Raw genomic sequence first — 115,343 nt, 5'->3', positions numbered from 1 at the left:
GCTAACTCTAAAGGCATGGATTTAACCGACATTAACGTTATTACCCCTTTCAAAGAGAATCTTGAAACATGGTTTAACGAGCACTTAATTGAGCAAAGCCAAGTACCTGAAGGCTCACTTGCAGTTAAAAACCCTGCAAATCACAAAGAAATCATCGGCCACGTTAAACTGCAAACTGGCGAAGAGATGAAAGTATTACTGGCTAACGCTGAAGCTGCACTTGAGTCATGGTCACAAACACCAGTAAGAGAGCGAGCTAACTTACTGCGTCGAGTTGCTGATATCTTAGAGCGTCATCACGACGAACTTGTTGCTATCTGTATTAAAGAAGCAGGTAAAGTAGCGCAAGATGGTATTGATGAAGTACGTGAAGCGGTTGATTTTTGCCGTTACTACGCGGCGCGCGCTGAGGAGCTATCGCAAGATGAGCGTTTTGAAGCCCGTGGCGTTATTTTATGTATTAGCCCGTGGAACTTCCCGCTTGCAATATTCTTAGGCCAAGTTGCCGCTGCGATTGTTACAGGTAACACTGTAATTGCAAAGCCTGCTGAGCAAACAAGTTTAATCGCCCTTCGTGCTATTGAACTAATGCTGTCTGTTGGTTTACCTGAGCATGTTGTTCAACCGGTTATTGCTCGTGGTTCTGAAGTAGGCAAAACAATTGTTCCTGATGAACGCATTCAAGCGGTTATGTTTACAGGCTCTACTGAAACAGGCACATTAATTTCTCAAACACTTGCTGCACGTAACGATATTCAAGTCCCGTTAATTGCAGAAACAGGTGGCCAAAACTGTATGATTGTTGACTCAACGGCGCTTCCTGAGCAAGTAGTTGACGATGTGATCAGTTCTGGTTTTCAAAGTGCTGGCCAACGTTGTTCTGCTCTTCGTGTGTTATTCATTCAAGATGACGTAGCAGATGGCATTATCGAAATGCTTAAAGGTGCGCTAGCTGAGCTACACATTGGCGACCCATCGTTACTATCAACTGATGTTGGTCCGGTAATTGATGAAAAAGCACTTAAAAACTTAAACGAGCACGTTGAGTACTTAAAAGGTAATTCTATACTTCATTACGAGTGTAAAATCCCGGATAACACGCAAAATGGCGCATACTTTTTTGCTCCTCGTTTATACGAAATTAAAGACTTATCAGTACTTAAACGTGAAGTATTTGGCCCATGTGTTCATATTGTTCGCTTTAAATCGAGCGAACTTGATGATGTGATGGATCAAATTAACAACACAGGTTATGGCTTAACAATGGGTGTACATTCACGTATTGAAGAGCGCTGTGAGTACCTTGCTAAAATGTCACGTGCAGGTAATGTTTACATTAACCGAAACATGATTGGTGCTATTGTTGGTGTGCAACCATTTGGTGGCCGTGGTTTATCAGGTACTGGCCCTAAAGCCGGTGGCCCTAACTACCTTCAACGTTTAGTAAAAGAAAAGGCATCACCAGATAACGTGCAAATGACAAACCTGACGCCAGATGAGCTTGATTTACACCACTACAGCGGTGCAAATGAGCAAGTTAAAAAGCTAATGGCTAACTCAATGCGCGATGAAAAAATCTGGCGTGCAACACCACTAAACGACCGTGTTTCGGCTGTGCGTCAGTTGCTTGCTAAAATCGCGACGGTAGAAATTATCGACGATTTAGCAGACGATTTAGCATTAACATTATCAGAAGCTCGTGCACAGCTTAACCGCCTTGAAAAGCACATGCGTAAATTTACTACCCTGCCAGGGCCAACGGGTGAGTCTAATACACTTCATCTAGAAGCGCGTGGTTGTGTAGTGTGTTATGCAGATAAGAGTACATCATTTAACTTCTGGGCATTGTCTATCATTACCGCTATTGCCGCAGGTAATACAGTAATTACTGTAGCGTCTGAGCTGTTTTATGATGAAGCTGTTGCCTTTAAAGATAAATTTATCTCTACAGGTGTTGCTGAAGGTGTTTTCCAAGTAGCTAAACCTAATCAGTTACAAGCTATCTTGGCTCACCCTCATTTAGCTGGTGCGGTAGTTGCTGCTCGCTCGTCTCGTTTAGGCTACTTTAGCCAACAGCTTGCACAGCGTAAAGGCGCAATTTTACCGGTAATTAGCTCTGAGTATTACGATACATTAATCAAGCGCTTAATTACTGAAAAAACAATTAGTATTGATACAACAGCATCAGGCGGTAATACCTCGCTAATGACGCTTGTTGAAGATGATGAATAATTAAGCTAATAGTTTTTCACTAAAAAATAAAATAAGGCACTGTAAAGTGCCTTTTTTATTTGGTCGTTACGTATAAGTTTGTTAGTTTAAAAGTAGATTAACAACTGAAGCCGTGAAATTGAAAACCATTCCTATTACTAAGTTAGTCCCAGGTATGTTTGTGCAAAGCGTTACCAAACAAACTGGCAGTATTAAAATTAAAAACCAAGGCTGGGTTAAAACTCAAGCTGGTATTAATAACCTAATAAAAGCAGGTATTTTAGAAGTAGAAATCGACCCAGATAAAACCCTCATTGATTCAGTCCCTGAAAAAGATCCTATAGCTACACCTACAACAAAAATAAAGCGTGATCCTTGGCAAAAAATAAACAGCGCTGAGCAAGAAATGGGAAAAGCAAAAAAGCTTTATGACGAAGCAAAAACACTGCAAATAAAAGCATTTAAAGATATAAAAGCTGGCCGTGATATAGATATAGCGCCGTTTAGAGAACTGGCAAGTGGCTTTATGGATTCTGTTTTTAGAAATCAAGATGCCCTAGCCTGCCTTACCCAAATGCGCCAAAAAGATGCCTACCTACTTGAGCACTCAATTAATGTATCAATATTAATGGGTATTTTTGCAAAACACTTAAATATAGAGAAAGATACTATTGTTGAGCTGACTACCGGCGCACTATTACACGACATTGGTAAAATAAAAATCCCTGATGAAGTGCTAAACAAACCTGGGCGCTTTACAGACGACGAATTTAAAATAATGAAAATGCATTCGCTTTTCAGTAAAGAGATATTAGAAGATTCTGGGTTAACAGGGATCGCGGTAGACATTGCAGGTATGCACCACGAAAGACTCGATGGTAAAGGCTACCCGTTTGGTAAAAAAGGTGACGAGATAAGTCAGTATGTGCGTATGGCGTCAATTGTAGATGTTTATGATGCACTTACCGCAGAACGTGTTTATAAAGCAGGCATGGAGCCAATAAAGGCGTTTAAAATATTAAAAGACGGGTGCCCAGATAGCTTTGATCCTGTGCTGCTTAATAAATTTATTCAATGTATTGGCATCCATCCGGTAGGAACACTTGTAAGGTTATCGAGTCAAAGAGTGGGTTTGGTCACCGAGAGTAATCCGGGGGCACCACTAAAACCTGTCGTTAAAACATTTTACAGCGCTAAGCATAGCCGCTACACCGAAGTAAAAGATATTGATTTATCTAATAAAAAAACTGTAGACACTCTTGAGTCAGCGGTTAAACCTAAAGAATATAATATTGATTTAGAACGCTTTTATAAAAATTCAATATTATCCTAAGCACTATTGAGAGCTCAATATTCTACCGAGCTCTCAACATGATAACTAAGCGCTTACTGCGGCCAGTCTTGCAAAGCTTTTAAGCTAAACTCATAACCATCAAAATCTAGCACACTTTGCTCAGGTGTAATTTCTGTGACTGTTAGAGCACCTATGCTTTCTCCTTCGTGTAATTCTCGACCATTTAGCTTGATCCAACGTTTATCAGCACTCGATGAATATATATGCGCTTGATATTTAATACTAGGTAACATTGATTGCAAACCATCTGGTAGTAACTCTACAGGCTCAACACGTGATGACGTTTTTGACGCTTGAGTAACTTCATAATCTTGGTTTTTTTCGACATCTTGTATGGCTTGCGCAAATGCATTTTTAAGAGTTGTAGGCACGGCATCAAGCTCAGGGTCACTCGTCTGTTGGGATTGGGTGCTGCCATTAATTGGCTTACCCAATACTTTATATTTACTCATATCAAGTTGAGCAGATGCGGTATTTTGATTTTGCCCAAATACCGCAGTGTTTTGTGCATTATTTGGATTGTAATTACTTTGTGGGTTAAACGCTGGCTGATTATAATTTTGAACCGGCATTACTTGTTGCATGTTTTGCTGATTATAACCTGCTGCGCTCGTGATCTGGCTCGACGGCATAGGAATATACTGACCATTTGGGGTTAATAACATTTGCTGTACACCATTGGGTGTTTGCACATGCACAAGTTGCCCTTCAATTGTTGCAGTATTTGTTGGAGCTACTTTTGCAGGCTCTAACTTAGCTACTTGCTGTTTCTCAGCTTCAGCTTCAGCATCTTCCTCTTTAACGTCTTTGTTAGGCGATGATTTTTCGCTTTCCACCACCTTAATTACAGCGGGTTCCGCTGCGTTTAATAAAGTCGTACTTTGAAACCACTTTCCGGCGGTAAAGCCACCCGCTACCGCAATAAAAGCAGCTAAACTTGTACCAAATACTAATGCTAATCGTCTATAACGCTTAAGTGCTTGCTGTTGCTTTAACTGCTCAGATTGTAAGTCGTACTGTTCAGCACTCATATCTGATTGCTGCGACTGCTTTAGCGCATCTAATAAATAAGACATAACTTACCTAACTATAAAATAAATGAAAGCCCAATGCCTACGGCAAATAAAGCAGCGAATGCAAGGCTATAGGGTACAAATGACGTTGCTTTGTTAGCTTCGCTAACCGGTGCTACAAAATCCATGGGTAATGACTCATGGGCTGATTTTTTTATTATATCGCTATCAACTATCAACTGCTGCTTTGCAAAAGTCCCAACTAAAGCACGCTCACAGACCAAGTTCATTAATCGTGGCACACCGCCAGTTAATTGATGAACAGCTTGCATGGCATCCATCGAAAAGATTCCTTTATCACACCCTGCAATATGTAACCGATGCTTTATGTAAGCGACTGTTTGGCCTTGCGTAAGTGGTAATAAATGGTAACGAGCCGTTATCCTCTGGGCAAGTTGCCTTAATTCATTGCGCTTCAAAAGGTCTTGCAGCTCAGGTTGACCAACCAATACTATTTGTAATAATTTTTTATGATCGGTTTCTATATTTGTCAGCAAACGTAATTGCTCAAGCACGTTAGGGGCAAGTAATTGTGCTTCGTCAATAATAAGTATAGTGTGCCCGCCCGATTTATTATTAGTCTCTAAATGCTTTTTTATAATATCGGTAAGACTTTTAAGCGTCGCATTATGAACATCGTAACTAATATTGAGCTCATCACAAATACTGGCTAATAACTCCAGCTCTGAAAGCGCTGGGTTATGGATCATCGCTACTTGAGTGTTTTCAGGAAGCTGCTCTAACATACTGCGGGTAATTGTAGTTTTACCTGTACCTACTTCACCTGTTAATAATACAAAACCACCGTCTTCACCTAATCCATAGGTAAGGTGTGCTAAGGCTTCTTTATGTCGTTCACTTAAAAATAAGTAATGAGGGTTGGGCGAGATCGAAAAAGGTTTTTCGTTCAGGCCAAAATAGCTTAAATACACCGTGATGTTCCTTCGTAATTAAATCACGGCCTATAATGGCAAAAAAATGCGCTGAGTGACAACGTTATAAGCGCTTTATTATTGAAATAACGTAAATTTATGTAAAACAAAAAAAGTGCAGCTGTTTTAAGGCTGCACTTTTGTCTGTCTAATCTTAGTATGCATTTTACTCTTCGTAGCGCACTAACCGTAAATACACATTACTGGTTTTAGCATGTAAGCTATTCAACCCGCTATCAAATTGATAAACCCACGCTGAGCTCATCGTGCTTACACCCGATGTATTTGACCAATAGTTTTGAAGCTTAGTGCCCAAAAATACGTCTTCATTAATACTCGGCTCTGTGCAACTGTGCTCTAAAATACTCGCCAATTCTTTAATGTTAGGCATTTGCCAATCATCGTAATCTGCGGTTGTATCATTTTTAGCACCGCGTAGTGCCTCTTGCCAAGTAAGAGAAGGTGTTGAGCCTTCACAAAGTTGTGTCTCTGTATTATAAGTTTGCCCATAACTACAGCGTTGCCACATAAGGCCTGTTTCGCTATCAGACACTGTGCCATCTGCATTTATGGTAAATCTATCTGTCGGTGTTGTGGTATCTGCACCGTCGTAGCACGTTTGCGCCGCTGCAATATTAAAGCTCAAGCTTATAGTTGCTAGTGCATAGAGTAATTTTAATTTCATTATTTTCTCCTAACGACTTCTAACTAAACGTACATAAGCAGTATTTTCTTTTGGATAAGCAAGGTCGTTACCATCACTCATATCAATGATATACGCTTGAGATAAACTGGTACCATCAGCTGCTGTTTGTGAGGTCCAGTAACGTAAATGGCTTAATGCACTTTCACTTGGCATATTAGGAAAAAATGCCTCATCAATTAATATACTTTGCCCTTGTTTACCGTAATCAATTAAGCCCAAAAGCTCTGTATAAGTAGGTAATCGCCAGTTTGTACCACCACAAAAATCTAAATCATTAACTTCGTTTATATAACTTTGTACTCCACAACTTGTATTGTCCGGACACGTTGAATTGGCTGTACTGGTATCGGTAAAAGTCGTATTCCCTACATCCCAAAAGTAATGATTTTGACCATCACGTAACGAAGTATTTGGTACCGTGCCAGATGCCACACTTTTCACCTCCCATACAAGCCCAGTAACATTATCGCGTATACAGGTAAAGTCACTGCTATCATCACCAACTTCATCAGCAAACTCATTAAGTTTAGTGTAATCAAACGCTAAATTACCTTTACCAACTTTATCTAAGCGGTTTGCATAGCTATCGCGTCCAAGCTCTGCATCTTGCGCTGGAAAGTCATCACTCTCACAATTAATACGTTGAGTATTGTTATAACACTCACCAACACCACTATCGTTGATAAGTCCAAGTGCTTTGGGTGATACATCAACAAATAAAGAGTCTGTATCGGTGCGTCCTTTTGAGTCTGTTACCGTGACTTCAAAGCTCAATGTAGACTCAGTATCAACATCTGAGGCAAAAAATGTCGTTATACATTGGTCGCTATTGCTTAATGTTTCGGTATTACCGGTAAGTTGTTGCCATTCACACTTATAGGTATCGGTAACGGTTTCGCTATTTGTAGCATCAAGCGTTACTTGCTCAAACTCTTCGACATTTTGATCTGCGCCTGCATTTGCATCCACTAACTCATTTGTTTTGTTGAGTGTCATTGAATATTGAGTGCTCGCCTCGCCACCTTCATCATCAGTGACAGTTAGCTGCCAAGATAAATTCACGTTACTTTCAAGTAATGGATGAGAGAAACTAAGAGTCGATTCATTAAAACTCTCAATATCTAAATCAGGACCCGATAGCAATTGCCACAAATAACTATCAATTTGGCCATTATCATCAGGATCGCTCGACTCTAGGGCACTCAAAGTCACTGTATCTTTGTATACAGAGGGAAGTGTTTCAGGAGATGTTTGTGTAACAACAGCAAGAGGTAGTTGGTTATTAGAGCTCACTGAAATAGAAATGTCGTCACTAACAGCGCTACTACCTGTACTTTGATAGCTCACTCTTAATATTATTTCACTATCAGTTTTTACGTCAGGTGCAGTAAGTGTTTGCTCAGCGCCTTCAAGCGGAAAACCTTCTAAGCTTGGGCCGCTAACTTGTTGCCATGAAAACGTACCATCAGCGGGGGAACCTTGTGCTGTGATGGTAAATTCAGATTTTTCGATAATTTGTAAATCGGCTCCAGCATTAACAGATGTTTCAACAACTGTATTATCGCTATCACCGCCACCGCCCCCACACGCACTCAATAAACCACACGAAATGAGGGGAATTAAAGCAAACGCTTTCATACGCAGCACCTTATTATGTCAAATAATTACTATAGTGTAATCACTAGCAATAAAGATGCCATTAAAGTACTACATATATGTATCTTGATGAATGCGTACAAACAACTTCGTACCGATTTTACTGTAATCTATTTTGTATTCACGCCCGTCTAGGGCTTGAATAAACAGCAACTGCTTTTCTTCGCCAAATACATCAGCGCTACTTACATAAACCATTTCTAAATAACGCTCTTTTGCATCACGGCGGTTTTTAGGTAATTCTTCTTTAAATGGCTCCAGACCATGTTGCGTTACTTTAATTCGAGGATGAATTTCAGAGTTTACAATCACTAAATCATGCTTTTTATCTTTATGTATTATGGTGTTTCGACCACTTTTTAAAAAGGCTCTGTCTTGACTCATTTTTCTTTCCTACAGTCGTAGCTTAATTACTAAGCTGCGACGCTATAAACTGACTAGGCTCGCGCTTCCACTTATTTAAGTTAGCACTAAATGCCCAAATATCTCTATCTAACACGCTGGCAGGCAATAATAAATCGTAACCTGTTAGCTGCTGAAGGTGCTTAGTTCTATTAGCAAACATGGCTATAAGCCCAGTATAGCTTATCCCTTTATGGGATGTGTAATGTGTATCTTCTATTAACCATTCTGATGGGCAATTGCCATTTTTGCAATGTTTTTGAACAACTTGCATAAATAAATTACGCTGCTCTATTAATAATTTCCCTGCAATTCTAGGCGCTATGCTTGATAAAAAGTCGTCTATATCATTTACCTTAACGCCAACCGCATTTAATTCTAAATAGTCAAAGCCATCTTCTACTTTGGGTATTCCACTGTGATGAAAGTTACTATGAGGCACACACCAAGCTCCGTACTTGTGGCAATAAACGAGCTCAGATTCGCTTAATATAAGGCTATGGTATGGTTCTTGAGATTTTAAAAATCCAATAAAAATAGCCACAAGGCACAAGCTCACTAAAAATATTTCAAGTATGCTAATCTCACCCGGCCTCAGTAAATTAAATAACATAATAAAGACTAAGCCTATAGCACCTACAACAATCGCCTCAATTGCGTTTCGCGCGCCCTGTGCCCGAAACTTAATGACATTGTCAGATTTATCCATATCGGTAAAACACCATATAAAAAACAAACATAATAATGCCCCAAATTATGACCTTTCTTGTTGTTATACATAAGTTACAGCTAGTTTTAAATTTCATACATTACCGCTTTTTCCTCAACAAAATAGGAACAATGAATAAATCTTATTTACTTTTACGCTTAACGCACAAATTTATGAGATACATAACCGTCTTTTCACGGTCTTATTTCGTACAATACTTACAATTCATTTTCAGGTATGAAATCAATGTACTCAAGACAATCAGGTAAAGCACTTTTTCCATTTATTATTACGTTACTTTTAATATTTAGCGTTTATTTATATTTACCCGCTAGCCACGGCGAACAAGCTGATTCATCTCAAATGTCTACCCAGGTAACGGCTCATACTGTTACCTCTGAGGAAAACGCAGTGATGATAGAGGCCATCGGTAGTGCACGTGCAAACCAAGCTATTTATATAAAAAGTGCGCAAAACGATTATGTCACAGATATATATTTTAAAGATGGCGACTTAGTCAGTAAAGGACAAAAATTAGTACAGTTACAAAGCCAACAAGAGCAACTTGCAGTTAAAGAACTCGGTATTAACTTACGTGAGGAAAAACGTCAGTTAGATCGCCTTACCGAACTTTCACGCTCGCAATCAACGGCAAAGTCATTACTTGAAGAACAATTATCTCGTGTTGATGCCACTGAAGCTCAACTAGAAAGCGCTAAAACAAAGTTAAATGAAATGACTATTACCGCGCCATTTTCGGGCCTATTAGGTAAGCGTGAAATATCAGTTGGTGCCTACGTAAGCAACACAACAATAATCACCACACTTGATGATATTAGTATTATTAAAGTTGACTTCAAAGTACCTGAAAAATATTTAGCACAATTAAACATGGGTATGAAAGTACTTACCCAAAACGATGCCTACCCAGGGCAGACATTTAACGGCAAGGTAACGCATATTAGCTCGCGTATTGATTCGGTAACACGCAGTGTTGAAGTAACTGCAAGTTTTGCTAATAAATCAGGATTACTTCGCCCTGGTATGTTACTAAATACAGCACTTGAGCTAAGCAGTAACCAAGCTTTAATGGTGCCAGAAAAAGCAGTTATACCTTTACAAGACAAACACTTTGTTTTTCAAATTCAAGACGGAGTAGCCAATAAGGTTGAAGTGCATGTTGCTGGCAGAAATAATGGCTGGGTTGCTATCGATGAAGGTTTAAATGATGGCGAGCAAATTGTTACTGAAGGGCTAATAAAAATTCGCTCTGGTAGTAAAGTAAGCGTAAAGGGGTAATACGTGAAAATTACTGATACTAGCGTTAAACGCCCCGTTTTTGCCATAGTAATTAATTTACTACTTCTTACTTTTGGTCTGGTTGCATTTACTATGCTGCCACTTCGTGAGTACCCTGATATTGAAACGCCAATAGTAAATATCAGCACTGAATACACAGGTGCTTCTGCCGAAATTATAGAAACCAAAATAACGCAAATAATAGAAAATCGAATTTCCGGTATTGAAGGTATTAAAAGTATTAACTCTTCGAGCCGTAATGGGCGCTCAAACATTACCATTGAGTTTGATATTAACCGCGATATAGATGCCGCATCTAACGATGTACGCGAACGTGTAGCACGTGCACTTGATAGCTTGCCTGATCAGGTACGCCCACCAGAAGTGTCTAAATCAAACAGTGATGAAAGCCCTATTGCATGGTTTGTATTAAACAGTGAAACAATGGACTCGTTACAGCTCTCTGATTATGCGCAGCGTTTTATTGTTGACCGCTTAGCCGTTGTAGATGGTGTATCTAACGTGCGTATTGGTGGTGAGCGCCAATACGCCATGAAAATTTGGCTAAACCGCCAAGCAATGGCTGCACGCGGTATTACCTCAAGCGATATTGAAAATACACTGCGTACAGAAAACGTTGAATTACCTGCCGGCGAAATAGAATCAATAGATCGCGACTTTACCGTGCGTACTGCACGTAGTTATAAAGATCAGCGCGATTTTAAAAACCTTGTTATTAAACGTGGTGATGAAGGTTACCTAGTACGTTTAGGTGAAGTTGCCGACGTAAAATTAGAAGCTGCCGATGACGAAAGCTTATTTCGTGGTAACGGGCGCAACATGATTGGCCTAGGAATTGTAAAACAAGCTAAAGCAAACACGCTTACCGTAGTAGATAACGCACGCAGTGAACTTGAAAAAATAAAACGTAACCTACCTGAAGGCACCACAATTCAAGACAGCTACGATTCGTCTGTATTTATTAAAGAATCAATTAATGAAGTTTACAGCACACTTGCCATCTCTATGGGTTTAGTCGTACTCGTTATATTTTTGTTTTTAGGCAATATACGAGCAACGCTTATTCCTGCGGTTACCGTACCGGTCGCACTTGTTGGTAGCTTTATGTTTTTATTAGCAATGGGCTACTCAATCAACTTACTAACTTTACTTGCCTTAGTACTGGCTATTGGTTTAGTAGTAGATGATGCCATTGTAATGCTTGAAAACATTCACCGTCGTATTGAACTGGGTGAGCCGCCATTACTAGCTGCATATAGAGGTGCGCGTGAAGTTGGTTTTGCCATAGTAGCAACCACGCTTGTACTAATATCGGTGTTTGTGCCATTGGTGTTTATGGATGGCCGTATAGGGGCATTATTTACTGAGTTTGCAATGGCGGTGAGTGCTGCCGTATTTTTCTCAAGTGTTACAGCGCTTACTCTTGCACCAGCCTTGTGTTCTAAAGTACTTAAAGTATCAGACAAACCAAATAAATTTAGCCAATGGATGGACCGCCAGTTTACTAAAATTGAAGTAAGTTACCGTAATTCGCTCTCCACTAACATAACCCGTAAATGGGGCTTAATGGTGAGCTTATTATTAGCGGGCTTTGTTAGTTACTCGTTGTTTTTACAAGTTCCCTCTGAGCTAACGCCAAAAGAAGACCGTGGCACGTTCTTTATTATGATGAGCGGCCCTGAGGGCGCAAGTTACGAAAATAACGCCGCTAATATGGCTAAAATTGAAGAACGCTTAATGCCTTACTCGCAAGCAGGTGAGCTTAGTCGCGTACTTGTTCGAGTACCTGGCTGGGGTGGCAGCGGCGGTGTTGCTATTGTTGGTATGGCCGATTGGGATAAGCGCAAACGCTCAACATGGGAAGTAATGGACGAAATAAGCGGTAAAATGCAAGAAGTTACCGATGTTCGTGCATTTGCCATTATGCGCCGTGGTATTGGCGGTGGTGGTTCATCTCGCCCTATTGAGTTTGTATTGCAAGGTAATGATTACGCTCAACTTGCCGATTGGCGTGACCGTATAATTAAGCGTGCTGAACAAAACCCAGGTTTAGTAAGAATCGATCATGATTATAAAGAAACCTTCCCGCAGTTTTTAGTCAGCATAGATAAAAACAAGGCCGCTGATTTAGGCGTTTCTGTATCTGATGTAGGCCGTACACTTGAAACAATGCTTGGCCAGCGCCGTGTTACAACCTTTATTGACCGCGGTGAAGAATACGATGTAATTTTAAAAGGGACGAAAGAAGACTTTACTAACCCTACTGACATTTCAAATATATATCTTAAATCACGAAGCGGTGAACTAGTCCCACTTGATAGCCTTATCAGCTTAAAAGAAGAAGCAACCGCATCGCGCTTAAACCGATACAACCGTATGCGCGCAATTACATTAAGCGCCAACTTAGCCGACGGTTATACGCTTGAGCAAGCGCTTAACTTTTTAAACGAAGTAGCCGCGCAAGAAAACGATATAGATGGCGCCGTAGATTACAAAGGCGAGTCGCAGCTTTATTACGAAGGCGCATCAGCGATGACCTACGTATTTATACTTGCACTCACTGTTACCTTTTTAGTACTGGCAGCGCAGTTTGAAAGCTTTATGCATCCGTTCGTCATTATGCTTACCGTACCACTTGGTTTAATGGGCGCTATGTTCGGACTTTGGGCTACAGGACTTACCTTAAATATTTACAGCCAAATAGGTATTGTCATGCTCATTGGGTTAAGTGCTAAAAACGGTATTTTGATTGTAGAATTTACTAACCAACTGCGCGATAAAGGCGTTGAATTTAGTGAAGCTATTTTGCAAGCAGCAACTCAGCGTTTGCGCCCTATTATTATGACCTCGCTGACTACGGTTATGAGTTCGGTACCTTTAGTACTTGCTTCAGGTCCGGGCGCTGAAAGCCGTATGGTGATAGGTGTAGTCGTGTTTACCGGGGTTATTGTATCGACCCTACTAACTCTTTTTGTTGTACCTGCTGCATATTATGCACTTGCACGTAACACTCAATCACCTGAGTTTTTACAGCAAAAATTAGACAAACAAGCCGCTGAAAAACCTTTCGAAGAGATCTAGCCTCTTAATTGCGCCGTAACCTTGTTGTTACGGCGCATACAATTTATGCTCGCCTTTAAACCCCATATACATTTTAGGAATACTTATGAGCTCAACAACGCAAGTAGCAACATTTGGTGGCGGCTGTTTTTGGTGTATAGATGCTGCATTTAGACGTGTAAATGGCGTACTAACCGTAAGCTCTGGCTACACCGGCGGTGAAACAAATAACCCAACATATGATTCTGTATGCTCAGGCACAACCGGTCACGCTGAGGTTGTTAAAATTGAATTTAACGCGACTGTAGTTAGCTTTGAAACACTCTTAGCAATGTTTTTCACACTGCATGATGCAACACAATTGAATCGCCAAGGTAACGATATAGGCACACAATATAGAAGTGTGGTTTACTATCACGATGAAGCTCAACTTAAGCAAACCAACGAAGTGATAGCTCAACTGCAAAGCCATGTCGCTGAGCCAATTGTGACAGAAGTCAGCCCTGCCACTACGTATTATCCAGCAGAGCATTATCATCAAGATTACTATAACGAAAACCCACAGCAGGGTTACTGTAGTATTTTAATAGCACCTAAGTTACACAAGTTTGAAACCGTATTTAAAGAGTTCTTAGCTGACTAGCTAATTTGAGTAGTTAAACTTAGCTACACATTAAAAAGCCCGACATAAGTCGGGCTTTTTAATATTAATAAATACCGTTAAAACTGGTAGCTTGCGCCTGCAAAAAAGCGACGCTCTGCCGTGTTGTAGTAATACACTTCACCCGTTGTAAAATCAGTGTTTGAATCAACAGCGTTATATTCTTTATCAAATAAGTTTTCTACACGAAGCGAAACTTCAATATGTTCATTTACTTGATAATTACCCGCTAAGTTCCAAAGTGTATAAGAGCCTAAGCGAGTCACAGCACCTTGTCGGTCGCTACGGTATTGCATGTCTAAGCTTGCATCAAAAGCACCAAACTGTTTTGCAAGTTCCCAGTTAAAAGTACGTTTAGCAACATTACGCAACTCTGCGCCCGTTTCTTCGTCTTCAGCGCTTAAGTAAGCAAAGTTAAGGTTGCTATCAAAACCAAAAAACTGCTGAGATAAGCTAAATTCAACCCCTTCGTAGCGTGCTTCATTTAAGTTGATAGGAAAAAAGTTAGAATCTAAAGATATCTTATCTTCAATATCATTTCTAAAAATAGCAACGTCAATACTTGCTATATCAAAATCTACATTTAACCCAATCTCTTGATTTAATGATTTCTCAGGCTCTAAATCTGGATTAGATGAAGGTGGAAAACCAGGAAAAGCCGGAAAGTATAAATCGTTAAATGTAGGTGCTTTAAAGCCAGTACTTTGGCTTATACGAAATGTTGCATCTTCAGATAAGTGATAACCAGCAGCGGCTGTATATGTTGTTTCATCACCAAACTGTTCATCATCGTCTTGGCGAATTGTTAAATTAGCTAACACTTTTTCAGCATTGTAATAAGCCCCAACAAATACTGCTAATACATCACGCTCTTGCATATCATACTGCGTTGAACTGTGCGATACATCATCGTTGTACCAGTTAACACCACCGCTAATATTAAGCTCTTCAGATAGTATATATTGACCGTTATAATCAAATTGCACACGTTTCGTTATAAAATCATTTACACCAAATGCTGAGGTATCGTGAGAATCATCTGTTGAAATAGCAATATCAATACTGTGCGATTGGTTAGTGTAGTTTTTACTCCAACCTGCAGAAAGCTGATAGTTTTTAAAATCACCTGTTTCTATAGTACTTGTGGCTGGACTAAAGCGACTGTCGTAATCTGCATAGCCTTCACTGTATTGGCCTAATAACTTAAAGTCGCCGTAATGTGCATCGGTGTAGTTTATTTTAAAACCAAGGTTTTTATTTTCATAGCCATCTTCATCTGGTGCAACGCCTTGCAGTGCATCAAAGTTATCTGTTTTTTCAAAGCCTGCGTTAAATGCTGTTGTTATATCATCTGATTTTACAGAGCCCGCAACTTGATAATTTTGATAAGAGTCAGAACCAAATGTAGCGCTTAGGGATAAGTTATCTGACTCACGCGTAATAATATTAATAACACCAGCGAGTGCATCAGATCCATAAACAGCCGCGCGAGAGCCTTTAATAATTTCTATGCGTTCAATACTATTTAGAGGGACATTATTTAATGCTTTTTGACCTAGTGTTGCTGAGCCTGTACGTACACCGTCAATTAAAATCAACGTATCGCCAGAGCCCGTACCACGAAGTGACACACCTGTATTTTGACCAAAACCACCGTTTGGATTAACCTGAAAACCCACTCGCGTGCTTAAAAGTGTAGGTAAATCGCGTACGTTACTAGCTTCTATTTCAGCACGTTCAATAACATTTACACTCGCTAAAACGTCGTTAATTGATTGCTCAAACTTATTAGCTGTAACGGTTATTTTTTCAATTGATTGCTCTGCACCAGACACAGAAAATGAAAGCGCAGCAGAAATTGCAACGCCTAGAGTTGTTTTGTTTAACATGAGGTCCCCTACCTTTGCCCACCGCAAAGATTTAAGTAAGTAAGATTGCATCAAGGCCGGTCTCCGGACTCAGTAAGCATATAAAAACATGCAATACTTTACCGTTGCGGGGGCAGTGTTGGGCTTGTAGTCATCATGAAAACTCACCAACTTCCCGATTATCCTGCTAAAAAAATCATTACATGAAGTGGCTAGCAAGCACCTTGAAAATATGCCGTCATTGTGAGCATTTTGTTTACAAATGTCAATGGACGTCTATATAGCTAAAAGCCATTTCAGTTCAGTGCTGTATTATTATAGCTTGAAGGAATACCGTACTTATCAAGTAGCTTCTGAAGTTGCATTTGTGTAGTAGGTAAATTTAATATTTCATCCATTTTGTGACTAGATATTTTATTTGATTGTGAGTTAATCAAAAAATGTGTTTCATACACTGCATCTGGTACGTCACTCTTAAATAGTAAATCCATATTTAAGATATTCTGCTTTTTAAAATACTGATAAGCAATACTGTTTAAAACCCCGACTTCAGCGCGCCTTAATAGCAGCATTTTAACTACATTGAATTCATCAATTGTTAGGCTTACCTGGTGCTCTTCTCTCAAGTATTCGGCATTTGTATTAAATCCTGCAAATTGATACGAGTACCCTAAAACCCCAACTTTGGTTAATTTGTCCAGATTGTCAAAATAAGTTTGTTCTGATGCATTCTCTTTGAGTGTATAAAGCTCGTTTTTGGTGATGGTATAAAATTCAGTTTTTTCAATGTTTTTCTGCGTTGTTTTTGGCAACCATTGCATTGCCATTAAAAATAAAACGTCGAAATTATTTTTTTCAACAGACAAAGTAAGCCTTTTTACAGGTAAAGAAATAAGTATAAAGTTAAATTCCTCCTGTGCGTCGTTTAAAATATTAATAAACTCAGGAGCAAAGCCCTGCTTTTTTTGCGCGTTAATAATAATCGGAAAGTAGCCATCTTCGACCAATACATCAATATCAACTGGCTTTGATAAGCTTGGCTTGGCAAATATAAGCAAAACAAATAACAGAAATAATTGATGGGGTCTCATTTTAATACCTTCTAGAGTGAAATTTTTATTATATTCAATTAAATATAATAGCTTAAATATCAAAAAGTGGATTAACACATGCAGAACTACGAGAGGATAAGGTGGGAAAGTTGTAAAAAGATTAAGTAGCTTTAATCTGTCTGCAAATATAGACAAATTAAAGCACTTTTATTAAAAACAGTTTATAAATTAGTCGCGAAAGTTTTTAAACTGAAAAGGCTGACCTAAATCGGCACTGCGTACTACCTGCATTGCCTCTTGAAGATCGTCACGCTTTTTACCTGTCACACGTACTTCTTCGCCTTGAATAGCGGCTTGTACTTTAACTTTTGAATCTTTAATGGCTTTAACCACTTTTTTGGCCATGTCTTTTTCGATACCTTGCTTTAACCCAACGTTACGAAATACATTTTTTCCTGCACGGCTAATATCTTGAAGTTCTAAACTAGCTACATCCATACCGCGCTTTGAAATTTTTCCCGCTAAAATATCGAACAACTGCATAACTTGAGAGTCAGCTTCGGCTTTAAGCTTAATTGTTTTATCGTTTAGCTCAATAGATGCATCAACGCCTCTAAAATCAAAGCGAGTCTCTAGTTCACGGTTTGCGTTATCAACCGCATTTTTAGCTTCGTTCATTTCTACTTCAGATACAATATCAAATGAAGGCATTAGTATACTCCTAACTATTTAATCTTAATTTTATGTGGCAATTATAACGCTAAAATTATAAATCTTTACATTTTTCTGCATCTTGTTCAGGTGCGATACTAAATTAGTTTGATATACTTGCGCCTCTTTTTTAAGCGATTTTAGGATTTGTCGTGACAAGGCGTGTTTATCAAGCAGTTTTTTTAATCAGCATAGTGGCTTTCACCTTTTTATTTGCTAAAGAAATAAAAGGTGGCGTTGTAAATTTATTCCCTCATGTTGATAAAGTCGCCCATTTTGGGATTTTTTTTATATTAGCCATAATAATGGATAAGGCTTTTAAGCTTCCTTTATATGCTCAAATACTCTTATTAGCAGGCTATGGCGCCTCGATAGAAATAATGCAAGACGCACTTCCTTATAGGCAAGCATCACTTGGTGATTTTTTTGCTGATTTTGCAGGGGCTGCAAGCTACTTTTTACTTAGAGTAATTTTTACACCTCGAAAAAAGAACCCACATGGCTAATATTTTAATCGTTGGCGATGGCGCTATTGGCTTATTGCTGAGCCACTTTTTGAGCGCATCGCATAATGTCTGTGTTTTGACTCGTAAAAACCCAACAAACACCCGCTTTTACAGCAGAGCTAAGGGTGCATCAAAAAAAATTAACGCAAAATTTATTTCTTTAAATCAGTTAGATAAAGCAACTGAATTTGATGTAATTTTATTTACCGTTAAAGCTTTTCAAGTGCTTGATGCGTTTTCTCAAATAAAGCCATTTTTACCAACACATTGCTCTGTTGTACTTTCTCATAATGGAATGGGCAACGTTGATGAGATAAATAACCAGCTAAACATCCATCAAGCACTCTACTTTTTAACGACAAGCATAGCTGGCTTTAAATCAAACCAATATATTGTGCAACACACAGGTGAAGGACAAAGCGTTATTGGTGGCTGTAATGAGCTTGCACTTCAAAATAGTGCGCCCATAGCTGATATTTTTAAAGTAATACCCAACCTAAAGTTTACTAATAACATTCAGCAGCTTCGTTTTGAAAAGCTACTCGTCAACATTGCCATTAATCCATTAAGCGCTTTAAGTAATGTAAAAAATGGCGAATTACGTGCACCTAAGTACAATACAATAATTTTTAATGCACTTACTGAAGCATGCAATATTGCAAAGGCTCAAGGGCTTAATATCCCATTAATTAAAGCTCTCAATACCGCTTATAAAATAATGGAGTTAACCGCAAATAATTACTCATCAATGCAGCAAGATATAGCTCACAATAGAGAAACTGAAATATCCGCTATATGTGGCTATATTAGCCAACAAGGTAAACTTCACAGTATTCCAACGCCTTACAACGATGAGTTGTTAGTCAAAATTCAGGCAAAAAAAAGCGTGGTATAAACCACGCTTATATAAGCTTTTAACTTTACGGGCGATAAACTTTTACAGTTTCGAAGCCCTGTTCGTGCAGCATAAGTGCCTGTAGTTGGCTCATTACGCCTCTGTCACAATATAAATAGTAGTCAGTGTCTTTTGGTAAATCACCAAACTTAGTAGCCAAACGGAAGAACGGCAAATGCACCACTTCAACACCATCGATTGCAAGCGGTGCAGCTTCTTCTTCTTCTGGTGAGCGAATATCAATTACTACAGAGCCTGCAGGTAAATCAGCAACCGACTCTGCCTCTTTTAGCTCTTGCTTGGCTTCTACGTCAATATCGCGTACATCCATTATGCGCGCGTTATTTACTACGATATCTAGCACATCAAAATCGAACTTTTCTTCTTCGGCTTCTATTACTTCAATTTTGGCTTTAACTGTCGGCTTTTTAGAAATAACACCACAATATTCAGGCATCGTTTCAGCCATTTCAGCTGTACCAATTTGGCGAGCAAGATTAATAATTTCTTGTTTATCATTTTGAATTAGCGGGCGTAAAATAAGCGTTTCAGTAACGCGGTCAATCACGCTTAAGTTCGCTAATGTTTGACTAGATACTTGGCCAATACTTTCACCAGTGACAAGCGCCTGAATGTTTAACTTTTCAGCCACTACACTTCCTGCTCGCATCATCATACGTTTAAGCACAACACCCATTTGGCTGTTTTCAACGTTTTCTAAAATTTCAGCAACAACAGGTTCAAAATCAACTGTTATAAATTTCACTTTATGTGTTGAGCTGTATTTTTTCCATAAAAAATAGCTCGCTTGCTTAACACCAATCTCGTGCGCTGCGCCACCTAGATTAAAGAATAAAAAGTGCGTACGTGCGCCTTTACGAATCATTTGGTAACTTGCTACGCCAGAGTCAAAACCACCCGACATAAGAGAAAGCACATCTTCTTGCGTTGGTAGTGGAAAGCCCGCCATACCAAAATGCGTTTGCGAAACAATGTAAGCTTTATCGTCTTTTACTTCTAAGCGTATTGTTACTTCTGGACGGCTAAGCTTAACGCTTGCGCCTTCAATATGTTGATTTAGCCCACCACCAACATAACGCTCTAAATCAGTCGAGGTAAAGTCGTGTTGGCCTATACGCTTAGCACGCACACAAAAAGTTTTACCCACAATTGTGTGACCCACTAACGCTATTGTTTTTTGATAGATATCATCGAGAGTTTCAAATTGCGTCTCAGTTACTTCAATAAACTGAACGATACCAGGTATGCGTTTAAGGCTGTCGATAAAATCAAGGCGAACTTGTGCATCTTCAAGCTTTGTAACAACTGAAATATTATCCCAGTTATTTCTTACTTGTACTTTTTCGTCAAGACGTCGCAATACAATTTTAATGTTATTTTCTAACACTTTAGTAAAGCGTTTACGGACCGAACGGCTTTTGATGGCTATTTCAGGATGTAGTTTGACGATAAATTTAAGCATAGTTCACTCTTAGACTGCGGGAATTCGCGCTCCCAGGCATTTGGCGCGCGATTATAGCAAAAAATCCAGCGTCTAGGAAACAACCAAAGGGCAACGGCTAAACAACAGTTGGGGCTTGTTGCGCTAACTCAGTGTATTTTTCGCGTAATAGGTTCATTTTATCGATACTTTTATCGGTACTGTACGCTCTAAATAATGTAAGTACTTTTAAAATACCGTGATATATATCTTGCTCAGCAAGGGTACCGCTTGGCCTACGAGCCTTAATATAAGGCGTCCAAAAGCTAACAGTTAACTTTAGTGTATGGGCTAAATCAATGACATCTTGCTCATCAATAGCAATCATTTCACTATCGCGAAGACCTAGAATAATTTTACGAACTTGCTCTAATAACTCTAACTGAAAATCAATGTAAGCTTGTTTTAGCTCAGTGTCTCTGGCGAGTATATCGCCAAGATTGTCGTAAAAAAAATGGTAACGCCACATCAATTCAAATAACGAATCTAAATAAGCCGTTAAATGATTAAATGCATCATCATCTTTATTAATAGGTTTAAAGTGAGTATTTAAATGATCGCGATACAGCGCAAAAATATGACGGATAATGTCTTCTTTATTTTTAAAATGATAATAAAGATTACCCGGGCTCATCCCTAAGTTTGATGCAATATGATTTGTCGTTATTGCACGCTCACCATTTTCGTTAAACAACAAAATACTGGTGTGTATTATTTTATCCTTGGTATTCATATGCTAATACTCAAATTATCTATAGGCTACATTACACTCAAAAGAGGTAAACAGTATAAACAAATATGAATCATTAAAACACTCAAACCTTGGACTGACCTGTTCTAAGAAAGTAAGTGTTTATATGCTTTATTAGCTAGGCTGCTTTGTGGCATAAACACTGTTAAACTAGCGCTAAAATCATAAATAGTGAACATTATGAAAGTTATTGCAATTTACCCGGGCACCTTTGATCCACTAACCAATGGTCATACAGATCTTATTCAACGTGCAGCTAAAATGTTTGATACCGTATTAGTTGCGGTTGCGAACAACCCAAGTAAAAAACCCTGTTTTAACCTTGAAGAACGTGTTGAACTTGCAAACTCTATTTTAAGTCACTTAGATAATGTTAAGGTCATTGGTTTCTCTGGCTTATTGGCTGACCTTGCGCGCGATCACAATGCTAATGTGCTTATTCGTGGTATTAGGGCTGTATCTGATTTTGACTATGAATTTCAATTAGCTAACATGAACCGCCGCCTGAATCCTGATTTAGAAAGTGTATTTTTAACACCCGCAGAGCGAAATTCATTTATTTCATCAACGCTTGTTAAAGAAGTAGCACGTCACAATGGTGATGTAAGCGAGTTTGTAGATCCTGTAATTGTCAAAGCTCTAAAAACTAAATTGGGCTGTGGTGCCCAATAACACTTCCCGAATTAGCGCATAACTTGTATGCGCTAATTCGGCTTTTGTATAGATGATGATTTTAATTTTTTAATTAACCAAACAAGTTTTAGCAAATCTTTATTGATAATTAATATTAGTGCCATCGTAATATCAATAATAGGCATAAGAAAACCATACAGCATCCACAGCCACCAAAAGTCCCAATTGCCATAAAGAGTATTATCAATATACATGCTCATAAACAGTGAGGCATTGATACCAAGCCCTACAATAAGATAATAAAATCCGTACGGTATTTTGCGTCCTAAAAAAATACGCCACATAAAAATAACGGCAATTGTTAGTACATCAAATATAAACATCTTTAAATGCGGAGCTGCAGTAGTTATGTCCATAAATAAACTAAGTGTGTACGAAGCCATCATAATAAAGCTAAGGTGAACTCGGCTTTTATCTTGCTTATTAATGGCAATTGATAGAGTGAACAAAAAAGAAAAAACAAACAGCCATGTAATAAGTATTCCAAAATATTCATTAACTGAATTTAATTGCCAAAATAGATCCTCCATTCTATTCAACCTTTTGATGAGTGCTTTTTCTACGATTAAGTAAATACCGTTTTAATGCAACCAAACCTAAAAAATCTTTATTAATTAGGAGAACTAAAAGCATCGTTAAATCAGAAATTATTTGCCCTATTGCATATAAGGCCCAAAACCACCAGTAGTCTAAATTTCCTAAAACAATACTGTCGTAGTGCATTCCAAAAAAAACAAATGCGTTAAAGCTAAGTCCGACTAAAAGATAATAAAAGGCTACGGGTAGGTTTTTACTAAAGTATATCCGCCATATAATCAGAAAAAATATAGTTACGATATCAAATATAAAAAGGGTCAAATGGGGTGTGTTGCTAAAGGGATCCATAAAAATACTTGAGGTGTAAGATACCATCATAATGAATGCAAGCTGTGTGCAGCTTTTGTCAGACTTGTTAATGCTTGCAGACAAATTATATAAAAAAGCGAGTACAAAAGACCATGTAGTAAAAATGGTTATATAGTCGTATAAACCAGCCAGCTGCCATAAAAAATCAAGCATTGCGTGACCTTTTAAATTTTTCAGTTAAAAATTTAGTAAGCTTAACTAGACCTAAAAAATCTTTGTTAAAGATAAGCGCTAATGGCATTATCAAATCTGTAAAGTACATACCAAATACATAAACGTTCCAAAACCACCAATAATATAGAGTACCTAAAATCTCTATATCGTAATGCATAGCTAAAAATAAAGATGCGTTAATACTCAGACCAAAAACAAGATAATAAAATGCGTTAGGAATTGGGCCTCGACTGCAGTACCGAAACGTAAAAATAATAATTAGAGTTACAATATCGAAGTAAAAATAGTTTAAGTGAGACACTATAACCATATCGAAAAGTGTACTTAAGGTATACGAAATCATCATAATACCAGAAAGGTACATTGTATTTTTATAGGGACTGTTTATGCTTGCTGACAAATTATAAAGAAATGCAATTACAAAGAACCATGTAATAAAAATACCTACATAATCTCTAATCGCTACCAGATCCCACAGTATGTCAGCCATCATGCCCCTTTATGAATTTATTATTTCGCAACCACCCTTTTAGTTTATACAAACCTAAAAAATCTTTGTTTATGATCAACACCAATGCCATTGTAAAGTCAACAAAATACATTCCAAAAATATAAACAGTCCAAAACCACCAATAGTAAAGAGTACCTGCAATTTCAATATCGTAGTGCATACCTAAAAATAAACATGCATTAATGAAAAGCCCAACAATTAAATAGTAAAAAGCAATTGGTATAAATTTTTTATATATAAATCGCCAAAGTATCAGGGCGCTAATAGTAGCAAGATCATAATAGAAGTAATTTAGGTGAGGATTTTCAATAAGTGGATCCATAAAAAGACTAGATATATATGAAACCATCATTATAAATGAAAGATGCGTTCTACTTTTATCATTTTTATTAATACTCGCTGATAGGTTATACAAGAATGCGATTAGAAAGAACCATGTAAATAGTATTGCTACGTTGTATCCTAAATCTACCAGACCCCAAAGTATATCAACCACTACTTCTATTCCTTTTCATAATACTATTGTGGAACCATATTTTAATTGCAGCTAAAGCTAAAAAATCTTTGTTTATAAAAAATATAGCTAGCATCATAAAGTCGGCTAAATTAACAACAATTGAATAAAAAACCCAAAACCACCAAGGTTCGTAATTATTAAAAACTGACACATCTATATACATACCAAGAAATAATGATGAGTTTATAATCAACCCTAACAACAAGTAGATCGATATAAGATTTTTAATAATGAACAACCTTAAAATAATAATGGCGAAAATAGTTGTTATATCAAACAAAAAGAGCTGAAGATACGATATGTGTTGTATATCTATAAACAGGCTTGAGGAGTAAGAAATTGACATAACCAACGATAACCATACAGCTTCTTTTTTAGGTGTGTTAATACTTACAACTAGTGAGTACAAAAAAGCCATTAAAAAGCCCCACTGTACAAATACACCTATGTAAAAAGAAATTGCTGGATTAACTAGAATATTATCCATTATTTTTGAGATTCTTATTGAATACTAGTGACAGAATCATTAAAACATCGAACATATTTACACCGATAGAGTAAACACTCCAATACCACCAAGGCTCATAGTTATATAAGACGTATAGATCGTAATGTAATATTAAGGTGAGTACAGCATTTATTATTAACGCAAAGATGATGAAGTGAAAAGCTATAGAGCGGTGAAGTACTTTAAAGTACTCTAAAATTAACAAAGCTAAAATTGTAATAAAATCGTAGAGCGCCGAGTTTAAATATAGACTTTCTAATAAGTCTATATAACCACTAAAAACATATGAACAGAGCATAAGCGTAGATAAATAAACAGGAGACTTATTTTCTTTATTTATCGCAGAGGTCAAACAATACAGGAAGGCCATTAAAAAACCCCACTGAGTGAAGGCTTTTACATAAACCATGAGGGGTTCAGTAACGTACATTTGAACTAGGTTACTTTGTTGGTATCGTTAGACTTGAAGTAACTGAGGGTTTTGTTCTTTAACTTATGAAGCCCTAAAAAGTCTCTATCTACTATTAATGATACAACCATTAATATATCGATAATATTTATAGTGAACTGATAGAGGCTCCAAAACCACCAAGGTTCGAGGTTCTCATAAAAATAAACATCTAAGTACATCAAAATAAAAAAGGTAGTGTTAATAAAAAGGCCGATTAACAAGTACAAAAAAGAGGGAGTCGTTTTCTTTATCACAAAAAATAGAGTTGTAAGAAAAGAGATTGTGACTATGTCGTGTAAAGCCCAGTCAAGATAGGTTGTTTGATAATAGGAAAGCCAAGTATAAAAATAATCTGTCGCAGTATAAGATACCATCATAACGAATGAACTGAGTAATAAAGTCGTCTTTCTTTTAACGCCTAGGCTATATACAAAAATATTGAAAAAGAAGGCCATTAAAAAAGCCCACATAACAAAAGCTGATAATGAAAAAAGACCAAAGAACTCAGTTAAAAACATTCAATACCTTACATTTATTTAGGTTTCTGGCCTGAAAGAATAGAACCACCACCACGCTGCAATTCATTACTCGCAGCAGTCATCGCTTCTTGTGAGATGCTTACTGTATCAGATTGCAGGGTTTTAGGGCTAGCAGTTTGTTCCATTGCAGGCTTTAATTGTTGTGTTTTGTTGTATGCTTGCATTTGTAATTGGCTATTAGCTGAAACTTGCATGTGATTGATCCTTGTAAAAGTTTTAATTATATTCGGTGCAACTTTTAACCACATTATTATGTAGATAAATGCATTACCTGTTTTAAGCAGTGATAGCTATTTTGCTATCTACTTTATACAAAGCAACCAATGTGCCAACTTTTTTTGACACATTAAAATTCACTCAAAAAATATAATCAAACCAAACAACTCCGACCAGTTTGCTCCATATATAAAAAAACGCACAGGGATAACCGTACGTTTTTTGTATCCAGGGAGTTTAAGCTACGTATTTACACGGGATCTCCGCACGTGTACTTAGCTTCAAAATATATTCCATTGCTACTTCGTCACAATTTTCTTTACGAAGGCAAAGTTCACAATCTTTCATTACTTTTTCAGGCAAAGAGTCTTTGCTACAAAAAGTAAAACGTTGTTGTTCAAAAAAATCGGGTACACGGGTCAATACAATAACTCGGTTAAGTGCCAATTTTTTGGCTTTAGCAAGTAGGTGCTCTACAAGCTGTCTCCCCTGCCCCGTCACTTTACTTTTTGGGTCTATACCCAATGAGCGTATTTCAGCAAGGCCGGTATCGTAAATGTATAACGATGCACAACCTGACACTTTTCCATTTATTTCAGTAACTGCAAACTCGTTAATAGAGTGCACCATATCGCTTTTTGCACGAGGTAGGTTTTCGCCTACCGTTGCCCAATGCTGTATAAGTGTAGCAATTGCCTCTACATCATCTAAATTTGCATCACGTACCGTTATTTGCTGTTTTTTTTTGGCTTCTTTAACAGCATTAGTTACTTGCTCAATAGATGTACCACCAAGCGCTTGACGCGCTTTTATACACGCATCAATTTCAAGTACTGGGTAAACATCGTCTTCAAATACAGTGTTTACTGATTTGTACTGCTCAAGTGATAGCTCCTCAAGCGTTTTACCTTCGCTAATCGCAAGCTGTACAAGTACACCCACAATGTGATGCCCTTCTCTAAATGGCACACCTTTAGCAACTAAGTAATCAGCAAGCTCGGTGGCATTAGCGTGGCCGCCTTTTGCCGCTGCTAACGTTTTATCGCCATTTACTTTTACGCCTTTAATACATGCTTGCGCCATATGAATACATGCAAGCCATGTTGGCATAGCGTCAAACAGGCCTTCTTTGTCTTCTTGCATATCTTTATTGTATGCAAGTGGCAGCGCCTTTAATGTCATCATCATAGCGCTAAATGCACCAAATACACGTCCGGTTTTACCGCGAATAAGCTCGAGTGCATCAGGATTTTTTTTCTGAGGCATGAGCGATGAGCCTGACGTGACGTTATCAGCAAGCTCTATAAATCCGGCTTCACCCGAATTATAAAAAATCAGATCTTCAGACATACGAGATAAGTGAATCATCGAAATAGACGCACAACTTAAAAGATCTAACACAAAGTCACGATCAGATACGCCATCAAGGCTATTTTTTGTAGCCGCTGTAAAACCTAATCCGTGGGCTAATGCTTGGCGATCAATCGGATAAGCTGTACCTGCTAATGCACCACTGCCTAATGGGCAAAAATTCATACGCGCTTTAGCATCTTGCAGGCGGCTTTCATCGCGCTCTAGCATTTCTACATACGCCATACACCAGTGGCTAAACAATACTGGTTGTGCGCGCTGTAAATGCGTGTAACCTGGTAATATTGTGCCAAGCTCTCGCTCTGCAAGCGCTACAAACTCGCCTTTTAGCTGTGCAATGGCATCTAGTAAATGATCGGCTGTATCACGGCACCATAGTCTAAAATCGGTGGCAACTTGGTCATTACGGCTTCGGCCTGTATGTAATTTTTTAGCTAAATCACCTACTTTTTCAATTAGAGCAGCTTCAACATGTGAATGAATGTCTTCTGCACCTGAAGTAGCAACTGATTGTGGATCAGCTTTAACTTCTTCAAGTAGCTCATTTAATGCAGCAACTAATTTTGTATGCTCATCACTTGAAAGTACATTTACCTGTTCAAGTGCACCAGCCCATGCCACAGAGCCAATAATATCTTGCTCTGCTAACTGGTAGTCAAAGGGAAGAGAGTCGTTAAATTGCTTAAACGCCTCATCTGGACCCGTAGAAAAACGTCCGCCCCATAATGCCATGAAATCTCTCCAAACCCTGTAGTGCCCCTTTTATAAGGGGCTATAAATAATTTACTTTTTAGCCAATGCTGAAATTCTGCTTGAAAGCGAGAATAAACGAATAAAGCCTTCAGCGTGTGACTGGTCATATACATCATCTTCGCCAAATGTAGCAAATGCTTCGCTGTATAAGCTATTTGGTGATTGCTTTTGAACCGCAGTTACTTGACCTTTATATAGCTTAAGTACCACTTCACCTGTTGCCACTTTAGAAAGTGCTTCAGCACCGGCTAAAATAGAATCTTTAAGAGGCGTAAACCAACGTCCGTCGTATACTAAATGTGAAAATTCACCACCTAGTACTTCTTTCCATTTACGGCTTGCTTTATCAAGCACTAGCTCGTCAATGGCTTGAAGCGCAGCCATAATTACTGTGCCACCTGGTGTTTCATAACAACCGCGTGACTTCATACCAACTAAACGGTTTTCTACAATATCAACACGTCCAACGCCATGAGGCGATGCAATATCGTTTAATTTAACTAAACAGTCATATGGTTTAAGTTCTTCGCCATTTACAGCAACCACTTCGCCTTCAACAACTTTTAAAGTTACTAGTTCTGATTTATCTGGTGCTTGCTCTGGAGAGTTAGTCCAAGTCCATACTTGCTCAGTTGGTTGACACCATGGATCTTCAAGCTCACCACCTTCGTGCGAAATATGCCAAGCGTTAGCATCACGGCTATAAATTTTTGTAGCAGATGCTGAACACGGAATGTCACGCTCTGCTAAGTAATCAAGTAATGATTCACGACTCGATAAGTCCCACTCACGCCATGGCGCAATTACTTTTAAATCAGGAGCAAGGGCTGCAAAACATGATTCAAAACGAACTTGGTCATTACCTTTACCAGTACAACCATGAGAAAGTGCATCAGCACCTACTTTACGTGCAATTTCAACTTGTGCTTTAGCAATAATAGGACGCGCCATAGACGTACCTAGTAAATAAGTACCTTCGTAAATCGAGCCCGTTTTAAGTGTTGGATAAATGTAATCACTTACCATTTCATCTTTTAAATCAACTACGTAACATTCTGAAGCACCTGAAGCAATTGCTTTAGCTTCTACGCCTTCAAGTTCTTCTGCGCCTTGACCTACATCCGCTACAAACGCAACAACTTCACAACCGTAGTTTTCTTTTAACCATGGCACGATAGCCGATGTATCAAGACCACCTGAATAGGCTAAAACGACTTTTTTAATTGAACTCATAGGTGTTCCTTAACAAAATTTGGATTTAGTAATGTAACTAGCAAAGCATTTTGCGCGTGCATGCGATTCTCTGCTTGTTGAATAATTTTCGATGCTGGACCATCCATTACCTCAGAGGTAATTTCAAATTCACGGTGTGCCGGTTGGCAATGTAATACCGTAGTTGCACCTGTTTGATCTAGCAATGCCTGATTTAATTGATAAGGCATATATTTTTCTTTAACTTGCTCAAGCGGTGTTGTATCACCCATTGATACCCATGTATCTGCATATACAACGTTTGCACCCACAGCCGCTTCAACACGGTCACTTACCATCACTGATGCGCCATTCATTGCCGCTATTTGCTCTGCCTTTTTAAGAATTTGCGAATCAGGCGAGCTACCTTTTGGCGTTACAGCAACAAAATCAGTGCCAAGCGTTGCAGCTAAAAGCATTAATGAATGAGTTACATTGTTGCCCTCACCTAAGTAAGCCACTTTAAGCTCGCTCACATCGCCGTGAACTTCTTGAAGCGTTAAAAAATCAGCAAGAGCTTGGCATGGGTGGTATAAATCACACAAACTATTTACTACCGGTACTGATGCGTATTCACCTAATGTAGTTAATGTGCTGTGCTGATTTACGCGTGCAACAATACCATCAGCCCAAGTAGAAATATTAAGTGCGAAATCTTTAATTGATTCACGTGCACCCATAGCGCCATTTTGCTGATCTAAATAAACTGCATGGCCACCAAGGCGGTTAATACCTATATCAAACGATAAGCGAGTACGTAAACTTTGTTTTTCAAACAATGTTACGATTGATTTTCCCGCTAATACATTGCTGTATTTTTCTGGTTTTGCTTTTATATCTTGCGCTAACTTTAATAAATTAAGTGCGCCTTCTTGGTCTAACTCTAAACCCGTTAAAAAATTCTCAAACATAATAAACCTATGGTGTAATCTTAGTTCCGACATGCTCGCCTTGTAGCAGAGCAGTTAAATTTTCTGGCTTTTGCCAGCTGGAAATATACACACCGCGTCGTAAATGTTGGGCAGCGTGAAGGCTGGTCTTAACTTTGACCTCCATCCCGCCCACAATTACTCCATTTGTAATTAAAGTATCAATGTGTTTTGTGTCAAGTTGATGTAACGGCTGTTTATTTTCGTCAAGCACTGCTTCAACATCCGTCATAAAAATAAGTTCAGCATTTAAGTTACTAGCAATAGCCGCTGCAGCTTCATCTGCATTTACGTTGTACCAAAGCCCTTGCTCATCAAAGCCTATAGAGCTAACAATGGGTAGGCGACCGATTTTAAGTAAATCATTAACAATAGAATCGTCGTTGCTTTTACATTTACCCACTAAGCAAAGCGCTTTTAGCTTTTGAGTGGCAGTAACACCTGCCTCAAAAAGGCTTAAGCCCACAGGCTTGTGCCCTGCACTAATAGCTTGAGCCATTAATTGTTTATTAGCGCAACCTGCAAGCGCACCCACTATATAAGGCATTTGCTCTGCTGGGCTAATACGTAATCCTTGGTGTTTAGCACTGGCAAAACCCGCTTGTTTTAACCATGTATCAACTAAAGCGCCACCGCCATGTACAATCACAAATTCATCATTTGTTTGCTCATTTAATACATCAAACAACGCTTTTGCTGCATTTTCTGTATTAAGTACTGCACCACCTAGCTTAATTACCCACGTTTTTTTACTCATTTAAAACGCTCCTTTTAAACCAGTGGTATGTTCTAAATTCATAGAAATATTAATACACTGCAAAGCTTGTCCAGCAGCGCCTTTTAATAAGTTATCAATAGCAGACATCACAATTAACTGCGTTCCTTGTTGCTGCCAGCCAATATCAACAAATGGCTGCTTAGCTACACCTTTAATTGAAGGTACTTTATCGCCTAATAAACGAATTAATGGCTCGCTCGAAAGTACTTGATAAGCCGATGTAACGTTTTCCTTGGTAACGCCTGGCTTAAGCTGTACATAAATAGTTTCTAAAATACCGCGCGGAAAATTACCTAAGTGCGGTGTAAATAACACTTTGTGGCCAAGGTGTTGTTCAATTTCAGGGCCGTGGCGATGGTTAAACAAACCATAAGGTGCAAGCGACACTTCACAAAAATGTGTTCCTACACTGGCTTTACGCCCTGCGCCTGTAACGCCCGAAACCGCATTAATAATAATACTTTCGCTGCTCAATAAGCCTGCTTGCTTAAGCGGTTTTAGCGCATTAAGCGCTGCTGTTGGGTAACAACCTGCAACAGCAATTAGCTTTGCATTAGCGATAGCATCATGGTTCCACTCAGCTAGACCGTAAGCCGCTTCATTTAAAAGCTCTGGATGTTGATGCTCAAAACCATAGTAAGTAACGTAGTCGTCATTGTTTGCTAAACGATAGCCACCAGATAAATCAAATACCTTTTTACCCATAGCTAAAAATTGCGGCGCTAAATCAACACTTACCTTGTGATCGGTACATAAGCATACGTAATCAGCATCACTTTGAATGTCATCAAAAGCTGATACGCTAAGAGGAAGTAAAGGGCAGTCTAGTAAGCCAAGGTGCTCTGGGTATAAATCACTTAGCAATTTATTTTTATCTAAGCTACCCTCAGATACATAACAGCCTGTTAAAGTTAAGTTTGGATGCTTAGCAACTAAACTTGCTAACTCTGCGCCGCTGTATCCGCTTGCGCCAATAATCACTACATTCATTTGTTACTCGTTATCTTAAAATTAATTACTACTTATCTATAATGTTCGCTTAAACTAGCTTAGACGCTAATTAAGTCTTTTTTATTAATGAATTTTGATTATCGTCGCATTATTTTCATGGCGTTACTTTTAATATATTTATGCTCAAAAAGTGAATTGATATTCATCATAAATACTTTTATATTGTTATGCAATTAAATTGAATAATAATTTTGGATTTTTTTATGCCTTTGCCTTCGTTTATTTCCATGTACCAACAATTGATTGCAGCCCCTTCTATTAGTGCTATTGAAGACAACCTGTGTATGAGCAATAAAAACGTAATTGAACTCCTAGCCAGTTGGTGCGAAACAATCGGTTTTACGTGTGAAATTATAGAATTAGAAGGAGGTAAAGGACGCTATAATTTATTAGCAAAACGCGGAGAAGGTGATGGCGGATTAATGCTAGCTGGTCATACCGACACAGTGCCTTTTGATGACAGTCGTTGGAATCATAATCCATTTAAACTTACCGAACTCGATAACAAATTATATGGGCTAGGAAGTATTGATATGAAAGGCTTTTTTGCTTTTGTATTACAAGCGATTAGTGAACTTGATGAAAAGCAGCAAACTCAGCCTATTTTAATCCTTGCCACCGCCGACGAAGAAACAACGATGGCTGGTGCACAACAAATATGTAAGCACCCGAATTTAAAACCTGCGCGTTGTATAATAGGCGAACCTACTGATATGACGCCAGTATTTATGCACAAAGGCCATATGAGTACAGCAATAAGAGTGGTTGGTCGCTCTGGGCATAGCTCCGATCCCGAACGTGGTCTTAACGCCATTGAAGTAATGCATAAAGTGATTACAAAATTGATGATCTTAAAAGAACAATTAAAGCATAAGTATTCAATAAACCACTTCGAAATCCCTTATCCAACATTAAACTTAGGTAATATTCATGGCGGCGATAACGCGAATAGAATTTGTGGTTGCTGTGAAATGCATATAGATATGCGCCCATTACCAGGTTTAAGTGTACAAGAACTACAAGCATTAGTACTCGATGCAACGAAAGAGATAAATCAGCAATACCCAAATGCGGTGAGCGTTATTGATTTACATGAACCAATACCGGCATTTAGTGGTAGCACCGACAGTGCTTTAGTAAAAATGGCTGAAAAAATAGCGGGGCAAAAAGCGGTCGCGGTAAATTACTGCACTGAAGCGCCGTTTATCCAGCAACTCGGTTGTGAAACGATTGTAATGGGCCCAGGCTCAATTAACCAAGCACACCAGCCTGATGAATTTTTAGCGATGGAAAAAATAAAACCATCACAACAAATAATCACTGATCTTATAAAAGCAAATTGCTTTAGCTAATAAGATTACAATAAAGGCGCCAATTGGCGCCTTTATTAATACAGAACTAAGGCCTAATCACCTTTAACTTCTAAGTTAATAAACTTAACTAGTTCTTCAGGTTGCCCTACTAGCATCATAACTTGTTGGTTAATTTCCATCATAGTTTTACCTTCAGGTAGCTTTGCAGACACACTGAATGAATTTAAACCTTTCGCAAAGCTGGTTAAAGCCTCTGCAATATCTTCAGTTACAGGAGCTTGTTGTAACTGTTGCTTTAGCGTCATTTCCATTTGCTCAAGCGTCATACCTTGCTTTTCAAGCTCGCTTGATAGTAAATCTTTTAATTTACCTTGGTTATTTAAGGCAAAGCTAACATTACGCGGCTCTAATTTACTCATTGCTTGCATAACAAGTGTTTGCTGCTGTAATTCTTGCTCATACGTCAGCGGTTGATCACCCGCTTCTTGTTGCGCCTTGCTAATAGCCAATGAAGCATCCATTAACGCTTTTGAATTAGCTAAACCCATATCCATATTAAAACTAACAATGTCTTTTGCATCAAGCTTAACTACTACATCACTATTGCCAGACTCTTCATCGTAATCAAGTGATGAATGTAAGTCGTAACTTGCCGACGCTAACATTTCGTTTGTATCGGCTGGTAATTTTGATACAAAGCTTTTATCAAACTGAAAGCTTTTTACATCAAATGATGTATGTGGTGATATTTTATCCGGCTCGTAGCCAGTTATTTCAATGCTTTGAATATTAGCAACATTGTCACCTTCAGGGCTTATTACTTCCATATTTGTTATTTCTACACTCTTTGAAATAACACTTGCCGATAAACCAGCGTATTTAAATGTAGCGCCAGTTTGCTCGCTTACTAAAGCAAGTTGCTTATCTACTTCTGCACGCACTTCTTGAGTTGCTACGTAGTTTGCGTAACTAACACCACCCACGCCTGCGGCCACAAGAGCTGCAACTATAACTAATTTTTTCATGTCATTTCCTTATTTAATTCTTTCTATAAAGTGTCTCAACTTAAGAGTAACACTGAAGAACATCACCGATAAGTGTTAATTAATCAAACTAAGTAACTCATGTACAGTTTTTACAGGGGTAATTTTAGCGCCTAGCCCTTCCATCGATTTATGGTAATTGCGAAATGGAATATATATTTCTGTAAAACCATGTTGTGCAGCCTCTTTAACACGCGGTACACCACTGTCTATTGGGCGTACATCGCCGTTTAAGCTAAGTTCTCCCATAATACACGTGGTACGAGGTACAACAAATTCGTTTAAACTGCTAAGTAACGCGGTTACTAATGCTAAATCGATGCAGGTTTCTGTCTCATCAATTCTTAAACCACCCACAATATTAAAAAACGTATCGTGAAATATTTTAGTTTTAGTATGCTTACGTAATATACCGGTCAGCATTTTTATACGATTCATATTTAAACCAACACAAACACGCTGCGGAAATTCAGCTTCTGTTTCGGTAGTTAAACATTGAATCTCAAGCAATAAATTACGATTCCCTTTACGAATACAGGTAATAGTAGAGCCAGGTGAGTCGGTAGTTGAACCCGATAAAAATATTTCACTTGGATTATCAACGCTTAACATTCCACGTTCACACATTTTAAAAATGCCAACAGTATCAATATCACCAAAGCGGTTTTTATTTGCCCTAAGGGTTCGTATTTGCCCATCGTTGGTATCTATGTGTAAAAGCGCATCAACAATATGTACAAGTGTTTGAGGGCCTGCTATTTCGTTATTTTTATTTACGTGAGCAATAATGAACATGGTTACATCATTTTGCTTACAGTACTGAGTTAATGCTTGGGCGGCGCTTTTTACTTGCGAAGGCGAACCTGGGCTACCATTTGCCGTATCGGTTACAACAGCTTGAATAGAGTCAATAACAGCAAACTTAATTTTATTTTTCTCGAGCTCTTCGATGATGGTTTCAACGCTCGTTTCAGAAAGTAAATAAAGCTCGTCCGGGTTATAGTTTAACTTTAAACGATTTACCCTGTTTTTAAACTGCGATAAAGATTCTTCTGCCGTACAGTAAAGTGACGGCATCCGTTGTGACATTCTCGCCACTAAGTCAGATAGCAAAGTTGTCTTACCCGCCCCCGGATCGCCCGAAATTATATTAACAGAGCCAGTAGTCACCCCGCCGCTTAGTACGCGATCAAGCTCGCCGATTTCAGTTAGCTGCTTTTCAGCCTCTGATGTAGCAATATCATTGATTTTTTTAGAGCCACCACCAACACCACCAGCATAACCACCAACGTTCGCTCGTATTGATGCTTTTTTACTGTGCCCTGCTGAAGGCTTAAATTCCGCTAATGTGTTCCACGCACCGCAGCGACATTGACCCTGCCAACGTTGATAGTTCATGCCACATTCGGTACAAACAAATTCTACTTTTGCCGCTTTAGCCATTGATAACTTTACCTACTATTCTTTAATTAAAAAAAATTCTTACTATTAAGCGCTTATTTTGCCATTTCAGGCATTTACTTAGCAACAAACTCTTGCCTGCTTAAAAATCTAGCGTCACAATCAATAAATACACATGGTGTTTCTTTTTAGCTATAATTTAGGGCATACTTTTTGCTTTGTAATAGTTTAAAGTAACTTGCCAATAAAATGGCAAATAACACATACATAACAAGAGCTAAACAGTAGTAACTCAAATAATCGTACCTATATTAATAACATAGCGCGATTTAACGTTTATTGAACTTCTAATAAATGGACTTAACAGTATACCTACTTTTTCAATTAGACGGTGATGGTTTTATAAATGGCTGATGACATAATGCTCAAACACGAAGACCTCGTGAATGAGTTAAAAACATATTTAGGCAACGCTAAATTTGATCTAATTTTCAAATCAAAAACCGCAGGGTTAACTAAACCTGAGCAATTTTTAATGAAAATGGAAATGTCGCGTTTATCTCAGCCAGTGGCACGTTTTGTTGATCTTCGCGGATTAGTGACAGGCCAAGTAAAACCATATGAGCATAACGGCAAGCAACACTTTATGGATGACACAGCCATTGAAGTGTTTGAAAAAGCGCTTAAACAACATGGTGAATACACCTTAGCTGTTTACGAAGCCGTAATGAATACAGAAAATAACCACCGCGTATTACAAAAACAAGCAGCCGAAAAATCAGAGTTACAAGAGCTAGAAAATAACTTAAACACTGAAGTAATTAAGTTTGCCTCTTACGAGAGCCGCCGTGAAGAACGGATGAATTACTCAATAAAAGTAACGATTGATTACAAAGATAAAAAGAACATTGCTGCTAGCACCTCAGATATATCTTTAAGCGGTTGTAAAGTTAAGCTTGCAACGCGCTACTCTATAAAAAAAGGCGAACTCATCGCAATGCGCTTAGTAGGCCTTGAGCAAGACTTTGAACTTGGCCTAAAAAACGGTATTCAATACGAAGTTGTTGCAGTAGAAAATATCTCTCGTGAATTTAATCACATCCGTTTAAAGCGCACTTATATAGAAAACAACGATGCCTTTAATGACTTTTTAGAAAGTTTTATTCATGGTAATAAGCGTCGTTATAAAGTAAATCTAGATAATACGCTCGATGCTGTAGTATCAAAGGGATATGAGCAGTACTACATTCCTCGCGTAACGTCTTTATATGTGTTTTTAAGTAAAAAAGATGAGCAATATTACCCAAGCCTTAGCCTTACCACTGAAAATAATATTTTTATTCAGCGCTACTTTACCGATGAAAGAAAAACACCGTGTTTGTACAATATACTTAATCATCAGCGTATTACACAATTACTAACTCAAATTACCGCAGTAAAAGAAGATTACCTCTATACATTTACACATATATCATCAGGTAAAATTTATTACTACTCAGCGACGCGTACAGAGTTAAATAACAACCCTAAATTACGTGATCTATTTTTAGGTTTTGGTAGCCAAAAAGAGAGCTGGCAATGCTTTAAAATACAAATAATGCCAAGTCATCCAGATGATTCTTTTATACCGCTTTCACTACCTAATAGTGCCGGTGAAAATATAGAAAAATTAAATAAGCCACCTTCCCCTCGTGTAAAAGGCCTTATAAAAGATGTTAAGTATATTGTTGTACTTACAAATATTGGCAATAAAGCTGAACAAGCAAATTATAAACAACTTACTTTTGATAAAGCATTAGTAAATCAGCTTAAGCACTTTGGCCACGCAAAACACAAAACACCACCCTACTTAGATATTGTGCCACTTGAATACGTAAATTTACGCTCGCATAAGCGCTATCTTTATAAAACACCAGTTAGTGTCACTATTAATGATGAGGTATTTAACGGCTATACACGTGACTTTTCGGTAATGGGTTTGCAGTTAGAGTGCGAACAACCTGCCACATTTAAAAAAGGCGATATAGTACTTTTAGCATTCCCTGAACTTCAAAAAATAACTAAAAAGCATAAGCTTAGTGAACTAAAGTACGAAGTAATGGCCATCAGTAAGTCATTTACTACTATTAACCTAAAAGCAAATCGTATTGCTGATTTACCTCATGCTGGCGTGACCTTTTTCACTCAGCTAATAGAAGGTAATAAAGACAAACTTAAAGTATCTGAAGAAGCACCTAAAGTAGAAGGCTTATCTACCGCACTTAGAAATATGGTAACAAAAAGCGTTTGCCAATTTCCGCTATATTTACACAAAGAAGCTGCACACTTTAAAACGGGTGCAATTGGATATGGGTTATACGCCAGCCCTATTCACGTAATTTTGCAAAACTTTGGTTTATTAAGTAACAAAACTGACTTTTCGAGCATTCTGACTGAAGAGCAAATTATTAATGTAATAACACCAAATATTAAAGATCGCAGCCGCCAAGATGCACCACTTGCTTTTACACTTGCTATTAACTTCGACCCTCGAAAAGGCAGTATTGAAGAGGCTATTGTTAGCCAATGCGCTTTAGGTGAAGACTACTCAAGCTTTTATAAACAAATTAGTAAAGACATTACATCGCAACTTATATTCGTAATGCGTTTGTATATATCGCGCACAGGTCGCCCCGATACTGATTACCTTTCTAATGAGCTAAAATACGTAAGTCAGTACGCAATGCACAAAGCTAAAGATTTAGAAGAAGCCTTATGGGCCGTAGCTGGTGTGGGTGATGTAGTAGATATAACTGAAGAAGCGCTAAGCCATTTAGAACTAAAAAAAGAGCAAGTAGCACAAATGAGCCGCCGTAAGCTAATTTGGTTAAACCGCTTACGTTAAGCGGTTTAACTTAATTTATTTTAAAGTGTTGGTTGTTTTTCTAACGGAATAGCCAACATATACAACAATTGCAATAATGACCCTTCACAAATAGCCGCTTGTGCTTGCTCAACCACTTTAGGCTTACCATGTACAGCCACACCTAGGCCAGCTTTTGCCATCATCACTAAATCATTTGCGCCATCCCCAATAGCTACAGTTTGTGCTTTTTTAAGCCCTAGCTTTTGCTGAAGTACCTCTAAAACGACCGCTTTTTGCTGCGCATCGACAATCGTACCCAGTACTTTACCTGTTAGCTTGTCGTCTTTAAATTCGAGTACATTAGCGTGCACTTCATCTAAATTAATCAGCTCTTGTACACGCTCCGCAAAAGGCACAAAACCACCTGAGGCAATCGCCAAATACCAGTTATGTTGCTTTAAAATTTGGCACAGTATTTTAATACCAGGCATTAATGGTAATGTACTTTTCAGTTCTTCAATTAAGCTTTTTTCAATACCTTCAAGCTTAGCTACACGCTGATATAAACTCTCACTAAAATCAAGTTTACCCGCCATTGCAAGTGCAGTTACAGAGGCAACTTCATCGTATACGTTCGCAAGGCGTGCTATTTCGTCTATGCACTCAATAGTTATTGCAGTTGAATCCATATCCATAACCAATAAACCTGGCTCATATAAATTAGGCGGCGTAGTAACTTGCACTAATTGACAATCAAGTGTGTTTGAAAATTCTTGTAGTACTAACGGGTTTATAGTTTTATCTGCATTTTGCACGTAAAAACACAGTGCAGGTGCAAGCCCTAAATCAGGTTGGTATTGGCATATAGCGGTGACGTTTTGGTTATGTGTCGCTAAAAAGTCAACAATACTGGCAATGTGTTTTTCTGCAAAATCACCTGCAAATGCGATGCTAAATAACCCTAATGCTTTGTTTGGAATATAATCGAGAGGTGTAGATACACCACCACTATAGCTAAACCATTTATTAAGAGTTAAGTGTTGTAATGGTTGCTCAGCAGCTTGCTGTGCCATGTTGATTTGCGACATGGGATCTCCGTGTTTATTTTTATTTTCCTGATAGTTGGCATCTCAAAACTGCTATTCTCAACACTAAATTCGCCATCAGGTGGGGTTTAAGGTTATAGTTAGTGTAGTTGTAACATCAAATCAAAATGCTGTCAGTAGCATAAACGGTGACTATGAAAAATAACCATATTAAAAACCCTATAAGCGCATCCCAAAGAAAGCGACTCGTTCGCTTAATTCTTGCGGCTGGCTGTTTTGTATTACTCAGCTGGGTGGGTGTTAATAGTAGTTTTCAGAGCCACCAGTTACTTTACGATAGCGCCGACAGCACCGCCAAAAGCCTCACTCAGTTTATGGCTTTAAATGTTAAAACACCTTTAATCGAAAAAAACAAACCCCAGCTCAATGCAATCTGTAACGATATAAGTAAAGATGAGTTCGTGCTTTCGGCCACTATTTACGATCAACAGGGTATTTTATTAGCCAGTAGCGACAATTGGCAGTCGCACCATGTTTATGGTCAACTTTCTGATTCTACCCCCGGAATAAGTAAGTTAAAAACACCTTTTATGGAACCTGTTATAAGCGATGATGACCGCCCTATAGGTTTTGTATCTATTACTTATTTAACTCGCGCTGCAATATCCGACAGCCATAATCATTTTCATGACTTAGGCAGGCAGGTTTTACTAATGCTAGTGATTGCTTGTATTTTTACGTGGCAGTTAGGCCGTGGATTAAAGCGCTGGCAGGTAAATCGTTATATGCAAAAAACATCTGAACAAGAATCATAAAGTTGCTTTGCAAGCGTCTCTTTTTCGCTGTTTGGCTTTAAATCACATAGTGCGTCAAACACATCAGGTATATGCAATGGCGTGTTAACCTCCCCTTGGTAGCCACTTAAAGGCATTGAAGGTGAATCTGTTTCAAGCACTAAGTGCTCGGGCTCAATAGCGGCAATAACAGCACGGGTTTTAGCTGCACGTTTATAGGTAATAACACCGCCTACGCCAAGCTTAAAGCCCTGTTTGATATAGTACTTCGCTTGTTGGATTGAACCTGAAAATGCATGAATCACTCCCCCATTTTTTGGCTTACAACGTTTAAACGATTGCGCAATTAAATCATGGCTTTGCCTATGATGCACAATGAGCGGTAAGCTTAGCTCATTAGAAAGCTTTATTTGCTGTTCAAATAAATAAGTTTGTTTAGAGAGGTTTTCAATGCTTCTATCAAGCCCACACTCACCAATAGCCACCAGCTGATGCTTATTTGTAGTTGCAAACTCGAATAATGCTTCTATGTGCGATTCTTTATGTTGATCTAAGAAGTAAGGATGTAGCCCTGCCGCTATTTTTATACTTGGATAGGTTGCTTTGAGCTCTATAAGAGTATGCGATTGAGCAAGCGTAATACCCGGTGCAACAAACTGATTAACTCCCTTTGCTACACACTCGTTTATCAGCGATTCACGACTTGAATTAAACTCACTAAAATCGAGGTGGCAATGAGAGTCAATAAATTGCACGGTTACTTACTCATCTATTTATTAAGGATTTAAGCGTGTAATTTGCCAGCTATTATCTGCTTGGCGCAGATACATAAAACGATCATGTAAACGATGCGCCCCACCTTGCCAAAACTCAATTTTAGTGGGCACTACACAATAACCGCCCCAAAAATCAGGTAATGGAATTTCACCTTTAGCAAACTTATTTTTCATATTAGCAAAGGTTTCCATTAGTACTTTACGTGATGACACCGGACGACTTTGCGCTGATGCCCACGCTGCTAATTGGCTTTCTTTAGGACGAGATAAAAAGTACTTTGCCACAGCAGAAGTTGGTAATGGTTTAGCCCCACCGTATACAATAACTTGGCGTTCCATGTGATGCCACGGAAAGTGAAGCGATATTTTGTTATTACCTTTAAGCTCCTGCGCTTTACGCGAACCTGTATTGGTAAAAAATACAAAGCCGTTATCATCCAGGTGCTTTAAAAGCACTATACGCTGTGAAGGCTGACCGGTTTCATCAACAGTTGCTACAACCATCGCTGTTGGATCGGGTAATTGGCTTGCTACAGCATGCTCAAGCCATGTTTCAAACTGCTTGAATGGGTCATCTTGCAAGTTATCTTCGCTTAACGCGTCTTGCAGGTATTCACGGCGGATATCTTCGAGTTTCATAACAAATCCTTTAAATAAAGACTTAGAAAAGAGCTTAGAGTAGCGAGCTTAAAACAATAGATATTGAGTAGTAACAAATATTAAGATTCAGGTATATGCGATAGTAATAACACCGAGTCTCGAGTGTATTCGATAGCAGTAAACATAGAGTCTCAGGTGTATCGTTGGGTTTCGTTTCACTCAACCCAACCTACAACGCAAACTACACAACTCAGATATCTGCAAGTGTAGGAGTGCTAGCAAGGCGGTAAAACTATTTATGCCAAGGAGCATACGGTTTGTATGTGACTTAGGCTAAATAGTTTTACCAACGCAGCTAAAGCGAACTACACGCAGCAGACGGTTCACCTAAGTAGTTTAGCCTAAGACAAGGCATCCAACCCGACTTATCCCTATGAGCATACGGTTTGTATGTGATTAGGGTAAGTCGGGGTGGATAACGCAGTATTAGGTTAAAATACGACGGTGATTACATTTGCTCCATAACTTCAATGCCTAGCAAATCCAATCCCGTTTCTAGTGTTTTAGAAACCAAATTACACAACACTAAACGGCTATCGCGCACGCTTGGCTCTACGCCTTCTTTAAGTACTGGGCAAGCTTCGTAAAATGTCATGTATAAGCTTGCAAGCTCGTATAAGTAACCACATAGTACGTGCGGTGTTGCTTCGCTGATCATTAAATCAAGTACTTCTTCGAGCTGTAGTAGCTTAAGTGCAAGTGCTTTTTCTTGAGGCTCAACTATTTTAACATTAACACCAATAAGAGTTAGCGCTTCGGCACTTAAATCTGACTTACGGAAAATACTGCGTACGCGTGTATAAGCATATTGTAAGTAAGGAGCTGTTGCGCCTTCAAAACTTAGCATGCTGTCCCAGTTAAAAATGTAATCACTGGTACGGTGCTTAGAAAGGTCGGCGTATTTAACTGCACCAATACCTACTTTACGGGCAATTTCGCTGCGATCGCTATCACTTAAATCAGACTCACGTTCAGCTAATTTTGCTGCTGCGCGGTTAATTGACTCTTCTAATAAATCAGCAAGTTTTACTGTGCCACCAGTACGTGTTTTAAATGGTTTATTATCGGCGCCCATCATGGTGCCAAACGGGCAAAACTCGTAGCTTGTTTCGTCTCTTAATAAACCAGCTTTACGCGCTGTTAGCTCTACTTGGTTAAAGTGTAGATTTTGACGTGCATCTACAAAAATTAAGATGCGATCAGCACCTAATTTGTTTGAACGATAGTCACATGCCGCTAAGTCTGTTGTTGCATATAAAAAACCACCGCCAGATTTTTGTACGATAAACGCTGATGGCTCGCCATCTTTATTAGCTAGCTCATCTAAAAACACCACTTGCGCGCCTTGCGACTCCACGGCAATGTTTTTATCTTTAAGTAGGCTAATAATATCGTTAAGCTCTGCATTGTATGCGCTTTCAGCCATAATATCGGCTTGAGTAAGCGTTACATTCAAACGCTTGTATACTTCTTCAGAGTGTTTAACTGAGGTGGCTATAAATAGTTTCCAAAGTTTTTCACAGTGCGCATCGCCGCCTTGTAATTTAACAACGTAGTCACGTGCTTTATCTGCAAAGCCTTCTTCGTCGTCAAAGCGTTTTTTAGCATCGCGGTAAAAAGTTTCTAAATCAGCAAGCGCAACAGTATCTAAGTCAACGCCTTGGCTAATTTGATCTTCTAAATGCGCGATTAACATACCAAATTGCGTACCCCAATCACCCATGTGATTTTGACGCACAACCGTATCGCCTCTAAATTCAAGCGCACGTACAATTGAGTCACCAATAATAGTTGAACGTAAATGACCTACGTGCATTTCTTTAGCTAGGTTTGGTGATGAATAATCAACAACAACTTTTTGTGGCTTAGCATGCTCGTTTACAGCTAGTTTTGCATCATTGTTAGCCGCTTTAACGCTTTGCGCTAAAAACTCAGGCTTTAAATGGATATTAATAAAACCTGGGCCTGCAATTTCAGTCTTTTGAGCAATATCGCTTACATCAAGGTTATCTATAATTTTTTGCGCAAGCTCACGTGGGTTGCTTTTCATTTTTTTAGCCGCGCCCATTGCTGCATTAATTTGGTAATCACCAAATTGTGGACGTGTGCTTTGCGTTACTGCTGGGTTTGTATCTTCAGGTAAGCCTGCACCAACCATAGCTGCAACGGCTTTTTCAATTAAAATAGTACGAATATTCATATTTTTTTACCTTTATAAACCCGCCAAAGCAGGTTTTCTTTTAATTCTTGTAAATGAGCTCTAGTTTTCGCGTGTATGGCTAAACGTTACTTCTGGGTAACGCTCTACCGATAAGTTAAGGTTTACACGGCTCGGCGCAATGTAAGTTAAGTTATCGCCGCCATCGAGTGCCAAATTGCTTTCGCATTTACGTTTAAATTCTTCAAACTTTTTAACGTCATCACTGCTTACCCAGCGTGCCGTATTCACGTTTACGCCTTCATAAATAGCATCAACGTTATATTCTGCTTTTAAACGCGCTACAACCACATCAAACTGAAGTACACCTACCGCGCCTACTATTAAGTCGTTATTAATAAGTGGTCTAAATACCTGTACAGCCCCTTCTTCAGAAAGCTGTACTAAGCCTTTTAATAATTGCTTTTGCTTAAGCGGATCGCGAAGACGAATACGGCGGAATAATTCAGGGGCGAAGTTAGGAATACCACTAAATTTAAGTTTTTCGCCTTGCGTGAACGTATCACCAATTTGAATAGTTCCGTGGTTATGCAAGCCAATAATGTCGCCAGCGAAAGCATCTGCGGCACGTTCACGATCGCCCGCCATAAAGGTTACCGCATCAGAAATGCTCACTTGCTTGCCAATTCGCACGTGATTCATTTTCATGCCTTGGCTGTACTTACCCGATACAATACGCATAAATGCAATACGGTCACGGTGTTTAGGGTCCATGTTGGCCTGAATTTTAAATACAAACCCGGTAAAGTTTTCTTCAGTTGCAACAATTAGTCTGTCTTCGGTTTCACGTGGTAATGGCGTTGGCGCCCACTTAGTTAAACCATCTAACACGTGATCAACACCAAAGTTACCAAGTGCGGTACCGTAATAAACTGGCGAAAGCTCACCGGCTAAAAACAGATCTAAATCAAATTCGTTTGATGCACCAATAACAAGCTCAAGCTCATCGCGTAACTGCGCAGCTAAGTCTTCACCAATGGCAATATCTAACTCTGGATTATCAAGGCCTTTAATTGTGCGAACATCTTGAATTTTATGACCTTGGCCCGTTTTATATAAAACAGCTTCATCATTATGAATGTGATAAACACCTTTGAACTCTTTACCACAACCAATTGGCCAAGTAATGGGTGCACAGGCAATATTTAGCTCTGTTTCAACTTCGTCCAGCACTTCCATTGGGTCGCGAATATCACGGTCACATTTGTTCATAAACGTAACAATAGGTGTGGTACGCAGGCGTGTAACTTCCATTAGCTTACGGGTACGGTCTTCTACACCTTTAGCCGCATCAATAACCATTAAGCACGAATCTACTGCTGTTAATGTACGGTACGTATCTTCAGAGAAATCTTCGTGTCCTGGCGTATCAAGTAAATTAACAAGTGCGTCGTTATATGGAAATTGCATTACAGACGTAGTAACTGATATACCACGCTCTTTTTCCATTTCCATCCAGTCAGATTTAGCATGCTGGTTAGAGCCGCGACCTTTTACAGTACCAGCTCTTTGAATAGCTTGTCCGAATAACAATACTTTTTCGGTAATCGTTGTTTTACCAGCATCCGGGTGAGAGATGATAGCAAAGGTCCTTCGCTTGCTGATTTCATTGATAATAGTCTGGTCTGCCATTGATAAGTTCTTTTAGTTTATATGCGGGGTTGAATGCATTTTAATAAGCGTCTGCGAGTAAACCCGTTATGTTGATCGTAATTAACTACTATTCTCGCTGATTTTCACGTTGCAAACAGCTGATAATAAAGCGTCAATAGTTGATTTTTTAATAATGGCAATTGTAACAGGAGTCGGTATAAAAGTGTGCTATCTACTTAAAAATATCTTAGCTTTAAAATAAATGTGTACAGCAAGCGATATTTAAACGACCTACAATTTAGTCGTAGATCGCTTAAATAAAAATGAGTAGTTACTTAACAACATCAATAGTAGGTACAACCGACATTCCAACACGTAGTTGACTAAGTAAAGGCTGCTTAGCATCTAAACTAATCTTTACCGGTAGGCGCTGCGCTATTTTAGTAAAGTTGCCTGTTGCATTATGCGCACCAATAGTGGAGTAACTTACACCACTTGCTGGACTTAGACTGTCAACGTGTCCTTTTAATGTCACGCCTGGCAATGCATCAACTTTAGTTATTAACTTTAAAAGATGTAAAACTATGTAAGTTTTTAAACACTGAATTGATATTATTCAGTGTGATTTGTTAAATTTAAATAACTTAAACATAAAAAAAAGAGCTAAAGATCATGCAACTAATGATTGTAATTTAGCCACCAAGACCGCTATAAGCTTGTGTAATCAGGTCGTAACGCATATTATTGGCAGATTGCATGGAGGATAAGTCGTTTGGTCATGAAAACCAGTAAGTTAAGTATAAGATTATTATGGTATATAACACCTCTTGTTATTCTGCCACTGCTATTTTTAGGTGGCTTTACGCTCACCAATGTAACTAATTCAACACAAAAACAAGCTGATTTAATAATGAGCCGTTTTGTTGAGCAGCAACAGCAAAAAATATTCAACTATATCGACTCTTTTCACTCTACTGCAAAACTACTTTCAAATTCGCCAGTACTTAGTGACTTTTTAGCAAACGATATTAGCGCCAACGGTAATTACACCCGAAAACTTGGCGCGCTTATGGATGTATTTGCCAGTTACAGCGAAGCTTATCCAGATATAATTAGCATTAATTTAGTTTCAGCAAGTGGGAAAAGTGATGCCTACTACTCTAATAACCTAACAACAGCGCCCAAAAGCTATCCATTTTTTAATCGAGTATTGCAAAGTAATTTAAGTACACAGCAATTTATGATTCAAAAGGACGATGGCACCACGAGCTTATATTTCATTCAACGAATTGACAGCGTTGATTACTACTTGAAACGTCCACAGCAGCTTGGTTTTATTGTAATACATATAGAGCCTTCAATACTCAACTCCAGTATTTTAGAAGCGCCATATAACAACACACTTAATTTAATGTTGACCAAAGACGGGAAAATTTTATTTAGCTCCGACTACAACATGCGCGGCCAATACATAAGCGAATATGAACTTAACCAAGTACACGATCTTGCCGATATAGGCATGCTTTCTACCATTGAACTCTCAAGCATAGATAAAATAGAGCGCATGATTTTTGCCGTACAAATGCCCGGTGGATATTATTACGTTTCAACCATTCCCAAAGGTGTGCTTTATCAATCTGGTAAAGCCATAAGCTTAATAACAGGCTTAATTGTTATTATTTCGATAATCACCCTGCCAATATTAATTTTTATAGTGGTACGTAATTTATTACTTAATCCAATTGAATTACTAGGTGCTGCAAGCCATCGTGTTGGTGATGGCGATTTGTCGGTGCACTTACCAGCTCATACAAATGACGAAGTGGGTGTTTTGTTTAACGACTTTAACCACATGGTTAATCAAATTAGACACTACCAGCAGCAGCTTGAAGAATATAAACATCACCTTGAAGATAAAGTAGAAAGTCGTACTAAAGCACTTGAAGCCATGAACAGCCAACTAGAGCTTGCAATTGGCCAAGCCGAGCAAGCTAATCAGCTTAAAAGTCGTTTTTTAGCTAATATGAGTCACGAAATACGAACGCCACTTACGGCTATTATGGGCTTTACAGAGCAATTACTCCACAACGACAAAGTAGCCAACGACAAACAACATCTAAGCACTATTTTGCGTAATTCAAAACACTTACTAGAGTTAATAAATAACATACTCGATTTATCTAAAATTGAAGCTGAAAAGCTAGCTGTCGATTTGTCTGCGTTAAACGTAGTGCAGCTTGTGCATGACATTGAATCGATTATTCAACCACTGGCACAAGAAAAACAATTAACCCTTAATATTGATTACCAACTGCCGCTACCTCGCACCATTTATAGTGATGTGACCCGCTTAAAACAAATACTTATAAATATTGCAAATAACGCTGTTAAATTTACCGAAAATGGCAGTGTGTCTATTTGCGTGCATTATTTACAAGCAAGTCAAAAGCTAGAATTTGTAATTAAAGATACCGGCATTGGTATGTCTGAGCATCAAATAGAGCGTGTGTTTAAACCGTTTGAGCAAGCCGATGCCACAACTACACGTCGTTTTGGTGGTACAGGCCTTGGGTTGTGTATTTCTAAAAATTTAGCACTGTTACTTGGTGGCGATGTAACGCTTGAAAGTGAAGTTGGCGTTGGTAGCCGCTTTACAATTAGGGTATCGTGTCAGTTATCTGATGATCAACCAATGCTTGAGTTTTTAACGCAAGAAAGCCAGTTAATACCAGAGAAAGACCCTCTATTATCATTTGCGACCAATAACTTTGAGGCTAATATTTTAGTCGCTGAGGATAACCCTGATAACCAACTATTAATTAAATTATTACTGCAAACTTGGGGCCTTGAACCCGATATTGCTAGTAATGGCGCACAAGCTGTAGAAATGGCACTCGTTAACGACTATCAGCTTATTATAATGGATATGCAAATGCCTGTAATGGGCGGATTAGAAGCGACTAAAATGCTTCGTCATGCAGCATACGATGGCCCCATTATTGCACTTACTGCTAATGTAATGAACCACGATATAGGTACTTACCTAGAAGCTGGTTGCAACAAAGCACTCGCTAAACCCATTGATAAAGATGCTCTGGAAAATGTACTCGTAAGCTACCTACATCTTGAAAAGGATAATCAAAATAAGTGGGACAGCTTATTAAAAAGCGAAAAGTTTCAGCAAATTACTGATAACTATTTAGCCAACTTACCTACTTATTTAGAAGAAGTTAAAACTCTGAAACATTGTAATGACTGGGAAGCATTAAGAGGTATAGCGCACAGTATTAAAGGTAGTTCTGGGTGCTTTAATTTTGATGAAATTTATCACAGCGCTGCGGCACTTGAAGAAAATTTAAAAAGTAACAATAAAGTGCCAAGAGACGAGCTGGTAAATAAATTAATAGCAGCCATTGAGCAAGCAATTAGTGGCAAAGTAACCTAAAAGAAAATTTACAAAATAGTACAAGTTCGGTGCGTTAGCGCTCTATGCTTAAAACGCTAATCACCGACTTTAATTATGAAAAGTTTAAACCTAATGCCATGCCCATTAAAATAGCGTCTTCAAAGCCATTTTTGGCCGGATTATCACTTGGATAGTAGTTTTTACGCACTGACATCTCTGTAAAGCCAGCGTTCTCGTATAGCGCAATAGCCCGCGTATTAGATTCGCGTACTTCTAAAAAGAGGTTTTCAGCATTTTGCTGTTCACCATATTCAATAAACTGGGCTAACAACTGCCTTGCAATACCCTTACCCTGGTGGCTTGGTGTTACACAAATATCCATAAGCGTAAAATCAGGCCCTGCTTTTTCACCAATATAAAAACCAATCATGCTCACTTCATCAAATGCGGCAACATTAAAATAGCGCCCGCCTATACATGAACTCATTGTATTTAAAGTCCACGGATGGCTATGACATGCTGTTTCGATGGCCATTAATTGAGGTATTGCAGTTTCATCTACTGATTTAAAGTTTATCAAGGTGTTCACTCATTAAAGCCCATAAAGCGCGCTTCTCAGAGGCGTTGAGCTGTGGGGTTGGCAATGTAAGCTGATTGTCGTTTAATTGCATCTCACTGCCCTGTACAACGCTATTTATAATAATAGGTTCTGCACTGAGTTTAATGTCTGCAAGTAGTTGCTCATTTAGCGTTAAAGAACTAGCTATCGTGCTTTGCGATAAAGTATTAGCTTGGTCATTTGCTTGAGGACAATAATGCTGATTGAGTTCAAGATTTTCTATATCAAAAATAGCTGCGTAACGTGGATGCATAACAACTCAGTAGATTAGACATTTGAACAATATAAGAAGTAATAAAAACGATGTAAAGAAGAAATGGCAGGGGCGGAGAGATTCGAACTCCCAACCATCGGTTTTGGAGACCGCTGCTCTACCAATTGGAACTACGCCCCTGCAATGACGACGAATTATAGAGAAGTTTCGCCAAAGGTAAAGAGAAAAATCACTCTTTTAGTTTAACTGCTTTTTAAATAAACAAAACGGCGAATTAGCATGCTAATTCGCCGTTTTTTAATCACTTAAAATTAGTTAATTAAAACTAAAATTAATTATTCCCATTCGATAGTTGCAGGTGGTTTACCTGAAATATCGTAAACTACACGAGAAATACCATCAATTTCGTTAATGATACGGTTTGAAACCACACCTAAAAACTCATATGGTAAATGTGACCAGCGTGCTGTCATAAAGTCGATTGTTTCTACACAACGAAGTGATACAACCCAATCGTACTTACGTGCATCGCCCATAACCCCTACCGATTTAACTGGTAAGAATACAGTAAACGCTTGGCTTACTTTATGGTAAAGCTCAGCTTTGTGTAGCTCTTCGATGAAAATCGCATCTGCGCGGCGTAGTAAATCACAGTACTCTTTTTTGATTTCGCCAAGTACACGTACACCTAAGCCTGGTCCAGGGAAAGGATGACGGTAAAGCATGTCGTACGGTAAACCTAGCTCTAGACCAATTTTACGTACTTCATCTTTGAATAATTCACGCAATGGCTCAACAAGGCCCATTTTCATGTCATCTGGTAATCCGCCCACATTGTGGTGAGATTTAATAACATGCGCTTTACCTGTGGCAGATGCCGCAGATTCAATGACGTCAGGATAAATTGTACCTTGTGCTAACCATTTCGCATTTTTAAGCTTTTTGGCTTGCTCATCAAATACATTAATAAACGTGTGACCAATGGCTTTACGTTTATCTTCTGGGTCTGATTTACCAGCTAAATCATTTAAAAACTGCTCTTCAGCTTCAACTTTAACAATGTTTAAGCCAAATTTATTACCAAACATGTCCATCACTTGCTGACCTTCGTTTAAACGAAGTAAACCATTGTCAACAAATACACATGTTAGCTTTGCGCCAATTGCACGGTGAATAAGCATAGCCACAACTGATGAATCAACACCACCAGAGAGACCTAAAATAACTTCGTCATCACCTACAGTTTCTTTAATACGCTCAATAGCATCATCAATGATTTTTGCAGGAGTCCATAATTTTTCACAGCCACAAATATCAATAGCGAAACGCTCAAGCAAACGTAACCCTTGATGAGTATGCGTTACTTCTGGGTGAAATTGTACGCCGTAAAAACGCTTTTCTTCGTTAGACATTGCAGCATGTGGACAAGTAGATGTTTTAGCTGTTGTTGTAAAATCAGCTGGAATGTCCATTACTTTATCGCCATGACTCATCCATACGTCAAGTATGCCATTGCCGCCATCAGTAATATGGTCTTCAATTGCATCAAATAATGCACAGCTGCCTACTTTTTCAACTTGTGCGTAGCCAAACTCTTTTTTATCAGAGCTGTGTACACTTCCACCAAGTTGAGCTGCCATTGTTTGCATACCGTAGCAAATACCTAGCACAGGCACGCCTGCATTAAATACATACTCAGGAGCGCGCGGGCTGTTTTCAAGTGTTGTTGATTCTGGACCACCAGAAAGAATAATACCTTGTGGGTTGAACTCGCGGATTTGCTCTTCAGTCACATCCCATGCCCACAGCTCACAGTAAACACCAATTTCACGCACACGACGGGCGATTAATTGAGTGTATTGTGAACCAAAGTCTAAAATGAGAATTCGTGAATCGTGAATATCTTTGCTCATGGAGTATCTCGTAAAGTCTGATGCTAAATGCCGTTTGTTAATGTAAACGACTAAAAAGAGGGCTTGCAAAGCAAGCCCAGTATATTAAATTAATTACGCTGCTTAACCTAAGCGGTAATTTGGTGCTTCTTTAGTGATTTGCACATCATGAACGTGCGACTCACCCATACCCGCTGAAGTAACACGTACAAATTGTGGTTTTGTATTAAGCTCTTCAATTGTTGCACAACCCGTTAAGCCCATAGCACTGCGTAAGCCACCTACTTGCTGATGAATAATCGTTGCAATAGGACCTTTGTAAGCTACGCGACCTTCAATACCTTCAGGTACTAACTTGTCAGCTTCATTTGATTTTTGGAAGTAACGATCTGATGAACCTTCTTTTTGATCCATCGCGCCCAATGAGCCCATACCACGGTAAGATTTGTAATAACGGCCTTGGTACAATTCAACTTCACCTGGTGCTTCTTCTGTACCAGCAAGAAGAGAACCCACCATTACACACGATGCACCAGCAACAAGTGCTTTAACAATATCACCAGAAAAACGAATGCCACCATCAGCAATAACAGGAATGTCGCGACCTTTTAAGCCTTCAACAGCATCTGAAATAGCGGTAATTTGTGGAACGCCACAACCGGTAACAATACGTGTAGTACAGATAGAACCAGGGCCGATACCTACTTTAACTGCATCGGCACCGGCATCAGCTAGTGCAATCGCACCTTCAGCCGTTGCAATGTTACCTGCAATAATTTGTAAGTCTGGGTACTCTTTGCGAGTTTTAGTAACACGGTCAATAACGCCTTGAGAGTGACCATGCGATGTATCGATAAGTAAAACATCAATACCCGCTTCTACTAATGCAGCAATGCGCTCATCAGTACCTGCGCCAACACTTACAGCAGCACCTACACGTAAACGACCTTGGTCATCTTTACATGCGTCAGGTTTGTCTTGGGCTTTTTGGTAATCTTTTACTGTGATCATGCCTTTGAGTTTAAATTCATCATCAACAACTAAGATTTTTTCAATGCGGTGTTCGTGCATTAAGCCTAAAATCTCTTCGCGTGCTGCGCCCTCTTTAACGGTAACAAGCTTTTCTTTTTTAGTCATAACGGTAGAAACAGGCTGTTCAAGCTTAGTTTCAAAACGCATATCACGACTAGTAACAATGCCTACAAGCACATTATTGCTGTCGGTAACCGGAAAGCCTGAAAAACCTTTTTCGTGCGAAAGCTCAATTGCATCTGCAATTGTTAAATCGGCAGTAACCGTTACAGGGTATGAAACAATACCTGCTTCGTAGGTTTTAACTTTACGTACGTTTTTCGCTTGTTCTTCAATAGTCATGTTTTTATGAATAAAACCAAGACCACCTTCTTGCGCAAGGGCAATAGCTAAACGAGCTTCTGTAACAGTATCCATAGATGCTGAAATAAGCGGCAAGTTAAGTTTGATACCACGCGTTAAGCGAGTTGAAATATTTGCCGTGTGTGGCAAAACAGTAGAATGACCAGGTACTAAAAGTACGTCATCAAAGGTAAGAGCTTCTTTAGCGATTCTAAGCATTTTGGCAACTTCTCACATGTGGATCTAAGATAAGGAATTGCGGCCAAATTTTAACAGCGTTGTTGGCATGAGTAAATAATATTTCGCAAATATTTATGATAAAGTAGTGCAATAAATAGTTTTAGGTTGTTTTTTATGTTTTCGAAGCCTTCGCAGACGGTTTACACCGTGTCGCGCCTTAATAGAGAAATTCGCACAATCCTTGAGCAAGGTTTTGCATCTTTAGTGCTCACGGGCGAAATTTCTAACTTTATTACCCCTGCATCTGGACATTGGTACTTTTCGTTAAAAGACGATAAAGCACAAATTAAAGCCGCTATGTGGCGTGGGAATAATCGCAACCAAAGCTATCGCCCTGCAAATGGCGCGCAAGTTACAGTAAAAGCGCGTGTATCACTTTATGAACCTCGCGGTGACTACCAACTTATTGTTGAGCATATGGAGCCGGCCGGCGAAGGTCAGCTAAAACAAGAATTCGATGCGCTTAAAATGCGTTTGGCCGCCGAAGGATTATTTAGCTCTGCGTATAAAAAACCACTTCCGCAAAACATTAACCGTATTGGTGTTATTACCTCAGCAACCGGCGCTGCTATAAAAGATATTTTAACGGTACTTAAACGCCGTGCGCCGCAGCTAGAGGTAATCATTTACCCTGCTATGGTACAAGGCAAAGAAGCGCACCTACATTTAATTAATCAAATTGAATTAGCTAATGCTCGTGATGAAGTTGACGTACTTATTTTAGGACGAGGCGGTGGATCACTTGAAGATTTATGGTGCTTTAATCACGAACAGCTCGCACGGGCTATTTTTGAAAGTGAATTACCTATAGTAAGTGCAGTAGGCCATGAAATAGATACAACCATTAGCGATTACGTTGCTGATGTTCGTGCAGCAACTCCATCAGCCGCAGCTGAGCTTGTAAGCCCAAATACGCAAGAGTTACACAACAAAGTAACACAATTAGTTAATCGTTTATCTAACGCGTTTAAGCACGGTATTGCCGATAAACGCGCATTAGCAACGCAGTTACAACACCGCCTTAATTTGTGTCATCCGCGTAATCAGCTTAGTCAAAAATCACAACGTTTGGATGAGCTAAGCATTGCGCTGCAACAAGCTATGCGTAATCGTTTATATCAACAAGAACGCACACTCAATAACTTAACGCCGCGTTTGATGCGCCAATCACCTGATAAAAAACTCGCTTCAGCAAGCCATCAACTCTCGCAATTACAAGCAAGGCTAAACCAAGCTATACAGCATCAGTTACAACAAGCGAATAATAGCTTAGCACTGCAAGCAAGCAGGTTAGACTCGGTAAGTCCGCTTAATGTTTTAGCGCGCGGTTATAGCATCACTAAAACACAGCAAGGAAAAGTAGTTAAATCTGTGGGGCAAATTAAAACAGGCGATGTTTTAGTTACAGAGCTCGTTGATGGCTCTATAGAATCACAAATTATTTAAAGCTCTGTACTTAGCAACATTTTAAGTTCGCTATCGCTCGATGTGGAGGTAGTGCTTTTAAATTGTTGCCAAAACTCTTGTTCCATCAACTTATCGTTTAACTCTCGCCATTGAGCATTACCAAATGTGTCGTTATCAGTAGGAGCGGCAAGTTCAAATTCACATACTGTTTTTTTACATTTTGCACTAACAACGTCAGGAATAATTGATAAATCAGCTGTTAATAAAAAATCTTGTAATGCCATTTCAGTACGGTAAGCCCATTCTTCATCGCGCGTTTGATTTTCAAATTTATCACGTAAAATCTGCTCAAAATCTGAAGGGCCCCTCATCTGCTTTAAAATACTTTTAACTGTCGCTTTTTGCTCAGCAAGCTGTTGTTTAAGCTGAATTACTTGCTCTTCTAAAGGTAGTTCATCAAGCATTTGGGTTTCTGAATTGGTTGTAGGCGAGACTTCAGCGGGCTCTATACTAGCGACTTGCTCAGGTACTGCAGAGTCTGCATTACTCAATACCTCATTACTTTGTTGTTCAGTATGAAGCTTTTGCTGTTTTTCATAACTTGGCTGCGACTTAACAGATTCTGGATGACTTGAAGCTGCATTAAAGTAGCCCCAAGTTAAACCTACACCCGCAATAAACCCAATCCCTAGAGCCAATAAACTATTCTTGTTCATGTTAATTCCTTTTAAGTTTTATTATTTTTAATTACTTATAGCATTGCACTCGTGTGCGATTCGTTTTCAGGCTCAGGATTTGCTAAAAAGTTTTGGTTCATACTTTGCGCCGGACACTCACAATCCGGTCGACCAATAATTTTAGCGGGTACGCCAACAGCGGTTGTGTGTGGTGGAACATTGCTAAGTACAACTGAGCCCGCACCAATTCGTGCGCCCTCACCTACTTCAATATTACCAAGTACTTTAGCGCCGGCGCCAATTAATACGCCCGCTCTAATTTTGGGATGACGATCGCCCTGCTCATTGCCTGTACCGCCAAGCGTTACAGATTGCAAAATTGATACGTTATCTTCAATTACCGCTGTTTCACCAATAACAATACCGGTTGCGTGGTCAAACATAATGCCTTTACCCACTTTACATGCAGGGTGAATATCGACCCCAAACACTTCAGAGTTACGGCTTTGAATAAAGCGCGCTAGCTCTTTGCGGTTTTGTTGCCACAAGCAATTAGCCAAACGGTGCGCCTGAATAGCATGAAAACCTTTTAGATTTAATATAACCGTAAGATATGTTTCTGATGCAGGATCGCGGTCTTTTACCGCTTTAATATCCTCAGCAACAAAAGATAGCATGCGGTCACATTTTACAAATGCTTGGTCAAACAGCTCTCGGATAGTGAATGCAGATACCACCGCATCAGCCAACTTATTAGCAACAATAAAGCTCAATGCCGAACCTAAACAATCATGATTTAAAACACATGAATAAACATGACTTGCTAATAATGGTTCACGTTTTACTACATCGTTAGCTTCGTCGCGAAGCTGTTGCCAAATTGCATGACGCATAATACTGCACTGCCTTAAGTTGATATAAAATAGCCTTTTCCCAAGTCTAACGGATTTAACCACTAAGGTGTTAATCCCTTAGTTATTTGTTCTGGTTATTAGGTATAACTGTTTATTAAGTTTCATTATTAAATAATAAAAATGCCCCAGAACTTTAAGCACTGGGGCATTTTTTATACATTTAAAGATAGTTTAAAAACTGCTTAAATTATTGAAATACTTTATCGACTTTCATCACTTCAATATTCTTTGCAGGAATTGCTAATTTATAATCAGCAATTACTTTATCCTCAGCAACCAACTCAGCAGGTTTATTAGTGTTGTAAACCATTGGTGAGGTTTGCTGCGATGCTAAACGTTTTTGCATATCAGCGCCGTCACCAGTAATAAACACATAGTGAACATTGTCTGTTTGTAAGTTTTCTTTAATAACGCGGTTTACATCGGCAACGCTTAGCGTTTTAAGTTTATTAGTTACGTAACTTACAAAGCTATCTGTGTTGTAAAATTCGCTATCAAGCGCGTAACCTAATTGGCGATTTTGACTTGCAACCATTTGCGGCACAAAGTTAATTAAAAAGTTACGCGTAGCTTCAAAATCGCCTTCGCTCATACCATTTTTAATTAGCTTATCTAGCTCAAACAAGGCGGTACGTGTTGCAAAGTGCGCATCGTTATTAGAGCGAAGTGGGCGTAACCACACTTGAAATATTTGCTCTGAGCGCCCTAGGTTTGCATCTGGCTTGGTTTGAAACATACCACGTGGAAAGTATTCAATGTATGCGTAATCGCCATAGTTCATGCCGCGAGTTTCACGAATGCGCTCATATAAAAAGCTGTTAGAACTACGGTGCTCACCAAAATACGAACGCACAAGCCAAAGGGCTGTCCAGTCTTCGCTACTTCTTATTGTATCAATAGGAAAACCAAACGATACCGCCGTCGATTGCGCTGACTTTTCTACAATCGTTGCATGATGACCTTTAAGCACTGGCGCATCAGGAATACTTAAACGGCTTTGCTCACCCTTTGGTAGCGTTGCAAAGTCGCTCATCATTTTAGCTTTAAGCTTTGCAGGCACAGCCCCAATTAAGCCAACCGTGAGTTTAGATTGCGTAAGCTCGCTGTTATAAAACGCTTTAACATCATCTAGCGTCAACGCTTCTAAATCCGAAATATCACCATAGTTGTAGCTTTCGTAAGGGTGATTTTTGTAAAGCGCACTGTAGAGCACTTCTTTGCCTAGCTCTTCATCGTTAGATGCTTTTAAGCCTGATTTAATACCATCGATCATTTCTTTTTTAAGGCGCTTAAAGTCGTCGTCTCTAAAACCTGGGTTTAATAATTGATCGCTCACAAGTGAATACCACTGCGCTGCATTGTCTTTATGAATACGCCCTTGAAACGACAGCATTTCTTTATCTATTTGATAACCAAAGCTACCTGCAAGCGGATAAAGTGCTTTTTGAATATCTTTATAGCTTGTCGCCTCTGAGCCACCTTGTGCAAGCATAGCCGCAGTTAACGCAGCAACACCTTTTTTGCCTTGAGGGTCGGCAGCCGCGCCGGTATTGAATAAAAAGTTAACATCGATTAATGGCGAGCTATTGGTTTTATCAAGTACTTTAAATGCAGGCTTCGCAGGTGCTTGTTCAAGCTTTGCAGTAAGCGCATTTAAATCAACTTCTCGCTCAAAACCTGGGGCTTTATCAAGTGCCGACATTGTTAATGTAGTACGTGCGTTATCAGTAAAGTATTTATTAGCAACGGCTTTAATATCTGCGCTGGTGATGTTATCTGCCGATTTATACAGCTGGTTTATAACCTCAGGATCGCGCTCAAAATGCATGTAGCTGGCAAGGGTTGATGCAATCGCTTGCGACGAATCTAAGCCATTAATAAAGCTGTATTTAAGATTCGATTTTAAATCACTGAGCTTTTGCTCATCAACAAGCTCAGTGCGTGCTTTTGCATAAGTTCGATTAATGGCATCGCGCGCAGTGGCTAAATCGTCTGCGTTTTCTACTTTAACAAATACGTGTAATAAACCCGGATCTTTGGTCTCTGGGTTATAAGTAAACATTTGGCTGGCAATTTGTTTGTCGACCACTAGCTCTTGATATAAATCTGAATTACTAGAAAAATAAAGCTGTGAGATTAAATCAAGTGCTGCTCTGTCTTTTTTAGCAGGCTCCCACGCAGCGCCTTTGTAGGATACAAGTAACCAATGTCCTGGTAGCGCTTCATCTTGCTGGTGCAAATATTTTGGTGCTTGTTGAACAGGCTCTGCTTTAATGTCAGCAACATAGTTACCCTTTTTCCAGCTACCCCAATGCTTTTTAACCATTGCCATTGTTGCTTGTGGGTCTACATCGCCCACAATAACAAGTGACACATACTCAGGCTTATAAAATTTAGCAAAAAATTCTTTCCCGTACGCCATTTGATCTGGCATGGCTTCTATGTCTTTAAAAAAGCCCATAGTGGTGTGTTTATACGTGTGCTTATCAAACGCTTCTTCGCGTACAGCGCTTAATAATTTACGAATTGGGCTCGCGTTGTTTTTTAAGTACTCACCTTTTACCGTTTGTGCTTCGGTTCTAAATTGCTCTTCGGTGTAGGTTAAGTTTTGAAAAATATCAGCTTCAAGCTCAAGTACTTTATCAAGGTGCTGCTTCGAAAAGTTTAAATGGTAATTTGTGTAATCGTTTGTTGTATAAGCGCGGTTATCAACACCTGAATTTTTTAATATGTCTGAGTACACATCTTCAGGGTATTTTTGTGAGCCTTTAAACATCATGTGTTCAAAAAAGTGAGCAAAGCCTGTTTTACCCTCTTCAACTTCGTTACGCGACCCAACCGATACCGGAATTTGCAGCGACACTACATCAGGGTAGTCGGTTTTAACAACCATGACACGTAAGCCGTTTTCTAGCTCTTCAATTAAATAATCTTGCGAGAAAACACGGTCATCAGCTTTATTTACTTGTTCTTGTTGTGCTGTTGTTACCGTGCTTTGGTTTTGTTGCATGGTGCAACCTGTTAACGCCAGCGATACCGCTAAGCTGGTTGCTAATAATTTAAATTTCATTGTTGTCCCTTTTTAAATTGAGAAAATTTGTTGTCAGATGTATTACTAACTCACCCTCGATTATGCCCCAAAGCCAATAAATATAAGAGTCCCAAGGGGATTTATAATGTAAACAACTGTGTCAATTATAAATTATGGGAACAAGCACTATGAATAAACATCATGTTAATTGAAAAACTTTCATTAAATAAATCTATCTAGACGTCTAAATGGCTGCTATATTAAATCCATCAAAACAAACTTAGCTGGAATGAGGATTATGGCTTTATCACTAAAAGAGAAGATAGTGGACACCAACCAAGGTGTTTATCTTATTGGTACTACCCCGCCTAAAATTGGCACCGATAAAGCGCAATTAAAAACCATTGCAGAAAAGCTATTAGGTCGCTTACACGAAATTGAATACGACGGCGTGATAATTTACGACATTCAAGACGAAAGCAGCCGAACCAATCAAGACCGCCCATTTGCGTTTAAACAAACCGTTGACCCGCGTGAATACAGCCATTTACTTCGTAATTTATCTGCACAAGATGTGATTACTTATAAAAGTGTGGCGCAGCGTGGCGTAGGCGAATTTAAAGATTGGCTAAGTGAAACTAAAAACGACTACGATTTACAAAATGTTGTATTAGTAGGTAGCCCGTCATCAATAGGCGATATAAAGCTAAGCCTGCCAGATGCGTATAAAGCGATGGCTGAGCAATCAGATGATTTCTTTTTAGGTGGCGTTACTATTGCCGAGCGCCATTCAAGTAAACGAAATGAGCACGAACGATTAATAGAAAAAACAGCACAAGGTTGTCAGTTTTTTATATCGCAAGCTGTTTACGACGCACAAGCTACTATAGAGCTAATTACTAGCTACGCACGTACATGTAAAGCGCAGGGTATTGCACCACAACGTATTATATTAACCTTTACCCCATGCGGCGGCGAAAAAACCTTAGAATTTATGCAATGGTTGGGTATCTCAGTGCCAGAGGCAACTAAATGGCGCATGCTTGATGCAGACAATACATTAAGCGAATCAGTCCGTATTTGCCGCGAAAACCTCGACTTAATACTTAAAAGCTGTGCGCATTTAGATGTACCGCTGGGCCTAAATATTGAAAGCTTAACAAACCGTAAAGAAGAAATTGACGCGTCAATTAACCTATACCGTTTATTAAAAGCCATTATGGAATTGAACCTTGCGGAAAAGCTAATAGCTTAAAGGCTAGGTAAGAGCTAATTAACACCCTTCTTGGCAAGCCTCATGGCTTGCTTTTTTTGTTGGAAAATACAAAATAAAACTTATTAAAAACACGTAGTACTTCAAAAAACAACTAAAAATTATGTGCTATTGAGTACTTTTACATATAGCATAAAGTGAAGGAGTAATATTTATCTTAGGGAATTATGAAATCACTAAAAAGAAACAATCAACTATACGTTCTATATTCTAAAATTTATTTAAATAAAATTAGAAGGTTATTACATTTAGCAATAACGAAACCCTTCAGAATTGAAGAAGATAAGGCACTTCATAAAAACTGCTCCTTTTGGGTTGTACTCATAGTACCTATGGTGGTGATCATATGGTTATCTTGGAAACTACTCTTAGAGTTATTGAATTCTAACCGTATTATTTCATCAGTAAGTTCTGATAACCTACAGTTCATTGTGCACTTCTTTGCGGTACCCATCACTTGCCTAACGATCCCAGTGACATTAACAATAATGGTAAATCGCTTTCACTCGTCAAAACAAAAAGCTAAAAGCAACCAACTTATAGAAGTAAACAATGCTGCAAATAACTACTTTAATCACTTCGATAAATTTAAAGAATTTGTTAAAACTTTAGAATCATCAAATATATCTATTAATCCTTATATTACTTATCGGCTCATATTTTCAGAATCACATATCAACAAATTCGATATAAAAGTTTGCCCGTATAAAGTTCGCACAATAATAAATGAATTAAAAGATGTTGTTGAGTATTATGAGCGCTATTGTTTAGATGAAGGCTACACTAATAAATCAAAAAGAGAGATAGAAAAAAGTTTAACATTTCCTAATATAATCGAAGGAATTCATTATAAAAGTCAAAGATATAACAGCGACTCTTCGTTATTCAGAATATTACAGAGTCAACGAGAGTTAGTTCTAGCACTTCTATCTTTCCAAGGTGTACCTAACCATAATGAGGTGAGCGACATTTTCATCACGGAGTATCATCGAACTATATTATCTAAATTTGATTTGCAGGAAAAACACTTAAGAAATAGCTGAACTTAAAGATACTAGAATATACTTAAAAACAAGCTATCATTTAAGCTTGTTTAGCACATAATTTTCTAAACTAAATTCCTATCCCCCTAACTCCTGGCGAGCTTATACGCTTGTTTATTTTTATACATTGCGTGGTCTGCATCATTTAATAGCGCTTCAAAGGGCTGCTTTTGTTTATTAGTAAAACTAAAACCTATGCTGAGCGATAAATCGCAAACGTCTGCTTTGAGTAAAGCTTTTGAATACTCAGAGGATATTTTATCCATGATGTAATTAATTTTACTCTTATCGCTTAATTGCATTACTGCAACAAACTCATCACCACCTAAACGCCCTACTATGTCGGCATCTCTTAAATGGTTTTTTAGCGTATCAGCCAAAATAATTAAGGCTTTGTCACCTACTTCATGACCAAAGGTGTCGTTTAATTTTTTAAAGTCGTTTATATCTATAAACAAGCAACATACGTCGAATCCCAAACGCAGTGCTAAATTAAGCTTTTGCTGAGCGAGTAAGTTAAGTGCTCGGCGATTATAAATATCTGTTAATGAGTCTAACATGGCTATTTCGCGCATTTGTTCATAGCTGTAAACAAGCGCTAGGTCGTCTTCAATTAAATCGCGTAGTTGCTCTATGAGTTCAAAGTATTCATCGGTATAGCTAGTTATTTTAGTGTCTTTTAAGCATAGCGTGCCAAATACTTCACCTTCTGGCCAATGAATAGGTAAGCCTAGGTAGGATTCAACACCGTCCTCAACTACTTCTGGTAGGGTGTTCCATGCATCGTTATTGCTTGCATCATTAACATATAAAATATTATTAGTTTCAGCGACGTGCCGACAAAAAAGAGGAGTTTGAGGGGGAAGTATCGGGTTGGTTTCAAAGCTTGAGCCACCTTCGTTATTTCTAATAACAACGCGATAGCCTTTGCTTGTTGCCTGAACTATATAACCAGACGGGGCTGAAAAAAGCCCCGTGATAAGGTCCATTGTTTTTTGCCATTTATGCAAAGATATTTGGCCATCAACACCAGAGAATGCCCATTTATCAGTTTCAAACATTAACTTTACCTCGGCTATTTAATAGCTCCAGTATAGGCAAAAAAGTAAAGTAAAAGCTATTATTTACGACGTCTACTTGGCTCTCTTTTACCTGTAATGCGTTTTTTATCGCGATCTTTTCGAGATTTATTAGTATTTTTACGATTATCTTTGGGCTTTTTATTTAAGTCAGGCTCGTAACCTTCTAACCACTGCGGCGTTAAACGCGTATCGAGTAATACTTCAATTTCTTCTAGCAGCCATTGCTCATCAAGACTTACCAATGACATAGCAAGCCCTTGTTCACCAGCGCGACCTGTACGGCCAATACGGTGTACGTAATCCTCAGCAATGTAAGGCAGTTCAAAATTAATTACGTATCTAAGTGTAGAAATATCTAAACCACGCGCAGCGACGTCGGTTGCAACAAGTACGCGTGTAATACCCTCTTTAAAGTTTTGCAATGCACGGTCACGTGCGCCTTGCGATTTATCGCCATGGATTGATTCGGTTTTTAACCCATCTTTACACATTTCTTTAGCAAGCTGATCGGCCATTTGTTTTGTGCGAGTAAAAATAAGCACTTGGCGCCAGTTTTTCATGCCAATCATGTGCGATACAAGTTCGCGCTTACGGTCTTCATCTACAGCGTAAATAACTTGCTCTACTTCAACTGCGGCTGAGTTACGTTTATCAACTTCAATTAGTTCTGGGTTTTTAAGTAACTTTTTACTGAGTTCAAACACGCTGTCATCAAACGTAGCTGAAAAGAGTAAAGTTTGGCGATCGCCCGGTATATGTCGCAATATACGTCTAATTTCATCAATAAAGCCCATATCAAGCATGCGGTCGGCTTCGTCAAACACTAAAGAGTCTACGCTTGAAAGTACCACACTGCCTTTAACTATATGATCAAGCAAACGCCCTGGTGTGGCCACTATAACTTGCGCTGTTTTAAGTGCTTTAATTTGAGGGCCAATACTTGCACCACCATAGGCTAAAGCACCATTGATATTAGTGCCTTGTGCGTACTTTTCAAAGCTGGCAAATACTTGCTGAGCAAGCTCTCGTGTTGGCGTTAAAATTACAACGCGGGCAAGGCCTTGTTCATCTTTTTTAGGGGTATTTAAAAGCTTATGTAATAGAGGTAAAACAAAGGCGGCGGTTTTACCCGTACCTGTTTGCGCGCTGCCCATTACATCACTTCCGGCTAAAATAGGCGGAATAGTTTTAATCTGAATTGCGGTAGGCTGAGTGTAATTATTTTGCTCAATCGCTGTTAATAATAACGGGTCGAGATTAAGTGATGAGAACGTAGTGGCAGACATAGGCTTAGCTTTAAAATAACAAAGAGCGCTATTGTACGCATATTACTGTACTGCGTAAATTAACCAGTCCAGAAAAGTATTTAATCGTGATTGCTCTCTTTCGCTTTAGCGCTAAAACAATAAAAAAAGCGCTAAATAACCGTTGTATTTAGCGCCTTTTATAATTTGCTGTAGCTTTAAGCTGGCTTTAGTGTCGCTTTACGTTCGTTGTAAAACGCTATTAAATCGTCAACTGTTGCTTGGCAGTATTCGCGAATACCCGAAACCACCATGTGCTTTTCACCACTACCCACTTTAACGCCGTTTTCTAACAGGTTAAAACGTAGTGTAATTTTTCCGCGCTTACCAGTGTACTCAAAGCTTGGCTCTGCAAATTCAAGTACTGGCGCTGTTATATCAAGGTTATCAAGATTAATAAGCATTGATTCGTAAATTACCATCGGACGAGCAGGGTTTATCATTACCTCTTGCTTGCCCATTAATGGGATAATTACATGCGGAAAAGTTGTACCAGAAAACTCAACATAATTTTTTATTAGACTATTAGTTAGTGCTGGGCATTGGCTGGTTTTACCGCTGCGCTTTACCTTTAAAATTACTTTTTCGCCATTGGTAACATCAAACTCATCGGCTCCCTCAGGGAAATGTAGTTTGGTGTTTTCATCAACCATACCGGCAAAAGTAAATTCCATTTGTTCACTAATACCGTAGCGGTCTAGTACCAATGAAAAAAGTAAGTCTCCTGGCGCGCAAAACTTTTTGGCATCTTTGTCATGAAGTGGATTAAAATCGTCAGCAACGCATTTAGCGAAGCGACAACCCTGCTCACGAGAGATAGAAACATAATCAGCATGCTGCTGAAAAAAAGGACTTAACATAGTTTGTTCACTGCTTAAACTGCTTATAACCTATCTATATTACCAGAAAAAAAATATTGAGAGGTCGAATCTGTTAGATTAATGGCTAAATAAAACAGAGTAATAAAAAACAATGACCTTTTATTTATTAGCACTATCAATTATATGTGTTTTTCCGCACTACAAAATATCAATAATGCGGCAACCCCTTTGGCACTACTTAATGGCTTTAAGTGTAGTAAGTGGGTATTTTCAAGGTTATATAAATTTGTATGCTCTGCTCAGCACTGGGCTTTACGTTGTTTTATACTACTGTGTGCTAAATGCAAAGCGGGCAATAATACGCACTATTTTAGGTACTGTTTTTATAATTTCCTCACTGGCATTAGCACTTCATTGGGTGCCTGGTTTTAATAACCTCCCTATTGTTATAGATGAGCGTATTACAAGCGATGCGATTGCTTTTACCCTTTATGCTAATTTTGATAAAGCTATGGCTGGGTTATTCCTTTGTGCTTACTTTTATTCGAATAAAAAAGCTTTAAAAGCAGACTCTAATAAAGCAGGCCCATTAAACGTTAAACAACCTATTTTTATAATTATTGCTACTGTTTTAGCTTCGCTCACTGCGGCTTTAACACTTGGACTTGTAAGCTTTAACCCAAAAGTGCCCAACTTTTGGTTAGCCTTTATTGCTATTAATCTTTTATTTACCTGTGTAGCTGAGGAAGCTTTGTTTAGAGGTTTATTACAAACCAAACTTAGCCAAATAATCACATCTACTCGCCCAGCGCTACTTGCTCCAATAATGACAGCAGCAGTGTTTGCTTTGGCACATTTTGCAGGAGGATTTAACTATGTATTGGTTTCATTTATTGCAGGCTTAGGATATGGCTATATTTTTTATAAAACGCAGCGCTTAGAGTGGGCCATTATGTGCCATTGGTTAGTTAATGTTTGCCACTTCTTTTTGTTTACTTACCCTATGCTCAGTAAAATCTAAATACATTTACAAATGCTAACAATTTACCTGTTGGCAAACATTGCCAGCATTTGATTTTGTTAGTAATTTACTACTTTAAATAATAAATTAAAGGACTAATAAATATGCCACGTTTTATAATGACAATAACAGTGCTGGCCACAATAACGGGTTGTTCAGGAATGACTTATCATACAGATATAGACAACGGTGTTTTATCTCAAGAAATTGGCACCTACGTTAATAAAAGAGATTTACAGCAATTTTATAGCGACCAAGAAGCACACGAAAGTGGCGCAACACTCCTAGGCCGAATAGAAGGTGAAAGCTGTGATGGCGACGGTATGGGCAGCAATAATGTAAGTTACAATCGCTCTAAATCAAACGCGATTGATTTACTTAAAGCTGATGCTATGCGCAGAGGCGGGAATGCTTTTACTATTAATTCCTGTAGTGAAACCTCTGTATCGTACTGCGACCTATCTGTTTTATGCACCGGACAGGCCTACGACTATTAATAAGTAAAAGTGCAAATTATATATTAAGCGCAAAACTCAGTAGTACGCGCTTTCCAGACTCGATTTTAGATACGCTGTGTTCGTACTTATCGGGTCTGAACAAATACACGCGATTAAATAAATTTATAATGCATTTTGAGCATTTAAATACCCCACCCGCTTTAGGTTTCTCTAATACAAAATTAAGCTTGTAATAGCGCCCTTGCTGCACAGGGTCAATATGGTTCATTACGCTATGATTGGTTGGGTAAGTAACAAGGTTTATCGAAAATGTGTTACTGCTAAAAATGGCTTTGTTTTTTACAGGTGCAATCATACTGCCTCCTATGAGTTTATATTCCCTATTGTATCATTGGGCTAAGCACTAATACTTTAGTTAAACAATATCAAAATACGATGTCATATAGCTAAACAGCCTGAAACAAAAAAGCCGAACTTATTTTACTAAGCTCGGCTTTTAAAAGTACATTGTTTAGCAATTATGCACTTGGGTATTCGCGGTACGCACGCTCTATATTTTTAGCCTGCTTTTTAGAAATACCTAAATGAGCAAGCGCTACACGTAAACGAGCACGTGATAAGTCAGAGCCTAATATTTCCATTGCATCAAGCACTGACGTACTTGATGTTTTGCCTGTAATTGCGACAAAAATTGGCTCTAAAAAGTCTTTAATTTTAAGCTCGTGGAATGTAGCAACTTCTTTTGCAATTGCAAAAATAGCGGGCTTATCAAAGCTACGTAAGCCTTCTAGCTGCCATACAAAAAATTGTAGTGCTTGGCGTATTACGTTTTCGTCTGCTTTACCAGCTGTTAATAGCGCAGGGTCGTAAGTTGGAATACCACCTACAAAGTGCCCTGCCAGCTCAACCATATCCGAAAGGGTATTAATACGCGTTTTAGCCTCTGGTAATACTTTAGCTAACATTTCACCGTTAAACTTCCAATCAACAAAGCGCTGAATTAACTGCTCGTCGGTTAGATTTTCGCGGATCCACATGCCGTTTAACCAGCTTAACTTATCCACGTCGAATACTGGGCCACCAAGCGATACGCGCTTCATGTCAAAGTTTTCAATCATTTCATTAAGTGTGAACTTTTCACGCTCATCTGGCATTGACCAACCCATACGACCTAAGTAGTTAAGCACGGCTTCTGGTAGGTAACCCATTTCTTTATAGTAGTTAATAGACGTTGGATTTTTACGCTTAGATAGCTTTGATTTATCTGGGTTACGTAGTAATGGTAAATGACCAAGTACCGGCGCTTCCCAACCAAAATCTTCGTAAAGTTTTAATAACTTAGGTGCTGAGTTAATCCACTCTTCGCCACGGAAAATATGACTAATTTGCATATGGTGGTCATCAACTACGTTCGCTAAAAAGTACGTTGGGAAACCATCCGCTTTTAAAAGCACTTGCATGTCTACGTTTTCCCACGGGATCTCAATTTCATCTCGTAGGTAGTCGTTAAACTTAAATGTGCCTTCGCTTGGGATTTTCATACGTATAACGTAAGGTTTGCCTGCCGCTAAGTTTGCTTTAATTTCTTCATCTGTATGGTTTAAACCACGACCGTCGTATTTAGGGCGCAAGCCTTCTGCCATTTGCTCTTCACGCATTTGATCAAGCTCTTCGCTTGTTGCAAAGCAGTAAAACGCTTTACCATCGTCAACTAACTGATGCGCGTATTTTTTATATAAATCGCTACGCTCAGATTGACGGTAAGGACCAAATTCGCCACCCACATCAGGACCATGATCCCACTCAAGCCCTAACCAGCGTAAGCTATCCATAATCGCAAGTTCAGACTCTGGCGTGCTACGTACTTGGTCTGTATCTTCTATACGAAGTACAAATTCACCGCCTTGTTGTTTAGCAAAACAGTAGTTAAATAAGGCGATATAAGCGGTGCCAAGATGCGGGTCACCAGTTGGCGACGGGGCAACACGGGTGCGAATTGTCATGGTAAATTCTCTTTAAATAAGTGAGATAATAAAAGTGGTTTATGCAGCTACTTTGTTTAAGTAAGCAATAATATCGTTTGATTCATACAGCCATTGTACTTGGCCATTTTTCTCTATACGCAGGCAAGGCACTTTAACTTTGCCGCCTTGCTCAAGAAGCTCTTGACGATATTGCTCATTATTTTTTGCATCACGCGTTTCTATGTTTAAGCCTTCGCGCTTAATAGCGCGGCGTACTTTTACACAAAACGGGCATGCTTTAAATTGGTACAGTTTAAATTGTGAGGTTTGCTGATCAAGCTGTGCTTGCTCGTCGCTTGCACGCTTTTTACTGCGAGGAGTAAATACAAAATTAAAGAATAAGATTATACAACCTAAAAACCAACGAACTAATTTCATGCTCTGTGCTCTGCTTACAACAATTTAAGGAGCCAGATTTTAGCACAAATTTACAATCAAAAAAGCTCAATACTATTATCTATCTTTGGTTCGTTATTAACTTCTAATTCACTGTAGGAGGTAACTCTATTACGGCCAGTATTTTTAGAGTAGTAAAGCGCTAAATCAGCCTGATTTACAATACTCGATACAGTATCAATACTCACTAACTCTAAAAAACCAATGCTAATGGTTAATTGGCCAATTTGTGGAAAGGGGTATTGGGCAACATTAAGGCGTAACCGGTTAAGTGCAACATGTGCATCAGCCTCTGTTTTTGCTTGAAATAACATTGCAAATTCTTCACCACCATACCTAAATACATAGTCTTCTATTCTAAAATTATTTTTTAGTAGCCGTGCAACAAGTAAAATAACCTCATCGCCAATTACATGCCCGTAGTTATCATTAATATTTTTAAAGTTGTCGATATCGGCAATAGCTAAATACCAACGTCGCTCTTTATTGTTATCATTTCTTGGTAACAAAAAACCGTTACCCGATACAATCTCAATTACTTTTTTATCAAATGTTTGCCTATTTAAAAGCTCTGTAAGTGGATCTAACCGCGACTTATATAATAGCCCAAGCTGATTAGCATAAATATTTAAAATATGTACAGCTAACATAGTTGTTCGTTCTGGTAATTCTTGCTCGGTTTCTATTAATAAAGTGCCGACTACTTTTCCAAAATGATAAATAGGCACGTAACTTGTTGTGCTACTAAAGGCATAGATCACCCTAATTTTATTTTGTGTGACCTTTTGTAATAACAATGATGCTTCATCTGGGCTTAATTGCTCTAAATTACTGTTTGAATTAATAAGAGTTGGGGGTATGGGGGCTGAAAATTTTTATTGACGTAAATGGCAAAATTATCAACTTCGAGCAAGTCGCTAATTATTTGTATTAATGCGCTATCTAAATCACTTTCTTCCTCTTGCTGGGTAAGCTTAATAATCCATTCGTGCCCACACTTATTTGCCTTCATTACACTGCCTAAACTAATTAAACTTTTATTAGTCTAGACAATACTCATGAATTTACTAAGTTATGAGGTAATACTTATTAACTAATCCTTTAGAATAGGTATTAAAGTAATACTAAGTCGTCGCGATGCAATACTTCTGCGCCACTATCGTATTCAAGTAACTCACCTATTTGATTTGAGTGTGCGCCTTTAATTTTATTTACCTCGGTACTGCTAAAACGCGTTAAGCCACGCGCAATTACTTGATTTTTAGTATCTATTAAATCAATTAAATCGCCTCTTTCAAAACGTCCAAATGCATTAGTAACGCCTTTAGCAAGTAAGCTTGCACCTTTATTTTGAAGGGCACTAATAGCACCTGTATCTATAACAATTTGGCCGGTGCTTTTAGGCCCCGCTAGTAGCCATTTTTTACGGCCATCTTTTGGGGCGGTGAGTTTTAAAAAGCGTGTACCAGGTAACTCGTCACTCATACATTTTAAAATAACGTTTTTACCAGCGCCTTTAGCAATAATGACTTCAACGCCTGCACGCCTTGCAATGTCGGCGGCTTGCAGTTTAGTCGCCATGCCGCCAGTACCTAAGTTTGTACCACTGCCACCAGCAAGTTGGCGCAGCTCATCGTTTATATGTGTTACTTCGCCAATGAGGGTAGCATCGGCATTTGTGCGCGGATCGCTGGTAAATAACCCTTCTTGATCGGTAAGTAGCAGTAACTTATTAGCATTAGCCAAAATAGCGACAAGTGCCGATAAATTATCGTTGTCGCCTACTTTTATTTCACTGGTAGCGACTGCGTCATTTTCGTTAATGATGGGCACAACGTCGTAATTTAATAACGCATTGAGTGTATCGCGGGCATTAAGGTAGCGCTCTCTGTCGTCTACATCAGCGCGAGTAAGCAGCATTTGCCCTACATTTACCCCATATAAAGCAAACAAGTTCTGCCAAATGTGAATAAGTTGACCTTGTCCAATTGCAGCAAGCATTTGTTTATCAATTAAGCTTCTGCCACAGGGTTTTAATAGTTGTTCGCGCCCAGCAGCTACCGCGCCGCTCGATACTAAAATAACGTGATGCCCCTGCTTTTTAAGCTCGCAGCATTGGCGTACTAATTCAACCATATGTGCTTTGTCTAGCTTATCGGTGCCGCCAGTTAGTACGCTTGTACCAAGCTTTACAACTATTACCTGTTCCCTTTGCATGTGCTTTTTACTATTGATTAATTAAAGATGAATTAATTTATACCAGCTCGGTATTTTTGAACAAGTTAAAAATTTTCATGCTAGGATCTGATTTTATTAAATTAAGTAACTTACTCTCTATGCCTGCCAGTTTATGTTTAATTATTGCCACCTTTTTATGGGGCAGCTCTTTTATTGCGCTTAAATACGCCATTGCTATTTACGACCCTGCATTGGTGATATTTTTACGCATGCTCACCACGTTAGTTTTGTCACTTTGTTTATGGCGCTACGTTATTCGGTTTGAGTATTTAAAAGGTGACTGGAAGTATTTAGTGGGTATGTCGCTTGCTGAGCCTTGCTTATACTTTTTATTTGAAGGCCATGCAATGGAATACACGTCAGCCTCGCAGGCCGGTGTTATTGTCTCTTGCTTGCCTATTATTATTGCGTTGCTTGCCTTTGTATTACTTAAAGAGCATATAAGCAAAGCCATTGTTGTCGGTTTTACGCTGTGTATAGGCGGCAGTATTTTACTTACTCTTCTTTCACCAAGTACCGACCAAGCACCTAATCCGTTACTAGGTAACTTTTTAGAGCTTATGGCGATGGTGTGCGCTGCATTTTATACCGTAAGTATTAAACATTTAGCTAATCGCTACTCGCCCCTGACTTTAATTGCTTTGCAAGGTATTAGCGGCAGCTTGTTTTTTGCGCCGTTTTTATTTTTTATCGACCTACCAAGCGAAAACCAACACGACTTAACTGCGCTCATGAGCATCTTGTATTTAGGTTCGTGTGTAACCCTTGGCGGCTACGGCATGTACAACTATGCAATTAGCAAAGTATCGGTATTAACCGCCGCTGCGTACTCTAATTTAATTCCTATTTTTACACTTATTTTGTCAGCTATTATTTTGGGCGAAGTGCTCAACGTTTGGCAATGGCTGAGCATATTTGTAGTATTTATTGGCGTAATGGTAAGCCAGCGCCATCAAGAACTCGTGGTTGATATACCGCTTAGTGAATCAGGCGAAGACATTTGCGCAGATACAAGCAATCTTAAATCAGTACCCGAGGCAAGCGAATCAAAAGGGTAACAGGTAAGCAAATACAGCCCAGGTGTTTGTAAAAATGAGTTTTGGGATTGATGAATAACCTCAATCCCCGTTACCTTATAATTTTGAATCACCCCACTTTGCAGCTGCAAAGTAAACGCCTCTCCCACTTTGGCGTTTTGTAAAAATGCAAAGTGGGTGTCGTTATGCCCTGCTATTAGCGCGCCTTTTTCGTTCCCAAATTCTTTTCCGCCCAGCTCCCCTGCAGGTAAAAATTGGCTAGGCGCAAACGCTAAATTACGACCACTCGCTCCAGCCAATACACTTAATGTTTTATTATGGCTTGGCCAATCAAGCTTTGCAGTCACGTAGCTGTCGGCGTAATACCACGGTTTTACTTTAGTGTCGGGTGATTTAAGTGCCTCTTGCCATGCTTGCTCAATTAATATTTGAGCAAGCCACGCTTTTGCCTGCATATAAGCGCCGTGACCAAATAATCCAAGCCCAGCTATTAGTAAGCCCACGCTTAGCCACTTTTTCATTTACGTGCCCTGCTTAATTTAAGCCCTCTATTTATTTTAAGGGCGCTAAATCCCAATAATAAAATACAGCCTAGTAATATATGTAACCTGCTTTGCCCATCGGTTTGCGGTAAACGCATTGCCATACCTTGTGGTACTGCATTAGTAGCTTGCGCTGTTTGCTCTGCCACTTCTTTTATTTGAGTTTGTTCAATCGCTATAAAAGCAGTAAACGGGCTAAGTAATTGATGAGTAAGCGCAAGCTCCTGTACTTCCTCTTTAACTGTACTTTGCTCGTTGTATAAAAGTAATGACTTGATTTTTTGGCGCGCCCATAGTTTTGCAATGCCTTGAGCGTTTGAGTTATTTTGGGTGCTTAATTTAATACTTAAAGGACCTTGTGCTGTTTGCCCAGCAAGTACCAAATTTTTAGCATTATTAAGTTTTATAGCGACCATGATAGGCTCGCCAAAATATAAATCAGGTAGTGGTGATGGCCAAAAATCTAAGCTGTTACCGCTTTCATCGCTTAGCGCCAAGTTAGTAATAGCCGGATGTGCAAGCTTATCAAACAACTGCTGCATTTTAGGTTGCACCTCACTTGTGCTGCCTATAAACGTAAATGAGCCTTTGCCTATATCTGCCGCTCGGCGCATAAAAAAGCTATTCGGTGCGCTGCCAATACCCACTGTAAATAAGCGGCTATCGCCTAATTTACTTTGAATATTTTTAAATAATGCATCTTCATTACTTACGCTACCATCAGTTAAAAATACAACTTGGCGTACAAAACCATCAAACTGGCTGCCATCAAGTACGGCATTAAGCGCACCTTGTATTTCTGTGCCGCCGTCGGCCTCTAGGCTATAAATAAATCGCTCTGCACGGCGTAAATTAAAGTCACTGGCTATAAGTGGTTTATCGCTCATTGGAGTCACTATGTTGTCAAAACCAATAATGTTAAAGCTGTCGTCGCTATCAAGTAATGAAAGTGCATAAAACAACGCTTTTTTAGCTTGCTCCATAGATTGCCCATGCATAGAGCCTGACGTATCAACTACAAATACCATTTCGCGAGGTAAGCGCTGAGTTTGTGTAAAGTGATCCCCTGGTGGCATTAGCATAGCAAGCCCGTATCGGTCACCATTTTCAAACTGCTGAGTAAAAAATGCGGCTTGAGCTTGCTCTTTTTGCAGCGGTTTAAACTCCAGTACAAAGTCGCGATTAACTGCATTTGTCTCATTTAACGCTATTTTATATTGTCCAAACGCAGTGTTTTGCACATCAACATTGTGAAATTTAGAACTGATATCCACCAGCTCTAAGCCTACGTCTATATCTATGTTTAAGGTAAATTGGCTGCTTGGTACGTTATCATTTTGAGTGATGTTTTGAATGCTGTAAACAGGGCTTAACCATCCCGTTGGGAGCGGATTAACATGCGCTTGATTTTGAGTACTAACCTCAACCTCACCACTAATCGCGTGATAACGCGGTGTAATGGTAGTAGGAAACCTAATAGCGAATGTACCGCTGCTGTAATCAATTATTTCTTGATACTCAAGCTCAATAATCACTTGCTCACCAGGACCAATATTTGCCACATTCGTAATAAACATATTGGCGCGTTGCTGGCGTACAAGGGCCGCTTGCTTACCTGCTTTTTTAGCCTCCTCGTATTTTTTTTCGGCTTCCACTTTTTTATCAATTTGGCCTTTAATGACTCGCTCACCTATACGCATAGTCATGGCATGTACGGCGCTTTCATCAGGCAATGGAAAAACGTAGCGCGCGTTGACTGCAAACGGGTTTTCGTTTTGATAGGTTTGCGTAACTACAACATGATTAATTAGGCCGGTTAAGGTCATATTGGCGTCGCTTTTTAATATTATTGCGGGGCCTGCTGGCGCACCATTGCTATCAAAAAGTTCTAACTTGGGTGATTGCGCTTGGCTTTTAAAGCTCGCTAACAGCACAATCGCTATGAATATAAAAATGCTTACTTTAGTAAGCATTTTGGTTGGTTTACTCAACATAAAATCACTCCATCGAACGCTTTGTTTTAAATAGTTTTAGTTACTCGCCGTTTGGCCATTTACAGGGTTCATTGAGCGAGTGGTAAGCGTTACGCGTCTATCAAAAAAGTTATCTTCCACCGTGTTGCTGTTAGCCAATGTTTGCTGCTCGCCAAATGCCTGCGTACTTAAGCGTTTGTGGCTCACGCCGTGTTTTATTAAATAGCTTTGCACGGCATTTACACGCGCTTTAGAAAGTAAAAGGTTGGCTTGTTCATCGCCGCGTTGATCGGCAAAGCCACTTAAATCAAGTGCGAGTTGTGGTTGGTTGTTTAACAAGGTAACTAGTTGGTCTAACTGCAGTGCAAAATGCGGGGCAATAACACTTGAACCTGTTTTAAATTGCACCGTCATCGCCAATAAGTTATTAATTTGAACTTGAGTTAACTGCTCATTTTGATTGGCAAGCACTTCTAGCTGTTGCTCTAACATATTATTGTGGTTAAGCACGTGTTGGTAATCGCTAGTTTTTTCTTTCATAACCGTAATGGCACGCTCTTGCTCTGCAATTTTGTTATCTGCTACTTTTGAATCACCTATTAAACCACCGGCAAATGCCCCAATAAACGCACCTATTGGTCCGCCCACTACGCCGCCAATAATAGCGCCTGCACCTAGCCCAATAGCCGTTTCTTTATGGGCTTCTTTTGATGGCGTGTTAGATGTTGAGGCAATTGCTGGAGTACAAAAACTAGCAACGAGTGTTAACGCAATTAATGTCTTCTTCATGATTTGATCCTTAAACTTACTTTTTAATTTGTGATGTTTTGTTTTGATGGGTGTATTAAAACAAGCTCAAGTGGCAGCAAAGGGGATCAAAAATGGCAAACTGCTGAGCAATTGTGGCAAAAAAATGGCAATTGCCTTTTTAACCTTACTTAGCTTAAAAACTTCGATATAGTGCACAGCAGAGCCGATAGGATAATGATTAAAATGAAAAAAATAGCCATCGTTGAAGATGAACCCGCAATCCGCGAAAACTACACAGAAATGCTGAGCGCACAGGGCTACCAAGTAAGTGGCTTTGAAAATCGCGCCAGCGCTGAAGCTGAATTTAAAAATGCCCTGCCCGATTTAGCCATTGTTGATATTGGCCTAGGCCATGAAATAGATGGTGGTTTTTTACTGTGCCAAACATTGCGTTCGCTTTCTAAAACACTGCCTATTATTTTTTTAACCGCCCGCGATAGCGAAATAGATACTGTATGCGGCCTGCGCATGGGCGCCGACGACTACCTAACAAAAGACATAAGCTTGGCTCACTTAGCTGCACGTATTGGTGCGCTGTTTCGCCGAATGGAAGCACTTGAACAACCCGCTGATGCAAACGCACTCATAGCACGCGGGCACTTAACGCTCGACACGCAACGTATGCAGGTATTTTGGCAGCAACAATTAGTTGATTTAACCGTAACCGAATTTTGGATGCTGCATTCACTCGCCCAGCGACCAGGCCATGTTAAAAGCCGTAACGATTTAATGAGCGATGCAAAAATTTATGTAGACGACAGCACTATTACTTCACACGTAAAACGTATTCGTAAAAAGTTTATAGCACTCGATAGCACCTTTGATTGTATAGATACCGTGTACGGTATGGGCTATCGGTGGGAACAACACTAATGCTACGATTTGGTCTGCGCAGTAAATTTATATTACTTTCATGTTTTTTGTTTTTGCTGCCGTGGCTTGGCTACGAGTACGTATGGGAAATGGAAAAGTTTTTACGCCAAGGCCAAGAAAAAACCCTCGTAGGCACTACTCGCGCACTTGCCACTGCATTACATGAACGCCCTGCATTATTTGACGAACAAACCAACTTTTTAGACCAAGTAGTAAAAGGCCGCGATTTATACGCTTATAATCTTAAAAATCCTATTCAGCTCGACGGTAAACTTAACGATTGGGACAGCTACCAACCGCTATTTTGGCATTACGACAAGCGCTACTTACAAAAAACAGATAACAAACATCAAGCCCGTGACTTATCGTTTTATCATATGGTGGGAAAATTTGATAACTACTTATACGCCGTATTTAAAGTCACCGACAATACCCTTATTTATCGCGCTAAAAATAGCTTAAGTATTACCAATAACGATTATTTACAAATTGGCTTAAAAACACCTGACGGCCAATTTAATACCTATATAATTGCGCCACGCCAAGATGGCTGGGTTAATGCATTTGATGCAAATACCAAAGCCCCTTTTACAAAAATTCAGGGCTATTTTGAAAGTACCGAATCAGGTTATAACGTAGAGCTGCGCTTTCCTATTAGCATGCTAGGCAACAAACTTGGCTTTGCTATTGTTGACGTAGATAGTAAAAAGGCATTGTTAGAGCCTAAAATAATGTCGACCTCAAACTTAAGTAACCCAAACGATTTAGGCTCAGTATTAGTCCCTTCTCCAGAAATTAGCCGTATTTTAAAAGGCATGGGCCACAGTGGTAGCCGCATTTGGGTGGTCGATAACCATCATCGCGTACTTGCGCAATCGGGTACTATTCAAAATGCAGATGGCGTATGGGCTGATGGGCTTGCTAATAAAGCACCTGAAACTTGGTGGCAGCGCTTTGAGCAAAATTACTTACACCCTATTTACTATAAAATATTAACGCGCCCCGAAAATGAGTTTTTAGATACCCTGCACGATGTAGCCTCTATGCAGGGCACACATTTAGCGAAAGCATTAAAAGGACAACCAGCATCGTCTTGGCGATTAACACCCGACAGTAAAGCCGTTATTTTATCGGCCGCTTACCCTATTTGGATTCAAGACCAAGTAATTGGCGCGGTAATAGCAGAGGAAACCACAAACGGCGTACGTACGCTGCGTAACAAATCGCTCGAAAAACTCTTTAACGTTATTTTAGCTGTAATGCTAATTGGTACTGTCACCTTGTTCTTTTTTGCCTCACGTATATCAAACCGAATTAGGCGACTGCGCGATACAGCTGAACAAGCGATTGATGCACAAGGGCGTGTTACCGGCAGTATTAATTACAGCGACGCTAACGATGAAATTGGCGATCTGTCTCGTAGTTTTTCAAATATTGTAAGCCGACTTGGCGGCTATACCGATTACTTAGAGAATATGTCGTCGCGGTTATCCCACGAGCTGCGCACGCCAGTTGCTGTAGTGCGCTCATCCCTTGAAAACTTACAAAGCTTGCCACAAAACGAGCTGAGTCAAAAATACCTCGACCGCGCCAGTGAAGGCGTTGAACGCTTAGGTAAAATAATAACCACCATGAGCGAAGCCACCCGCCTTGAGCAAAGTATTCAAAGCAACGAGTCTGAGCCTTTTGATTTACAAAAAGTAATAAATGGCTGTATGCAAGGCTATCAGCTTACTTACCCAAACCAGTTATTTACGCTTGATGTATGCCAAAGCAAATTACCTATGCAAGGTGCACCGGAGTTTATAGCTCAGCTGCTTGATAAACTTATTAATAACGCGCTGGAGTTCAGCAAAGCCAATACGGCTATTAATGTAAGCCTTAGGCACACTGAAAATAAAGCAACATTAACAGTGAGAAACACAGGCCCTGCGTTACCCGAAGGATTAACTGAGCATATTTTTGATTCAATGGTGTCGGTACGTAGCCTGCAAATGCAGCAACAGCCACATTTGGGGTTAGGGCTTTATATTGTAAGGCTGGTGTGCGACTACCATAAAGGCAGTGTAACCGCGCAAAACAACGAACAAGGTGATGGTGTAGTATTTACCGTAACACTGCCGTTAGCTAATGGTTAGGGCTTTATTTGTACCGTTATATTTATAGCCACTGCATTATATGCAAATAGTAAGTACGTAATAAATTAAATTCAGCTGTATATTTTTAGTTAAAAAGAGTTACTTAAATTTATCTTAACCCCATATAAATTAACAAATAAACCCCTCTCATCCCTTAAAACCCGCCGGTTACAATTTAGTACAACTTCAAATGTAACTATTCACTTTTTATTCAGTCAAATGACCATACCCTACATCATATTAAAGTATTAAATTGAAGGAATACTCATGAAACCATCACTAGAGCGTGAAGAACTAGACTTTATTTTTGACTTATACAGGCCCTCTAAAAAGCCCAAGTCTGAAGAGGTAAAACCAAAAAACACCAATTACAAAGAGCTAAGAAAGCACGACACGACTAAAAACCAAGGCGTATCGCACTACTTAGTCTAATTTTATTACGCTTGGGACTTCTCATGTTCTAAAAATGCTTTAATGCAGTTTATTTCTGCAAGTTTTACTTCTTCGCCTATTTCAGGGCCTTTTTTGCCATTTTTAAGTGCATCTTGCACTACTTGTTTCTTATCCATTTTTTGCAGTTCAGTATGAATTGCTCGCAGCTTAGCTGCTTGCGGGTATGGCTTATCTACCAGTGTTTCACCACGCCCTTGTGCATCGCATTGGCATGCTTGGGTAAACGCTATAAAACGTTCTGGGTGTACCAACGCATTTAAGTTAGTCACTATTAGCTTGTGAATGGTTTGCGGCCTTAACTGATCAACTGTATGGCAAAGGGTGTGATTATCACTGGTGAGTACACCAACATCGCGAAAACGGTTAGGCACTTTTAAGCGCTCACAAAACGCCTCAATAACTGCAACGCCTTCGCGTTCATGCCCCCGTAGGTTTCCATATTTTTTAAAACTAAGCGCTTTTCCAAAATCATGGGTAAGTGCAGCAAAACGTGCTTCCAAGTTAAAATTTAAATCGGCTGCACGCCTAAGTACCAACATAGTATGAACAAATACATCCCCTTCAGGATGATGGTTTGCCGGTTGCGGTACATTAACCATGCGCTCAAGTTCTGGAAAAATACCCAAGCCTTGCAATGCTTCAAAATAAAGCTCAGGATGCTTTTCACCCAGTGCTTTTTCGGTTTCAAGCCACACGCGCTCAGGTACTAAATGATTGAGCTCACCTTTATTTTTAAGCTCGCGCATCAATTCATACGTACTTGGGTGAATACGCCAATCGCTGCCATAACGCGCTAAAAAACGGGCAATACGCAGTACTCGAACAGGGTCTTCTACAAATGCCTCAGTGGTGTGGCGCAGTGTTTTATTTTGTAAGTCAGTTTGGCCATTAAACGGGTCAATAATATTACCGTGTTCATCAAGCGCCATTGAATTTATGGTTAAATCGCGCCTTGCTAAATCTTCTTCTAGCGTAACGGTTGGGCTGGCATCAACCACAAAGCCAGTATAGCCTTTGCCACTTTTACGCTCTGTGCGTCCTAGTGCGTATTCTTCTTTTGTTTTTGGGTGTAAGTAAACCGGAAAGTCACTACCTATTGGCACAAAACCAAGCGATTCCATCGTTTTTGGTGTTTCCCCAATCACTACATAGTCGTTATCTTTTGATTTTATATTTAGCAGTTTGTCGCGCACTGCACCGCCAACGAGGTAAACTTGTTTTAAGTTACTTTTCACTTTATTCCCAATAACACTTGCCCAATTGTTTGACGCTAATCATATCATTAATTAAAAAATTCTGCGGTATTTGCCAAGCTTAAGTAAGCTCATTACAATGGCGCATTATTTTTAGCTATAGCCTCATAATTAATGAAAAACCATTCATCAAAAAAAGAACTCATGTTACTACCCATTTTATTAGTGGTTATTTTGATGTGTGTGGCGGGTCACTTTTTACTACAAGCAAATTTTCAAGACAGTAATGTGGTTGAATACATGTTGGCAGCACTGCCGTTTGCTATGTTTGGGTTGGTTATTGTGGCGTTTAAAATGGCGGCTAAAAGCGAAAAGGATGAACAAAACGAGCAGGACTCTTAATCCTACTCTGTTTTAGCTACTTATTATAATTTAAAGTATGTGATAGCCAAACCAGTCTGGCTTTATCGGCTGCGATATACCGCTGGGCGTGAGCTTAATGTTTAGCTGGCTGTCGAGTAAATCAATGGCAAAGCAATCGTCCACATCATGTAAATCATCTTTATGAATATGACTAAGCCCTGCGAGCAAATCGTTTTTAGCGCGCTCTTTAGCTTCATGGCTACTACTTGCAACATACAGTGCAAAGTCATGTTGCTCAGCCATGGAATCACTTCTGTAAGCGCCTAAATTTACAAAATAAAGTTGTTTATTTTGCTCCACATAGCTATCAACAACTTCTACTTTAAAGCCATCAATATGATTAATTGCCATGTAGCTATCCATGTGAACACTACTTCTGTCGCCTACCCATTGGCTTTTTAACTTTGAGTAGGTTTGCTCTATATTCTCCCCTACTACAAAGCGAATATCGTGCATTTCAATATGGCAACCTTGAATCCGGCCACCTAAATACACCATAAATAACTGCATGCTTTTCCTTAACCTAAATTATCAACATCAATATTATGCTTTTTAATCAACTTATAAAAATCTGAGCGATTGCGCTTGGCAAGCTTAGCGCCTTCAGCTACGTTACCACCTGCCATTTTTAAAGTGTTAATTACATAGTCGCGCTCAAACTCTTTTTTAGCGTCGTTTAGTGATAATGGTTCTACGTTTGTTTCGTTACTATTTAGCGCAGCTAACACTAAATGCTCTGAAATAACATCGCTCGGTGTTAATGCTACAACCTGCTCTACTACGTTTTGTAATTGGCGGATATTACCTGGCCAGTCGTAACGTACAAGCGCATGCATAGCATCGCTTGCAAAGTGTTTTTCAGTCTGGTTCATGCGCTTAGCAATGCTTGCACTAAAGTGCTGTGCTAATAAGCTTATATCTTCGCGGCGCTCACACAGTGGCGGTAATTTTAAATTAACTACGTTTAAGCGATAGTATAAATCTTCTCTAAATTGCTGGTTTAAAATAGCTTCAGGAAGATTTTTGTGTGTTGCCGATACAATACGTACATCAATTGCTATCTCTTCTTGAAAGCCTACTGGGCGAATTGTTTTTTCTTGTAATACGCGCAGTAGCTTAACCTGTAAGTTAAGCGGCATATCGCCTATTTCGTCTAAAAATAACGTGCCACCCTGTGCTTGTTGAAACAAACCTTGGTGATCTTTAATTGCACCCGTAAACGAGCCTTTTTTATGACCAAATAATTCAGACTCTAAAAGCTCCCCTGGTACAGCGCCGCAGTTAATTGCAACAAAAGGGCCACCGCTTACATGACTATGCTGATGAATCGCCTGTGCGAGTAACTCTTTACCAGTACCACTAGCCCCCGAAATAAGTACATTAACTTGCGTTGGCCCAAGTAGTTTTACTTGCTCTAACAAGTGCAGCATTGCACCACTGCGCGAAACTATATTACTTTTAGGTGCAGCTTCATCGGCGTTAACACCATGAATTTCTATCGCTTTAGCAAGGCTGTCAAATAGCTCATCTTTATCCACTGGTTTAGTTATAAATGCAAAAATGCCCTGCTTAGTTGCCTCTACTGCATCAGGAATTGAGCCGTGCGCTGTCATCATAATGACAGGTAATGCTGGGTAGCGGCTTTGCAGCTGACGATGCAGTGCCATACCATCCATTTCATCCATGCGTAAGTCGGTTATTACGGCGTCAAACACTTGGCTTTTAAGTATTTGTAGTGCGGTTAAGCCGCTTTCGCAGGTTGTCACTTCGTATCCTTTTGATTCGATACGAATAGCGAGCAGTTTTAATAAGCTAGCGTCGTCGTCTACGAGTAATACTTTTGCACCTTGTACTTTAGTTGCGGCCATCGTTACTGCTCCTTCGTTTCTTCTCGTAGTAAAAGTTGCTGCTCAATCGTTGCTAACGATGAGAGGGTTTCTTGCATTTTATTATTAAGTGCTTGCTGCTCTTTTTTAGCATTTATTTGCATAGTTACTTGCTGCTTTTGAAGCCATAAATATTGCTTTATGTCATCAGGCCAAAAGTAAGCAAGATCGAGCTTTAACAACTTAGTCATTACCGTATTTGGATCATCATTTATGTTTAAGCACATGAACTTAAAAAAGCGTTTAAGCTCGTTTTCGCCTGTAAAAACATCTTTGCTAGGTACCAATTTGAATCCACCACACTGATTAGCATGCCATGCAATAACCTGCTCTGCAGGAGGATAGCTTGGCTCAATTTTTGGTCTAGGCTTTGGACTAGGGTTACTGTTTTTGTCGTTCGTTTTTTTTGTATCGACCACAGGTGCAGGTGTAATTGACACACGCTCTTCTTGCCCATTATTAATTTCACAACCTGATATAACCATGCTGCTACTGAGCACACATAAAATAGCGATTAAACGCAAGCGCATGTTAATTAACTCCTAGATTTTTTGTTATGGGAATTTTAATTGAAAACCGGCAACCATGTGGCTCGTTATGCTCAACACTAAGTGTACCTCTTAGCTGTTCAACAGACTCTTTTACAATAGTTAAACCCAGTCCACTGCCTTGCAGCGTAACATTTTTACTGTGTTTACCTTGATAAAATGCGCTGAAAATTTGAGTTTTTTCTTGCTCTTTAATACCGCACCCTTTATCAAGTACAACGATACAAAGCTGGTTTTGCTCAAGCGCTAAATTAATAGTAACGCTTTGCTTATCCTCTGAAAATTTTAAGCCATTTGAAATAAGCTGAATTAAAATCATCTCAATAAGCTCACTAGGTAAAGCAAGCGGTTTGTTAGGTAAAGTATTTTGCCACTGCAGAGCTTGCTGACGCGCAGTTAAGCGATGCTCAAAATGGCTATTAATTTTATTAATAAGAAGACTAAATTCAACTTCGCTTAAGCTGTCTTTACTGGTGCGAATCGCATTATAACTCAGCAAACTGTCAATCATTGTACGAAGGCGCACCATAGATTGGCTAATGAGCTCAAGCACCGCTTTTTGCTCAGCGGTAATTGGGCCTACTATTTCATCAGTTAATAAGTCAGTGCCTTCGACCATTGAAGCAAGCGGCGTTTTTAGCTCATGAGTTACATGGCGTAAAAAAGTATCTTTTTGCTGCTCAAGCATATGAAGCTGCTCTTGTACCCATTGGAGTTTTTCTCCTAGCTCAACAAGCTCAGCTGAACCTTTCACAGATATTTTTTGCTGCCAATGCCCCTGCCCAAGCTTATCAATAACCGTAGTTAACCCTTTTAGCCGCCCACTTATGCGCCATAAAAAACCTCCCCCAACAATTAAAGTCAGTGGAATAAGTGCCACCAGCCAGTTTATAAATGACGCTTGCAGGCTTGTAAGCTCATTTTGGTTATTGGTAATTTGCGCTTCGTTTTTATCACGTAACCATAAAGTAAGCTCAGCAATTAAATCGCTCACTGGCACAAATAGCTCAGCTTGTTGTTGTTTTTGCTCAACGAGTTTTACATGCGCGGTTTGTAAGGTGGTATATAAGCGTTGCCATTGGTTGATATACTCTTTATTCGTGTTTACAAATTTGAGTTCATCAATGCTTTGTAGGGATGATTGCCATTTATCGACAATGAGCTTATCAAGCGATTCACTTTTTAATACCCAGTTTTGCCTAGTAGCGCGTTCAAGACTGTTAAGCTCTTGCTTTAAAGTGTTAAACGATTTGGTAACTTGGTAGTTGTTACTCACAATACTTTGAGTCACTGCTAATTGCTTATTAAGCGCATTTAAAAATACGATCACCACTATAGAAAGCGGCAGTAGCGAAAGCAGCATACTCATTGCAAATTGCCCAATTAAATTAGGCCGCCAGTTAAGCATTGCTTGGTATTTTTTAGCTATGGTTGCTGGCATTTCGTTTAGTCCTTTTAAGTTAAGCGTTCTATTATTAAGTGCTTACCTTATACACTAGCTGAACCAGCAATTATATTTAATACGATTAACAGCCAGCACTATAAAACAATGTGTCGCCAAATAGAGACAGCGTAACTCGTTGATTTTAATAAACTCCCTTTCAACCTCACTAAATAGTGTTGCAAAAGGCGCACAAAAATTACAATAAACTCAGTAAAAACTTCTCACTGGCTTAAAGCAAAAACAATAACCAACTGAAAAATAACAACAATTATTATTGGCACCATTTTTGTAATAGGAGTAATAACTTCAATCAATAAGGAAATAATTATGAACAAACGCATTTTAGTAATTTCATCATTACTGGCTTTAGGCTTTTTAGGCGCTAATGCACACGCAATGGACGTTCACGCGACTTTTAACGAACTTGATAAAGACAGTAACGGCACATTAAGTGAAGCCGAAGCAGGTGAAGATGCTGTGTTACACGAGAATTTTTCTCAAATTGATACTAATCAAGATGGGCAATTGTCGCTAGATGAATTCAAAAAATTTATTCAATAAACTCATTTAATAAGGAACGTGATTATGAAACAACTTATAGCCGCTTTTTCATTAATGTTTTTAGCAATTAGTGCCACCGTAATTGCATCGCCAACAAATGTGCGCTTTGCCCACTTAGATAAAGACATGGACGGACAAATATCAATTGCAGAAGCAAAGGAAGACAAGGAAGTAATGAGACAGTTTGCTGACTTAGATGAAGATGGTGATGAAAAAGTCTCAAAAAAAGAATTTGAAAGCTTTAAACCTTAATGAGTAATTACTGATTAAGCTTTACTTAAGCTTGTTATAGGTAAACTGGAATTAAAAGCATTTGCCATAATCCCTGAGGGAGTGTGTAAAAGGATTTAATGTTGGGAGTTAAATTACGGCAAGTGCTTTTTCCTTTTCCCTTTTTTTTATCCATAAACTTTAAATACATCTTTTGGAAGGAACACCATGAAGATACTTCCCCTTATTATAAGCATCTTAATACTATTAAGCTTTGATGCCGCTGCACTTGATGTAAAGCAACGCTTTGATCACCTCGATAGCGACAAAAGTGGCTATTTAACGCATGACGAACTTGATCCCCAACCACAACTATTAAACACATTTGTAAAATGGGACAAAAACCAAGATAACCAAATTTCGTTAATCGAATTTAAAAATTACCTTACCAATAACCTCTACTGAGTATTTTTCATGAAAAAAACAAGCTATATAGCGCTTTTTGCGTTTAGTATTTTTAGCACATTAGGCTTTGCTGCAAGCAACAATGTTGCAGAGCAATTTGAAAAACTTGATAGAAACCAGGATGGTTTTTTAACACGTTCAGAAACCGCTGTAGACCCCGCTTTGTGGTCTCGGTTTTCAAGCTACGATCAAGACAAAGACGGCAAGCTAACGCTAAGTGAATACAGTTTATACGCTAGTAAATAAACCCTTTCAAAAGCTAGATATTTTATGTTCTAGCTTTACTGCTTTTTTCTTCATCATAATTTGTCTCACATATTGGTATTATAAAGTTGGGTTTGCTAGTGTTAACGCACTAACAATAAAAAATAATGCCTTATGCCGCTCAAAAAAATAATCAAACCACTCATACTAGCCAGCCTTTGCGCTAGTTCTAGTTATACTCTTGCACAAACAAAAGTAATTTATAACGCCAATGGTTATACCCCTTTATATCAAGGTGAAGTACAGCAGTTTACTACCCTCGTTATTAAAAATGGCAAGGTAGTAAAACTAGGTAGCGATACACTTAAAGATAGCTACCCAGATGCCAAGCTAATTGACGCGCACGGTAATACCTTATTACCAGGCTTAATTGATGCTCATGGGCACGTTATTGGCCTTGGCGATAATTTATCGCAACTTGATGTACGCGGTGCAAAATCGGTTGATGAAGTAACGAATAAACTAAAAGTATTTGCCGATAACAAACAAGGTTGGATTATTGGGCGAGGTTGGAACCAAGAGCTTTGGGCTGATACACGCTTTCCTACAGCTAAAGATTTAGACAAAGTAGTGAGCGATCGACCTGTGGTTCTTTCGCGGGTTGATAGTCACGCCATTTGGGTTAATTCAAAAGCGCTCGAACTTGCTGGGATTAACGCCCAAACAAAAGCGCCTGAAGGCGGTGAGATAATTAAAGACGAATTTGGTAATCCTACGGGTATTTTTGTAGACAAAGCAGAATCGCTAATTACCCAGCATATGCCAGCCCCTTCTAAACAAGATATAAGTGACTCACTAGATGCAGCAGGTAAACATTTATTAAGTTTAGGCATTACCTCTACTCACGATGCAGGTATTGATAAAACCACATGGGAGGTTTACAAAGAGCGCGGCGACCTTGGTAATTTACCGCTACGTATTGTGGCAATGTTAAGTGGTGCAAGCCCTGATTTAGACACAATGTTAAAGGCAGGCCGATACCACGACAAAAATGACTTTATGGAAATTCGCAGTGTTAAAGTTTACGCCGATGGCGCATTGGGCTCTCGTGGTGCAGCACTTATTGAAGAATATGCAGACAGACCGGGTCACCATGGTTTAATGCTTGAAACACAAGAGAAACTCGAAGCACTCTTTACACAAAGCTTTAAAAGCGGCTTTAGCGCAAATACTCACGCCATTGGCGACAAAGCAAATAAAGTAGTACTTGATGCCTATCAAAATGTGTTTAAAAAAACGGGCGGTATATTACTGCGCAACCGAATAGAGCACGCCCAAATTGTAACCCCTGATGATATCCCTCGCTTTAAAGCGTTAAAAATAATCCCTTCAATGCAGCCGGTGCATGCCACTTCAGATATGCATATGGCAGAGCAGCGTTTAACTGAAAAACAACTAAGCGGCGCCTACGCGTGGCAAACATTTTTACAGCAAGGTTCGGTTGTTGCTGCGGGCTCTGATTACCCTGTAGAGCTTGCAAATCCATTTGATGGTTTGTATTCAGCCATTACACGCATGGACCATAACAAACTACCGGAAAACGGCTGGCGCGCAAGTGAAGTACTAAGCCGAGAAGATGCATTACGTGCATTTACTCTTGGTGGCGCCTATGCAGCTCATCAAGAATTTAAGGTGGGTAGTTTAGAAAAAGGTAAATGGGCCGACTTTATTTTAATTGATAAAGACTACTTTAAAGTGCCTGTTGACGAGATATACAAAACAAACGTACTGCAAACATGGGTAGCAGGAATAAAGCGATACGAAAAAACTAAGACAGAAAATACCACCGAAAAATAAAACTAAAAAAGGGTTAACGCAAGTTAACCCTTTTTGTTTGTGTAATAAAACATGTTTAGCTAAACATGTTTTTCACATCTTTTAGCATGTCGTTGTACTCATCACTTGTGAATAGCTGCATAGACGGTATAACGCCTTTGTCTATATACGTTTGCAGCGCTGCAGACTTATCAGAAACCTGTAATGTGCCCTCTAAAATAGCCCCTACTCGAATAAAATCCACGTAACTTACTTTTTCAGGTTTGTAACTTGGGTCAGCCCAGCTCTGAGCTACATCAACAAACTCTTTAGGGAATTCCCACGCTTGCATAATAGATGAGCCAACCTTTCCACTCAGCTTTTGAATTGCATGAGCCAAAAAGCTTGGATTAGCAAATACCTCTGGGTGGCGCTCAGCTTCAGTTAAAATTGGTAATACACCAATATTATAAACAAGTGCGGCGAGTGTAATAGAATCGCGGTTAAGTGACGTGTGCTTACTATTTTTTAAATAAAACTCCATGAGTGATATTGAATGGCTAGCAACAGTTAATGTTTTTTGCCATGCCTTACCCATGTAGCCTTTAATTAGCTCATTATTTGATACAAATAATTGTTCCATAGCCATAGCTGTAGCAATGTTTTTAATTTGACGTAATCCAATACGAGTCACTGCTTGTTGTAAATTAGATACTTTTACAGAACGTCCCATAATCGCACTATTAGCTACTTTTATCATACGAGCTGAAAGCGCTGGATCTTGTGAGATTACATCTGACATTTGGATTAAATTCACATCTGGGTTATCTGCAGCTTGGCGAACCTTAATCGCTACTTCAGGTAGCGTTGGTAAAACCAACGTATCGTTATTTATTCTATCGACTAGAATCGTTAATAAAGCGTTTTCTGTAGACATAAAGCTGCCATCCTTTTGTGTTCAGCCTGTAAAGTAACTGCAAACTCAGGCAGTTAATTTTCGTATTAGTAATATAATTAGTATTGTCTAACTTACCGATAAAGTTAAGAAAATTATAGAAGTTTATTTTTATTTATAATGCTTTACCGCTCATGCTTGCCTTACAACGCCAAATACTTGCTATTTACCATTTAGTTTTGCTTTAATGCACTCACAATAAGGAAGCGTTTGTACATACTTAATATTTTAACTAAAGCAGTACAAATTATTAAACTTACTTTTTAACAGGCAATATAATGATCTTAAATAAAATTAGCCAAGCAATTATGCTCTCTGGTGTTGTTTTTCTTAGCGCATGTTCTGAACAAGCGCCGTCTTCTACCGACAACACAGCCGTAGAGCTTGCTCAAAAAAGCAGTGCACAGTCAGGCCCTAAGCTTATTAATGCAGATAAACAACGTTTAGATATTTACACCGACTTTAGCTTACAAAGTGATTTATCGCACTTAAGCGATAATCAACGAGCAATGGTTGCAAAGCTTATTGACGCTTCAAAAATAATGGATGAGTTATTTTGGAAGCAAGCATTTGGTGAAAATAAAGATGCTTTTTTAGCAAAACTAAACGATGGAAAAGTACGTAAATTTGCTGATATTAACTATGGTCCATGGGATCGTTTAAATGGTGATGAAGCATTTTTATCCAGCTATAAAGAAAAACCTCTTGGCGCACAGTTTTACCCTGCTGATATAACCAAAGAAGAGTTGAACAATGCAGACGTTGAAGATAAAACAGGGCTTTATTCTGTAATTAAGCGTGATGAGCAAGGTAAGCTTTACAGCGTGCCTTATTCAAAAGAATACGCTGATGAGCTTGCAAAAGCCGCTGATATTTTACGTGAAGCAAGCAAACTTGCTGACGATAAAGAATTTGCTAACTATCTAAACTTGCGTGCCGATGCCCTACAAAAAGATGACTTTCAAGTATCTGACTTTGCTTGGATGGATATGAAAAATAACCCAGTAGATGTGGTTATTGGTCCAATTGAAACTTATGAAGATCAATTATTTGGTTACCGCGCAGCTTATGAATCTTACGTACTTATTAAAGATTTAAAATGGAGCGAACGCTTAGCTAAATTTGCAGCATTTTTACCTGAGCTTCAAAAAGGCTTACCTGTAGATGCTAAGTACAAACAAGAAGTACCAGGCTCTGACGCCGACCTAAATGCATATGATGTTGTTTACTACGCTGGACATTCAAACGCGGGTAGTAAAACAATTGCAATTAACTTACCAAACGATGAGCAAGTACAGCTAGAAAAAGGAACTCGTCGTCTGCAACTTAAAAACGCAATGCGTGCTAAATTTGATAAAATTTTAGTGCCAATTTCAGAGCAGTTAATTGTACCAGAGCAGCGTAAACACATTACTTTTGATGCATTTTTTGCCAATACGATGTTCCATGAAGTGGCTCACGGTTTAGGTATTAAAAATACAATCACAGGTAAAGGTACTGTTCGTCAATCACTACAAGAACACGCAAGTGCCCTTGAAGAAGGTAAAGCCGATATTTTAGGTCTATACATGATTGAACAGTTACTTAAAAAAGGCGAAATTACTGAAGGCACTATTGAAGATTATTACACGACCTTCATGGCTGGTATATTCCGCTCAGTTCGTTTTGGCGCATCAAGCGCGCATGGTAAAGCAAATATGATCCGCTTTAACTTTTTTGCTCAAGAAGGTGCTTTTTCTAAAAATGAAGAAGGCTTATACCGCGTTAATATGGAAAAAATGAGCATTGCAATGGCTAAGCTTTCTCGCTTAATTTTAACCTTACAAGGTGATGGCGATTACGAAAAAGTAGATCAACTAATTGCAACGCATGGCGACATTAAAGAAGAACTTGCTAAAGACTTAGAAAAACTAAGTAAAGCTAATATCCCTGTAGATGTAACATTTAAGCAAGGTAAGGAAATACTAGGGCTTAAATAAGTTTAGTTAAACTTAGTTAAACCCTAAAAAAGCGTTGCAGCTTATAACTGCAGCGCTTTTTTTAGCTCTGTGATTTGTAGATCTGTATAAGGCACTGCTGGGTGTTTACCCCATATTGGCGCAGGCCATGCAGCATCACTCGTAAAACGCGCAATATGATGAATATGCAACTGCGGCACCATATTACCTAAAGCCGCTATGTTTAATTTATCAGGTTTAAATACATCCATTAATAATTTACTTAGCTTGGCTGACTCTTTTAAATAAACAATTTGATCATCCTCAGATAAATCAATTATCTCTTTTAAGTTAGCCTGCCTAGGCACTAATACAAACCACGGATACAAGCTGTCGTTCAATAAAAGTACTTTACACAATGGCCAATCGGCAAGTTCTATACAGTCGCGTTTAAGTTCTGGCGCTAGTTTAAATTCAGGGTGAGTCATTGCTATGTCCTACTTTGTCTTTGATAATCGCCACTTTATAGCATTTAGTTGCAGTTGCACACGCTTGGCTTTACCATCAAAGCAATATTTATAATAAGCTAAGGCAACCTTGTGCTAAAAAAAATAAAACACCTCTCACTAGCTATACCGTTAATGGTTGGCGCTATTAGTGTTCAAGCAAAACCTTTATCGCTGGAGCGAATTTTTGACGATCCGAGCCTTTCTGGTAAATCACCTGTACAACTTAAATTTTCGCCTGACGGCAGCCGTGTAACTTACCTACAAGGCAAAAGCGATGACTACAACCGCTACGATTTATGGGAATACAATCTAAAAGATAACACCAACCGTGTGCTAGTTGATTCAGCAAAGTTATTTTCAGGCCCAGAAAACCTATCAGATGAAGAAAAAGCACGCCGCGAACGCCAACGTATTTTTGGTAAAGGCATACTTGAATACAAATGGTCTAAAGATGGCAAAGCACTTTTATTCCCACTCAATGGTGACCTTTATTATTACGATTTAGCCTCAGCTAAAAGTAAAAAACTAACCGACACTGAAGCATTTGAAACCGATGCACGCTTTTCACCTAAAGGTAACTACGTATCGTTTATTCGAGAGCAAAACCTTTATGCTTTAGAGCTTGAATCAGGTAAAGAGATTCAGCTTAGTAAAGATGGCGGCGGCGTAATTAAAAATGGTATGGCCGAATTTGTTGCTCAAGAAGAAATGAGCCGTATGACAGGTTACTGGTGGTCAGGTGATGAAACTAAAATTGCCTATACCCGCGTTGACGAAACCCCTGTAAAAGAAGCTATCCGTAACGAAATTTACGCTGACGAAGTTAAATTATTTAACCAGCGCTACCCGTTTACAGGTACCGATAACGTAAAAATCCAACTTGGTGTGGTTAAGTTAAACGACCAAAAAGTAGATTGGATTGATTTAGGTAAAGATGAAGACATTTACATTGCACGCGCTAAATGGCTAAAAGACGGCAATACACTGTCGTACCAATGGCAAAATCGCTCGCAACATAAATTAGAACTGCGTTTTTATAACAGCGAAACTAAAGCCCAAAAAGTAGCGCTGACCGAAAACAGCGAAACATGGATAAACCTACATTTTGATCTTGAGTTTTTAAAAGACAAAAAACACTTTGTATGGGCATCTGAGCGCGACGGCTTTAAACATTTATATCTGTATCGTACAAACGGTCAACTTGTTCGCCAAATTACCTCAGGTGACTGGGCTGTTGATAGCTTAAAAGGTATTGATGAGAAAAAAGGCATTGTTTACTTTGCCGGTCGAAAAGATACACCGCTTGAAAGCCATTTATACAGCGCGCCTTTATTTAAAAAAGGCGATTCTAAACGTATTACCGAAAAAGGTCAGTACCACAATGTTGTGCTAGCAAAAGACAACAAAACCTTTATCGATAATAGCTCGTCTGATAATAAACCAAACTCAGCAGCGCTTCGTAAAGTAAACGGCGAATTCATTACCTGGCTTGAAGAAAATAAGCTTGATAGTAACCATCCGCTTACCCCTTATTTAAGCGACTTAGCAAAACCAGAATACGGCACAATTAAAGCCGATGATGGTCAAGTTATGCATTACCGTTTATTTAAGCCTAGCAACATTGCTGATGGCAAAAAGCACCCTGTTATTGTTAACGTATACGGCGGCCCGCATGCTCAACGAGTGACGAATAGCTGGCGCAGTAAAAACTTGTACTTTCAGTACATGGCGCAACAAGGTTATGTAATTTTTCAACTGGATAACCGTGGTTCGTACAACCGTGGTAAAAAGTTTGAAGATGCTATTTATAAACATTTAGGTGTGGTTGAAGTTGCCGATCAAATTAAAGGCGTAGAGTTTTTACGTACACTGGATTACGTTGACCCACAACGCATCGGTGTTTATGGCCACAGCTACGGCGGCTACATGGCGCTTATGACAATGTTTAAAGCGGGCGATTACTTTCAAGCCGGCGTATCGGGTGCTCCTGTAACCGATTGGGCTCTATACGATACGCATTACACAGAGCGTTATTTAGGTCACCCCGATACAAATGCTAAAGGCTATGAAGACAGCGCAGTATTTCCATATGCAGATGGCTTAAAAGGTCCGTTAATGATTTACCATGGAATGGCTGATGACAACGTATTGTTTACGCATTCAACTAAGTTGTTTAAACAACTGCAAGATAACGAAAAACAGTTTGAAATGATGACCTACCCAGGCTCTAAGCACAGTCTACGTGGTAAACAAGTGCAAACACACTTACATCAAACAATTACAAACTTCTTTAATCGCCATTTTGACGTTAAATAAGCAAGTAAAGTAATAACAGACTAAAGGCTGATTGATAAATCAGCCTTTTTTTTGCATTAATAGGCGTTAAGCCTAGATTAAACTCTTTTTTTAGCTACGCTTATTCTATGCGCTAAAGCGCACACTTTTTGAGGATAAATGTATGCCTAATCTACGAAGTTTTAGTATATCCCAGCGTTTTTCACTGTTAATAGCCATCGTTGTATTTGGACTAATAATACTTAGTATATCGAGCCTAACCCATCAATATAGTTCGCTAAAAGACGAGCAATACATAAAAACACAAAATGTAGTAGAAACGGCGTACAGTATAATCGAACACTATTATGCGCTTGAACAAGATAACACTCTCACTCAACAACAAGCTCAATCACAAGCACTTAATGCAATAAAAGCACTACGCTACGACAAAACCAATTACTTTTGGATTAACGATTATCAGCCAACAATGGTTATGCACCCTATAAAACCTGCGCTTGATGGTAAAGATTTAACCAATAACAAAGACCCTGACGGCAAATCATTGTTTGTTGATATGGTAAATATAGTGAAAAAAGATGGCGAGGGCTTTATCCCTTATAAATGGCCTAAACCAGGTAAAGATAAACCGGTTGAAAAAATCGCATTTGTTAAAGGTTTTAATCAATGGCAGTGGATTATTGGCTCGGGTGTTTACCTTGATTCAATTGACGAAGCATTTAGTGAGCAACGTAATCTTATAGTCGTCAGTGCAATAATTATGATTATTGCCGTTATTTTACTTAGTTACTTTATAGGTAAGAGTATTTTAATACCGACTCGCTTAGCGGCCGATATGATGAAAGATATTTCACAAGGCGAAGGCGATTTAACTCGTAAATTAAATGAATCCGGTAATGATGAAATATCTGAACTATCACGCTCATTTAATTTATTTGCTCTCAAAATGCGAGAGTCACTTGTTCATGTAGCACAAAGTGCAAACGATGTAAGCGAACATGCGCATACAGTTGACGACTCAAGTAGAACAAGCCACTCATTTATTGAGCTTCAAAACGATAGTTCAACCCAAGTTGCAGCTGCCATGGAGCAAATGACTCACCAAATACACGATGTGAGCCGTAACGCTGAAGCCGCAGAGCAAGCAGCTAAGGATGCAGCACAAAACGCATCAACGGGTAAAAATGTGGTTGCGCAAACAATTACAGCAATAGAAACACTCTCAAGCAACATTGAAACAGTCAGCCGTGTAACAGAAGATTTAGCCAACGAAAGCCATAATATAGGCTCTGTGCTTGATGTAATAAGAAGCATATCAGAACAAACAAACTTACTAGCATTAAACGCTGCCATTGAGGCTGCTCGCGCAGGAGAGCATGGTCGGGGATTTGCTGTTGTTGCAGATGAAGTAAGAACATTGGCCAGTCGTACAGGGCAAAGTACTGACGAAATTCAAACCATGATCACTAAACTACAAGAAGGTGCAAAAGCAGCAGTAGAAGCAGTTAAATCAAGCCAAGCACTTTCAGTTTCTACCGTGGAGCAGGCGTCATCAGCCAATACTTCACTTAATGAAATAGAACGACTTGTTTCAATTATTACCGAAATGAACAGCCAAATAGCACGTGCCACAGAGCAACAAACGCAAGCTGCCGACGAGGTTAATTTGCGTATTAATGAGCTATCTCAATCAACTGAGCAATCATTAAATAATACTAAGCAGCTTACCGATGCCAGTGATAACCTTAAACAAAGTAGCGAAGGTCTTTCGAGCGTAGTTAATCGTTTTAAATTAGATTAATCGATAGCGTTCTCATAAAATGCAAAAGCCCTGAATTAACAGGGCTTTTTTATTACATGTAATTTTTTAGCTTACAAACAATAACGTGCAAACAAGCTCGTTACTGATGCAGCTGTTGGCTTACCATGCTGCCAATCACCGCCTTCAACACCGCTACCTGCAATATCCATATGCACATAAGGTAGAGGCTGTGCAGAGTCGTTACCGTGCTTATCAAGCCCACCAACAATAGCCATAAACGCCATAGGGAACTGATGTCCACGAGCTGTAACGGCAGATGCTGCGTTATTGCTAGATAAAACATCGTCAGCTAGCGTACGTGGTTTAATAAAGTCGTAGTCTTCACGGCGTGAACGCGATACTTCAGCGCCATCGGCCCACAAATCTCCAAGGTCAGCTATTTGACGTGAGACACCAGCACTACGAGCTGGACCATTTTCAACATACGCACCGTAAGGACCCATTGCACGTGCCGCATGACCCGTTAATGTAGCAACAGTAAACAGCGTTGGGTTAATCTCACCTTTAGCTAAATCTTTCATTTCGCTAAGCAGGTCGCCCATTGCTAAACGCCCTTCTGCATCGGTATTACCAATACGTACACGAACACCTTCACGGCTAGTAATAATTTCATCTGGCACAAAACAATCTGAGCCAATAGAGTTGCGAACAACAGCTAAGTACGATACCACTTTAACGCCTTTAGGCTGATAATCAGCAACGGCTTTCATAAAGCCCGCAACAGAAGCTGCGCCGCCTTTATCACGGCTCATGCCTGCCATATGGCCGCCTACTTTTAAATCTGCACCGCCTGTATCGTATACAAGGCCCTTACCTACAAACATAAGTGTGCGAGTAATTTCGCCCTCTGGTACGTATTCAAGCTTAACAACACGTGGGTGATGGCGTTCAACTGCATACGATGCGCGAGCAACTGTACTTAGCATTGGGTAGTTTTTATCAATAGCTGCAATATCATCAATTACGTCAACTGCAATGTTTGAGCCTTTAAACAATTCAACGCAGTAATCAGCAAAACGTGGGGGAGCCATACGCTCAGGTTCAGTGCCACACAGGTCACGCGCTGCATATTGGCCTGCTGCAATTGCATTAACAGCTTTAATAGTTTGCTCGCTCGCGCCAACTAAACCAATCTGTGTAATTGGTTCAATGCTTTCACCGTGATATTCACGCGCTTCTAATGGCTGCCATAAGGCTTGGCAAGCGCCTAAATAAGCAACCTCTAAAGCATGCTGATAACGGCTATCGCCATTTAAATTTGGTAAAAATAATGCAGGGTTAATACTGCCCGACGCTTTTGCTTCGTTAATTGCTAATTTAGCAACATCAAAATAACGACGCACGTCGTCGTAATCTCTATTTAACGGACCGGTTGGCGCAAGTACAACGCGCTTGTTTTCAATTACTAATAAAGTAACTTGCTTACCGATGCGAGAATCTACGTTTGCTTGAGCTAAAATAGCATCACGTAATGAGTTATTTGGTAACTGAGAAAAGTCATTACTAATAATAATAAGCGCATCATGAGATGTGCATTCAAGGCTTGCACTAACCGCTTGAGGGTATGCCATAAATAAGGTCCTGTTAGAAAACATAAGCCCCTATTATCGTCGATTTAAATATTGAAGACCAGCAAGGAGCGATGAGCTAATCACATAACCTATCAATAAATGGCAACTTGGAGTTACAGGCTTTACAGCTTAATCGAGAATACTAAGTTGGAAGTTTTGCTCTGGCTCGTTTTTAATGCCAACGCCTATGCCAAGTAATCTTACAGGCTGTTGAAGCCCACGCTGGTAAGCCTTAGTAAGTAGTTGAACAAATATTTCTGTATTTAGCTCGTGATATACCTGATCGGCTGAGGTCACTACAAAATTTGCAAACTTCACCTTAACACTCAATTTATTAATACGGTTTTGTAACTGCTGTTTATTAAGCCTTAAAACTAATTCCTCTAACAATCTTGGCAACTCATCTAAGCACTCTTGCAAACTTGTTTTGTTGTACTCGTAGGTATGTTCAACACTCAGCGATTTTCTTATACGATCTGTGGATACTTTACCAACATACTCACCTGCACATTTTTGATAAAGCGACACACCAAAATTACCCACATGTTGCTGCATCCAGTTAACGCCTTTTTCACGTACATCCTTGCCGGTATATAAGCCTTTTAAATTTAGCTTTTCGAGCGTTACTTTGCCCACTCCTGGAATTTTCCCCAGCGGTAATTGCGCTAAGAAGTCATCAACCTCATCAGGCAAAACGACAAATTGACCATTCGGTTTATTTTCGTCACTGGCTATTTTGGCAATAAATTTAATCGGTGCAATACCAGCTGATGCAGTGAGCCCTGTAGCATTGTAAATATCGGCTCTTATTTGCTGTGCAATAAGTGTGGCACTGCCTTTACAAGCGGTGCTGTCTGTTACATCTAGGTAGGCTTCGTCTAAAGAAAGGGGTTCAATTAAGTCTGTATAGCGGCTAAATACTTCACGTATTTGGTTTGAAGCTTCTTTGTATACAGCCATGCGCCCTGGGACAATAACTAAATCGGGGCATAATTGTTTAGCATGATAGTTCGACATAGCCGATCGCACGCCATACTCTCTAGCTATATAGTTAGCGGTTGAGAGCACGCCTCGTCGGCTATTGCCTCCAATAGCAAGCGGTACACATGCAAGTTTTGGATTATCTCGCATTTCTACTGCTGCAAAATCAAACTATAGGGTAAAAAATGTAAGTTCATAGAACTTAAAAACTCAAGCTATTGAATTTAAATTATTTTTAAATTGAAATAAGCTTACAATATTCACTTACATTAATTTCAGATAAAAAATTACAATTATATCGTAGTTTAGCGTCTAAATTAATTGAAAAGGAATATGTACTAAGTAAGCCATCAATAAGACTTAGTAGTCTCTTTATGCAAAATACAGTCATATGTCTCTTGCTGTAAATAGCTACTCAACCCCTGATCCTATTAAATATTTAGTAATATTGAAACTTAGCGCTATGTGTTGCACAAGACCAGCATAGTTATATGACTGTTCTTACAGCATAAAGAAATGCCTAGAGTTATTAGCTTTGGGGGAACTTAGATACGACTAACCGAGTTTAAAATAGCCATACAAAATCCTAAAAGAGTTCCCCTGTACTATCAAATAATGAACATTTAATAACTTTATATACCTGCTTTCTCAATATCTAATTTGCATTTTTTCCATGAAGCAATATGATCCAAGTTGAATTTATCGATTCCTTTGACGTATAAGGGCTCAAATTTTAGCTTGTTTATTACTTTCAAACTAATGATTGATGGATTGAAAGCCAACGTAAAAAGCTGCTGCATAATACCTTCGTATTTATCAACCAAATTAGATACTTTCTCTCTTCCTAGCTTCCATTCGAAGATAAAGTTTTCTTCGTCAACAGGGAGCATCATAGTAAGAACCCCTTGAGCAGCCGGGTGACTGAGTTGACAAAGCTCTGAATAACAATCGTAAAATTGAGAGCCGGCTTCCTCATCAGTTTTTCGAACGTAATATGAAGCAGTTTTCGCTTTGTGAGTTTGGGGAGCGTTCTCCTCGCTTTTTAATCTTCTAGCGTGCGTAAAGTGAATTAATTGATTTTCGAGTTCTTCACACAAAACAAGTTCTGCAGATTTGGCTCTTAATGCATTATCAATATGTTTTATGCTTTTTGATATGGTTGGCGCAAGGTTACCAATACTATGATAACTATCAGCTACCGATTCTATTAAATAACGAAATGAAGAGGCAAATGGCAGATATAATTGGCTTTCATAGGCAGACTTCATTCCCATTAACCACTCATAATTTCTCACTAAAGCTGAAAGTGAAGAAAAATTGGCTCTATATAGTATTTCTTTTATATATTGCGAGTTACCATTCAAGGGCTCTTTAAGCATAAGAGCTTCAAACTCACTTTGACCCATAAAGGTATATTTGTAATTTTCTAATTCAAAGAGCAGCTCCCCAATTAATTTGAGATACTGTGCTTCATTCTTACCTATTAGGTTTTCGAAAGAGTTATACATAGTGTTTATCCATACTGTACTTTTAATAGCGTTAATTACACCTCATAACACTTCTCTAAGCTGTGCTTGTCAACGCTATAAATTTAAATGACGAACACTTCCCGATTTCCATAGTCGGTGGTCACTATCCTTGTCCGTTATACCACTATTTTCTGGCAATACATTATAATAACCACTGGTATATGTTTTAATAAGTCGACCGTTAACTTTATTGAATTTAAAGTTCGCAAGTGTTACTAGAAACCGCATAAACTGTAGCCAGTTAAATAGCTGGCTGGTATGCTATTTACGTCAAAGCCGCTCGGTAATTAGACCGACACAATCCCCAGGTAATCACACTAGTACAGATTATTCATCAGAAATTTTAGAAGAGGCTCTCTGGCTTCACCGACTATGTCAAAAGCACCTTTGTTAGTTACAACTAAAGATACATTTTGGTGCTGGTAGAAAAAAGATACTTTCGCCTTTTTGAATAAATAATCTTGATTTGGGAACTTATTATTAAGAGCTTCTAAAATATTCTTTCTGGATTTAATTTGAATATCAGCAAAGTTGTTTTCATCAATCTTCAAATTCCCAACAGAAATATTATTGATTTTCACATTTGATATAGTGTCATATTCGTTCAAGTAGTGTAATAACTTGTCGATCTTGAGTTGAAGTACACTAATGAACACGGGAGTAGATAATGTACGCTCTAAGTTGTCAATAAAACTATTTATGCTTCTTGGGGCTGCAACAACCTCAATCAAATATTTATTTTCTTGCAACTGCACTACCGCGAAATCGAAATTTATTATGCTTATTTGTTCGTTTTCAATTTCCGTACCATCAGGAAGAGCGAATTTTTCTATTCTAGTTACTTTTTCTGTGTAAGAAGCTTCTATAAAACTGTTCTCAACTGAAAACACTTCAAAACCAAAATTTTGTTCTTCAGAAAACGACCTTTTACCTATGCTCTGAATCAGTTCTGAAAGTTCCAATTCAACTGAAAAATTTATCCATCTTGATTTCATTTGCAGTTACTCCGTTACTTTTTTAAGCGCTTCATGCGCGGCTAATTCAACCTTTTGTGTAAGATTTCTTTCTTGACTGCTACTCAATGCTTTCCTTGCTTTCTGGTACTCACCTGCGCCCTTATACGTATAAAAGCCACGCACTAAATAAGAGAAATAGTCTTTTAATTCAGCATCAGAAAATTGAGCTTCAAACTCGAATAAGTCATCGTCTATCTTTGAATCAAGTTTAGAGCGCCACACAATTTTTGATATATAAAACCCCTTCTCGTATAGCTCCATTAGTTCCTCAGATTTGAGAACATTCTGTCCTTTTAAAGATGCTTTAGATATATGCGTTCCTAACTCTATATCCCCTTGCTCTTCGGTTTCCGAATCATCTGAAGATACAAGTTCGGTCTCTTCAATGGGGTGATATACGTAGACATCTGTTACATCTACTAACTTAAAACCTGTAATACCATTAATTAGCTCTGTAAAGAATTTGGTAATCAATGTGTGGTTTGATATGTGCGTCAAATTTATGTTACTTGCTACAACTTCTTCTTCAAGTTCAGTTTCAAGTTTAGTGATGTATAAGGCTTTCCATTCTTCAACAGTTTTGTTCGACGGATGACGAATTACTAAATCACTTTCGTTATCCTCAATAGATATTACAGCTTCCTTGTTTGTCACCTGTTTAAATTCTGAGTTACTGTAATCAAACTCTCTGTACTGCACTTTAATATTGATTCCATTGCTATCTGATTTTTCAATGGTACATGTAGCTCCGTGATGCTCTATTTCTGCAACTAACTCGGCTGCGGCAGTTTCAATAACTTCTTTTTCAATGTGTCTACTAATGGTAGTGCTTGTATTCTTTTCGCGCCTAGTATTTGTGCCTAGAATGCCCGCAAGAGTTTTGTAGTCACCGTAGGAATGCGGGAAAAGAGAAAAATATTTAGCCAGCTTTTCTCGCTTCGTTGAATCAGAAATTATTATTCCTCGGCTAAGAAAAAGGTCCTTGATTTCACTATTTTTTAGTTTTGACTGATTAACTGCATCAAACATCGCTTTATCACTTACACTGTATAGACTTCCTTTCATTTTAGCTTCTCCAACCTACATCAATATCACTCAATAGTTCTTTGTACTGTGTTACAGTTTCAAAGTTATTTTCAATTTCTTCTAACCGCTTTTTCTTGTGTTCATCATAGCCCCACGCCGTTGCATATGATGATACTGCATTCTTAAACGTACTGGTGATATCCTTATGTTTTTCAAATGACGTGCACCTGATTTTAATTGAACAAGAACTATCTAGCATTTGGTGTCTGGAAATAGTGTCTAGCAGATATATGAACTCTTCTTGGGTTTCACCTCTGCCATGATAATAAATTATAAATCCTGCTGGTTCTTTTAATTCGGAATTATGTGTGACTTCATCATGTCCAATTATTAAAACAGGAGATGACAGCATTTCAATTGTTGCTGCTCTTTGATACTTATCATAGTGAGTCTTATGCAGGAACAATTCTGGATAATAGAACCAATGTTTATTTTCGTAAATTGGTGGAAACTTTTGTTTTGCTGCTAAAGCGTTTAAATCGTTTACAATGGTGTTTAAATAACAAATCTGAGATGGCTCAATAATGTGAAGTAGCTGGTTTCTCTTTAGAGCAATGCTTGAAGTATTTATAACTCGTTTATTACTAGGATCTGATTTTTTTTTGATAAAAAATCGGTCATAAAAGTTTCTGTCGAACTGTCCATCGTGGTTATAAGTAAATAGCAGCGCCCTAATATCTGCAGGCTCGCTAAAATTTGCGAACCGATTCTGCCACTCTTTGCTCATTCTTGCGCACTCAATAGTTTTGGCTAAAGACTTTAAAGCTGTTCTGACGTTACTTTCAGTAATTGAACCTTCTTTATAACTCTTGAGATCTGTATTGAATAAAACTCGCTTATTTGTATAGGGATCAAGGTAGTGAAAAACTACATCTACAGGATGCGTATGGCTTTTTGCATTATTTGACTTTGCATGCTCGGGGGGCTTCAAACACTCAAAGTTAGAGTTAAAAAGAGCTATAGTTTCCCATTTGAAAAATGAAAGTAAATTTTGAGAAACCAGCTCGGCCATTTTTCCGATGTTTTCCGTTTCAGCCATTTTATTTATCCTTAAAAGTTAGATGCATACGTTCGCACGATAATCTAATGTACTCCAAATTTAGGTCATATTAAATATCAAAACTTTAAACTTTAGAAATTAAAAAGCGTTTATTTGTTTTAACTAAATCGTTATGTGCACTGTGAGTAAATGTCTGGCTCGTCTTTGTCCAAAAACAAGTAAAGTGAATGTCCATCCCTCGCTCACATCTGAACTTCTTAAGGTGCCAATTGGGTCATTGGCAACACTTGCCTAGGAGGTTAAAATTAGCGACGAAGGAGCGTAACCAGTTGTTTTAGGTCCTTTGGTCAAGGCACTTGTTATTTGTAAAATAAAGGCGGCGCGCCAGCCTAACTGATTACGCACCTAAGCATTACAGCTTGGCTAGTATAATTGATGCTACTAGTGTCAACGCGAACGCAACAGCTGGTACGAATGCCACAGACAAAGCTGTAAACAATACACCAAAAGCACCTAACCGAAGATGCAAGCTTGCTGAACCCGCCAAAGTAGGTTTTGTCATAGACTCACTCCTTTAACAATGCCTCAGCCTCATGTTGGATCGGGAAAGAGACGGTTCAGACTTTGCTACCATATTTAGGTTTAAAACCGGTCATGCTTTGGTGGTAGCAACCCGACCGGACGGTTGTTGGGAAGAGTATGACTCTACTCCCAAGCATTCTTTACACATAACGCCACTAAAACGGGGGGAAGAGCAATGTTCCGTTTTAAGTGCTTGTTAGCGCGTCTACTTTTTGGGTAACCCTTTAAATGTTTTCTCAACCCATGCGTCAAACTTACTTCCTTTGTCAAAGCTAAGTACATCATACATTTCAGGGTTTGTATCTTTAAACCCTGCTTTGAATTGTTCAAGGTTAAACTCTTGTATATTTTTCTCACGCTTAACTCTAAGAAATAGTTTAGTGGTATCTTTAGGTCTAAATCCGATATCTTTTTTGCCTAAGCTGATTACTTTTCCATTTTTAGTAATACCCAACGCTTGAGCAGCTCGAACAGCTTCTTCTTTAACTTTGAAAACTTTATCGTGTAAAGCCAATCTAGTTATAACATCTCGGGATTTTTGACAATCATACTTTTTTAGTTCTTCTAACGCTGAGAGTCTAGCTTTCCAATCATGTTTACAATTGGCATTTTTAACAAGGTCATCGATATTAATTGGCGTTTCCATAATAAGTGACATGACTTTCCTTAAGTGATGAATGATACATAGTGGACGACGTGCTAACTGCTTTATCAGAGGACACTTCCCCTACTTTAGTGCGAAAACATCCTCATTTTATTAATAGCATCTAGTATAACTTATTGCCAACTATAAATATTGGACTTACTAAAGCTTGTTTAAACATGTGTAAATAGGAAAATTTTCTCTTACTAATAGTTAGCTTATTACAGCTAACCATGACTTATCGTTCACAGCCTAACTTCGCAAAAGTGTCAATTTCAGTCATTCAGGTATAACTCGCTTCTGCCCCATAACGAGATGAGCGCGAAGCGGATCTTAAATATGTTTTAATTACCCGTCTGCTTACGAGGTTAAGCGGTTTAATTAGCTGGCGCGATAAATTTTTATTAGTAGAATATATCTATTATTAAGCTGCACTTTCTTCTATAGAAGGTGCTGTTAGCGTGTTTTAAGCACTTTAGGCTTTGAGGTTCTCAAAGTTCAACTAATACACTTGAAAAAGTTCGCTAATAGAGAACTTTTTATTGACAGAAAGTTTTTAATACAATAGATTACCCTTGCGAATTAGTAGAGAGGAACTCGCCAAATAATTGGATGTTTTCGGATATCCGTGGAAAGCTTTGCTTTCTATCATTTTCCTGCGCACTTCCTGCTACCCTTGGGCTTCCTTGGCTAGTATCGTGATAAGACCGTAGGGGACACACCGTGGGCGAAACCACGGTGTGAAAATTAGGGGTTAACTGTTGGACACTCTCATATCTCTGAGATAGGCGAAGCCAAGCCGCATTCGGTGGTTTGGAATTTCAGAGGAGTGCTTAAATGCCAGAAAAAAATACTATTCGTGCCCAACAGACACAGCAAGAGAAAAAACCTAAAAAGACTAAAGCTTTAGTTTGGAAACTTATTAAAGGTGCAGTAAAAGTCTTAGGCTTGATTTATCGAGTTTGGAGATTCTTTGAAGGGGATGACGCTAGCTAGTGTTCCCCTTAATTTTTTGAGGTCGTTATGATAAATAGAGCATTAAAAGTTATTAGACAGTTTCACGAAATGAAACAAGTGGAGCTAGCAGATAAATTAGCAATTTCAAAATCCTATCTGTCTGAAATAGAATCAGGCAAGAAACCAGCTAGTCTAGAGTTATTAAATAAATATTCTGAAGTATTTGATATTCCGGTATCTTCTTTAATATTTTTCTCAGAGAACATTGGAAGAGAAGGATTGTCTTCTAGTAAATTTAAGAAGGCAGTAGCTTCTAAAATAGTTAACGTCATGGAATGGTTTATTGAGAAAAATGTCGAAAAAATTAAAGCTTAAAGTTGATCATAGTCGCAGAAAACACAAATTATTCGAATCTTCTCTATATAAGTTAAAAACCAAGCGAAAGTTAGCAGATTTATTACGGGTAACTATCCCAGAATTAAAAATAGCTACTGCTGATGCTGGCAATTATGTTGTGTTTGAGCAGGAAGGTAAGTCGGGAAAAGCAAGAACAATTCAGCACCCTAAAGACAGTCAAAAAACTATTCATTGCAGAATAGCTAGTCTTTTGTGTCGTATTGAGCTTCCAGAGTACCTTCATTCAGGGAGAAAAAAGCATTCGCATATAACCAATGCTAAAGCTCACACCGGTAATAAAAAAGTACTTACCACAGATATAAAATCGTTTTTTCCTTCGACTACTAGAAAGATGATTTTTAACTTTTTTTACAACACTTTAAAGTGCTCGCCAGATGTTGCGGATTTATTAGCATCTATTTGTACGTACAACGGCCACATTCCAACAGGTAGTCAGCTAAGTATGCCATTGGCTTTCTGGGCAAACATTCGAATGTTTGAACAGCTAAATATTTTGGCAAATAAGCATGATGTGAAAATGACGGTTTATGTGGACGACCTGACTTTTTCGGGAGATGCTATCAATAGACACTTTTTGTCAGTAATAAAGAAAATTATTGTTTCTAACGGTCATATTTCTCACCCAGATAAAACGAAGTTATTTGAAAAATCAGATGTAAAGGTAATAACAGGTGTTGTGATTAAGAGCAATGACCTGCGTATAACCAATAAACAGCATAAATTGATTTACGAGTCGTTAGAGCAATGGAAAGGATGCAGAGATGAACCATTAATATCTTCTTTGGTAGAGCCTAAATTACTCGGTAGGCTTCATGCGCACAGTAATATTGAACCAAAGTTAAAGGATAAGGTAAATAGTATACTCAACTACAAACCTGTTAAACAACCATCTTCCTTTTCTACTGATTGATCCTACATATTAGGTCGAACAAAGTGAATCCCAACAACTTTATAAAATATGCCAAAACGTTTGGTGCGCCTCTGGCACAACCTACAAAAACGAAAATTTGAGCAGGTTAAATGTCTGTTTATCTCCAAACAGCCGACATTTAAAATTTATGAGTCAGTATCCGCTTCGAGCACAGGGTCGCTGGTCGGCTCTAACTCATTTTTGTCCAAAAACGAGTTTACCCGACCCTCCGCTTTTCGCTCAAATAAGACCCCGAAAAATGGCTCATATAGCTATCTAGGCCAACGCTTTCAAAAACAGAAGTATATTTCCGATAACTACCTTTGAATTCCTATAAACGGAAGTTTGCTTCCGAAATATAGCAATATTGGGTTAGAAACCGGAAGTTTACTTCCGTTTTGTACTTTAAGTTTATAAACCGGTGTTTAATGAAAGCTGGGAAGTCTAGAGGTACAAGCAAACATTGGGTTATTAAATTTAATAATTAGCTTTTAGCTAAATTTAGAAAAACTTTAAAGCTGGTAGTTTGATTATTTGAACTGACCTCTATATTTCCACCGTTTGCTTGCGCTAGAGCTTTAACTATTGCAAGCCCTAAACCAGCTCCATCGCTGTGTCGTTGGCGCGATTTATCGGGTCGATAAAAGCGGTCAAATAAATAAGGTAAATGCTCAGAAGGTATTCTCTCCCCAGTATTAATCACTGAAATACATATTTTATCAGCGGTAAATATTTCACTATTTACTGTGATTGATGAGCCTTTTGGGGCATACCTTATTGCATTGGATAGGAGGTTTGATAATAATTGGCGAAAGTGTAATTTGTCACAATAAAAACAAAGGTTTTGACCTTTTTTCTTAAATGTAATCAATGAGTCTTCAGCCAAAGCATCAAAGTACTCAAATAATGCTTCAATTTCATCATGGCTTTTTAGAGTATTTTGAACGGGTTTAACCAGTCCATTCTGAGTTTTTGCAAGCCAAAGCATATCACTAACCATCTTAGTTAGTCGTTCCAGCTCTTCTAGATTAGAAAACAATAATTCTTGATACTCTAACAACTGTCTTTTTTTAGATAAACCAACCTGTGTTTGAGTGATTATATTTGTTAGTGGAGTACGTAACTCATGCGCAATATCACTAGAGAAATTTGATAAACGAATAAATTCACTTTGGAGCCTGTCGAGCATCGAGTTAAACGACTGCACCATATTAACAAGCTCAATAGGCACTTTATTTTCATCAAGCCTTACATCCATCTTATTAGTTTGGATGTCATGCATTTTCTGACTCAAACCTCGTAAAGGGTTCAATCCTTGATGTATAGCAAACCAAGCCACCAATAAAATGAGTACCGCAGAGCCAAACATAATAGCCCAAAGACTTTGTTGAAATTGATTGAGAAAGTGTAAATGAAAGCTCATGTCTATCGCTGTAGTAATTTTGTATTGCTGTTGCCCAGTACTTAAATTACTCACCAGAGCTCGGTAGGTGTGGGTATCATTTTGCCATGAGGTAATGTTGTTACGGTTAAAGCCAGCTGAAGCATTAGCACTCATTACAAAATCACTAAAATCTCGTTCAGAACTTTGAAAAATGAGCTCTCCTTTTGCGGTATTTACCTGATAGTAAACACCGTGATGACCCGCTACAGCGTTAGATAATTCATTTTTAAGTTTCAGGTTTGATTTATACTGTTGTCTTAAAACTAATTCAATAGATTGATTAATAACATGCAGTTCACTACTATCTTGCTGGAAAAAATGATGTTTTATCGAACTATTTATTAAGGTGGCAACTAAAGTTAAGCACGCAATAACGGTTACAGCGACAAACAACACAACACGCATCGTAAGTGATAAAGGCCGTGACTTAATAGCCATCAGTTTCAACCTCTAATTTATAGCCCATACCACGAACCGTATGAATTAATTTAACAGTAAAGTCATCATCAACTTTTGCTCTTAGCCTACGAATGGCAACATCAATCACATTGGTGTCGCTATCAAAATTCATATCCCATACTTGAGAAGCAATTAACGAACGTGGCAGTACTTCACCTTCGCGCCGTAACAATAGTTCAAGTAAGCTAAACTCTTTATTACTCAATAAAATACGCTTGCCTGCACGTTGTATTTTTCGCTTTGGAATATCCATTTCTAAATCAGCAACTATCAGTATATCGTCAACTGTTTGTACTACACCACGGCGAATAAGAGTGCGTACTCTTGCTAAAACTTCAGCAAAAGCAAAAGGCTTTATTAAATAGTCATCAGCACCAAGTTCGAGCCCCTTTACTCTATCGTCTATACTATCGCGAGCAGATAAAAATAGTACTGGGGTTTTGTTATCTGCTTCACGTAGCGACTGTAAAATTTTCCAACCGGATACGTCAGGTAACATGACATCAAGTATTATTACATCAAATAAGTCGGTCATTGCTAGGTGATGACCGTCAAGTCCATTGCGCGCCAAAGAAACCTGAAAACCAGCTTCACTTAGTCCCTGTTTTAAATAATCTCCTGTCTTTGATTCATCTTCAACAACTAATAAGCGCATACAATTCCTTCATTAAAGTCCTAACAACTACCTCTGCAAATATTATGCAGTATCTGTCACTACAGCAACATGACACCAACATTACAACTTTGTAATGTTCGCGTCATGTTTAAGACAGGTCTATTTTCTATACTCAATACATATTCTGGTATGAAGGAGTAAGGAAATGGGGTTTAAAAAGTCATCACAACAGGTTAGCACACCACGAAGACGATTTGTTCAAGGCTTAATTGCAGGAGGTGTACTTGCTGCTTTTCCGAGTGTATTACATGCTGCATCATCTTTAGTAACAGGAACAATAACAGGCACTGTGCCCGAACTTAGCGGCAAAGTAATTGATCTGGTTATAGATGAATCGCCGGTTAACTTTACTGGCGTAGTACGTATGGCGACAACTATCAATGGCTCTATACCCGCCCCTACCTTGCGCCTCAAAGAAGGCGATGACGTTACTATTAGAGTAACAAATAAGTTATCAGTACCGAGTTCAATTCATTGGCATGGCATTATTTTACCGTACCAAATGGATGGCGTACCTGGTATCAGTTTTAAAGGCATTATGCCTGGCGAAACCTTTGTTTATAAATTTAAATTACAACAAAGCGGTACATATTGGTATCACTCACATAGTGGCTTTCAAGAAATGACTGGCATGTACGGTGCATTAATTATTGAACCGCGAGAAAAAGATATTATTAGTGCAGATAACGAGCATGTTATTCAATTATCTGATTGGACTGATGATGACCCAATGGCGCTGTTCCGCAAATTAAAAATACAGAGTGATGTATTTAACTTCAATCAGCCCACTGTTCCAGAATTTTTTGATGACGTTTCAAATAGCGGTGTTTCGAATGCTTTGCAACGCCGCAAAATGTGGAATCAAATGAGAATGAATCCTACAGATTTAGCTGACTTATCTGCATCAGCAATGACCTTTTTAATGAACGGTAGTACGCCAATGTCAAATTGGCGAGGAATGTTTAAAGTTGGAGAAAAAGTAAGACTTAGGTTTATTAATGGCTCAAGCAATACTTTTTTTGACGTTCGTATTCCAGAACTAAAACTAACAGTTGTACAAGCTGATGGGCAAAACGTTGAACCAGTGACAGTTGATGAATTTAGATTCGGCCCTGGTGAGACCTACGACGTAATTGTTGAGCCTAAAAATGATGCCTATACGATTTTTGCTCAAAGTATGGATCGCTCTGGTTACGCAAAAGGAACTTTATCAAGCTCGCCTAATATTGATGCGCCAGTACCTGCACTTGACCCTGTTGAATGGTTAACGATGACCGATATGATGGGCAATATGACCCACGGCGGTGAGCATTCTGCAATGGCAGGTATGGCTGGCATGTCAGGTATGAACTCTAAAGAAATGGATCATAGCGCTATGGAGCACGGTGCAATGGCGATGGATCATAGCAAACATGGTATGTCTGAAAACCCATTGGCAGTTGCCAGCCCTAAAGTGCGTCATGCCAAAACGGAGTATGGAGCTTCAGTTGATATGCGCGTTGATATGCCTAGAACAAATCTTGATGATCCTGGTATTGGTTTACGTAAAAATGGTCGCCGTGTTTTAACACTTGCAGATTTACACTCACTTGAAGGGGTCACTAACCAGCAAGAGCCAGAAGCTGAAATTGAGTTGCATTTAACCGGAAATATGGAACGTTATAGCTGGTCATTTGATGGCTTAGAATTTGGTAAAAGCACGCCAGTGCATATGAAGCATAACCAACGTTTAAGAGTTATTTTACAAAACGATACCATGATGACGCACCCTATGCATCTGCATGGTATGTGGAGTGATTTAGAAAACGAGCAAGGTGATGTGCAAGTGCGACGTCATACAATACCTGTTCAACCCGCACAAAGAATCAGCTTTTTAACCACCCCTCACGATGTAGGGCGCTGGGCTTGGCATTGCCATTTATTATTCCATATGGATGCCGGCATGTTTAGAGAGGTAGTCGTATCATGAAACAATTAAAACTATCTAAATCATTTAGTTTATTAATGTTAACTGGGGCTTCATTAATTAGTTTCCCTTTATTAGCGCAAAGTGAAATGGCACAAATGAATAGCGCTAAGATGCAACCACAAGGAGGAAGTGCACCTAAAGATGCAAGAGACCCCCATGCTTACTCTGCGGGAACAACTTTAACAGAAGGCCCATATGCGCTTGAGGGCAATGAGCGATTAACACTCGCTGATGAGCATCCATTTTACGCATTACTAGGCGATCGTCTTGAATATAACGAGCAAGCAAACGCAGGTGTATTTGACTTACAAGCATGGTACGGCACTACCTTTGATCGATTGGTAATTAAAACCGAGGGTGATTTCAGCGAAGGAAGTATTGAAGAAAACCAAACCGATATTTTATGGGGTCACGCCGTATCAGCATATTGGGATACTCAAGCAGGTGTTCGTCTTGATTACAATAAAGAAGGTGAAAATCGGCAATGGTTGGCTTTTGGCTTACAAGGTTTAGCCCCTTATTGGTTTGAACTTGATATGACAGCATACGTAGGTGAGCGAGGCAATACCGCATTTACGTTAGAGGCAGAGTACGAACTACTACTCACGCAAAAGCTAATTATACAACCGCGAGCCGAAATTACACTTTATGGCAAAAACGATAAACAAAACGAGCTTGGAAGTGGCCTATCAAGCAGCGCGATTGGCTTTAGGGTTCGTTATGAATTTACACGCCAGTTTGCGCCCTATATTGGCGTTGAATGGGGCAATAAATTTGGCAATACCGCCGACTATGCCACATCAAGTGGACAAAGTAGCAACAACACCGCATTTGTTGCGGGTATTAAATTTTGGTTTTAATCATTTTAAATAAGAGGTAATTATGAAGTTTTTTAACTCTGCAGTAGCCATTTTAGGTTTAGTGCTTACATTTTCCGCATCAGCGCATATATCACTCAAGCAATCAATACCTGCACAAGAAGCCATGTTAATGCAAGGACCAGAGGAACTTTCGTTAATTTTTAGTGGTGAAGTAAGGCTAGCAAAAGTCATCATCAAAGATGAAAAAAATAAAACAATAAACTTTGATTTCAAACCCAGCGCCACCCCAAGCACAGACTTTAATTGGTCATTACCGAGCCTAGCCCAAGGCACTTACACGGTTAAATGGACAGCACTGGGTGGTGATGGACATAAAATGACTGGCACGTTTAGATTTATGGTACATAAAAATGAATCGCATAAGATGATGCAAGAACAATCTAATACCCACAGCAAACATAATCATTAAGTAGCAACATCATGCAATTAAGTGAATGGTCAGTGCTCTTACTATTATTAAAACTAGCAAGCTATATAGCAATTGTAGGGCTTGCGGGCACTTTATTAATGCGCTTTATGTGTGGCAACAGCAATGTTGCAGGGCATCACTTAATTAGCTTTCATCAGTTCTTAAAACGTTGGCAAATTACGTGTGTAGTTACAGGTAGTATTGCTGCACTTTTACAAGTACCTATAGAAGCTGGAGCAATGGCTGAATTAGGCTTTATGGGAATGTTTGACCCCTTTATGCTTGAAATTGTTTGGCAATCAGTCATAGGTGACCAAGCAAGGTTTAGAATACCAGCGCTTATTATTGCTCTAATTAGCGCATGTATGTGGAATGTGGAATCAGATGATAACGTAGCAGGTTATAAAAACGATGCCGTTATACTAATCATGCTTGGGTTTATCGCTTATAGCTTCACTTTTACTGGGCACAGTGCAAACGAAAATGGGTTAGTGAAAAGTATTTTAACCTTTCACCTTATTGCCATTGCGAGCTGGTTAGGGTCATTGTGGCCGCTTTACAAAAGCTGCACTTTACTACCTACCAGTGAAGTAAAGCGGTTAATGCATTACTTTGGTCAACTCGCTATTGTTATTGTATTTGTACTACTTATTTCGGGCTTAACTCTGCTCCTGCAGTACCTAGAGTCATTTTCTGCATTGTTTACATCAGATTATGGGCAACTAATTTTATTAAAGCTGTTACTCGTCAGCGCGATGCTGCTCCTAGGTGCATGGCATAAGCTTTTTTTAGTCCCGCAAATCACTCAACAACACCATATAAGTATATTAAAACGCTCGATTACTGTTGAAATAGTAATTGCCCTGTTTGTACTTATTACAACAAGTGTATTTACCACACTTGTTGGTCCGCCTATTTAACGATTAATAAAAAGGGAAACGTATGTTAATTAAATCCTTTAATTTAAAAATTTTATTGCTACTAATTTTTAGCACTGTTAGTTCTTTTACTGTTAGTGCACATGACGATGAAAAATATTCAAAAAAAGGCAAGGCCTTTGTCAATGTTGATAGCGAGGCTGCAAAAACAGTCAGCCTATTTCATGCATCTCTAAAACAAGGTAATCGCGAAGCTGCACGTAAATTACTGGCCGACGATGTCATCATTTTTGAAGGCGGAAGTGTTGAGCGTTCTGCAGATGAATACGCGAAACATCATATGATAGCGGATATGAAATTCTTAAGTGCTGTTAATAGTGAACTACTAGAGCATCAAGTTTACACAAATGGAGACATAGCTTACTCAATTTCAAGAAGTAAAACTCAAGGAAAGTACAAAGGAAAAGATATTAAGTCTATGGGAATGGAATCAATCACATTAAAAAACACCGATACAGGTTGGAAAATCACTCATATTCATTGGTCAAATTAAGGAGTTAAGAATGCGAGTAATCTACATTACCTCAGCGTTATTTTTATCATTAACTATGTCATTTTCGGCGATAAGTATCGAAAAACAACATAAAGCATTAATAACTTATGAGAATTCAGAAAAACCTAAAATTGAGCTTACCGTTTATAAAAGTAAAAATTGTGGATGTTGTAATAAGTGGATTGCTCATTTGAGCGAAAACAATATTCAAACAAAAGCAATTAACGTCAATGACATGGGGACGATTAAATCTCAGTATCAAATAAAATCAAATATGCGGTCATGCCATACAGCCGTTTCAGCCGATGGATTTGTATTTGAAGGTCATGTTCCCGCCAAACATATAAAACAGTTTTTAGCTGAACAACATCCTGAAAAGACGATAGGGCTCTCTGTTCCCGCTATGCCTGCTGGTACGCCAGGTATGGAAATGGGCGATCGCTTTTATAAATATAATATTGAAATGCTTACGCACGATTTACAGCAAAATACTTATAAGCATATTAGCAAATACGCTGAGCAGTTTTAACACTTATGGCACAACTCTTGATGTAATATTAAACATTGATTCAATGATTAAATATATAGTGGGTTTACGCCTAATAACCTGTAAGAATTACCCATTGGTATAAATGATATACAAAGTAAATGATAGAAAGGAGCCATCTAATGTCGCAGTATTTAAAGTTTTTCTTAATGATAGCCACATCAACATTAGTCATGTTTGTACTGATGTATTTGAATACTTATCAGCTAAGTCATGTTTTTTTTAGTGAAACTCGCACTTATATGGCGCTTTATATGGGAGCCATGATGGCAGTGATAATGCTACTTTTCATGCTCAATATGTATAAAGATAAAAAGAAAAATATAACAGTACTCATTGCTAGTGTTACCGTATTTGCGGGAAGTTTATTTTTAGTTCGATCACAAGCGACTGTTGATGATAGCTCATGGATGTCGGCGATGATCCCACATCATTCAATTGCAATACTCACCAGTGAAAGGGCAAAAATCAAAGATAAGCGAGTCCAAGAGCTTGCAACAAATATTATTGAGGCACAGCGTCGTGAGATTAAAGAAATGCAGTGGTTACTAAAGGATATAGAGAAAAATGGCCTAGCAGAAACTCAGGAGCAAGCACAATCTAGGACCGTACCGGATTTTAATGCTAAGTAAAATTTTATACCAATACATAAAAGGGAGCTAAACATGAGTAAATCAGCCCAACTTTTTAGAATGGCCACAGATGAGCATATTTGTCCGTTTGGTTTAAAATCAAAAGACCTACTAGAGCGAGAGGGATATACAGTTGATGATCAGCTATTAACTTCTCGAGAGCAAACAGATGAATTTAAAAAACAACACAGTGTAGAAACTACACCTCAAACATTTATTGATAATAAACGTATAGGTGGCTATGACGACTTACTCGATTACTTTGATAAGCCAAAAGCTGGGCAAGAAGGTACAACTTACACGCCCGTGATTGCGATTTTTTCGGTTAGTTTTTTGCTTAGTGTGGCATTTAGTTTTGCAGCGAATAATAGCTTATTATCAATGCAAACCGCTGAACTGTTTGTAGCCCTAACAATGGCAGTGTTAGCAATACAAAAGCTTCAAGACTTATTTAGCTTTACTAATTCATTTATAACCTATGACTTAGTCGCTATGAAAGTAGTCAGGTACGCCTATGTTTACCCATTTTTAGAAGCATTTGTTGGCATTGGAATGATAGCCGGATTACCAGCCTATATTATTGCCCCTATTTCATTGTTCATAGGTGGGGTTGGTGCTGTTTCAGTGATAAAAGCAGTCTATATAGATAAACGAGAGTTAAAATGTGCGTGTGTAGGCGGTGACAGTAACGTACCACTAGGGTTTATCTCCCTAACAGAAAACCTGTTTATGATCGCTGCCGGTATTTGGATGTTTGTTAAGTAAACAACAGCTTTAATTTAAAAACATGATGATGTACTAGTGTGATTACCAAGGGATTATGTCGCTCTAATTACCGAGCGACTTTGTCGTAAATAGCATATCAGCTGTACTAGCTCATATCAGATCTCACAGTTTAAGTGAATAAGTTTAGACTTCATCAGGCAGACTGCTATGAGCGAAAAGCAGACATTGACCGTTAATCGTTTCAACGACGGCAATTAGCCATACGTTGCATGTTTGCTCCCTTAC

The 115,343-nt window shown here is 38.8% G+C and carries 104 protein-coding genes, 1 tRNA gene, 1 pseudogene and 1 riboswitch (1 of these 107 running past the window's edge); of the genes and pseudogenes, 41 read left to right on the top strand and 65 right to left on the bottom strand.

Annotated elements, in window-relative coordinates:
- A protein-coding gene (putA, locus tag I6E69_RS10540) for a bifunctional proline dehydrogenase/L-glutamate gamma-semialdehyde dehydrogenase PutA (RefSeq protein ID WP_024596881.1) crosses the window boundary here: on the top strand, positions 1–2,232 show its 3' portion. It extends 1,572 nt beyond the left edge of the window; 2,232 of the gene's 3,804 nt are visible here — the last part of the coding sequence; the start codon falls outside the window, past its left edge; it ends in the stop codon at positions 2,230–2,232.
- Positions 2,233–2,350: 118 nt separating this feature from the next.
- Positions 2,351–3,544 (top strand): HD-GYP domain-containing protein, encoded by a 1,194-nt coding sequence (locus I6E69_RS10535; RefSeq protein ID WP_002958741.1) that lies wholly within the window; start codon positions 2,351–2,353, stop codon positions 3,542–3,544.
- Positions 3,545–3,597: 53 nt separating this feature from the next.
- Here I6E69_RS10535 and I6E69_RS10530 read toward each other — a convergent pair whose 3' ends face one another.
- The 6 genes from I6E69_RS10530 to I6E69_RS10505 all read right to left on the bottom strand — a co-directional run bounded on the left by I6E69_RS10530 (position 3,598) and on the right by I6E69_RS10505 (position 9,043).
- The gene (locus I6E69_RS10530) at positions 3,598–4,641 is read right to left on the bottom strand and encodes a general secretion pathway protein GspB (protein WP_197121226.1); all 1,044 of its coding nucleotides are present in this window, start codon (positions 4,639–4,641) and stop codon (positions 3,598–3,600) included.
- 11 nt (positions 4,642–4,652) lie between these two features.
- Positions 4,653–5,570 carry an ExeA family protein gene (locus tag I6E69_RS10525; protein WP_002958743.1) on the bottom strand — a complete coding sequence of 306 codons (918 nt, stop codon included), beginning with the start codon at positions 5,568–5,570 and terminating at the stop codon, positions 4,653–4,655.
- A 166-nt stretch (positions 5,571–5,736) separates the two neighbouring features.
- Positions 5,737–6,255, bottom strand: coding sequence for a DUF1566 domain-containing protein (locus I6E69_RS10520; protein ID WP_182720278.1), 519 nt, complete (start codon positions 6,253–6,255; stop codon positions 5,737–5,739).
- A 9-nt stretch (positions 6,256–6,264) separates the two neighbouring features.
- The gene (locus I6E69_RS10515; protein WP_197121225.1) at positions 6,265–7,914 is read right to left on the bottom strand and encodes a DUF1566 domain-containing protein; all 1,650 of its coding nucleotides are present in this window, start codon (positions 7,912–7,914) and stop codon (positions 6,265–6,267) included.
- Positions 7,915–7,983: 69 nt separating this feature from the next.
- A complete protein-coding gene (locus I6E69_RS10510) occupies positions 7,984–8,316 on the bottom strand; it encodes a hypothetical protein (RefSeq protein WP_002958746.1) in 333 nt (110 codons plus the stop codon).
- A 22-nt stretch (positions 8,317–8,338) separates the two neighbouring features.
- The gene (locus I6E69_RS10505; RefSeq protein WP_197121224.1) at positions 8,339–9,043 is read right to left on the bottom strand and encodes a DUF2982 domain-containing protein; all 705 of its coding nucleotides are present in this window, start codon (positions 9,041–9,043) and stop codon (positions 8,339–8,341) included.
- A gap of 246 nt (positions 9,044–9,289) precedes the next feature.
- Between I6E69_RS10505 and I6E69_RS10500 the strand changes: the two genes are divergently transcribed.
- The 3 genes from I6E69_RS10500 (at position 9,290) to msrA (ending at position 14,066) form a co-directional block, all read left to right on the top strand.
- Entirely contained in the window at positions 9,290–10,342 is a 1,053-nt protein-coding gene (locus tag I6E69_RS10500; RefSeq protein WP_039484841.1) for an efflux RND transporter periplasmic adaptor subunit, read from the top strand.
- Between the two features lie 3 nt (positions 10,343–10,345).
- Positions 10,346–13,444 (top strand): efflux RND transporter permease subunit, encoded by a 3,099-nt coding sequence (locus I6E69_RS10495; RefSeq protein WP_197121223.1) that lies wholly within the window; start codon positions 10,346–10,348, stop codon positions 13,442–13,444.
- Positions 13,445–13,529: 85 nt separating this feature from the next.
- Positions 13,530–14,066 carry a peptide-methionine (S)-S-oxide reductase MsrA gene (msrA, locus tag I6E69_RS10490; protein WP_197121222.1) on the top strand — a complete coding sequence of 179 codons (537 nt, stop codon included), beginning with the start codon at positions 13,530–13,532 and terminating at the stop codon, positions 14,064–14,066.
- A 77-nt stretch (positions 14,067–14,143) separates the two neighbouring features.
- Here the strand turns inward: msrA and I6E69_RS10485 are convergent, their stop codons facing one another.
- The 3 genes from I6E69_RS10485 to I6E69_RS10475 all read right to left on the bottom strand — a co-directional run bounded on the left by I6E69_RS10485 (position 14,144) and on the right by I6E69_RS10475 (position 17,715).
- Entirely contained in the window at positions 14,144–15,973 is a 1,830-nt protein-coding gene (locus I6E69_RS10485; RefSeq protein ID WP_197121221.1) for a TonB-dependent receptor, read from the bottom strand.
- Between the two features lie 36 nt (positions 15,974–16,009).
- A riboswitch (cobalamin riboswitch) is annotated at positions 16,010–16,194 on the bottom strand.
- Positions 16,195–16,248: 54 nt separating this feature from the next.
- Entirely contained in the window at positions 16,249–17,199 is a 951-nt protein-coding gene (locus tag I6E69_RS10480) for an ABC transporter substrate-binding protein (RefSeq protein ID WP_197121220.1), read from the bottom strand.
- A gap of 33 nt (positions 17,200–17,232) precedes the next feature.
- The gene (locus I6E69_RS10475; RefSeq protein WP_002958753.1) at positions 17,233–17,715 is read right to left on the bottom strand and encodes a YajQ family cyclic di-GMP-binding protein; all 483 of its coding nucleotides are present in this window, start codon (positions 17,713–17,715) and stop codon (positions 17,233–17,235) included.
- Between the two features lie 152 nt (positions 17,716–17,867).
- On the opposite strand from I6E69_RS10475, the gene I6E69_RS10470 reads away from it, so the two are divergent.
- Both I6E69_RS10470 and I6E69_RS10465 read left to right on the top strand, forming a co-directional pair.
- Entirely contained in the window at positions 17,868–18,221 is a 354-nt protein-coding gene (locus I6E69_RS10470; RefSeq protein ID WP_002958754.1) for a VanZ family protein, read from the top strand.
- A complete protein-coding gene (locus tag I6E69_RS10465; RefSeq protein ID WP_197121219.1) occupies positions 18,214–19,116 on the top strand; it encodes a ketopantoate reductase family protein in 903 nt (300 codons plus the stop codon). Before I6E69_RS10470 ends, I6E69_RS10465 begins: the two co-directional genes overlap by 8 nt.
- Before the next feature lie 25 nt (positions 19,117–19,141).
- Here the strand turns inward: I6E69_RS10465 and thiI are convergent, their stop codons facing one another.
- Both thiI and I6E69_RS10455 read right to left on the bottom strand, forming a co-directional pair.
- Positions 19,142–20,599 (bottom strand): tRNA uracil 4-sulfurtransferase ThiI, encoded by a 1,458-nt coding sequence (gene thiI / locus I6E69_RS10460; protein WP_197121218.1) that lies wholly within the window; start codon positions 20,597–20,599, stop codon positions 19,142–19,144.
- A gap of 97 nt (positions 20,600–20,696) precedes the next feature.
- The gene (locus I6E69_RS10455) at positions 20,697–21,350 is read right to left on the bottom strand and encodes a TetR/AcrR family transcriptional regulator (protein ID WP_002958757.1); all 654 of its coding nucleotides are present in this window, start codon (positions 21,348–21,350) and stop codon (positions 20,697–20,699) included.
- Between the two features lie 198 nt (positions 21,351–21,548).
- Here I6E69_RS10455 and coaD point away from each other — a divergent pair, with 198 nt between their 5' ends.
- Complete coding sequence (gene coaD / locus I6E69_RS10450; RefSeq protein ID WP_039484868.1) at positions 21,549–22,040, top strand: pantetheine-phosphate adenylyltransferase; 492 nt, start codon at positions 21,549–21,551, stop codon at positions 22,038–22,040.
- 32 nt (positions 22,041–22,072) lie between these two features.
- Here the strand turns inward: coaD and I6E69_RS10445 are convergent, their stop codons facing one another.
- From I6E69_RS10445 to argC, 10 genes are all read right to left on the bottom strand, one after another.
- Complete coding sequence (locus tag I6E69_RS10445) at positions 22,073–22,591, bottom strand: hypothetical protein (protein WP_182196475.1); 519 nt, start codon at positions 22,589–22,591, stop codon at positions 22,073–22,075.
- A 1-nt stretch (position 22,592) separates the two neighbouring features.
- Positions 22,593–23,120: a hypothetical protein gene (locus I6E69_RS10440; protein ID WP_197121217.1), complete on the bottom strand. Its 528-nt coding sequence runs from the start codon at positions 23,118–23,120 to the stop codon at positions 22,593–22,595.
- 503 nt (positions 23,121–23,623) lie between these two features.
- The gene (locus I6E69_RS10435; RefSeq protein WP_149602227.1) at positions 23,624–24,148 is read right to left on the bottom strand and encodes a hypothetical protein; all 525 of its coding nucleotides are present in this window, start codon (positions 24,146–24,148) and stop codon (positions 23,624–23,626) included.
- Positions 24,141–24,656, bottom strand: a complete 516-nt coding sequence (locus I6E69_RS20665) for a hypothetical protein (protein ID WP_231619760.1) — start codon at positions 24,654–24,656, stop codon at positions 24,141–24,143. The genes I6E69_RS10435 and I6E69_RS20665 overlap by 8 nt, the downstream gene beginning before the upstream one ends.
- A 1,004-nt stretch (positions 24,657–25,660) precedes the next feature.
- Positions 25,661–25,861, bottom strand: coding sequence for a hypothetical protein (locus tag I6E69_RS10430; protein ID WP_039484887.1), 201 nt, complete (start codon positions 25,859–25,861; stop codon positions 25,661–25,663).
- A 259-nt stretch (positions 25,862–26,120) separates the two neighbouring features.
- A complete protein-coding gene (argH, locus tag I6E69_RS10425) occupies positions 26,121–27,986 on the bottom strand; it encodes an argininosuccinate lyase (RefSeq protein WP_149602222.1) in 1,866 nt (621 codons plus the stop codon).
- A 51-nt stretch (positions 27,987–28,037) separates the two neighbouring features.
- Positions 28,038–29,240 carry an argininosuccinate synthase gene (locus tag I6E69_RS10420; protein WP_007377844.1) on the bottom strand — a complete coding sequence of 401 codons (1,203 nt, stop codon included), beginning with the start codon at positions 29,238–29,240 and terminating at the stop codon, positions 28,038–28,040.
- Positions 29,237–30,169 (bottom strand): ornithine carbamoyltransferase, encoded by a 933-nt coding sequence (locus I6E69_RS10415; protein ID WP_002958764.1) that lies wholly within the window; start codon positions 30,167–30,169, stop codon positions 29,237–29,239. The genes I6E69_RS10420 and I6E69_RS10415 overlap by 4 nt, the downstream gene beginning before the upstream one ends.
- A 7-nt stretch (positions 30,170–30,176) precedes the next feature.
- Positions 30,177–30,944 (bottom strand): acetylglutamate kinase, encoded by a 768-nt coding sequence (argB, locus tag I6E69_RS10410; protein WP_197121216.1) that lies wholly within the window; start codon positions 30,942–30,944, stop codon positions 30,177–30,179.
- A complete protein-coding gene (argC, locus tag I6E69_RS10405; protein WP_197121215.1) occupies positions 30,945–31,955 on the bottom strand; it encodes an N-acetyl-gamma-glutamyl-phosphate reductase in 1,011 nt (336 codons plus the stop codon). It abuts the gene before it with no gap.
- Between the two features lie 224 nt (positions 31,956–32,179).
- Between argC and argE the strand changes: the two genes are divergently transcribed.
- Positions 32,180–33,328, top strand: a complete 1,149-nt coding sequence (argE, locus tag I6E69_RS10400) for an acetylornithine deacetylase (RefSeq protein WP_149602219.1) — start codon at positions 32,180–32,182, stop codon at positions 33,326–33,328.
- Between the two features lie 53 nt (positions 33,329–33,381).
- On the opposite strand, the gene I6E69_RS10395 is transcribed toward argE, so the two are convergent.
- Together I6E69_RS10395 and radA are read right to left on the bottom strand one after the other, a co-directional pair.
- Entirely contained in the window at positions 33,382–34,314 is a 933-nt protein-coding gene (locus I6E69_RS10395) for a hypothetical protein (RefSeq protein ID WP_197121214.1), read from the bottom strand.
- A 75-nt stretch (positions 34,315–34,389) separates the two neighbouring features.
- Entirely contained in the window at positions 34,390–35,775 is a 1,386-nt protein-coding gene (gene radA / locus I6E69_RS10390; protein ID WP_002958769.1) for a DNA repair protein RadA, read from the bottom strand.
- 364 nt (positions 35,776–36,139) lie between these two features.
- Between radA and I6E69_RS10385 the strand changes: the two genes are divergently transcribed.
- Complete coding sequence (locus I6E69_RS10385) at positions 36,140–38,617, top strand: PilZ domain-containing protein (RefSeq protein WP_197121213.1); 2,478 nt, start codon at positions 36,140–36,142, stop codon at positions 38,615–38,617.
- Positions 38,618–38,637: 20 nt separating this feature from the next.
- On the opposite strand, the gene serB is transcribed toward I6E69_RS10385, so the two are convergent.
- Positions 38,638–39,666 (bottom strand): phosphoserine phosphatase SerB, encoded by a 1,029-nt coding sequence (serB, locus tag I6E69_RS10380; RefSeq protein ID WP_197121212.1) that lies wholly within the window; start codon positions 39,664–39,666, stop codon positions 38,638–38,640.
- A 152-nt stretch (positions 39,667–39,818) separates the two neighbouring features.
- On the opposite strand from serB, the gene I6E69_RS10375 reads away from it, so the two are divergent.
- On the top strand, positions 39,819–40,439 hold the full coding sequence (locus tag I6E69_RS10375; protein WP_002958772.1) for an AhpA/YtjB family protein: 621 nt from the start codon (positions 39,819–39,821) through the stop codon (positions 40,437–40,439).
- On the opposite strand, the gene I6E69_RS10370 is transcribed toward I6E69_RS10375, so the two are convergent.
- The 5 genes from I6E69_RS10370 to I6E69_RS10350 form a co-directional block, all read right to left on the bottom strand.
- Entirely contained in the window at positions 40,406–41,173 is a 768-nt protein-coding gene (locus I6E69_RS10370) for a TatD family hydrolase (RefSeq protein WP_197121211.1), read from the bottom strand. The genes I6E69_RS10375 and I6E69_RS10370 overlap by 34 nt on opposite strands.
- A 21-nt stretch (positions 41,174–41,194) precedes the next feature.
- The gene (pdxH, locus tag I6E69_RS10365) at positions 41,195–41,833 is read right to left on the bottom strand and encodes a pyridoxamine 5'-phosphate oxidase (protein ID WP_197121210.1); all 639 of its coding nucleotides are present in this window, start codon (positions 41,831–41,833) and stop codon (positions 41,195–41,197) included.
- 469 nt (positions 41,834–42,302) lie between these two features.
- Positions 42,303–44,054, bottom strand: a complete 1,752-nt coding sequence (argS, locus tag I6E69_RS10360) for an arginine--tRNA ligase (protein ID WP_197121209.1) — start codon at positions 44,052–44,054, stop codon at positions 42,303–42,305.
- Between the two features lie 60 nt (positions 44,055–44,114).
- Entirely contained in the window at positions 44,115–45,704 is a 1,590-nt protein-coding gene (prfC, locus tag I6E69_RS10355; protein ID WP_002958776.1) for a peptide chain release factor 3, read from the bottom strand.
- 292 nt (positions 45,705–45,996) lie between these two features.
- Positions 45,997–46,209 (bottom strand): hypothetical protein, encoded by a 213-nt coding sequence (locus I6E69_RS10350; protein WP_002958778.1) that lies wholly within the window; start codon positions 46,207–46,209, stop codon positions 45,997–45,999.
- Between the two features lie 234 nt (positions 46,210–46,443).
- On the opposite strand from I6E69_RS10350, the gene I6E69_RS10345 reads away from it, so the two are divergent.
- Entirely contained in the window at positions 46,444–49,110 is a 2,667-nt protein-coding gene (locus I6E69_RS10345) for an ATP-binding protein (RefSeq protein WP_039484936.1), read from the top strand.
- Positions 49,111–49,183: 73 nt separating this feature from the next.
- Here I6E69_RS10345 and rimI read toward each other — a convergent pair whose 3' ends face one another.
- The 5 genes from rimI to guaB all read right to left on the bottom strand — a co-directional run bounded on the left by rimI (position 49,184) and on the right by guaB (position 53,389).
- Positions 49,184–49,651 carry a ribosomal protein S18-alanine N-acetyltransferase gene (gene rimI, locus I6E69_RS10340; RefSeq protein ID WP_002958780.1) on the bottom strand — a complete coding sequence of 156 codons (468 nt, stop codon included), beginning with the start codon at positions 49,649–49,651 and terminating at the stop codon, positions 49,184–49,186.
- On the bottom strand, positions 49,638–49,943 hold the full coding sequence (locus tag I6E69_RS10335; protein WP_039484938.1) for a hypothetical protein: 306 nt from the start codon (positions 49,941–49,943) through the stop codon (positions 49,638–49,640). The genes rimI and I6E69_RS10335 overlap by 14 nt, the downstream gene beginning before the upstream one ends.
- Before the next feature lie 64 nt (positions 49,944–50,007).
- Positions 50,008–50,084 (bottom strand) — tRNA-Trp (locus tag I6E69_RS10330).
- A 155-nt stretch (positions 50,085–50,239) separates the two neighbouring features.
- On the bottom strand, positions 50,240–51,817 hold the full coding sequence (guaA, locus tag I6E69_RS10325; RefSeq protein ID WP_002958782.1) for a glutamine-hydrolyzing GMP synthase: 1,578 nt from the start codon (positions 51,815–51,817) through the stop codon (positions 50,240–50,242).
- Between the two features lie 102 nt (positions 51,818–51,919).
- Positions 51,920–53,389, bottom strand: coding sequence for an IMP dehydrogenase (guaB, locus tag I6E69_RS10320; protein WP_002958783.1), 1,470 nt, complete (start codon positions 53,387–53,389; stop codon positions 51,920–51,922).
- Between the two features lie 135 nt (positions 53,390–53,524).
- On the opposite strand from guaB, the gene xseA reads away from it, so the two are divergent.
- Entirely contained in the window at positions 53,525–54,856 is a 1,332-nt protein-coding gene (gene xseA, locus I6E69_RS10315) for an exodeoxyribonuclease VII large subunit (RefSeq protein ID WP_182747686.1), read from the top strand.
- On the opposite strand, the gene I6E69_RS10310 is transcribed toward xseA, so the two are convergent.
- From I6E69_RS10310 to I6E69_RS10300, 3 genes are all read right to left on the bottom strand, one after another.
- Positions 54,853–55,533, bottom strand: a complete 681-nt coding sequence (locus tag I6E69_RS10310) for a hypothetical protein (protein WP_197121208.1) — start codon at positions 55,531–55,533, stop codon at positions 54,853–54,855. The two genes, xseA and I6E69_RS10310, sit on opposite strands and share 4 nt — an antisense overlap.
- A gap of 35 nt (positions 55,534–55,568) precedes the next feature.
- On the bottom strand, positions 55,569–56,387 hold the full coding sequence (gene cysE, locus I6E69_RS10305; RefSeq protein WP_002958786.1) for a serine O-acetyltransferase: 819 nt from the start codon (positions 56,385–56,387) through the stop codon (positions 55,569–55,571).
- Positions 56,388–56,595: 208 nt separating this feature from the next.
- On the bottom strand, positions 56,596–59,478 hold the full coding sequence (locus tag I6E69_RS10300) for a pitrilysin family protein (protein ID WP_197121207.1): 2,883 nt from the start codon (positions 59,476–59,478) through the stop codon (positions 56,596–56,598).
- Positions 59,479–59,737: 259 nt separating this feature from the next.
- On the opposite strand from I6E69_RS10300, the gene I6E69_RS10295 reads away from it, so the two are divergent.
- Both I6E69_RS10295 and I6E69_RS10290 read left to right on the top strand, forming a co-directional pair.
- On the top strand, positions 59,738–60,694 hold the full coding sequence (locus tag I6E69_RS10295) for a methylenetetrahydrofolate reductase (RefSeq protein WP_197121206.1): 957 nt from the start codon (positions 59,738–59,740) through the stop codon (positions 60,692–60,694).
- A gap of 185 nt (positions 60,695–60,879) precedes the next feature.
- Positions 60,880–61,755 (top strand): hypothetical protein, encoded by an 876-nt coding sequence (locus I6E69_RS10290; RefSeq protein ID WP_197121205.1) that lies wholly within the window; start codon positions 60,880–60,882, stop codon positions 61,753–61,755.
- An 86-nt stretch (positions 61,756–61,841) separates the two neighbouring features.
- Here I6E69_RS10290 and I6E69_RS10285 read toward each other — a convergent pair whose 3' ends face one another.
- From I6E69_RS10285 to I6E69_RS10275, 3 genes are all read right to left on the bottom strand, one after another.
- Positions 61,842–62,816 (bottom strand): sensor domain-containing diguanylate cyclase, encoded by a 975-nt coding sequence (locus I6E69_RS10285; protein WP_197121204.1) that lies wholly within the window; start codon positions 62,814–62,816, stop codon positions 61,842–61,844.
- Between the two features lie 59 nt (positions 62,817–62,875).
- Positions 62,876–64,123, bottom strand: a complete 1,248-nt coding sequence (locus tag I6E69_RS10280) for a DEAD/DEAH box helicase (protein WP_039484965.1) — start codon at positions 64,121–64,123, stop codon at positions 62,876–62,878.
- Between the two features lie 176 nt (positions 64,124–64,299).
- Positions 64,300–65,001 (bottom strand): DUF3581 domain-containing protein, encoded by a 702-nt coding sequence (locus I6E69_RS10275; RefSeq protein WP_197121203.1) that lies wholly within the window; start codon positions 64,999–65,001, stop codon positions 64,300–64,302.
- A gap of 202 nt (positions 65,002–65,203) precedes the next feature.
- Between I6E69_RS10275 and I6E69_RS10270 the strand changes: the two genes are divergently transcribed.
- On the top strand, positions 65,204–65,983 hold the full coding sequence (locus I6E69_RS10270) for a CPBP family intramembrane glutamic endopeptidase (protein ID WP_231619759.1): 780 nt from the start codon (positions 65,204–65,206) through the stop codon (positions 65,981–65,983).
- Between the two features lie 104 nt (positions 65,984–66,087).
- The gene (locus I6E69_RS10265) at positions 66,088–66,480 is read left to right on the top strand and encodes a hypothetical protein (RefSeq protein WP_197121201.1); all 393 of its coding nucleotides are present in this window, start codon (positions 66,088–66,090) and stop codon (positions 66,478–66,480) included.
- Between the two features lie 16 nt (positions 66,481–66,496).
- On the opposite strand, the gene I6E69_RS10260 is transcribed toward I6E69_RS10265, so the two are convergent.
- The 6 genes from I6E69_RS10260 to proB form a co-directional block, all read right to left on the bottom strand.
- Positions 66,497–66,796, bottom strand: a complete 300-nt coding sequence (locus I6E69_RS10260; protein WP_002958795.1) for a hypothetical protein — start codon at positions 66,794–66,796, stop codon at positions 66,497–66,499.
- 163 nt (positions 66,797–66,959) lie between these two features.
- Complete coding sequence (gltX, locus tag I6E69_RS10255; RefSeq protein ID WP_002961608.1) at positions 66,960–68,444, bottom strand: glutamate--tRNA ligase; 1,485 nt, start codon at positions 68,442–68,444, stop codon at positions 66,960–66,962.
- 39 nt (positions 68,445–68,483) lie between these two features.
- Positions 68,484–68,843 carry a glutaredoxin domain-containing protein gene (locus tag I6E69_RS10250; protein WP_002961611.1) on the bottom strand — a complete coding sequence of 120 codons (360 nt, stop codon included), beginning with the start codon at positions 68,841–68,843 and terminating at the stop codon, positions 68,484–68,486.
- Between the two features lie 56 nt (positions 68,844–68,899).
- Positions 68,900–69,658, bottom strand: a complete 759-nt coding sequence (locus I6E69_RS10245) for a GGDEF domain-containing protein (RefSeq protein WP_231619758.1) — start codon at positions 69,656–69,658, stop codon at positions 68,900–68,902.
- Positions 69,659–69,684: 26 nt separating this feature from the next.
- On the bottom strand, positions 69,685–69,873 hold the full coding sequence (locus I6E69_RS20655; RefSeq protein WP_231619757.1) for a hypothetical protein: 189 nt from the start codon (positions 69,871–69,873) through the stop codon (positions 69,685–69,687).
- 101 nt (positions 69,874–69,974) lie between these two features.
- Complete coding sequence (gene proB, locus I6E69_RS10240) at positions 69,975–71,078, bottom strand: glutamate 5-kinase (protein WP_197121200.1); 1,104 nt, start codon at positions 71,076–71,078, stop codon at positions 69,975–69,977.
- 119 nt (positions 71,079–71,197) lie between these two features.
- Between proB and I6E69_RS10235 the strand changes: the two genes are divergently transcribed.
- Positions 71,198–72,157, top strand: coding sequence for a DMT family transporter (locus I6E69_RS10235; protein ID WP_024597327.1), 960 nt, complete (start codon positions 71,198–71,200; stop codon positions 72,155–72,157).
- Here I6E69_RS10235 and I6E69_RS10230 read toward each other — a convergent pair.
- From I6E69_RS10230 to pdsO, 3 genes are read right to left on the bottom strand one after another with little or no spacing between them, the layout of a single operon-like run.
- Positions 72,052–72,657 carry a class GN sortase gene (locus I6E69_RS10230; protein ID WP_197121199.1) on the bottom strand — a complete coding sequence of 202 codons (606 nt, stop codon included), beginning with the start codon at positions 72,655–72,657 and terminating at the stop codon, positions 72,052–72,054. The two genes, I6E69_RS10235 and I6E69_RS10230, sit on opposite strands and share 106 nt — an antisense overlap.
- Entirely contained in the window at positions 72,654–74,672 is a 2,019-nt protein-coding gene (locus tag I6E69_RS10225; RefSeq protein WP_197121198.1) for a marine proteobacterial sortase target protein, read from the bottom strand. Before I6E69_RS10225 ends, I6E69_RS10230 begins: the two co-directional genes overlap by 4 nt.
- Before the next feature lie 36 nt (positions 74,673–74,708).
- Positions 74,709–75,440 carry a sortase-associated OmpA-like protein PdsO gene (gene pdsO / locus I6E69_RS10220; RefSeq protein ID WP_007377011.1) on the bottom strand — a complete coding sequence of 244 codons (732 nt, stop codon included), beginning with the start codon at positions 75,438–75,440 and terminating at the stop codon, positions 74,709–74,711.
- Positions 75,441–75,644: 204 nt separating this feature from the next.
- Between pdsO and pdsR the strand changes: the two genes are divergently transcribed.
- The 3 genes from pdsR to I6E69_RS10205 all read left to right on the top strand — a co-directional run bounded on the left by pdsR (position 75,645) and on the right by I6E69_RS10205 (position 78,904).
- Entirely contained in the window at positions 75,645–76,334 is a 690-nt protein-coding gene (pdsR, locus tag I6E69_RS10215; protein ID WP_197121197.1) for a proteobacterial dedicated sortase system response regulator, read from the top strand.
- Positions 76,334–78,472 (top strand): proteobacterial dedicated sortase system histidine kinase, encoded by a 2,139-nt coding sequence (pdsS, locus tag I6E69_RS10210; protein WP_197121196.1) that lies wholly within the window; start codon positions 76,334–76,336, stop codon positions 78,470–78,472. The genes pdsR and pdsS overlap by 1 nt, the downstream gene beginning before the upstream one ends.
- Before the next feature lie 267 nt (positions 78,473–78,739).
- Positions 78,740–78,904 carry a hypothetical protein gene (locus I6E69_RS10205; RefSeq protein ID WP_197121195.1) on the top strand — a complete coding sequence of 55 codons (165 nt, stop codon included), beginning with the start codon at positions 78,740–78,742 and terminating at the stop codon, positions 78,902–78,904.
- Between the two features lie 5 nt (positions 78,905–78,909).
- On the opposite strand, the gene I6E69_RS10200 is transcribed toward I6E69_RS10205, so the two are convergent.
- On the bottom strand, positions 78,910–80,160 hold the full coding sequence (locus tag I6E69_RS10200; RefSeq protein WP_197121194.1) for a multifunctional CCA addition/repair protein: 1,251 nt from the start codon (positions 80,158–80,160) through the stop codon (positions 78,910–78,912).
- Positions 80,161–80,292: 132 nt separating this feature from the next.
- Here I6E69_RS10200 and I6E69_RS10195 point away from each other — a divergent pair, with 132 nt between their 5' ends.
- Positions 80,293–80,520 carry a hypothetical protein gene (locus tag I6E69_RS10195; protein WP_007581571.1) on the top strand — a complete coding sequence of 76 codons (228 nt, stop codon included), beginning with the start codon at positions 80,293–80,295 and terminating at the stop codon, positions 80,518–80,520.
- A 30-nt stretch (positions 80,521–80,550) separates the two neighbouring features.
- Here the strand turns inward: I6E69_RS10195 and I6E69_RS10190 are convergent, their stop codons facing one another.
- The 4 genes from I6E69_RS10190 to I6E69_RS10175 are packed head-to-tail and all read right to left on the bottom strand — an operon-like array spanning position 80,551 to position 84,416.
- A complete protein-coding gene (locus I6E69_RS10190; RefSeq protein WP_002961636.1) occupies positions 80,551–81,051 on the bottom strand; it encodes a DUF1543 domain-containing protein in 501 nt (166 codons plus the stop codon).
- Positions 81,052–81,059: 8 nt separating this feature from the next.
- Positions 81,060–82,409, bottom strand: a complete 1,350-nt coding sequence (locus I6E69_RS10185; protein ID WP_197121193.1) for a sigma 54-interacting transcriptional regulator — start codon at positions 82,407–82,409, stop codon at positions 81,060–81,062.
- A 2-nt stretch (positions 82,410–82,411) separates the two neighbouring features.
- Entirely contained in the window at positions 82,412–82,957 is a 546-nt protein-coding gene (locus I6E69_RS10180; RefSeq protein WP_197121192.1) for a hypothetical protein, read from the bottom strand.
- A gap of 1 nt (position 82,958) precedes the next feature.
- Entirely contained in the window at positions 82,959–84,416 is a 1,458-nt protein-coding gene (locus I6E69_RS10175) for a sensor histidine kinase KdpD (protein WP_197121191.1), read from the bottom strand.
- Between the two features lie 330 nt (positions 84,417–84,746).
- Between I6E69_RS10175 and I6E69_RS10170 the strand changes: the two genes are divergently transcribed.
- From I6E69_RS10170 to I6E69_RS10150, 5 genes are all read left to right on the top strand, one after another.
- Positions 84,747–84,980, top strand: coding sequence for an EF-hand domain-containing protein (locus I6E69_RS10170; RefSeq protein ID WP_002961641.1), 234 nt, complete (start codon positions 84,747–84,749; stop codon positions 84,978–84,980).
- Positions 84,981–85,004: 24 nt separating this feature from the next.
- Positions 85,005–85,232 (top strand): hypothetical protein, encoded by a 228-nt coding sequence (locus tag I6E69_RS10165; RefSeq protein ID WP_024597597.1) that lies wholly within the window; start codon positions 85,005–85,007, stop codon positions 85,230–85,232.
- Between the two features lie 186 nt (positions 85,233–85,418).
- A complete protein-coding gene (locus I6E69_RS10160; protein WP_197121190.1) occupies positions 85,419–85,655 on the top strand; it encodes an EF-hand domain-containing protein in 237 nt (78 codons plus the stop codon).
- Positions 85,656–85,664: 9 nt separating this feature from the next.
- Positions 85,665–85,901, top strand: a complete 237-nt coding sequence (locus I6E69_RS10155; protein WP_002961647.1) for a calcium-binding protein — start codon at positions 85,665–85,667, stop codon at positions 85,899–85,901.
- A 132-nt stretch (positions 85,902–86,033) separates the two neighbouring features.
- Positions 86,034–87,716 (top strand): amidohydrolase, encoded by a 1,683-nt coding sequence (locus I6E69_RS10150; RefSeq protein ID WP_197121189.1) that lies wholly within the window; start codon positions 86,034–86,036, stop codon positions 87,714–87,716.
- A gap of 55 nt (positions 87,717–87,771) precedes the next feature.
- Here I6E69_RS10150 and I6E69_RS10145 read toward each other — a convergent pair whose 3' ends face one another.
- A complete protein-coding gene (locus tag I6E69_RS10145) occupies positions 87,772–88,611 on the bottom strand; it encodes an HDOD domain-containing protein (protein ID WP_039485043.1) in 840 nt (279 codons plus the stop codon).
- Positions 88,612–88,907: 296 nt separating this feature from the next.
- Between I6E69_RS10145 and I6E69_RS10140 the strand changes: the two genes are divergently transcribed.
- The gene (locus I6E69_RS10140; RefSeq protein WP_197121188.1) at positions 88,908–90,608 is read left to right on the top strand and encodes a Zn-dependent hydrolase; all 1,701 of its coding nucleotides are present in this window, start codon (positions 88,908–88,910) and stop codon (positions 90,606–90,608) included.
- A gap of 41 nt (positions 90,609–90,649) precedes the next feature.
- Here the strand turns inward: I6E69_RS10140 and I6E69_RS10135 are convergent, their stop codons facing one another.
- On the bottom strand, positions 90,650–91,054 hold the full coding sequence (locus tag I6E69_RS10135) for an HIT domain-containing protein (protein ID WP_165743397.1): 405 nt from the start codon (positions 91,052–91,054) through the stop codon (positions 90,650–90,652).
- Between the two features lie 111 nt (positions 91,055–91,165).
- Between I6E69_RS10135 and I6E69_RS10130 the strand changes: the two genes are divergently transcribed.
- Positions 91,166–93,391, top strand: coding sequence for a S9 family peptidase (locus tag I6E69_RS10130; RefSeq protein WP_197121187.1), 2,226 nt, complete (start codon positions 91,166–91,168; stop codon positions 93,389–93,391).
- A 142-nt stretch (positions 93,392–93,533) separates the two neighbouring features.
- Entirely contained in the window at positions 93,534–95,171 is a 1,638-nt protein-coding gene (locus I6E69_RS10125) for a methyl-accepting chemotaxis protein (protein WP_197121186.1), read from the top strand.
- Between the two features lie 71 nt (positions 95,172–95,242).
- Here I6E69_RS10125 and I6E69_RS10120 read toward each other — a convergent pair whose 3' ends face one another.
- From I6E69_RS10120 to I6E69_RS10090, 7 genes and pseudogenes are all read right to left on the bottom strand, one after another.
- Positions 95,243–96,763, bottom strand: coding sequence for a leucyl aminopeptidase family protein (locus I6E69_RS10120; protein WP_197121185.1), 1,521 nt, complete (start codon positions 96,761–96,763; stop codon positions 95,243–95,245).
- Positions 96,764–96,892: 129 nt separating this feature from the next.
- Positions 96,893–97,909, bottom strand: a pseudogene (dinB, locus tag I6E69_RS10115) (DNA polymerase IV); the annotation flags it as partial.
- Positions 97,910–98,376: 467 nt separating this feature from the next.
- Positions 98,377–99,252 carry a hypothetical protein gene (locus tag I6E69_RS10110; RefSeq protein ID WP_096042172.1) on the bottom strand — a complete coding sequence of 292 codons (876 nt, stop codon included), beginning with the start codon at positions 99,250–99,252 and terminating at the stop codon, positions 98,377–98,379.
- A 338-nt stretch (positions 99,253–99,590) separates the two neighbouring features.
- On the bottom strand, positions 99,591–100,268 hold the full coding sequence (locus I6E69_RS10105; protein ID WP_096042173.1) for a hypothetical protein: 678 nt from the start codon (positions 100,266–100,268) through the stop codon (positions 99,591–99,593).
- 6 nt (positions 100,269–100,274) lie between these two features.
- The gene (locus I6E69_RS10100; RefSeq protein ID WP_096042174.1) at positions 100,275–101,354 is read right to left on the bottom strand and encodes a hypothetical protein; all 1,080 of its coding nucleotides are present in this window, start codon (positions 101,352–101,354) and stop codon (positions 100,275–100,277) included.
- Position 101,355: 1 nt separating this feature from the next.
- Positions 101,356–102,414, bottom strand: a complete 1,059-nt coding sequence (locus I6E69_RS10095) for a hypothetical protein (protein ID WP_096042175.1) — start codon at positions 102,412–102,414, stop codon at positions 101,356–101,358.
- A 748-nt stretch (positions 102,415–103,162) separates the two neighbouring features.
- Positions 103,163–103,615: a hypothetical protein gene (locus I6E69_RS10090; protein WP_096042176.1), complete on the bottom strand. Its 453-nt coding sequence runs from the start codon at positions 103,613–103,615 to the stop codon at positions 103,163–103,165.
- Positions 103,616–104,437: 822 nt separating this feature from the next.
- Here I6E69_RS10090 and I6E69_RS10085 point away from each other — a divergent pair.
- The 3 genes from I6E69_RS10085 to I6E69_RS10075 are packed head-to-tail and all read left to right on the top strand — an operon-like array spanning position 104,438 to position 105,884.
- On the top strand, positions 104,438–104,596 hold the full coding sequence (locus tag I6E69_RS10085; RefSeq protein WP_158000952.1) for a hypothetical protein: 159 nt from the start codon (positions 104,438–104,440) through the stop codon (positions 104,594–104,596).
- A gap of 27 nt (positions 104,597–104,623) precedes the next feature.
- Positions 104,624–104,932: a helix-turn-helix domain-containing protein gene (locus tag I6E69_RS10080; RefSeq protein ID WP_024606124.1), complete on the top strand. Its 309-nt coding sequence runs from the start codon at positions 104,624–104,626 to the stop codon at positions 104,930–104,932.
- On the top strand, positions 104,910–105,884 hold the full coding sequence (locus tag I6E69_RS10075; RefSeq protein WP_197121183.1) for a reverse transcriptase family protein: 975 nt from the start codon (positions 104,910–104,912) through the stop codon (positions 105,882–105,884). Before I6E69_RS10080 ends, I6E69_RS10075 begins: the two co-directional genes overlap by 23 nt.
- A gap of 484 nt (positions 105,885–106,368) precedes the next feature.
- On the opposite strand, the gene I6E69_RS10070 is transcribed toward I6E69_RS10075, so the two are convergent.
- The gene (locus I6E69_RS10070) at positions 106,369–107,766 is read right to left on the bottom strand and encodes a heavy metal sensor histidine kinase (RefSeq protein ID WP_055016679.1); all 1,398 of its coding nucleotides are present in this window, start codon (positions 107,764–107,766) and stop codon (positions 106,369–106,371) included.
- Positions 107,756–108,442: a heavy metal response regulator transcription factor gene (locus I6E69_RS10065; RefSeq protein WP_004588805.1), complete on the bottom strand. Its 687-nt coding sequence runs from the start codon at positions 108,440–108,442 to the stop codon at positions 107,756–107,758. The genes I6E69_RS10070 and I6E69_RS10065 overlap by 11 nt, the downstream gene beginning before the upstream one ends.
- Before the next feature lie 166 nt (positions 108,443–108,608).
- On the opposite strand from I6E69_RS10065, the gene I6E69_RS10060 reads away from it, so the two are divergent.
- The 8 genes from I6E69_RS10060 (at position 108,609) to I6E69_RS10025 (ending at position 115,097) form a co-directional block, all read left to right on the top strand.
- A complete protein-coding gene (locus I6E69_RS10060; protein WP_036972186.1) occupies positions 108,609–110,432 on the top strand; it encodes a copper resistance system multicopper oxidase in 1,824 nt (607 codons plus the stop codon).
- On the top strand, positions 110,429–111,292 hold the full coding sequence (locus I6E69_RS10055) for a copper resistance protein B (protein ID WP_036972184.1): 864 nt from the start codon (positions 110,429–110,431) through the stop codon (positions 111,290–111,292). Before I6E69_RS10060 ends, I6E69_RS10055 begins: the two co-directional genes overlap by 4 nt.
- A gap of 22 nt (positions 111,293–111,314) precedes the next feature.
- On the top strand, positions 111,315–111,722 hold the full coding sequence (locus tag I6E69_RS10050) for a copper resistance CopC family protein (RefSeq protein WP_004588802.1): 408 nt from the start codon (positions 111,315–111,317) through the stop codon (positions 111,720–111,722).
- Between the two features lie 11 nt (positions 111,723–111,733).
- Complete coding sequence (locus tag I6E69_RS10045) at positions 111,734–112,642, top strand: copper resistance D family protein (protein WP_055016677.1); 909 nt, start codon at positions 111,734–111,736, stop codon at positions 112,640–112,642.
- A 22-nt stretch (positions 112,643–112,664) separates the two neighbouring features.
- Complete coding sequence (locus I6E69_RS10040) at positions 112,665–113,153, top strand: nuclear transport factor 2 family protein (RefSeq protein WP_008109928.1); 489 nt, start codon at positions 112,665–112,667, stop codon at positions 113,151–113,153.
- Between the two features lie 10 nt (positions 113,154–113,163).
- Positions 113,164–113,682, top strand: a complete 519-nt coding sequence (locus tag I6E69_RS10035; protein WP_024032684.1) for a DUF411 domain-containing protein — start codon at positions 113,164–113,166, stop codon at positions 113,680–113,682.
- Between the two features lie 140 nt (positions 113,683–113,822).
- A complete protein-coding gene (locus I6E69_RS10030) occupies positions 113,823–114,332 on the top strand; it encodes a DUF305 domain-containing protein (RefSeq protein WP_024032683.1) in 510 nt (169 codons plus the stop codon).
- Between the two features lie 33 nt (positions 114,333–114,365).
- Entirely contained in the window at positions 114,366–115,097 is a 732-nt protein-coding gene (locus I6E69_RS10025) for a MauE/DoxX family redox-associated membrane protein (RefSeq protein ID WP_024032682.1), read from the top strand.
- Positions 115,098–115,343 lie beyond the last annotated feature (246 nt).

Origin of the sequence: Pseudoalteromonas sp. NZS100 (assembly GCF_015864815.1) — a bacterium.
Lineage (GTDB): Bacteria > Pseudomonadota > Gammaproteobacteria > Enterobacterales > Alteromonadaceae > Pseudoalteromonas > Pseudoalteromonas distincta.
This window is presented reverse-complemented; position numbering and strand designations above follow the sequence as displayed.

What these genes read in the sequence shown, in the direction of transcription:
- I6E69_RS10530 (WP_197121226.1), bottom strand. Translation starts at nt 4,641, where the DNA reads ATGTCTTATTTATTAGATGCGCTAAAGCAGTCGCAGCAATCAGATATG.
- I6E69_RS10520 (WP_182720278.1), bottom strand. Translation starts at nt 6,255, where the DNA reads ATGAAATTAAAATTACTCTATGCACTAGCAACTATAAGCTTGAGCTTT.
- I6E69_RS10515 (WP_197121225.1), bottom strand. Translation starts at nt 7,914, where the DNA reads ATGAAAGCGTTTGCTTTAATTCCCCTCATTTCGTGTGGTTTATTGAGT.
- I6E69_RS10510 (WP_002958746.1), bottom strand. Translation starts at nt 8,316, where the DNA reads ATGAGTCAAGACAGAGCCTTTTTAAAAAGTGGTCGAAACACCATAATA.
- I6E69_RS10505 (WP_197121224.1), bottom strand. Translation starts at nt 9,043, where the DNA reads ATGGATAAATCTGACAATGTCATTAAGTTTCGGGCACAGGGCGCGCGA.
- I6E69_RS10500 (WP_039484841.1), top strand. Translation starts at nt 9,290, where the DNA reads ATGTACTCAAGACAATCAGGTAAAGCACTTTTTCCATTTATTATTACG.
- msrA (WP_197121222.1), top strand. Translation starts at nt 13,530, where the DNA reads ATGAGCTCAACAACGCAAGTAGCAACATTTGGTGGCGGCTGTTTTTGG.
- I6E69_RS10485 (WP_197121221.1), bottom strand. Translation starts at nt 15,973, where the DNA reads ATGTTAAACAAAACAACTCTAGGCGTTGCAATTTCTGCTGCGCTTTCA.
- I6E69_RS10475 (WP_002958753.1), bottom strand. Translation starts at nt 17,715, where the DNA reads ATGCCTTCATTTGATATTGTATCTGAAGTAGAAATGAACGAAGCTAAA.
- I6E69_RS10465 (WP_197121219.1), top strand. Translation starts at nt 18,214, where the DNA reads ATGGCTAATATTTTAATCGTTGGCGATGGCGCTATTGGCTTATTGCTG.
- thiI (WP_197121218.1), bottom strand. Translation starts at nt 20,599, where the DNA reads ATGCTTAAATTTATCGTCAAACTACATCCTGAAATAGCCATCAAAAGC.
- I6E69_RS10455 (WP_002958757.1), bottom strand. Translation starts at nt 21,350, where the DNA reads ATGAATACCAAGGATAAAATAATACACACCAGTATTTTGTTGTTTAAC.
- coaD (WP_039484868.1), top strand. Translation starts at nt 21,549, where the DNA reads ATGAAAGTTATTGCAATTTACCCGGGCACCTTTGATCCACTAACCAAT.
- I6E69_RS10445 (WP_182196475.1), bottom strand. Translation starts at nt 22,591, where the DNA reads ATGGAGGATCTATTTTGGCAATTAAATTCAGTTAATGAATATTTTGGA.
- I6E69_RS10440 (WP_197121217.1), bottom strand. Translation starts at nt 23,120, where the DNA reads ATGCTTGATTTTTTATGGCAGCTGGCTGGTTTATACGACTATATAACC.
- I6E69_RS20665 (WP_231619760.1), bottom strand. Translation starts at nt 24,656, where the DNA reads ATGGATAATATTCTAGTTAATCCAGCAATTTCTTTTTACATAGGTGTA.
- I6E69_RS10430 (WP_039484887.1), bottom strand. Translation starts at nt 25,861, where the DNA reads ATGCAAGTTTCAGCTAATAGCCAATTACAAATGCAAGCATACAACAAA.
- argH (WP_149602222.1), bottom strand. Translation starts at nt 27,986, where the DNA reads ATGGCATTATGGGGCGGACGTTTTTCTACGGGTCCAGATGAGGCGTTT.
- I6E69_RS10420 (WP_007377844.1), bottom strand. Translation starts at nt 29,240, where the DNA reads ATGAGTTCAATTAAAAAAGTCGTTTTAGCCTATTCAGGTGGTCTTGAT.
- I6E69_RS10415 (WP_002958764.1), bottom strand. Translation starts at nt 30,169, where the DNA reads ATGTTTGAGAATTTTTTAACGGGTTTAGAGTTAGACCAAGAAGGCGCA.
- argB (WP_197121216.1), bottom strand. Translation starts at nt 30,944, where the DNA reads ATGAGTAAAAAAACGTGGGTAATTAAGCTAGGTGGTGCAGTACTTAAT.
- argC (WP_197121215.1), bottom strand. Translation starts at nt 31,955, where the DNA reads ATGAATGTAGTGATTATTGGCGCAAGCGGATACAGCGGCGCAGAGTTA.
- argE (WP_149602219.1), top strand. Translation starts at nt 32,180, where the DNA reads ATGCCTTTGCCTTCGTTTATTTCCATGTACCAACAATTGATTGCAGCC.
- I6E69_RS10395 (WP_197121214.1), bottom strand. Translation starts at nt 34,314, where the DNA reads ATGAAAAAATTAGTTATAGTTGCAGCTCTTGTGGCCGCAGGCGTGGGT.
- radA (WP_002958769.1), bottom strand. Translation starts at nt 35,775, where the DNA reads ATGGCTAAAGCGGCAAAAGTAGAATTTGTTTGTACCGAATGTGGCATG.
- I6E69_RS10385 (WP_197121213.1), top strand. Translation starts at nt 36,140, where the DNA reads ATGGCTGATGACATAATGCTCAAACACGAAGACCTCGTGAATGAGTTA.
- serB (WP_197121212.1), bottom strand. Translation starts at nt 39,666, where the DNA reads ATGTCGCAAATCAACATGGCACAGCAAGCTGCTGAGCAACCATTACAA.
- I6E69_RS10375 (WP_002958772.1), top strand. Translation starts at nt 39,819, where the DNA reads ATGAAAAATAACCATATTAAAAACCCTATAAGCGCATCCCAAAGAAAG.
- pdxH (WP_197121210.1), bottom strand. Translation starts at nt 41,833, where the DNA reads ATGAAACTCGAAGATATCCGCCGTGAATACCTGCAAGACGCGTTAAGC.
- argS (WP_197121209.1), bottom strand. Translation starts at nt 44,054, where the DNA reads ATGAATATTCGTACTATTTTAATTGAAAAAGCCGTTGCAGCTATGGTT.
- prfC (WP_002958776.1), bottom strand. Translation starts at nt 45,704, where the DNA reads ATGGCAGACCAGACTATTATCAATGAAATCAGCAAGCGAAGGACCTTT.
- I6E69_RS10345 (WP_039484936.1), top strand. Translation starts at nt 46,444, where the DNA reads ATGAAAACCAGTAAGTTAAGTATAAGATTATTATGGTATATAACACCT.
- I6E69_RS10335 (WP_039484938.1), bottom strand. Translation starts at nt 49,943, where the DNA reads ATGCATCCACGTTACGCAGCTATTTTTGATATAGAAAATCTTGAACTC.
- guaA (WP_002958782.1), bottom strand. Translation starts at nt 51,817, where the DNA reads ATGAGCAAAGATATTCACGATTCACGAATTCTCATTTTAGACTTTGGT.
- guaB (WP_002958783.1), bottom strand. Translation starts at nt 53,389, where the DNA reads ATGCTTAGAATCGCTAAAGAAGCTCTTACCTTTGATGACGTACTTTTA.
- xseA (WP_182747686.1), top strand. Translation starts at nt 53,525, where the DNA reads ATGTTTTCGAAGCCTTCGCAGACGGTTTACACCGTGTCGCGCCTTAAT.
- I6E69_RS10310 (WP_197121208.1), bottom strand. Translation starts at nt 55,533, where the DNA reads ATGAACAAGAATAGTTTATTGGCTCTAGGGATTGGGTTTATTGCGGGT.
- cysE (WP_002958786.1), bottom strand. Translation starts at nt 56,387, where the DNA reads ATGCGTCATGCAATTTGGCAACAGCTTCGCGACGAAGCTAACGATGTA.
- I6E69_RS10300 (WP_197121207.1), bottom strand. Translation starts at nt 59,478, where the DNA reads ATGAAATTTAAATTATTAGCAACCAGCTTAGCGGTATCGCTGGCGTTA.
- I6E69_RS10295 (WP_197121206.1), top strand. Translation starts at nt 59,738, where the DNA reads ATGGCTTTATCACTAAAAGAGAAGATAGTGGACACCAACCAAGGTGTT.
- I6E69_RS10290 (WP_197121205.1), top strand. Translation starts at nt 60,880, where the DNA reads ATGAAATCACTAAAAAGAAACAATCAACTATACGTTCTATATTCTAAA.
- I6E69_RS10285 (WP_197121204.1), bottom strand. Translation starts at nt 62,816, where the DNA reads ATGTTTGAAACTGATAAATGGGCATTCTCTGGTGTTGATGGCCAAATA.
- I6E69_RS10280 (WP_039484965.1), bottom strand. Translation starts at nt 64,123, where the DNA reads ATGTCTGCCACTACGTTCTCATCACTTAATCTCGACCCGTTATTATTA.
- I6E69_RS10275 (WP_197121203.1), bottom strand. Translation starts at nt 65,001, where the DNA reads ATGTTAAGTCCTTTTTTTCAGCAGCATGCTGATTATGTTTCTATCTCT.
- I6E69_RS10270 (WP_231619759.1), top strand. Translation starts at nt 65,204, where the DNA reads ATGGCTTTAAGTGTAGTAAGTGGGTATTTTCAAGGTTATATAAATTTG.
- I6E69_RS10265 (WP_197121201.1), top strand. Translation starts at nt 66,088, where the DNA reads ATGCCACGTTTTATAATGACAATAACAGTGCTGGCCACAATAACGGGT.
- I6E69_RS10260 (WP_002958795.1), bottom strand. Translation starts at nt 66,796, where the DNA reads ATGATTGCACCTGTAAAAAACAAAGCCATTTTTAGCAGTAACACATTT.
- gltX (WP_002961608.1), bottom strand. Translation starts at nt 68,444, where the DNA reads ATGACAATTCGCACCCGTGTTGCCCCGTCGCCAACTGGTGACCCGCAT.
- I6E69_RS10250 (WP_002961611.1), bottom strand. Translation starts at nt 68,843, where the DNA reads ATGAAATTAGTTCGTTGGTTTTTAGGTTGTATAATCTTATTCTTTAAT.
- I6E69_RS20655 (WP_231619757.1), bottom strand. Translation starts at nt 69,873, where the DNA reads ATGAAGGCAAATAAGTGTGGGCACGAATGGATTATTAAGCTTACCCAG.
- proB (WP_197121200.1), bottom strand. Translation starts at nt 71,078, where the DNA reads ATGCAAAGGGAACAGGTAATAGTTGTAAAGCTTGGTACAAGCGTACTA.
- I6E69_RS10235 (WP_024597327.1), top strand. Translation starts at nt 71,198, where the DNA reads ATGCCTGCCAGTTTATGTTTAATTATTGCCACCTTTTTATGGGGCAGC.
- I6E69_RS10230 (WP_197121199.1), bottom strand. Translation starts at nt 72,657, where the DNA reads ATGAAAAAGTGGCTAAGCGTGGGCTTACTAATAGCTGGGCTTGGATTA.
- I6E69_RS10225 (WP_197121198.1), bottom strand. Translation starts at nt 74,672, where the DNA reads ATGTTGAGTAAACCAACCAAAATGCTTACTAAAGTAAGCATTTTTATA.
- pdsO (WP_007377011.1), bottom strand. Translation starts at nt 75,440, where the DNA reads ATGAAGAAGACATTAATTGCGTTAACACTCGTTGCTAGTTTTTGTACT.
- pdsR (WP_197121197.1), top strand. Translation starts at nt 75,645, where the DNA reads ATGAAAAAAATAGCCATCGTTGAAGATGAACCCGCAATCCGCGAAAAC.
- pdsS (WP_197121196.1), top strand. Translation starts at nt 76,334, where the DNA reads ATGCTACGATTTGGTCTGCGCAGTAAATTTATATTACTTTCATGTTTT.
- I6E69_RS10205 (WP_197121195.1), top strand. Translation starts at nt 78,740, where the DNA reads ATGAAACCATCACTAGAGCGTGAAGAACTAGACTTTATTTTTGACTTA.
- I6E69_RS10195 (WP_007581571.1), top strand. Translation starts at nt 80,293, where the DNA reads ATGAAAAACCATTCATCAAAAAAAGAACTCATGTTACTACCCATTTTA.
- I6E69_RS10190 (WP_002961636.1), bottom strand. Translation starts at nt 81,051, where the DNA reads ATGCAGTTATTTATGGTGTATTTAGGTGGCCGGATTCAAGGTTGCCAT.
- I6E69_RS10185 (WP_197121193.1), bottom strand. Translation starts at nt 82,409, where the DNA reads ATGGCCGCAACTAAAGTACAAGGTGCAAAAGTATTACTCGTAGACGAC.
- I6E69_RS10180 (WP_197121192.1), bottom strand. Translation starts at nt 82,957, where the DNA reads ATGCGCTTGCGTTTAATCGCTATTTTATGTGTGCTCAGTAGCAGCATG.
- I6E69_RS10175 (WP_197121191.1), bottom strand. Translation starts at nt 84,416, where the DNA reads ATGCCAGCAACCATAGCTAAAAAATACCAAGCAATGCTTAACTGGCGG.
- I6E69_RS10170 (WP_002961641.1), top strand. Translation starts at nt 84,747, where the DNA reads ATGAACAAACGCATTTTAGTAATTTCATCATTACTGGCTTTAGGCTTT.
- I6E69_RS10165 (WP_024597597.1), top strand. Translation starts at nt 85,005, where the DNA reads ATGAAACAACTTATAGCCGCTTTTTCATTAATGTTTTTAGCAATTAGT.
- I6E69_RS10160 (WP_197121190.1), top strand. Translation starts at nt 85,419, where the DNA reads ATGAAGATACTTCCCCTTATTATAAGCATCTTAATACTATTAAGCTTT.
- I6E69_RS10155 (WP_002961647.1), top strand. Translation starts at nt 85,665, where the DNA reads ATGAAAAAAACAAGCTATATAGCGCTTTTTGCGTTTAGTATTTTTAGC.
- I6E69_RS10150 (WP_197121189.1), top strand. Translation starts at nt 86,034, where the DNA reads ATGCCGCTCAAAAAAATAATCAAACCACTCATACTAGCCAGCCTTTGC.
- I6E69_RS10145 (WP_039485043.1), bottom strand. Translation starts at nt 88,611, where the DNA reads ATGTCTACAGAAAACGCTTTATTAACGATTCTAGTCGATAGAATAAAT.
- I6E69_RS10140 (WP_197121188.1), top strand. Translation starts at nt 88,908, where the DNA reads ATGATCTTAAATAAAATTAGCCAAGCAATTATGCTCTCTGGTGTTGTT.
- I6E69_RS10135 (WP_165743397.1), bottom strand. Translation starts at nt 91,054, where the DNA reads ATGACTCACCCTGAATTTAAACTAGCGCCAGAACTTAAACGCGACTGT.
- I6E69_RS10125 (WP_197121186.1), top strand. Translation starts at nt 93,534, where the DNA reads ATGCCTAATCTACGAAGTTTTAGTATATCCCAGCGTTTTTCACTGTTA.
- I6E69_RS10120 (WP_197121185.1), bottom strand. Translation starts at nt 96,763, where the DNA reads ATGGCATACCCTCAAGCGGTTAGTGCAAGCCTTGAATGCACATCTCAT.
- I6E69_RS10110 (WP_096042172.1), bottom strand. Translation starts at nt 99,252, where the DNA reads ATGTATAACTCTTTCGAAAACCTAATAGGTAAGAATGAAGCACAGTAT.
- I6E69_RS10105 (WP_096042173.1), bottom strand. Translation starts at nt 100,268, where the DNA reads ATGAAATCAAGATGGATAAATTTTTCAGTTGAATTGGAACTTTCAGAA.
- I6E69_RS10100 (WP_096042174.1), bottom strand. Translation starts at nt 101,354, where the DNA reads ATGAAAGGAAGTCTATACAGTGTAAGTGATAAAGCGATGTTTGATGCA.
- I6E69_RS10095 (WP_096042175.1), bottom strand. Translation starts at nt 102,414, where the DNA reads ATGGCTGAAACGGAAAACATCGGAAAAATGGCCGAGCTGGTTTCTCAA.
- I6E69_RS10090 (WP_096042176.1), bottom strand. Translation starts at nt 103,615, where the DNA reads ATGTCACTTATTATGGAAACGCCAATTAATATCGATGACCTTGTTAAA.
- I6E69_RS10085 (WP_158000952.1), top strand. Translation starts at nt 104,438, where the DNA reads ATGCCAGAAAAAAATACTATTCGTGCCCAACAGACACAGCAAGAGAAA.
- I6E69_RS10080 (WP_024606124.1), top strand. Translation starts at nt 104,624, where the DNA reads ATGATAAATAGAGCATTAAAAGTTATTAGACAGTTTCACGAAATGAAA.
- I6E69_RS10075 (WP_197121183.1), top strand. Translation starts at nt 104,910, where the DNA reads ATGTCGAAAAAATTAAAGCTTAAAGTTGATCATAGTCGCAGAAAACAC.
- I6E69_RS10070 (WP_055016679.1), bottom strand. Translation starts at nt 107,766, where the DNA reads ATGGCTATTAAGTCACGGCCTTTATCACTTACGATGCGTGTTGTGTTG.
- I6E69_RS10065 (WP_004588805.1), bottom strand. Translation starts at nt 108,442, where the DNA reads ATGCGCTTATTAGTTGTTGAAGATGAATCAAAGACAGGAGATTATTTA.
- I6E69_RS10060 (WP_036972186.1), top strand. Translation starts at nt 108,609, where the DNA reads ATGGGGTTTAAAAAGTCATCACAACAGGTTAGCACACCACGAAGACGA.
- I6E69_RS10055 (WP_036972184.1), top strand. Translation starts at nt 110,429, where the DNA reads ATGAAACAATTAAAACTATCTAAATCATTTAGTTTATTAATGTTAACT.
- I6E69_RS10050 (WP_004588802.1), top strand. Translation starts at nt 111,315, where the DNA reads ATGAAGTTTTTTAACTCTGCAGTAGCCATTTTAGGTTTAGTGCTTACA.
- I6E69_RS10045 (WP_055016677.1), top strand. Translation starts at nt 111,734, where the DNA reads ATGCAATTAAGTGAATGGTCAGTGCTCTTACTATTATTAAAACTAGCA.
- I6E69_RS10040 (WP_008109928.1), top strand. Translation starts at nt 112,665, where the DNA reads ATGTTAATTAAATCCTTTAATTTAAAAATTTTATTGCTACTAATTTTT.
- I6E69_RS10035 (WP_024032684.1), top strand. Translation starts at nt 113,164, where the DNA reads ATGCGAGTAATCTACATTACCTCAGCGTTATTTTTATCATTAACTATG.
- I6E69_RS10030 (WP_024032683.1), top strand. Translation starts at nt 113,823, where the DNA reads ATGTCGCAGTATTTAAAGTTTTTCTTAATGATAGCCACATCAACATTA.
- I6E69_RS10025 (WP_024032682.1), top strand. Translation starts at nt 114,366, where the DNA reads ATGAGTAAATCAGCCCAACTTTTTAGAATGGCCACAGATGAGCATATT.